The sequence below is a fragment of the Achromobacter aloeverae genome, from assembly GCF_004121055.1.
GTDB lineage: Bacteria > Pseudomonadota > Gammaproteobacteria > Burkholderiales > Burkholderiaceae_B > Bordetella_C > Bordetella_C aloeverae.
In genome coordinates, this window is record NZ_PYAL01000008.1 from 342,167 (window position 1) to 457,509 (window position 115,343).

The following is a 115,343-nucleotide window of genomic DNA, read 5'->3' on the forward strand; positions in this document are numbered from 1 at the left end:
AGGGTATAGGTGCGGTAATTGCGCGCCAGCACCACGCCGTTGCGGTCCAGGATATCGCCGCGCCGCGGCGGGATGGGCACCACCGCGATGCGGTTGCGGTCCGCTCGCTCGGACAGGCCTTCGTAGCGGTCCACCTGCAGCAGCCAGAACCGCCCCACCAGCGCACCGAAGCAGGCCAGGGCGAACAGGCCGCCGACCCAGGCGCGCAACCGAAAGCGCTGCTTCTGCTGCAAGCCGGTTTTCTTGAATTCAAACATGGAGCGCAAGAGCCGCCGTCAAACCGACGCCGACTCGACGTCGTCGGCGCCGCGCGTGGGCAGATGCAACACCCAGCCGACCATGGGCCACACGGCGGCGGTCAGCGCCACGCCGACCGCCCAGCCCCAGCCCGGCCACTTGCCGGCCATCCAGGCATGGATCACGGTGGTCAGCAGATGCGCGCCGAAGAAGATGGGCAGCATGTGCATGGCCTGGCCCCACAACTCGAAACGTTGCAGGCGGCGATGCAGGATGATGGCGCCATAGGCCACCAGGGTATAGCGCAGGGCCGTATCGCCCAGCACGCTGGCGTCATGCACGTCCATCAACAATCCGAAGATGAAGGCAGTGACCATGCCGATGCGCCGCGGCTCATGCACGCACCAGAAGGCGATGACCAGCATCAGCACGTCCGGGGCCTGCGGCCACAGCCGCCAGGGCAGCAGCGATGCCAGCCAAACCAGGATCAGCGAACCCCAGACCACGAAGCCATGCGCCGGCCGCGCCAGCCGTTCGGGTTCCACCGAGCGGCGGGTGCGCAGCAGGGACACGCGGTCCGGGCGCGAGGAGTCAGTCTGCGGTGTCCGGCTCACTGGGTTCGGCCTCCTTGCGGTTGGACTCGGCGCGACTCACGTCCACCTGCAAAACCAGGAAATGGCGATAACGTTCGGGATGGGCCAGCGGCTCGCACAGCGCGCGCGCGAAACCCGACGCGGTGTCCCGCTCGACCGATTTCACCTTGGCCACGGGCAGGCCGGCCGGGAACAGGCCGCCGACGCCGCTGGTCACGAGTGTATCGCCTTCTTTGATGTCGGCATTGGCCGACAGGTATCGGACTTCCATATTCCCCGGCGAGTTCCCGCCGAAGGCTATCAATCGCAAGCCGTTGCGCAGCAACTGCACTGGAATGGACACCTGCTCGTCCGTCACCAGCGCGGCCTCGGCCGTCATGGGCGTGACGCGCACGATCTGTCCGACCACGCCGCCTTCGTCGATGACGGGCATGCCCGGCGCCAGGCCCTGGCGGCTACCCTTGTTGAACACCAGGCGCTGGTTGAACGAATTCGGCGGCTCGTACAGGACTTCCACCACCACCGCCTGCTGCGACAGCGTATCGGTGACACCCAGCAGGCGGCGCAGTTGCGAATTCTCGGCGGCGAGCTGGGCGGCGTGCGTGGCCACCTGGGCCAGCTCGATGCGCTGGCGCTGCAGCGCCTCGTTCTCGGTGCGCACCAGGTTGGCGGCATTGAACCATTCGTTGACCTGCTGCACGACGTCGCGCGGCAGCAGCACGACGCGCTGGAAGGGATAGAGCACGACCGAGACGGCGCGCCGCAGGGGCTCCATGACGTGCCACTGGGCGTCGCCCAGCAACAATGCCAGCGCGAGCACGACCAGGACGACCAGCCGAGCCTCGGCGGGCAGTCCCTGTCTGAATAGCCGCGGAGCGGTGCCGTGATGTTGGGGCATGGATACTCACAGGCGGATAGCCCGGTTCCAGGCCGCCCCGCCGCAGCCACCCGGCAGGTAGCGTCGGAAAGGCGGGATAAATCAGTCGTTGATGAAAATGGCGCCCAGTTTTTCCAGATGCTCCAGGGCCTCGCCGCAGCCGCGCACCACGCAGGTGAGCGGATCGTCGGCCACCACCACCGGCAGGCCGGTCTCTTCCTGCAGCAGGCGGTCGAGGTCGCGCAGCAGCGCGCCGCCGCCGGTCAGGGCGATGCCCTTGTCGGTGATGTCGGCGCCCAGTTCGGGAGGCGTCTGCTCCAGCGCGATCTTCACGGCGGAAACGATCTGGTTCAACGGGTCCGTCAGCGATTCCAGGATCTCGTTCGACGACACCGTGAAACTGCGCGGCACGCCTTCGGCCAGGTTGCGCCCCTTGACTTCGATTTCGCGCACTTCCGAACCCGGGAATGCGGAACCGATCTGTTTCTTGATGAGTTCGGCGGTGGGCTCGCCGATCAACATGCCGTAGTTGCGGCGGATGTAGTTGACGATGGCCTCGTCGAACTTGTCGCCGCCCACGCGGACCGAGCCCTTGTAGACCATGCCGCCCAGCGAGATCACCGCCACCTCGGTGGTGCCGCCGCCGATGTCCACCACCATCGAGCCGCTGGCGTCGGAAACCGCCAGGCCGGCGCCGATGGCCGCGGCCATCGGTTCTTCGATCAGGTAGACGTGGGAAGCGCCGGCGCCCAGGGCCGACTCGCGGATGGCGCGGCGCTCGACCTGCGTCGAGCCGCAGGGCACGCAAACGATGATGCGCGGGCTGGGAGCCAGCATATTGCGCGGATGCACCATGCGGATGAACTGCTTGAGCATCTGCTCGGTGACCGTAAAGTCGGCGATGACGCCGTCTTTCATCGGCCGGATGGCCTCGATGTTGCCGGGAACCCGTCCCAGCATCTGTTTGGCTTCGTGACCGACTGCCTGGATGATCTTCTTGCCGTTGGGGCCGCCTTCGTGGCGAATGGCGACCACCGAGGGTTCATCCAACACAATGCCTTTGCCGCGAACGTAGATCAGCGTGTTGGCGGTGCCAAGGTCGATCGCCATATCGCTGGAAAAATAACTACGCAGAAATCCGAACATGGATGGTGGCTCAGCTAAATTCAGGAATTGGGTACGCGCTGCTACCGGGCGTTGGCCTGCAAGGCAGGCCCGCCTACGGGTGCAGCGATTAAACCGTGAATCATAACTTATAATTTCCCCGGAAATAGGCGGCTTTTTCCGGCTATTCCCCGGTTTGTAACGGAAGACTTGCCCTACCCGCGCGCTGGGCGGCCCTGCCGTCCACCGGGGAGGCTACAGCGCCGCGCCGGGGACTTTCCCCTGGCTGCGGCGGCCGCTCCCGACCCGCCTGCCTCAACATTTATTACATTCCCATGGCGCTGAACGAAAAAGACGTGGCCCGCATCGCCCGGCTGGCCCGCATCGAACTCACCCCGGAACGCCTGACCCGCGCCCAGGACGAGCTCAACGGCATGCTGCACATCATCGAACGGCTGCAGGCCGTCGATACGAAGGGTGTCGAACCTTTGGCCCACCCGCTGTCGGCGCACGAAGATGTCGTGCTGCGCCTGCGCGAGGACGCCGTGACGGAAACCGCGTCGCCCGAGCGTCGCGCGGACCTGCTGGCCAACGCCCCGGACGCGGCCGACGGCCTGTTCCTGGTTCCCAAGGTTCTGGAATGACCATGACGAAACCCGCCCTGCATACTGAATTCGACGACATCGCCGCCCTGCGCGCCGCCCTGGACCAGCGCAAGGTCAGCGCGGTGGAACTGGCGCAAAGCGCCCTGGACGCGGCCCAGGCCGCGCAGGACCTGAACGCCTTCCTGCATATCGACCCGGCGCTGACGCTGGCGCAGGCGAGCGCCGCCGACGCGGCCATCGCCGCCGGCACCGCCGGTCCGCTGGCCGGCATCCCCATCGCGCACAAGGACGCCTTCGTCACGCGCGGCTGGCGCAGCACCGCCGGCAGCAAGATGCTGGCCGACTATGTCAGCCCCTTCGACGCCACCGTGGTCGAGCGCCTGCAACAAGCCGGCGCGGTCTCCATCGGCAAGCTGAACTGCGACGAATTCGCCATGGGCTCGGGCAATGAAAACTCCGCCTTCGGCGTGGTGCGCAACCCCTGGGACCCGGCTGCCGTACCGGGCGGCTCCTCGGGCGGCTCGGCCGCCGCGGTGGCCGCCCGCCTGGTGCCCGCCGCCACCGGCACCGACACCGGGGGTTCCGTGCGCCAACCCGCCGCGCTTTGCGGCATCACCGGCATCAAGCCCACCTACGGCACGGTCTCGCGCTACGGCATCATCGCCTTCGGCTCCAGCCTGGACCAGGCCGGCCCGCTGGCCGCCAGCAGCCGCGATGCGCTGGCCCTGCTCGACGCGATGTCGGGCTTCGACCCCCGCGACGCCACCAGCGTGGAACGATGCGACGGCGCGGTGAACGAGCCTGGCCGCATCCGCCGCGACTTCGACGCCGCGCAGTCCCGTTACGACGGCGCGGGCGCCCGCCCGCTGGCCGGCCTGCGCATCGGCGTGCCGGCCGAGTACTTCGGCGACGGCCTGGCCGCGGACGTGCAGGCCGCGGTGGAAGCCGCGCTGCGCCAGTTCGAGGAACTGGGCGCGGTGCGGGTGCCGGTCTCGCTGCCGCGCACCGAACTGGCCATCCCCGCGTATTACGTCATCGCGCCCGCCGAGGCGTCCAGCAACCTGTCCCGCTACGACGGCGTGCGCTACGGCCACCGGGCCGCCGAATATGGCGACCTCAATGAAATGATCAGCCGTTCGCGCGCCGAAGGCTTCGGCGACGAGGTGAAGCGCCGCATCCTGGTGGGCACCTATGTGCTGTCGCACGGCTATTACGACGCCTACTACCTGCAGGCGCAGCGCCTGCGCCGCATGATCGCGCAGGACTTCCAGCGCGCGCTGGGCGAACAGTGCGACGTCATCATGGGCCCCGTGGCGCCCACGGTGGCCAAGGACATCGGCGAGAACCGCGACGATCCGACGGCCGACTGGCTGGCCGACATCTACACGCTGGGCGTCAGCCTGGCCGGCCTGCCCGCGATGTCCATCCCCTGCGGCTTCGGCCAGGGCAGCCATGCGCGCCGCCCGGTCGGCTTGCAGATCATCGGCAACTACTTCGACGAAGGCCGCTTGCTGGCCATCGCCGACCGCTATCAACAAGTGACCGACTGGCACCGCCGCGTGCCGTCCAAGCAGGACGCCTGACACATGAACTGGGAAATCGTCATCGGCCTGGAAACGCATACGCAGCTTTCCACCGACTCCAAGATTTTTTCGGGCAGCAGCACGCGCTTCGGCGCCGCGCCCAACACCCAGGCCAATCCGGTGGACCTGGCCTTGCCGGGCAGCCTGCCGGTCATGAACCGCGGCGCGGCCGAACGCGCCATCCGCTTCGGCCTGGCGGTGGGCGGCAAGGTGGCCGAACGCTCGGTGTTCGCACGCAAGAACTACTTCTACCCCGACCTGCCCAAGGGCTACCAGATCAGCCAATACGAGCTGCCGGTCGTGGTGGGCGGTTCGCTGTCCTTCTTCGTCGGCGACAAGCCGATGACCGTCAACCTGACGCGCGCGCACCTGGAAGAAGACGCCGGCAAATCGCTGCATGACGACTTCCAGCTGTCGTCCGGCGCCCCGGCCAGCGGTATCGACCTGAACCGCGCCGGCACGCCGCTGCTGGAAATCGTCACCGAACCGGAAATGCGCTCGGCCGCCGAGGCCGTGGCCTACGCGCGCGCCTTGCACAGCCTGGTGGTGTGGCTGGGCATCTGCGACGGCAACATGCAGGAAGGATCCTTCCGTTGCGACGCCAACGTCTCGGTGCGGCCCGTGGGCCAGGCCGAGTTCGGCACCCGCACGGAGATCAAGAACGTCAACTCCTTCCGCTTCCTGGAACGGGCCATCCTGTTCGAGGCGCGGCGCCAGATCGAACTGATCGAGGACGGCGGCACGGTGGTCCAGGAAACCCGCCTGTACGACGCCGACCGCGACGAAACGCGCAGCATGCGCAGCAAGGAAGACGCGCATGACTACCGCTATTTCCCCGACCCCGACCTGCCGCCGCTGGTGATCGCGCCGGAATGGGTCGAGCAGGTGCGCCAGGCCATGCCCGAGCTGCCTTCGGCCAAGCGCGACCGTTTGGTCCAGGAATACGGGCTCTCGGACTACGATGCCGCGCAGTTGACCGTCAGCCGCGCCATGGCGGACTATTTCGAGGCTGTCGCGCGCGCCTTGCCCGCCGGCCAGGCCAAGCTGGCGGCAAACTGGGTCATGGGCGAAGTGGCGGCCACGCTGAACCGCGAGGAAAAGGACATCGAGCAATCGCCGGTGCCCGCGGACGCGTTGGCGGCGCTGATCGGGCGCATCGTCGACGGCACCATTTCCAACAAGATCGCGCGTGACGTCTTCGGCGCCATGTGGGCCGGCGAAAATGGTGGGCAGGCCGACGCCATCATCGAGGCGCGCGGCCTCAAGCAGATCAGCGACAGCGGCGCCATCGGCGCCATGATCGACGAGGTGCTGGCCGCCAATCCGGCCATCGTCGAGGAATACCGCGCGGGCAAGCAAAAGGCCTTCAACTCGCTGGTCGGCCAGATCATGAAGGCCGCCAAGGGCAAGGCCAACCCGCAGCAGGTAAACGAGCTCCTCAAGCAAAAACTGGAGGGGTAGGCCCTCCCCAGCGCGCTGCGCGCGCCCCCCTCAAGGGGCGGCACTGGCGGACCGGAAGGAAAGACCCACCCCAGCGCGCTGCGCGCGCCCCCCTCAAGGGGCGGCACTGGCGGAACGGAAGGAAAGACCCACCCCAACGCGCTGCGCGCGCGCCCCTCAAGGGGCGGCACTGGCGGACCGGAAGGAAAGCCCCCCCCAGCGCGCTGCGCGCGCGCCCCTCAAGGGGCGGCACTGGCGGACCGGCAAAGCCGGCTCCGCTGTGCCCCCGCGGGCCGTGGCCACGATTTTGGCAAAACGGAAAGGGCCCTGTGGCTTCCACAGGGGCCTATTGGACGAAGGGCCGCTGCGTTACGCCGTTACGCCATACTTGGCGCGGTATGCCTGGACCGTGGCGCGGTGCTCGGCGAACTGCGCGTCCTGCTCCAGCAGGGCCATGATGTCGCTCAGCGATGCGATGCTGACCACCGGCATGCCGTAGGTGCGGGATACGTCCTGCACCGCCGAATGGGCCGACAGGGCATCGTCCGCGCCGGCGCGCTCCATGCGGTCCATGGCGATGAGCACCGCGGCGGGCTCGGCGCCGGCCGCGCGGATGATCTCCACCGATTCGCGCACCGACGTGCCGGCGGTAATGACGTCATCGATGATCACGACCTTGCCTTTCAACGGCGCGCCCACCAACGTACCGCCCTCGCCATGGTCCTTGGCTTCCTTACGGTTGTAGGCGAAGGGCACGTCGCGCCCGGCGGCGGCGGGGTGCTGCGCCAAGGCCACGGCGGTCGCGGTTGCCAACGGAATGCCCTTGTACGCGGGCCCGAACAGCATGTCGAACGACAGGCCCGAGTCGATCAGGGCCTGGGCGTAGAAGGCAGCCAGGCGGCCGACGGAAGCGCCGCTGTTGAACAGGCCGGCATTGAAAAAATACGGGCTGATGCGGCCGGACTTGACCTTGAAGCTGCCGAAGCGCAGCACGCCCTGGTCTAGGGCGAAGCGGACGAAATCCTGAGCGGTAGTGGAGGTGGACATGCGAAAAATCCGGAGAGTGGCGCGAAGCCGGCATTTTATCGGTGATCGGCCGGAGGGGCAGCAAGCAGCGAAGCCGCGCCGCGTGGGGGCCATCTTTTTGCCGCCGGGCCGCCCCAAGGCAAAAAGCCCCCTCGGGGGGCAGCAAGCAACGAAGCTGCGCCGCGTGGGGGCCCTTTTTTGCCGCCGGGCCGCCCCAAGGCAAAAAGGCCCCCTCGGGGGGCAGCAAGCAGCGAAGCTGCGCCGCGTGGGGGCCCTTCCCCTCTCCCCCTTTAAGTTACTCTACGGGGCGTCCGGCCCGGCGCCGAACCACAGAACCAGGAATCCCCCATGCTCCGAGTCATCTCCGCCAACCTCAACGGCATCCGCTCAGCCACCACCAAGGGCTTCTTCCCCTGGCTGGAGGCCCAAAAAGCCGACTTCACCTGCCTGCAGGAGCTCAAGGCGCAGGCCGCCGACATGACGACGGAAATGCTCAACCCGCCAGGCCTGTTCGGCTATTTCCACTATGCGGAGAAAAAGGGCTACAGCGGCGTCGGCATCTATGCCCGCAAGCAGCCGCTGCAAGTCGTCGAAGGCCTGGGCGTGCCCGAAATCGATAACGAAGGCCGCTACATCGAACTGGTCTACGACAAGCTGTCCGTGATTTCCGTCTACCTGCCCTCGGGCTCCAGCGGCGACCATCGCCAGGCGGCGAAATTCGCCTTCATGGAACACTTCTACGGCCATCTGGCGACGCTGTTCAAATGCGGCCGCGAAGTAATCCTGTGCGGCGACTGGAACATCGCGCACCAGGAAATCGACCTCAAGAACTGGAAGGGCAATATGAAGAACAGCGGCTTCCTGCCCGAGGAACGCGCCTGGCTGACCAAGGTGCTGAGCGAACAGGGCTGGGCCGACGTCTATCGCGGGCTGCATCCGGACACGACGGGCGAGGCCTATACGTGGTGGAGCAATCGGGGCCAGGCCTGGGCGAAGAACGTCGGGTGGCGGATCGACTACCAGATCGCCACGCCGGCCATCGCGGCAACCGCGCGGAAGGCGTCCATCTACAAGGACCAGCGCTTTTCCGACCACGCCCCGCTGACCATCGACTACGCAACGGAGCTCTAGGAGCGGTGATCCGGGGGCGACGGCGCGCAGTGGTCAGCCCGGTCATCCCGGTCAGCCCCGTCAGCCGGTCAGCCCCGTCACCGCCGTCCGGAGACGGGGCCCGCGATCCTGGCAGCGGCCGCCAGGGGCCGCCGCGCTGAAGCTCAGGCCGTCACGTGCAGTTGCGTGCCGACCATGCCGTAGGAAGACAGCTGCGGCACCGATTGGATCAGGCTGGTGATGGTTTCGGCCTGGTTGTCCAGCACCTTGCGCACCAGCGAGTTCTGCGCTTCGGCGAAGGCGTTGGCTTGCTGCAGGCCGACGGCTACGCCGACGGTGGCTTCGATGGAATCCATGTCCAGTCCCTGAATCGGTGAAAGACGATTGAAAGTGTCCGAGCATAGCCCGGGCGCGCGGTCATTGTCGAGCACGGGGATTGCAGTCGCGTGACGCGCATCGCCACGCGCCCCCAAAGGGAGGACTCGCCTTGGGCACGGGGCTCATGCCTGCCGCGGCTGCCGCACCACCATGACGTCGCACGGCGCGCGGTCCAGCAGGGCTTCCGCCACGCTGCCGAGGAGCGCGCCGGCCAAGCCGCCCGCGCCCTGGGTGCCCGCCACCAGCAGGCTCGCCTGCGCCTGCCGCACATATTCGACCACCACGCGCTCCGGCCGGCCGGCGGCGACCTGGACGCGCGGCTGCGGCTTGCCGTGCAGTTCCGGCGTGGCGTTCACGAAATCCACCGCGTTTTCCTCGGCCATGCGCTGAAATCCCTTGGCCGCCTCCGACCCCGGCGCCGCATCGCGCAGCGGACCGCGAGGCAGTTCGAAGGCATGGAACAGGGTCAGGGCCTCGGAGGGCACCAAGGCCAGCGCCGCGCGCAAAGCCCAGCGCGACCCGGGTGAAAAATCGGTGGCGATCACGGCATCCCGGTAGGGCGCGCGGGCGCGGCGCTTCACCACCAGCACGGGCTGCGACGCCTCGCGCACCAGCCGCTCCACGGTCGTGCCCAGCAACATGCGGCCCAGCGTCTCGTCGCGCGCCACGCCGGTGACGATAAAGGCGCATTTCTCCTCGTCCGCCACCTGCCGCAGGCGCGCTGCCGGTTCGCCCGTATATACCCGCAACGCCACGCGGACACCGTCGGCCAGGGTTTCCAGGTCGCGCAGCATCCGTGCCTCGGCCTGCTCGACCAGCCGATCGAGGTCGACCGGGACCGGCGTCCCCAGGGACAGCGAATGCGGCGGCGACAGCACATGCGCGACCAGCAGCGGCACATCGAACTGGCGCGCCAGCAGGATGGCGCGGTCGAGCGCGCGATCACAGCGCGAACTCAGGTCCGTCGCCAGGAGGATGGGCCCCATCGCCGCGCCGCCATGGCGCCCGGCGGCCGCGTGGCGCTCGCCCGGAACCGCCGAGGCCGGCATCGAACTACCTGACGAACTTTGCATGACCCTCTCCCTGATCCCGTCCCCGCTCGTGGACAGCGCCGCCGCTCTGACGGCGGCGTGCGCTTCTGAAATTACCTGGCCTCCGGCTCCGCGTCCCGCACCAGCAGCACATCGCATGGCAGGGCTTCCAGCAGACGCTCGGCAACGCTGCCGACCATGGCGCCCATGATGCCCTTGATGCGCCGGGTACCGGCCACCACCATTTCACAGCGCTGCGCGAATACATAATCGGACAGCAAGGTCTCGGGCTCGCCGTCCTTGACCAGCGTGCCCGCCGGCACCCCGGCGGGCAGGCCTGGCGTGGCGGCCAGGAATTCGTCCATTTCCCGCTGGGCATCGCGCTGCGCATCCTCCCCCAGCCCCTCGGCCAGGCGGCGCATGCCGAAAGGCGTGTCATAGGCATGGAACAGCAGCAGCGACGTGCTGGGGAACAGCGCCGCCGCAACCTGCAGGGCATGGCGCGATTCGGGCGAAAAATCCGTGGCGACCACGGCTTCGCGATACGGACCGTGCGGCCGGTTCTTGACCACCAGCACCGGCACGGACACATGCCGCACCAGCTTCTTGACCGTGGAGCCCAGCAGCAGCTTGCCCAGCGATTCGTCGCGGGCGATGCCCGTGATGATCAGGCTGCAGCCGTACTGCCTCGCCAGCGCGACGATGCGCTCGGATGCCTCTCCGCTTTCCACGTGGATATCCGCCGACAGGGCGGGGTCGTCCAGGTCCAGTCCCAGGCGATAGCGCGCCAGCGCCCGGTGATCCTCGCTGAACCGGCGCCAGGACGGCGCTGACGGACTGGCGGTAGCGGGCTCCGATTCCAGGACATGCAGGGCGATCAAGGGGACGCCGCGCGCCTTGGCCAGCACCACGGCCCGGTCCAGCGCCCGGTCGCAGCGCGCGCTGAGGTCGGTGGCCAGCAGGATGGGACCGTCCGGCGCCGGGCCGCCCTGCGGGCCGAGGCTGGGGTCGAGATTGGGACCAGGTCCGGGGACCGGGCCGGCGTCGGCGTGGGACGCTGGCGAGGAAAGCGGTGCCGAAAACTCCGTGGGCGCTGTCATGGCGTGCTCCAGGATGCTTTGCAACGATTATCACACTGCCCGCGGCCGGCCGGGAGCCGCGAGGACCGGCTTTGCTGGCAAACCCTTACGTTGCCTGCGCTACCAACGCAGTATCAAACGCGGTGTCGGCGCAGGACGGGCCCAGTACGGACGCAGCACGAGCCCACTGCGCGCGCACCAGCCGCGGGCCGTATCCGCACGCGTCATGCCGCATCGGCATCCAGGGCCTCGATATCGCCGCGCCGCATGCGCAGCAGGACCAGCCCCGGCAAGGCGATCAGCACCGTGACCAGGAAGAAGCCGGGCCAGTCCAGTTTACCGACAAGCACGGGCGTCAGGGGACCCGCCAGGTACGTGCGCCCCACCGCCGACAGGGCCGACAACAGGGCGAACTGCGTCGCGGAGAACTCCTGGCGGCACAAGGCCATCAGCAAGGCGACGAAGGCGGCCGTTCCCATGCCGCCGCACAGGTTCTCGAAGCCGACCGCGGCTGCCATCGTATAGACATGGTGGGGGCTGACCGCGACCACCCAATATCCCAGGTTGGACACCGCCTGCAGCAAGCCGAACAGCATCAGCGAGCGGTACAGCCCGATGCGCGCCAGCAGCGCGCCGCCGGCCAGCGTGCCGACGATGGTGGACGCCAGCCCCAGTACCTTGTTGACCGTGCCCACCTCGGTGGGCGTGAAGCCGGCGCCGCGCAGCAGGAAGGTCGTGGACAAGGCGCCCGCGAAGGCATCGCCCAGCTTGTAGAGCACGATCAGCAGCAACACCGTCAGGGCGCCGCGCCGGCTGAAGAATTCCTGCAAGGGTTCGGTCACCGCCTCCCCCAGCGAACGGGGCGGCGGCGCCGGATGCTCGGGCTCCGGGCCCCACAGCGTGCCCAGCACGCACAGCAGCATCAGCCCGCCCATCAGTACGTAGGTCGCGCGCCAGCCCAGCCAACTGTCCGCGAGGATCAGCGCCAGGCCGCCGGACACCAGCATGGCGACGCGATAGCCCAGCACCTTGACGGCCGCGCCGGCGCCCCGCTCTTCCTTGTGCAGCACGTCGGTGCTGTAGGCATCGAAGGCGATATCCTGGGTCGCCGACAGGAAAGCCACGGCCACCGCCAGCAGCGCCAGCGGCAGCAGATGAGCGCCCGGCGACAGCAGCGCCATGCCGGCGATGCCCAGCGCCAGCAGCACCTGGGTCACCGCCATCCACCCGCGACGCCGGCCCAGCAGCGGCGGCGCATAGCGGTCGACCAGCGGCGCCCACAGGAACTTCAGGGTATAGGCGGTGCCCACGAGGGTCAGGAAACCGATGTCTTGCAGCGAGACGCCTTCGACCGTGGCCCAGGCCTGCAAGGTGCCGCCAGTCAGGGCCAGCGGCAGTCCGCTGGAAAAACCGAGCACCAGCAAGGGGGCGACGCGGCGGCTGGTGTAGATGTTGGCGACGACGGAAATATCTGGACTCCCTGACCAGGCCGCCCGGATTCAGCCGGCGGCGAAACGATAGAGCGCCAGGGTACTACGCCAGCCGGGCAGCAGGCGAACCTCGCGGTCGTGGTTGAACGTGGCGCGCTCCAGGATGCGCAAGCCCAGCTGGCGCGCCAGGCTTTCGAAATCGCGCAGCGTGCACAGGTGGATGTTGGGCGTGTTGTACCAGGCGTAGGGCATCTGGCCCGTCACCGGCATGCGTCCGCGCAGGATCGCCCAGCCATGCGGCCAGTAGCCGAAATTGGGAAAGGACACCACGCCGTACCGCGCCACGCGCGCCATTTCCCGCAGGATGTGCTCGGTATGGTGCATGGACTGCAGCGTCTGCGACAGCACCACGGTATCGAACTGCCGCGCGTCGAACAGCGCCAGCCCCTCTTCCAGGTTCTGCTGGATGACGTTGACGCCACGCCGCACGCAGGCGATCACGGAATGGTCGTCGATCTCCACGCCCGCGCCGTTCACCTGGCGCTCGTCGCGCAAGTGGGCCAGCAGTTCGCCGTCGCCGCACCCCAAGTCCAGCACGCGCGACCCGGGCTCGATCCAGCTTGCGATGCGCGCCAGGTCGTTGCGCAACTGGCCGTGCCCCTGGGTCAAGGATGGTCCTTCCATCATAGACCTCCCGATTGCGCCGCCGCGGCCGCGCGCTCCGGCAAGCCCAGCTCGCGGGCGATGCGGTCGTAATAGGCCCGCACCACCGCGTGATAGCGCTCATCGTCCAGCAGGAACGCGTCGTGGCCGTGCGGCGCGTCGATTTCGGCATAGGTCACGGGGCGGCCATTCTTCAGCAGCGCGCGGACGATTTCCCGCGAACACTCCGGCGGGAAGCGCCAGTCGGTGGAAAAAGACACCAGCAGGAAGCCGGAACGGGCCGGCGCCAGCGCCGCCGCCAGGTCGCCCCCCTGCGTGCGGGCCGGGTCGAAGTAGTCCAGGGCACGCGTGATCAACAGATAGGTGTTGGCGTCGAAGTAGCGGGAGAATTTTTCGCCCTGGTAACGCAGGTAGGACTCCACCTCGAACTCGACGTCGTAGCCGTAGCGGTAGGCGCCGTCCGCGCCGGGCGCGCGCTGGTTGCGGCCGAACTTCTCGGCCATGTCGTCCTGCGACAGATAGGTGATATGCCCGATCATCCGGGCCACCGACAGGCCGCGCCCCGGCACCGTGTCGTGCGCGTAATAGTCGCCGCCGTGGAAGTCCGGATCGGTAATGATGGCGCGCCGCGCCACCTCGTTGAAGGCGATGTTCTGCGCTGACAGCCGCGGCGTGCTGGCGATGACCACGCAGTGCGCGACGCGCTCGGGACAGACGGTGGCCCAGCTCAGGGCCTGCATGCCGCCCAGCGAACCGCCCATCACGGCGGCGAAGCGCTGGATGCCGAAGTGGTCGGCGACGCGGGCCTGCGCGTGCACCCAGTCTTCCACGGTCAGCACCGGAAAGGCCGCGCCCCATGGCGCGCCGGTATCCGGATTGATCGACGCCGGCCCCGTCGAACCGAAGCAGGACCCCAGGTTGTTCACGCCGATGACGAAAAAGCGGTCGGTGTCCACCGGTTTGCCTGGACCCACCATGTTGTCCCACCAGCCGATGTCCTTGGGATTCGCGGCATTGACGCCCGCGACGTGGTGCGAGGCGTTCAGCGCATGGCAGATCAGTACGGCATTGTTGCGCTCGGCGTTCAGCGTTCCATAAGTCTCGACGGCCAGCTCGTAACGCGCGAGGGACTGTCCGCTGGCCAGCGGCAAGGGCGTATCGAATGTCAGGAACACCGGCGCGACGCGGCCGACGGAACCGGGCGAAGCCGGCGTCGTGGCTGCGCTGGAAGCAGCGGCGGGAGCGGCAGCAGTGGCGCTGCGGGGAGTGGCGGGGTCGGCGGCGATCTGGGCGCCGGCCTGCGCCGGGAGGGTGCCGGGCGTTGCGGCGCCGGCAGCCGAATGCGGGATGGTTGCAGTCATGCAGACCTCTTTAGCTGGATTTATGAGGCGCCCGCAAGCGGATCAGGCAAATCGGCGCCGAACGAATTGAGCAGGAATTCTAACACCAGGCACCGCGAAATGCCGTCGTCCCTGGGCCGCTCCAAGCCAAGCCAGCTCGGTACGACGCATGATTCGCGACGCGGCATGCGTCCTGGCGTGAACCGCGCCCGGATCAATGCTGGCCCCAGGACGGGAAACGCGGCAAGATGCCCGGCATGGCATCGATCGAGGGCCTCCACGCGGTGCCATGCCCGCTTCCGGCGCGCGCTTTCCGCCCGGGCCGGAGTACCGACCACCGATCACATCCACGGTTAACGTCATGAACAGACGCGCACTGTCGCCTCGGGAGCACGCCTGCCTGCATTGGGCCGCGCTGGGCAAGTCCAGCCGCGAGATCGGCCTTGTACTCGGCATCAGCGAAAGAACCGTCAACTTCCACCTGCAGAATGCCTGCCGCAAGCTGGTCGCCCGCAACCGGCGCGCGGCGGTCGCCGCCGCCCTGTCGCTGGGCTTGCTGGACCTCGGTCCGCCAGGCGGGCCGCTGGCGGAGGACGGCGCGGCCGGTGGCGCGGGCGGGGGTGGCGGCCTTACTGGCGAAATTGCAGCGAATGGACGAACGTTTCCGCCTCTGCCCGCGGCAATTTGTCCTCCGGGCCGGTCGCCACCGCTTCGATAAGCAGGTCTCCCCGCAACCACACCCGCGCCAGCAGCAGGACAGGCTTGCCTCCCGCTTCGCCGCGCACCGCGATGTCCGAGCCGGGGGCTGGAAAATCGGCCGGCGGCGTCGCTTTCAGGTTCTGGTACAGGGACCGCATTAGCGCCTGTGCCAGCGCCTGCCGGCGGGCGTCGGGCACGTCGGCCAGGGAAGCATGGCCGACGGCGAACACCGCCTGGTCGACTCGCGCCGCATCCAACGTATAGGCCAGCGGCGTGCCGTCCAGCGTGACGGTACGGCTCTCCGTCCGCACCCGCGCCGGAAAGGCCGCCCGGGCGGCGCCGTCCGCCACGTCCAGCTCGCGCCAGTCGTAGGTGGGGCTGCACGCGGCCAGGGCGCCGGCCAGGACGGCCGCCCCCAACCTGCCCAGCAGCGTGGCCAGCGGCGCCCTTGCGCCGCCGGGGCGGCGCCGGACGAAACAGGGGGACGGAAACGCGAACCTGGGGATCATGGCGAGTCGACCGGGAAAGCGCCGATAATACGCCAGCGGCCAGGATTGTCCCCGGGCGGCGCAGGTTACTCGGCGCCCACCCCCAGGTAGCCCGTAAAATCCCCTTCCTTATCGCCTATTTTCATAAAGCGCGCCGTGACCGACCTATCCTCCCTTCGCCTCGCCCGCCTGCGAGACCATCGTGAACTACTGGGCCTCACCTTGCGTGGCATTGAAAAAGAGGGGCTGCGCGTCGATGCGCAAGGCCGCCTGGCGCGCACGCCTCATCCGGCGCAGCTGGGGTCGGCGCTCACCAATGAACGCATCACCACCGATTACTCCGAGTCCCTGCTCGAACTGATCACCGGCACCCACAAGGACGCCGCCAGCCTGATCGGCGAACTGGAAGACACCCATCGCTACGTCCAGGCCTGCCTGGACGACGAGGTCATCTGGAACCAGTCCATGCCGGCGCTGCTGCCGCCGGAAGCCGACATTCCCATCGCCTATTACGGCACGTCCAACACCGGCACCCTCAAGCACGTCTACCGCCGCGGCCTGGCCGAACGCTACGGCAAGACCATGCAGTGCATCGCCGGCGTCCACTACAACTTCTCGCTGGACGACCGCCTGTGGCAGGTGCTCGACCTGCCCGGCGCCGACGACCAGGCGCGCCGGTCCGCCGGCTATATCGGCCTCATCCGCAACTTCACGCGCTATTCCTGGCTGCTGATGTACCTGTTTGGCGCGGCGCCGGCGCTATCGCGCGAATTCCTGCGCGGCCGCGAACATCCGCTGCAAAGCCTGGACGCCCAGACCCTGTATCTGCCGTATGCCACCAGCCTGCGCATGAGCGACCTCGGCTACCAGAACAAGGCGCAATCGCAGCTCAAGCTCTGCTACAACGACCTGTCCACGTTCCTACAGCGCCTGCACGCGGCCGTGACGCAGCCCTGGGAGCCCTATCGCCAGATCGGCACCCATCGCGATGGCCAGTGGATCCAGCTCAATACCAACATCCTGCAGATCGAAAACGAGTACTACTCGAGCATCCGCCCCAAGCGGGCCACGCGGCGCGGCGAGCGCCCCATCACGGCGCTGGCCGAACGCGGGGTGCAGTATGTGGAAGTGCGCTGCCTGGACATCGATCCCTACGCGCCCGTCGGCATCACCGCGGCCACCAGTCGCTTCGTCGACGCCTTCCTGCTTTTCTGCGCCGCCAGCGACAGCCCCTTCTTCCCTGTCAACGGCTTCTGCCAGCACAGCGCGGACAATTTCAGCGTGGTGGTGACCGAAGGCCGGCGGCCCGGGCTGCAACTGAGCCGCGAAGGCGCGCCGATCGCGCTACGCGACTGGGGGCGCGAATTGCTTGACCGCATCGCGCCCTATGCCCAGTTGCTGGACGAAACCTATGGCGGCGACGCCTACCGCCAGGCGATGGCGGCCCAGGCTGAAAAAATCGATCATCCCGAATCGACGCCGTCGGCGCGTCTGCTGGACGACATGCGCAGCGCCGGCGCGTCCTTCCAGGAGTTCACACTGGCGCAAAGCCAGGCGCATGCGCGGACGCTGCGCGGGTCGCCCCTGCCCGCCGACCAGACCGCGCAGTACCAGGAATGGGCGCGCGCCTCGATGGCCGAACAGCAAGCCATCGAAGCGGCCGACGACGTAGATTTCGATACATATTTGGCACGCTACATGGAAGCCGTGCAGGCACCGCCGACACTCCCCCGCGTATGATCTTCTGGTCGGCGCCGCTCATTGGCGGCGCTGCCTGGCGATCATCGTGAGGGAGTATCACTATGCGGCGTTCGGCGTTCCTGGTGCTGGCATTCGGACTCGTTTCGTGCACGGTCTACGCGGCGGACCAACGGGATCCGCCTCCTGTCCAGACCGTCTCCCAGCAGGTCGAAATCCCGCGCTATCTGGGCACGTGGTATGAAATCGCCCGCTACCCTCGCTTTTTCCAGAAACAGTGCGTTGGCGACGTCTCCGCCCAATATTTCGCGCGCAAGGATGGCAAGGTCGATGTGACGAACCGTTGCCGCAAGCGTGACGGCAGCATCGACGAAGCCCGCGGCGTGGCCGAGGTCGTGGCGGGCAGCCACAACACCAAGCTGGAAGTCACCTTCGTGCCGCCTTTTTCCGGCGACTACTGGATCATCGGCCTCGACAAGGACTATCGCTGGTCCGTCGTCGCGTCGCCCAACCGGCGCTCGCTGTGGATCCTGTCCCGCACGCCCCGGTTGGACAAGAGCGACCTGGACCAGGCGTTGAACGTCCTGAACACCCAAGGCTTTCCCCTGGACAAGCTGGAATACACCTCCCAGGCACAACCCTGATCCGGTGTCCGCCGCCGACTGGACCCCGGCTTGCGCCGGGCTGTTCGGCTGTTCGGCTGTTCGGCTGTTCGGCTGTTCGGCATTTGCCCGCTAGCGCAATCCAGCGGGCACTCAGTGCGCCGACAGGCGCGCGATCGCCTGCTCGCGCGTATCCGTCACGGCGAGGATCGCCAGGAAACCGCTGACATCGAACACTTCGCGCACCTGCGACGACATGCCGCAAAGCACCAGTGCGCCGTCCTGCTGCTTCAGGCGCTTGGCCAGCACCAGTATCACGCGCAGGCCGGCGCTTGAGAGATAGTTCAACCGGGACAGATCCAGCACGGCCTGCCGCTGTCCCGCGTCGACCAGGGCGATGAGTTCCGCCTCGATGGCGGCGGCATTGGCGCTATTGATCTGCCCTTCTGGCGACACGACGATGATGGAGCCGATTCGGGCTATGTTGAGACTCATGGGGAACTGCTCCTGCGCTAGGGTGGCGTAAGGGTGGCATCAGGTGGCATCACGGTGGCATCAAGGCGCCGCAAGGCATGACATGCCGGCCTCGCCGGATACCGCGCCTTGCCAGCGTGACCTACGCCGCCCTTCCAAATTCCGTTGTGTGGCAGAAGTCCATTTCAGGTTCACTCATTGCCGGCGGCCTGCCTGGGGCACACCCGCCGGCGGCACTGGCCTGCCGGCCTCCGCGCCTTGGTCCCCGGGCGTTGACCGCCTGGCGGCTATCACCTGGTGTTGATCGCCGACGAGACCACAGGCGCGCCACTTGGGAACCGGAATAAGGATGACATCCACATAGATGTTTCCAATTCCAAACAATCCCTAACCACCGGCCTCTCATGATGTCCCATTCCGCGATAGGCTCGACCGGCACGCACGTCGTGGCACGGGTAGACCCCTCCGCCATCGCCCACAACCTGGAACAAGTGCGCCGCCGTCTGGCCAGGAACGGTTCGACACCGGTCGGCCCGCGCATGTGGGCGTCGCTCAAGGCAGACGCCTACGGCCACGGCATCCGGCACGTCGTGCCGGCGCTCGCCGGGGCTGACGGCCTGATGATATCCCGGTTGGCCGAAGTCCCCGTTTGCCGTGACGCCGGTTGGCAAGGGCCCGTCCTGGTCCTCGACGGCTTGCAGGATGACGTCGAAGCCGCCCAGCTGGACCAGTCCGGCCTGCACCTGGTGATCCACCGCGCGGAACAACTCGACTGGCTGGAAGCGCGCCCCCTGCACTGCCCGCCGCCATGGGTATGGCTGCGCTACGTCGGCGACCTGGGCTACCAGGGCCTGGACTACGATGCCTATCAAGCCGCGTATGCGCGCTGCGCGCCCTGGCTGGCGCGCGGCGACATCGCCGGCATCGGCCATCTGCAGCATTACGCCGCGGCGGATACGCCCACCGGCATCGCGGCGGCCGAAGCGCGTTTCCGCAGCCTGACCGATGCGCTGCCTGGGCCGCGCAGCACCTGCAATTCCGCCGCGATCGTCTGCCACCCTGCCCATGCCCGCAGCACCGACTGGGTGCGTCCCGGCCGGCTGCTGTACGGTCTCAGCCCCCTGCCGGACCGGGATGGCGCCAGCCTGGGGCTGCGGCCGGCCATGTCCCTGCACGCCCGCGTGGTCGCCGTGCGCGAACTGGCCGCCGGGGCCAGGATCGGCTACCACGGCGCCTTCGGGGCCGCCAGCGCCATGCGCATAGGGCTGGTCGACTGCGGCTATTCGGACGGCTACCCCAGCCATCCCCCCATCGGCATGCCCATCCTCGTGGGCGGCCGGCTGGCGCGCGGCCTGGGACAAGTCACGATGAATTCCCTGCTGGTGGATCTCAGCGACCATCCGGGCGCCGAGACAGGAATGCCGGTCGTGCTGTGGGGGGCGCCCGAATTGCCCGCGGAACAGGTGGCGGCAGCTTGCGGCGGCAGCGCGCCGGAGCTGCTCACGGGCCTGACGGGCCGCGTGCCTGTCATCGCATCGTGATCGCATACCTGCGCTCCCTGCTGCCCCTGCGCTCGTTGCGCAGCAAGATCTTTCTTTTGATCGTCGCACTGCTGCTGTTCATCGCGGCCTTCGTCATGGTGGTCAGCCGCAGCGATGTGACGGAAGCCGTCTCCACCAGCGAAGCGCACTCGGTAGGCAACGCGGTGGACCTGGTGCGGCGGGACATCGAGGCCCGCTGGGCCGCCTTGCTGAACGACAAGATCACCGCCGTGCGGGGCGGACGGCGGCAGCTGCAGCAGTTGGGTGGGACGGTGCAATCGGTGCTGATGGAATTCGCCGAGCAGGCCAGTCGCGGCACGCTTACGGAGGAAGAGGCCAAGATCACGGCGCGCACCTGGATCAACGAACTCACCTTGGGCCATCCGCGCTACGCCGCCATCTATGACGCCAACGGGCGGGTCATCGCGTCCGGCGACCGGCGCTGGATAGGCGAAGACCTGACCAGCCTCACCGACTTCAAGGGCAGGCCGCTGGCCCAGGCCATGTACGATGAAAGCCGCGCCCTGGGGCGCGGCTTCGCCATGTACCGCAAGCCCGAGCCGCCTTCCCTCGCCCAAGCCGAAGGCAGCCACGACAAGGACCGCACGCCCGGGGAAACCCGCTATGCCTACTTCGGCTACTTCGCGCAATGGGACTGGGTGGTGGTGGTCAGCGACAGCGTGCAGGATGTCATCGACCAGGTGGAGATGCGCCGCCACCAGATGAATACGGCCCTGCGGGAGACCTTGAGCGAATTGACCCTGGCCCGGTCCGGCTGCATGTTCATCCTTGCCGACGACGGCGGCATGGTCGCGCCGCCTCCGTCCGCGACCGGGCTGGAGGATGGGGTGGATCGCCGCACGGGCCTCACGCTGAAGCAGACCCTGCAAGGCATCACCGCATCCGAGCGTCCGGAGCGGCTAGACTACGACGATGGGGAGAGCCGGTGGATCATCGAGGCGGTGCGCTTCAAGCCGCTGGGGTGGACGCTGGCCGCGGTCGTGCCGCAAAGCGATTTCACCGCGCCCGCCATGGTCCTGCTGCACAGGCAGGCCTTGATCTTCGGGGGCACGCTGCTGTTGGCGCTGCTGTTTGCCTGGATGTTCGCCATCCGCATCGTGCGGCCGCTGGAACAACTGACGGGCTATGCGCGCCAGCTGCCCCAGCAGGACCTGACGACCATCGCCACGGTGCCGGACCACATCGCCGCGCTGCCGCGCCAGCGACGCGACGAAGTCGGGCGGCTGGCCGCCTCTTTCCTGTTCATGAATCGTCGGCTGCGCGAGAACATCGGCCGCCTGATGCAGGAAGCCTCCACCCGGGAGCGCTACGAAAGCGAGCTGAATATCGCCCGCCTGATCCAGACCGGCCTGCTGCCGGCGCCGCCGGACGCCGACACCACGTTCAACGGCACCGACCTGTACGCCTTGATGCTGCCGGCCAAGGAAGTGGGCGGCGACCTGTACGACTACTTCATGCTGCCCGACGGCCGCGTATGCATCGCCATCGGCGACAGTTCCGACAAGGGCGTCCCGGCGGCGCTGTTCATGGCGATCACCCGCACGCTGATACGCGCCACCGCCGAAGACGAGACCGACCCCGCTCGCATGTTGCAGCGGATCAACAACCGCCTGGCGGAGAACAATCCCAACATGATGTTCGTCACGCTGTTGCTGGGGGTGCTGGACTTGAAGGATGGCTCGCTGTCCTGGGCCAACGCCGGCCACCCGCCGCCCGCCATCATCGATGCGCAGGGCCGGGCCCGGCTGCTGACCGGGCGCAGCGGGCCGGCCTGCGGCGTGATCGAGAACACCGTCTATCGTCCGCTGGCCGCGCGCCTGGATAGCGGCGAGGTCCTGGTGGGCTACACCGATGGCGTAATCGAGGCAGCGGGCGCCGATGGCGGACTCTATGGCGAGCGCCGCCTGCTGACACGGCTGCAAAGGCCCGCCGGGTCCTCGGCGGCCCTGGCGCTGGGCATCGTCGAGGACCTCAAGCACTATGCCGCCGGCGCCGAACAATCGGACGACATCACGCTGATCGTGATTCGCCGTCCATGAACCTTCCGCCACACTCCGCCATGCCACCGTTGCGCGCGACGAATCCGGTTTCCATCCTCTCCATGCCTTTCCCGCGGCGCCGCCCTGCACCCTTGGTCCCGCTGGCGCTGGAACTGCTGTTGGCGCTGGTGCTTGCGCTTGGCGATGCTGCCAGCGGCCACGCGACCACCGCGCCACCCGCGTGCATCGACGATTCCCTGGTCATGTCCGTGCCGACCCCGGCCCCGGCGGCCGAGCCACGTGCGCAGGCGGCGGCCATGCCGCGCCTGCACCGTCCCATGGCCAACCGCAACCTGGACATCCCCACGAAGCCGCGCCGGCGGCCGGACGGCACGAAGTGGCGCATCGGCTATGTGGCCAGCGGCGAGCACTACAACTATCAACGCATCACGCGCGTCATCATCGGCGGTCTCCAGGCCTTGGGCTGGCTGAGCGTTCCGCCCATCCCGGACGGATTGACCGACAGGGAGATCTGGCAGTTCATCGCGGCGAACACGCGCAGCGACGTACTGGAGTTCGTGGCTGACGGCTGGTGGAGTCCCGGCAGCTTCGACAACAGCCTGCGGCAGGAGATGAGGCAGTCCATCGCCGACCGCCTGCGCGAGCGCCACGATATCGACCTGTTCATCGCCATGGGGACCCTGGCGGGGCAGGACATGGTTGCCCTGGGAGCGCCCGTTCCCACCATCGTCGCGTCCACCAGCGACGCGGTGGCCGCGCATATCGTGAAGAGCCCCAAGGACAGCGGCCTGGACAATCTGTTCGTGCACATCTACCCGGAACGCTATGCGCGGCAGCTACGCCTGTTCTACGAAATGGTGCCGTTCAAGACCCTGGGCCTGGTCTACGAGAACACGGGGGAAGGCCGGCTCTTCAGCGCCGTGGATGCCATCGAACGGCTGGCGAGCGAACTCGGTTTCACCCTGATCCGCTGCGACGCGCGGGCCCAGGGCCAGGATACCGACATCGCCACGCACAACCTCGTGGCGTGCTACCGGGAAATCAGCACCCAGGTGGACGCGGTCTACGTCACCACGCATATCGGCATCACGCCCTTGACCATCGGCCGCGTGGCGCAGGTGCTGCGCGAGGCCAAGGTGCCGAGTTTCTCCATGCACGGGTCGGAGGACGTGCAGCATGGCGTCCTGATGAGCCTGGCGCAATCCGACCCCACGGCGCTGGGCCTGTTCTTCGCCGAGGCCATCGCGCGTATTTTCAACGGGGCCAAGCCCAGGCAGCTCAAGCAGGTATGGCGCGAACCGGCCACGATCGCCCTGAATCTCGAAACCGCACGCGTGATCGGTTTTGATCCGCCCGTCGATGTCCTGCTGGCGGCGGATGAAGTCTATGAGGCGCGTTGACGGCGGACGCGCGGGATCATTCGAATAAAATCGGAATAGTCCAGCCCTTCCATCGGTTTTACAAATGAACCTCTCGACCCGGCAATTGCGCGCCTTCGTGGCTGCCTCCGACCACGGCAACTTCACGCGGGCGGCGGCGGATATCGGATTGTCGCAGCCTGCCTTCAGCGCCCTCGTCAAGTCCCTGGAAGAGGAACTGGGCGCGCAATTATTCGTGCGCAATACGCGCAACGTCGCGCTGACGCCCTTCGGCCGCCTGTTCGACGCCTTCGCGCGCCGCACCCTGTTCGACACCGACACGGCCTTGCGGGACCTGCGCGATTACGCCACCGGGCGGGTTGGCAAGGTGCATGTGGCGGCCCTGCCCTCCATTGCCGCCAACTGGCTGCCCCCCGTGCTGCGCCGCTTCCGCGAGGAATATCCCGCGGTGACCACCGCCGTCAGCGACGGCATGTCGCAGCAGTGCGTGGAACTGCTGGCCCATGGCGAAATCGATTTCGCGCTGGCCACCACCGATCATTACGCGCCGGACCTGCGGCGCGAGCTGCTGTGGACGGACCGCTTCCACCTTGTCTGCCCGCGCGGCCATCCGCTGGCCACCACGCGCAAGGCGGTCACGCTGGAGCAGATCGCCCGCTACCCCTTCATCAACTTCGTCAAGCACAGCAGCGTGCGGCAGTCGCTGGACGCGGCTTTCGGCAAGCATGAGTTGAACAATGTGCTGGAACTGGAGCACCTGGCCACGGTCAGCGCCATGGTGGAGAACAATGTCGGCATCACCGTGGTGCCCACGCTGACGCTGTACCAGTTCCAGCGGCCCGCGCTGGCCATACGGGACCTGGGCGGCTTGCCGTTGACGCGGGAGATCTACATCCTCAGCCGCAAGAACAGGGAGTTGTCGATGCCGGCGCAGGCGCTGCATGACATGCTGGGGGAGCATGTCAGACGCCTTGCGATTTGAATTTCAGATTAAATCATCCGATCTTTCGATTTTACTTCTACCCGCCCTCTTGTCGACAATCGCCTCATTCTTCCAATGACAGTGAGCGAGACACAGCATGGCCAAAGCGCCCCTATGGGTAGGCTGCGGGGCGGGCTTTTCCGGCGACCGCATCGATGCCGCCATCCCGGTGGTCCGGACCCTGTGCCGTCGCGATGGACCGAGAGCGCTGATCTTCGAGACGCTGGCCGAACGCACCCTGGCCTTGGCCCAGATTGCCCGGCGCGCCGATCCCGCCAAGGGCTACGAGCCGCTTCTCGATCTCTTCCTTCCCCCCATCCTTGGCGCCTGCCTGGAAAACCGCATTGCGATCATCAGCAATTTCGGCCAGGCCAATCCGCTAGGCGCCGCGCGGCGCATCGCCGAACTGGCCCGCCAGGCCGGGCTACGCCAGCCACGCATCGCCATCGTGCATGGCGATGACCTGATCGCCCACCAGAACAGCGCAGCCGTACTGGCACAAGCTGGCCTGCCCCGCGCCGGCCAACTGCTCTGCGCCAACGCCTACCTGGGCGCCGAGCCGATTGCCGACGCCTTGTTCAACGGCGCCGACATCGTCGTCACGGGACGCGTCGCGGACCCCTCCTTGACGGTAGGCCCTGCCATGGCCCATTTCGGCTGGGACACCGCCGATTGGGATCGCCTGGGCCGCGCCACCATGGCTGGCCACCTGCTGGAGTGCGGATCGCAGGTCACCGGCGGCTATTTTGCCGATCCAGGCTACAAGGACGTGCCGGACCTGGCCCACGTGGGCTTTCCCATCGCCCGCATCGACGCCGACGGCACGTGCGAGATCGGCAAGGCCGAGCACACGGGCGGCGTGGTCGACCGCCGCACCGTCACGGAACAACTGCTGTATGAAGTCCACGATCCCGCCTCGTACCTGACCCCCGACGTCGTCGCCGACATCTCGGAGGCCAGTATTGCGCAGACCGGCCCCGATACCGTCGCGCTGGCCGGTGTTCGTGGGCACGCGCGCCCGGCCACGCTCAAGGTCAATGCCTATTACGAGGGAGGCTGGCTCGCAGAAGCAGAGATTTCCTACGGCGGCCCGCGTGCAGAGGCGCGCGCGCGCCTGGCCGCCGACGTCGTCCGCTCCCGCATGGGCACCGGGACGCCGCTACGGGTGGACCTGCTGGGCGTACTCAGCATTTTCGCCGACGACCGCGGCAAGCTGCTGGCCACGCGCCCCGACAGCGGCGCGCGCGATGTGCGCCTGCGCCTGGCCGCCAGCTTCGCCACCCGTGAGGAGGCCGAAGCCCTCGCCCGCGAAGTCAATGCCCTCTACTGCTGTGGCCCGGCCGGCGGCGGTGGGGTGCGCACCGCCATCCGTCCGCGCATGGAAACCCGCTCCGGCTACATCGACCGCGACCAGGTACAGGCGTCCTACGAGATTTATCAATGACCGCGTCCACTGTGGTTGTCCCGCTCTACGAAATCGCTCATGGCCGCACCGGCGACAAAGGCGACCGTTGCAACATCAGCATCGTGGCCTACCGGCCGGAGCACTATGAGTTCCTGGTTCAGCAAGTCACGCCATCCGAGGTGCGGCGGGTCTACGCACACCGTGACCCCGGCGCCATAGCCCGCCATCTGCTGCCGCGTCTGTACGCCATGAACTTCGTCATCGACAGCGTGCTGGACGGCGGCGTCAATGACTCCTTGAATCTGGACTCGCACGGTAAATCGCTGGCGGGTTTCCTGTTGGACATACCCATTATCCTTCCGGCTGCCCTGGCGCCGGCATCCCGGGGCACGGCGCCGCCCGCGGAATCGAAGCTGGACGGCGCCATCCACCCGGCAAATACAGAAACCGGCAAATACAAATAACGAGGCCCGCCCCGGGCGGACGCCAACAAAAAAGGAGTAGACAATGCAGATACGCAATCAATTCGTCGCACTGGCCCTGGCCGCCGCCACGCTGAGCGCGACGGCCGCCTACGCGCAGGACGTGGTGAAGGTCGCCTACAACGGCGACATCTCGGGATCGCCTTCGGCCGAATCCGGCCAGATCGGCGTCATGGGCATCAGCGCCGCGGTCGACGACATCAACCAGCGTGGCGGATTGCTGGGCCACAAGCTGCAATTCGTCGTGCGCGATGACCTGGGCCAACCGCCCAAGTCGATCCAGAACATGACCGACCTGATCGACCGCGAGAAGGTCGCCGTGGTGTTCGGTCCCACCAACTCCGGCAACGCGCTGGCGTGGAAGCACATTGCCAACCAGAAGAAGATGCCGGTGCTGGTGTCCAGCGCCTCATCCACCGCCATTACGCAAGGCAGCGGCACCAACTATCTGTTCCGCATTTCCATGGTCGATCGCGACCAGGCCGCCGCGCTGGTGGCTTACGCCGCCAAGAATCCAGCCAGCAAGAAGATCGGCTTTTTCGTCGAAACCACCGGCTATGGCCAGGCGGGGCTGAAGGACATGGAGGCCATCGCCAAGCTGCACGGCGTGACGCCCGCCATCATAGAGAAATTCGACGCCAACGATACCGACATGACGTCGCAGCTGAACAAGGCCAAGGCCGCCGGTGTGGACACGCTGGTGGTCTGGGCGCAAGCCGCGCCCCTGGGGCATCTGGTGCGCAGCATGGAAAAAATCAACTACAAGCCGCGCATGCTGACAACCTGGGCCGCGTCCTTCAGCGGCTTCCCGCAAGTGGCGGGCGACAAGCTGATGGAGTGGCCCGTTTTTCTGACGACCTCCAGCGCGGTCCAGTCCGACGCCGCCAAGTCCCTGTTCGCGCGCGTGGGCCCCAAGCTGGCCAATCCGGCCATGTTCTGGGCTGCCACCCAGGCCTACGACACCGTGCTGGTGTGGGCAGCCGCCGTCGAGCAAGCCAAGAGCTTCGACGGCGCGGCCGTACACGCCGCCCTGGAATCCTTGCAGAAACCGGTGGACGGCCTGGTCAAGCAATACAACCCGCCCTTCACCGCCACGCGCCACGAAGGCCTGCAAGCGCAGGACTACCACTGGTCGCAATGGCGTGACGGCAAGGTGGTCGATTTCGAAGACCCGGTCCTGGCCACGCTGACTCCCGCCGACTTCAAGAAATAAGGCGTCGTCCGTGAGCATCGACACTCTGTTGCAGGCCTTGGTCGGAGGCCTGACGATGGGAGGCATCTACGCGCTCATCGCCATCGGCTTCAACCTGACCTACACCACGACGCGCACGCTGAACTTCGCACAAGGCGACTTCGTGTCGGTGGGCGCCTTCGTCGGTCTCGGCGCAGTCGGCTTGCTGACGGCGCTGCTGACCATCGATGCGGCTGCCTATCCGTTCATCTACGCCTTGGCGGCGCTCGCGGCCGCCGTCGTGATGGGCTTGATCGGCCTGCCGCTCTACGTGGCGGCCATCCGTCCGTTCGCCGGCCGCCCCGGCATGTCCTGGGTGATGAGCACCATCGGCTTCGGCATCATCATGCAAAGCCTGGCCCTGTCGCTATGGGGGCCGGGCGCGCGCATGGTTGCCGCGCCGCTGGGCGACGGCGTCCTGCGCATCGGCGGCGTGGGCCTGCGCTCGCAGGAGATCCTGGTGCTGGTGCTGGCATTCGGCATCCTTTTCACGCTGGACTACGCCTTGCGCCGCACGCCGCTGGGCCGCAGCATGCGAGCGGTGGCGCAGAACCGCGATGCCGCCGCGCTCATGGGCATCGATGTCACGCGCATCATGATGCTGGCCTTCGCCGTCAGCACGGGATTGGCGGGTTTGAGCGGCATGCTGATAGCTCCCATCATGTCGGCGTCGCTGTTCATGGGCGTGGTCATCGCGCTGAAGGGCTTCTCCGCCGCCATCGTCGGCGGATTGACCAGTCCACGTGGCTGCATGTTCGGGGGCCTGCTGATCGGCGTGGCCGAATCGTTCACCGCGCTGTGGAGCGCGCAGTGGCGCGAGATCGTGGTCTTCGTGCTAGTGATCGCCGTGCTGGCCGTCATGCCCAATGGCCTGTTCGGCCGCAAGCTGGTGGAGAAAGTATGAGCATCGTCCGCGATTTCCGCCGATCCGCGCTGGGCGCGGCCGTTGTCGCCGCGCTGCTGGCAGGCCTGGCCGGCTGGCTCGACAGCGATTTCTATCTGCGCATCCTGTTCATGTGCGGGGTGTATTACCTGTGCGCGGCCGGCACCAATGTGTTGGCAGGCTATGCCGGCCAAAAGTCACTGGGACAGGCCGGCCTGTTCGCCGCCGGCGCCTATACGGTGGCGCTGCTGACCACCAGCGCTGGTTGGCATCCCGCGCTGGCGCTGGCCGCCGCGCCCGTGGTCGCGGCCCTGGTGGGCGTTCTGATCGCCCTGCCCTCCCTGCGCGTCAAGGGCCCCAGCCTCGCCTTGGTGACGCTGGCCTTCGGCATCGTCGCGCAGAAGCTGGTTACCGAGTGGACCGATATGTTCGGTGGCGCGCAGGGCATCTACGGCATCGTGCCGCTGAACGCGCTCAATGGCGAGGCCTATACCCTGCAACATTGGGTGTGGCTGGTCATCGCCCTGGGCCTGGTCGCGCATCTCGTGCTCCTGCACCTGCTGCGCGGCAAGTTCGGCCGCGCCCTGCTGTCCCTGCAGCTGGACGAGATCGCGGCCAGTTGCGCGGGGATTTCGGTCTATCGCTACAAGACCCTGGCCTTCGTCATCGCCGCGGCCCTGTGCGGCCTGGGCGGCGCGCTGGTGGCGCAGCAGAACCAGTATTTCAATTCCGATTTCATCACCTTCCATCTGTCGGTGTTCATCCTGCTGCTGGTGTTGCTGGGCGGCGCCGGCACCATCCACGGTCCGCTCGTCGGCGCGATCGTGTTGACGCTGACCGACGTGTACCTGGCTCAGTGGCCTTTCGCGCAGCACTTCGTGTACGGTGCCATGCTGCTGTTCGCGCTGTACCTCATGCCCGAGGGTGTGGTGGGCTTGTTCAGACGGCGCAAGACCACGGGGACTGCTATGGTCGCATCGACGGCAACGTCGACGGTCAATGCGGCATCCGTGAATGCGCCCGTCGATGCGACGGGCACGCGTCCGGCCAGCGTGGATACGGGGGCCTTGCGATCGGCCCTGACGCGCGACGCGATCGACACCGTCGCCCCGCTGCTGGAGCTCCGTGACATCCACAAGGCCTTCGGCGGCATCGTCACCGCCCGCGGTATCAACCTGGTGCTGCAAGCACATCGCATACACGCCCTGATCGGCCCCAACGGCGCGGGCAAAAGCACGCTGATCAACATCATCACCGGCGTCATCCCCGCCAGCGCCGGCACGGTCCTGCTGCAAGGGCGCGACATCACCACCGCCAGCGCGCATGTCCGTGCTGCCGCGGGCGTGGTGCGTACCTTCCAGAACCTGCGCCTGTTCGGCGCCATGACCGTGCTGGAGAACGTCATCGTGGGCGCGCACAGCCGCATCCAGGGCACGCATCGCGAGGCCGACGCCTTGCGCAATGCCCGTGCGGTGCTGGAATTCACTGACCTGGCGGACTACGCCGGCGCCCGCGCCGGCAGCCTGCCGTATGGCGTGCAACGGCGCGTCGAACTGGCGCGCGCGCTGGCCAGCCAACCGCTGCTGCTGTTGCTGGACGAGCCCGCCGCCGGCCTGAATCCGCAAGAGACCCGGGAGCTGGGCCAACTGGTGCGCAAGATCGGAGCGCTAGGCATCGCGGTGCTGATGGTGGAACACGACATGAGCCTGGTCATGGAAGTGTCCGACCACATCGTTGTCCTGGACAACGGCACGCTTATCGCCGAAGGCGGCCCCGCCGCCATCCAGGCCGATCCCAAAGTGATCGCGGCCTACCTGGGCAGCGACGAACTGATCATCGAGGAGGCCGCGGCATGATCCTGGACGTACGCGACCTGAGCATTTCCTATGGCGCCGTGCAGGCCTTGCGCGGTGTGTCCCTGCAAGTCAATGAACGAGAAATCGTCGCCCTGTTGGGCGCCAACGGCGCAGGCAAGAGCAGCCTGCTGCGCGGCATCACCGGCTTGACGGCGGCCACGGGCGGTGTCGCCTTCCTGGGCCGCGATCTGCAAGGCCAGGGTGCGCCGTCGCGCGTGACGGCCGGCATCGCCATGGCGCCCGAGGGGCGCCAGGTGTTCGCCGACCAGACCGTTTATGAGAACCTGTTGCTTGGCGGCCATCTCATCCGGCGTGACCGCGCCTTGCTGGCCCAGCGTATCGAGGCCATGTTCGAGCTGTTCCCGCGCCTGCGTGAACGACGCGAGCAGTTGTCGGGTACGCTCAGCGGCGGCGAGCAGCAGATGCTGGCCATCGCGCGGGCCTTGATGTCGGGTCCGCGCCTGCTGATTCTGGACGAGCCCTCGCTGGGCCTGGCGCCCATCGTCACCGCCGCGATCTTTCGTTCCCTGCTGCGCCTGCGCCGCGAGGGCATGGCGATCCTGCTGGTCGAACAGATGGCGAACCAGGCCCTGGCCATCGCCGACCGCGCTTATGTGCTGGAAGGCGGGTCGGTGGTGCTGCAAGGAACAGCCGCCGAGCTCAAGCGCGACCCGCGTATCCACGCGGCCTATCTTGGCGGTGCCGCCGCGGAAGCGGCCTAGGAAGGCGAAGTTTTCCAGGCCCCGGCGCCTTCGCGCTCCTGGCCTTTTCATCGAACACTCAAGGAGTACCCGGCATGTCCGAGATTCAGTCTTACGGTTGTTTTGTCAACGGTGTATGGGCCCCCGCGCGTTCGGGCCGCACGGTTGAAGTGCTGGACCCCGCCACCGGAAAGGTGCTCGCGCATATCGCGCGCGGCGAGAAGACCGACGTCGATGCGGCCGTGCAGGCCGCGCAACGCGCCCTGCCCGCCTGGGCCGACTGCCCGCCCGTGCAGCGGGCGCGCGTATTGTCCAACATCGCCCGCCGCATCGCGCAGGAACAGGACCGCCTGGCCCGCCTGGAAAGCCAGGACACCGGCAAACCCTTGAAGCAGGCCCAGGCCGATGCCGTGGCGGCCGCGCGCTTCTTCGAATACTACGCCGGCGTGGCGGACAAGGTGCTGGGCACCAGCATTCCGCTGGGCCAGGAATTCTTCGATTTCACCGTGCGCGAACCGCTGGGCGTCACCGCGCAGATCGTGCCCTGGAACTATCCCTTGCAGATCGCCTCGCGCGGACTGGCGCCGGCCCTCGCGACCGGCAATACCATCGTCATGAAGCCGGCCGAACTGGCCTGCCTCAGCGTATTGGAACTGACGCGCATCTGCCATGAGGAAGGCCTGCCCGTCGGCGTGTTGAACGTGGTGCCAGGCCTGGGCCATGAAGCGGGCGCCGCCCTGGCTGCCCACCCGGACGTGAACCTGGTCGTATTCACCGGCTCCGTGGCCACCGGTGCCGCCGTCATGCGCGCCGCCTCCGACAACATCGTGCCCGTGCTGCTGGAGCTGGGCGGCAAATCGCCCAATATCGTGCTGGCCGACGCCGATCTCGACGCCGCCGTGCCTACCCTGCTCAAGGCCGCCTTTCCCAATTCCGGCCAGACCTGCTCGGCGGGTTCGCGCATTCTGGTGCAGCGGCAAGCGCATGCCGCGCTGATCGAACGGCTGCGCGCCGGCCTGGATGGATTGACCGTGGGCGCTGGCTTGCAGGATCCCGACATCGGCCCGCTGGTCAGCCGCAATCAGCAACAGAAAGTGCAGGACTACATCTCCATCGGCCGCGATGAAGGCGTCGAGGTCATCGGAGGCGGCCGCGTGCTGGAAGGGGCCAACCTGGACGCGGGCAACTTCGTGCTGCCCACGCTGCTGGACCAGGCGCGCGCCGGCATGCGCGTTCATCAGGAAGAAATCTTCGGCCCGGTGCTGACCATTGCCCAGTTCGACGACCTGGAAGAAGCGGCCGCCCTGGCCAATGGGACGGAGTACGGCCTGGTGGCCGGCATCTGGGGGCGCGACGTGGGCGCCACGCACCGCCTGGCGCAGAAGGTGAAGGCCGGCCAGGTCTTCGTCAACTGCTATGGCGCGGGCGGCGGCGTGGAGCTCCCGTTCGGCGGTTATCGCAAGTCCGGCTTCGGCCGCGAGAAGGGGCTGGATGCGCTGTTGTCGTACACCCAGGTGAAGAACATCTGCGTTCGTATCGATCGCTGAGCATCCACCGAGGAGACACACACGATGAATCCCCTGGCAATATCCAGCTTCTCCAGCCCTACGCGCCTGGTCTTCGGGCATGATGCCCACACCAATTTGCCCCGGATCATTCAGGACTGGGGCTGCAAGCGGGTCTTTTTGATGGTCGATCCCGCACTGGTCAAGAGCGAGATCACGCAGCGCATCACCCAGCTGCTGGAAGACGCCGGCATACCGATGGCCAACTTCGGCGATATCGAACCTGAACCCAGCGATACGACGGTCGCGGCGGCCTATGAGCGCTGCCGCGCGCATGAAGCGGAAGCCATCGTCGCCATCGGCGGAGGCAGCGCCATCGACGTCGCCAAGGCCGTGGCCATCCTGATGACCAATGGCGGCAAGGTCTCGGACTACGAGGGCATCGAGAAATTCAGCGTGCGCCCCTTGCCCTTGTTCGCCGTGCCAACCACGGCGGGCACGGGATCGGAGGTCTCCAGCGCCGCCGTCATCACCGACACCCAAAGGCATGTGAAAATGGCCATCCGCCATGCGGCCTGGGGGCCGGCTCAAGTCGCCATCCTCGATCCCCTGGCGGTGGCATCCCTACCGGCGCACGTCGCGGCGCATTCGGGCATCGACGCGTTCGTCCACGCCTTCGAGTCCTACCTGTCCAAGCTGGCGAATCCGTTTTCGGACGCGGTCAATCTCCATGCCATGAAGCTGATCGCGGGCAATATCCGGCAATTCGTCGCCAACCGGCAGAATACGACCGCCGCCATGGACATGTTGTGCGGCGCTTCCATGGCCGCGATGTCCTTCGGATACACCGGCCTGGGCAACGTGCACTGCATGGCCATGCCCATCGGCGCCTTGTTCCCCGTTTCGCATGGCCTGGCCAACGCCTTGTGCCTGCCGACAGTAGCCGAGTTCAACTTCATGGCCAACCCGGCGCGCTATGCGCAGGTGGCGCATATCCTGGGCGCGAATGTGGCCGGACTGCCGGAACTCGACGCCGGGCGGCTGGCGATAGACGCGATCCGCACGCTGTGCGCGGACCTAGGCATACCCACAAGGCTGCGCGATGTCGGCGTCACGGAATCATCGCTGGATGAGCTGGCCCGGCGCAGCTTCGCGGCGGACTACAACCGCTGGAATCCCCGGTACACGTCGGAAAAGGAATTCCGGGAATTGTTCGCAAAGGCGTTCTGAGCAAGCTGGCTAGAGGTGCATTTCCTGCCCTCGAAGCGCAATGCCTGCTGGTGAGCCCCCGCACCAAGGATGCTCCGCGGCGGAACGGGTGGCGGACGAGGATGGAGCAGGCTGGAATCAGCCCCCCACCTCCCGCCACAGAAACCCCGCCTCCAACGCCGCCGTCCTCGCCATGGTCCGCGCATCCACCCCCGCCCCGTGCCCGCCCTCGCGGCGCTCCAGGTACCACACGTTCCCGTGCCCCTGTGCCTGCATCTTTGCCGCCATCTTGCGGGCATGGCCCGGATGCACGCGGTCGTCGCTGCTGGAAGCGCTGAACAGCACGGGCGGATACGCCACGTCCGCGCGAACCTGGTGATACGGCGAATAGGCCAGCAGGTAGGACAGGGCCTCGGCGTCATCGGGATCGCCATACTCCTCTGTCCACGTTGCCCCCTGCAGCAGCTTGTGAAAACGCGCCATGTCCAGCACCGGCACGTCGGACAGCACCGCGCCGAACAGGTCCGGGCGCTGCACCATGCACGCCGCCGTCAACAGTCCGCCATTGCTGGCCCCGCTGATCGACAGCTGCCTTGGGGTGGTGACGCCGGTATCGACCAGCGCCTGCGCCACCGCGATGAAATCGTCGAAGGCGACCTGCCGCTTCTCGCGCACGGCGGCCTGGTGCCACGTCGGGCCGAACTCGCCGCCGCCGCGTATGCAGGCAATGGCATAGATGCCGCCTCGCTCCAGCCAGGTGATGCCCGTCGTCGCGGAGTAGGCGGGCGCATCGAGCGCCTCTTCGAAGCCGCCATAGCCGTATAGCTGGCAAGGCAGCGGCGCGCCGCCCGGCTCGGGCAGGCGGCCGATCACCCAATAAGGGATCGATACCCCGTCCGGCGCGGGCGCATAGCGCAATTGCGCCGACATGCCGGTGACGTCGAACTTCGGCGGCATTTGCGCCAACAGCCGCCAGCCCGCCGTGGCGCCACCGCCTGCCTCGCCCAGATCCGCGTAATAGAGCGACGGCGGCACCAGGAAATGGTCAACGTGGATCAACACCGTATCGTCGCGCTCGGCATCCACCGATTCCATCGTCACTTCGCTGTCGGGCGGCAGCACGTAAGGCTGCGGCCCCCACTCGTCGCCCTCTCCGCGCGGCAGGCGCCACAGCGTCAGGCGCGGCACGCTGTCCTGCCGCTCGGCCACCAGCACCCAGTTGCGCGTGAAATCCAGGTCGTCCAGCACGCGGCGAGGACCCGGCGTGAACAGCACGTCGAAGTCACGCCGGCCGGCCAGGAAAGCCTCGCGCCGGATGGCCAGCAGGCAGCCGGCCCGATGCACCAGGTCGCCCGCCCGCCAATCTTCGCGCAAGGTGATGAACAGCCACCCCATCCATTCGTCGATCTCCGCGCCCGGCGGGACCGCATACTGCCGCCATTGCGCGGCGGCTTCGTCCAGCCAGAACCAGTCCGTGCGAAAGAACGCCGTCGCCCGCGCCGCCAGGTGGCGCCTTTGAAGATAGTCATACCAGACATTGACGGAAATATCCGTCTGCGCACATTCCAACACGACGGGCGCCGCGTCCAGCGGCGTGCCGCGCCGCCATTTGCGCACCTGGCGCGGATTGCCGGCATTCGTCAACGCGGGCTCGTCATGCGCCGCGCTATCGTCCCAGCCGACGTAGACCGTGTCCCGGTCTATCCATCCGATGGAATGCTGGCCCTCGTCCGCGATCTCGAATCCGCCGTCCACGAAGCACCGCGCCTCGACGTCGAATTCCATGACGATGCAGGCGTCCGCGCCATCCGGCGACAGGCTGACCAACGCGCGGTCGTAGTCGGGATAGCGCAGCTCGAAATCCTGCAAGGTCCAGCGCGTCGGGGCTTCGTCTTCCTCCCCGTCTTCGTCATCCGCTCCCTGCTGGTTCAGCGCCAGGCCATCGACATCGAGCACGGTCTCCCACACCGGCGCACGGTCCAGCCATGCCTGCCACGGCGTGCGGCGTACCAGCCCCAAGGGGTGATCGGCGTCAGTCCATGTGTTGTACCCCCAATCGCCGCAACGCGAGCACGAGACGATGCGGTCTTCGGAATCGTAGAGGGACGTCAGGCGCGCCACCGTGGCATCAAAGTCCGGGCCCTTGCCGAAGGCATCGAGGGTGCGCTGGTTCTGCGCGGTCACCCACTGCTCGACGACCGGACTGTCCAGGGATTCCAGGTACTGGTAAGGATCCTGGCCGGCGGGGTCCGCCGAAGTTGCCAACGAAGTGGTTACCAACGAAGAGGGTTGTTCGTGCTGCATGCGTCAGGCTATCACCGTGGAAATTCAACATCATGGCGCGCGAAGCGCCATGCGTGGATAGGAGAAAAGTTGGAGTATGCCCCGGATACGTTTGTACGTAAGCAGACTATTCCGATGATTCCCCCAGCCGCTGGTACGCCGCCTCGATCGCCGCCTTGCCATATTTGCCTTCCAGGCGCCGCACCACGAAGTGGCCCCGCGCCATTTGCTGGTAATGATTGGTAAAGGCGGTGTTGATCAAGGCGCCGGCCGCCGCGCCGATCACGGGCACAGCCTGGGCGGCCACTTTTTCGGTGACCTGGACGCCAAAACGGCTGGCCACCGCATTGATCAGGCGCACCAAGGGCGGCGCCGCCGTCGCCCCCAGCTTGCCCCCCGTTGCCAGGAAGGCGGACGCGTCCACCGCGGCCTTGGCCATGGCCTCGCGCGCCGCGAAATAACCCACCTCGGCGGCATCGTCCGACTTGGACCGGCCGCCCAGCCCCAGTACCTGCACGCAATCCAGCTGCGTGGTCACGTCGTCCAGGTCGGCGCCCTCGCCACGCGCCACATCCGCGATAGCCCGCATCATGATGGTGACCGAGACGGGCAGCTCCACGGTAACCGCCGCCAAACCGAAAAAGCCCCCCACGCCGCCGCTGACCGCCGCGCCCGCCTTGTGCAGCCACCTCGACGCAGCCGGGGCCGTCTCGGCGGCGCGGCCATCGCGTTTGCCCATGGTCATCAATGCGGCCTTGAGCGCGGCGTGTATCGCCTTCTGGGTAGCCTCGGTGATCAGGCCGCCGGCCTTGGCGGGCAGCATGTCCAGGGCGTATTCGATGGGCTTTCCAACGTAATTCGACAAGCGCGCGGTCAGGCTCGGATTCTCCAGGATGTCGCGCGCCAGTTGCAGGCTTTCCAGGTCCTCCGGACTCAGGGATGGCTGGGCATTTTCGGTCGGCATGGGCATTCCTCCGGGGCCTGTGGATACGGTAGAGAAGGTAAAGCGCCCCGCACCCTTTCAAGTTTAATCGAGTGCCATTTTTAGTTCGCGTAGGCGTAAAGACGAAACCCGCGCCTGGGCGCGGGTTTTTCGAGTAAAGCACGTGCTGCGTTACCCCGGATTCAATGCACGGTGCCTGCCCCCGTTCGACGAAGCATCTCCGACCACCTACCGGCATCGGCGGCGAGGTATTCCTCCACCGCGTCCGGCGACTGTTTCGCCGGGGGAACGATATAGCCCAGGTCGGCCAGCACCTTGCGCACCTCGTCCATCGCCAGCACCGTGTTGATCGAGCGGTTCAGGCGCGCGACGGCGTGTGAGGGCGTACCTGTGGGTGCCATGAGCGCAAACCATCCTGGTGGCGTCGCCGTCATGAAACCGGACTCCTCGATCCCTGGAACCTGCGGCAACTGGGCTATCCTGGCACCCGAAATAACGGCCATTCCGCGGGCGCGGCCGGACGTTATATAAGGTAGCACCGCAGCCAGGCTGGAAATGTAGAAATCCGACCGGCCGCTGATGACCTCCGTCATGGCTTGCGCATCGCCCTTGTACGGAATATGCAGCAACTGCACACCTGCGACACGCTGGATTTCATCACAGACGAGGTTGCCCACCGAACCTATGCCGACACTGGCGCAGCTGAACTTGCCCGGCTGTGCTCTTGCGATTTGCATGGCATCGGACAGCGTGGCGGCCGGGACATGATTGCCGGCAACGATGACAAACGGTACTTCCGCCGCGATGCCGATAGGCGTCAGGTCGCGCGAGAAGTCCAACCCGCTATCTCGACGCATCAGTTGATGCAGCAATGTCGAACTGCCCGCCATGTAGACCGTATAGCCATCGGGCACGGATCGCGCCACGGACAGGGCAGCCACGGTTCCCGCCGCTCCTGGACGATGTTCGACGATGACGCGTTGCCCCAGCTCTTCCGACATATGCCTGGATAGATGACGGGCAAGCACATCGGCTCCTCCGCCCGGCGCATAACCAACCACCAGCGTAATGGGACGCTGTGGAAACACCTCGACCACCTGGTCGGGAGACATGGCCATCGAACACATGGGAAACACTCCTGTAATTAGGACCACCTCGGCCAGCTTCTTCTTTCCGATACCCATTTCGATCTCCACTGCATAGAACGTCGAACGAGAATCGCCGGAAAAGGCACGGCGAACTCCGCTTGGGTAAGTCGTGGCTGGTTGTTGGTTCCACGTGCGCTAAAGCGAAATGCGCCGGGGCAGCCGCAGGAACGCCGGCATGGCGGCCGTTTCTGCCGCCATGCGCTCAACGACGCGGCCCGTCAGAACTGATGTCGAATTCCCGTGACCACGGCGGTATCGGTAACGCCATCGTGAAAAGCGTAGTTGTCCCCGTAGGACGCATAGGCGTAGAAATTGGTCCGCTTCGATAGCGTGTACGTGGCGCCGATGGCATAGACGTTGAATGTCTTGTCGCCGCCGGTGAGCTTGCCGCTATTCGGATCGGCACGCTGCCACGAGCCGAATACGGCAGTGGCATTGCTCACGGGCACCGTCAGGCCCACCATGGTCGATGTCGCGCGAAAGCCCTCGGCCAGTTTGAAATAGCCGAAGTCCTTGTCGCTGCCGCCCGGCATGACCGCCAGCGTCTGGCCGACGAACCAGCCGTCCAGCGTCTGGCCGACGGCGGCCGCCAGCTTCACGACCTCCAGGTCGTAGGTGGCGCCCAGGCTGTATTCGCGCAGCGTGGCCTTGGACTGGCCGCCGGCGGCCGCCGCGGTGCCCTTCAGGCGGTCATACGAAGCCGCGACGAAAAGCGGACCCTTGCTATAGGACAGGCCCGCCGTCAGCGCGCGGTCATTGTCCGCGGTGGCGAACTTGCCGGCATCGCCGCCCATCGTGTCGTCCGCATTGAACGAATACCCGACGCCAAGCTGGAAGCCGCCCACGACGGGCGAGTGATACATCGCCAGGTTATCCAGGCGCATCGTATTGGTAGCGCCGAACGTCGCGCCCATATTGGCCGCGTTGTAGCTGGTGCCGAACGGATCTATCAGCGAAAACAGTTCGGAAGCCATGTTGATCTGGCGGCCGAATTCGATGCGGCCCCAGGTCCTGGAATCCAGGCCCAGTGTCGACTGGCGTCCGAACATACGGTTGCCCTGTTGTCGTTCGCCGTTGGTCGGCGCGAAACCGCTTTCCATCGTGAAGACCGCCGACAATCCGTCTCCCAGGTCTTCCACGCCGTGCAAGCCGACGCGCGAACCGCTGGCCACGCCATGCACCTGGCCGATGCGGCTGGCGTGGAAACCGTCGCCGCGTATGCGTTCATAGCCGACGCCGATATCGATGATGCCGTACAAGGTGACGGCGCTTTCCGCATGCGCGGCGCCGGTGCATGCCGCCATCAACGACGCGGCGAGCAAGGTTTTCTTCACTGATTTCCTGGATGACACGGTCACGGGCAATGGATCTCCCAGGGCGGGTTATGGCCCTTGTGGTTGAGAACGGATTTTCGAAACGCAAAAGCACGCCAGCCCTCGATGAGGAGTGGGTGATCCGGCGGTAGGTTGAGAAGCCGATGCGGCTTCAAGAAGGGCGCGGAACGCGCCGCCGGCTGCGTCCGCGGACACAGGCCGACCGTCCTGGCGACTGCGCGCGCAGGGACGTTCTGGTTAAAAAAAGGAACTGCGCGCGGTGCAAGCCACCCGATGGGTCCGATGGCGCGCCTTGAGGCAATCCGGTCCGGATTCTAACAAATCGGCCAGACCGGCAGATCGAAGCGCGACACGCGCCCCCTTCCGACGATAAAGACTCCGGGAGACGCGCGCGATTGGATAACACAGCGATCGCGCCCGTTGGCACGCGGCGGGGATATCGCCATGTCTCCACATTTAATGTCCGCGTCACACGAAGCTTACAGAATCCTGTCTCCCGGAATCATCAGGAAAGAGGATCATGAAGTATTGGAAACGCCACGCGCTGGCCGCGGCGCTGGCCAGCGTGCTTGCCCTGCTCGCCGCCTGCAACGGCAGTCACGATAGCGATGACGACAAGAGCGAGAGCGGTAACGAAACCCCGCCAGCGGCCGAAGCGCGCGCGCTGGACCTGACCATTCTGCATATCAACGACCACCACTCCAACCTCGATGGCAAGAGCAAGGAGCTCACGCTCAAGAACGCCGCGGGCAGCACGGTCAAGACTACCGTCAGCAGCGCCGGCTTTCCTCGCGTGAAAGCCGCCATCGACGAACTCGCGGCGCAATCCACGAACGTCCTCAAGCTGCACGCGGGCGATGCCTTGACCGGCACCCTGTACTTCAATCGCGCAGGCGAGCCGGGCGAAGCCGATGCGGCGCTCATGGACACCGTTTGCTTCGACGCCATGACGCTGGGAAACCACGAATTCGACAAGGGAGACGCCGGCCTCAAGCAGTTCATCGGCTATCTGCATGCCGGCGCCTGCAAGACACCCGTGCTCAGCGCCAACGTGACTTTCGGCGCCGCTTCGCCCATGTTCGCGGCCGCCCCCTCCGACAAGGTCCTGCCCTACACCATCGTGCGCCGGGACGACCAGCCCATCGGCATCATCGGCGTGACCATCGCGGGCAAGACCAAGCAATCGTCCAGCCCGGATCCCCACACCAATTTCAGCGACGAAGCGACGGCGGTCCAGGTCCAGATCGACGCGCTGCGCGCGCAAGGGGTCGACAAGATCGTCCTGCTTTCCCACATCGGCTACGACTACGACAAGGAAGTCATCGCCAGGCTGTCCGGCGTCGATGTCGTGGTGGGTGGCGACTCCCATACCCTGCTGGGTCCCGACAGCCTGAGCGCCTACAACGTCGGCACGCCGCAAGGCAGCTACCCGACCCCGCTGCGCGACAAGGATGGCAAGCTCGTCTGCCTGGTGCAGGCCTGGGAGTACGCCCAGGTCGTCGGCGAACTGAAAGTCAGCTTCGACAAGAACGGCGACGTCACCGCTTGCGCGGGCCGGCCACACGTCCTCATCGATAGCGACTTCAAGGTAGGCGGCGCCGCTGCCACGGTGCAAGACAAGGCCGTCTTCCTGGCCGACGCCGCACAAAGCGGATTCCTGCGCGTCCAGGCGCCGGATGCGGGCACCGCGGCGACCCTGCAGCCCTTCAAGGCCAAGGTCGACGCCTATAGCCAGAGTATCGTCGCCACCGTGCCGCTGGAGCTGTGCCGTCGCCGCGTGCCGGGTACCCGGGGCATCAGCGACCTCAGCAACTCCAGCGCGACCTGCAACGCGGAAGGCAGCGTCAACACACGGGGCGGCGATATCCAGCAGCTGGTGGCGCAGGCCTATCTCGATGTGGCCAACGAGGAATACGGCGGCGCCGATATCACCCTGCAAAGCGGCGGCGGCGTGCGCATCGCGCTGACGCCCGGTACCGTCACGGCCGCCAAGGTGATCGAGGTGCTGCCTTTCGGCAATATGTTGTGGCGCCTGGACGTAACCGCGGCGGAAGTGAAGTCCATGCTGGAAGATGGCATGCAGGCCGTGTTCGGCCCTGGCGGGACCACCGGCCCCTATCCGTATGCCGGCGGGCTGCGCTGGGACACCGATTCCACGCAGACGCAGGGCAACCGCGTGAGCAATATCGAGTTCCACGACCGCGCCACGTCCACCTGGATGCCGCTGGACCCGGCCCGCACCTACAAGTTGTTCGTGCTGAGCTTCAACGCCACGGGCGGTGACGGCTACAAGACCCTGACCAACGTGCCCGCCGCGCGCCGCCAGGACATCGGCGTGCTCGACGCCGACGTCTTCCAGACGTACATCGACATGCAGCCCAAGGACTCGGCGAGCGGCCTGCCCATCCTTGACCGCCTGCCGCACGATATATACAGCACCAAGTCGTTCATCGAGTAAGCGCGAAGCGCGCCCTCCGTGCCTGTCGCGGAGGGCGCGCCATGCGGCGACGCAGCGGCCCAGCGGTTGAGACGAAGCAAGAAGAGCCGGCGGTCAGTGGAGCGTCGCGACCGGCATGGAGGGCGAGCTTGCGTGCAGTGCGCGGTACTCCAACAAGGCAGCCATTCCGGCGCGCTCGGCATCTTCCCTGCTTGTGTGCCGGCCACCGGCAGCCACCAACGCGCCTGGGCCCGCACTTGTCAGTTGGCACAGATGCAGCCTCCATGCGAACAGGCCGTCCACTTGAACGCCGATCGAAAGCGAGATTCGGTAGCCATCTTGCAGAAGCGCGAAGGAATCCATGGTCCCCACATCTTCGGAGGTGGTCAGGTTGAGCTAGTCACATACTCCGGCAAAAGGGGCGAATATGATCTAAGTCTTCCTGAGCAGGCTGTCGCTTGGCGCAATTAGAGTATCGCACTGGCTCAAGCTCCGGCGCGGCCAGAGCTCGCCAGCATCGGAGTGCCCGCCGCACGCGCAAGATTCTTCAAGAACGACTACTGGGAGGAGGTGGCAGGCGGGACGGTCAGCTCAGCCCCGCATTGACAGCAGGACCGCAAGGGCAATTGAAGCGCCCCGAAAAACCGGATGGTGCCGTGGCGCGCCCGGCAGGAATCGAACCTGCATCTAGAGCTTCGGAGGCTCTCATTCTATCCATTGAACTACGGGCACAAGGGAGGCGGTATTGTACCTAAATCCGCGAACCTTGCTGGCGCTGCGGCAGCGCACCATTCCAGGGCCGTTTCAGGCCGTTATAATCGTCGGGTTTGCACTCGCTGCGAATGGCGGTTTGCTGGCTTGCCGCCCTGCTTTGAATCACTGTTGCCGCCGTGCAGGCGCCCCGGTACACCGATAGCAGGATTAGGATATGAGCAAAGAGCAAGAACATACACAAGAACATGCCTCACTCATCAAGACCCCCCAGCAGTTGATCGTTACAGTCGTTTTAGCTTTTGTCGTCCCGATCATCATCATCCTGATGCTGGTCAACGTTGTGGTCTCGAAAGGCCGCAGCGGCGCCGGTTCCAATGCCTTGACGGCCGACGCCATCAGTAAACGCATTGCGCCCGTGGCGGGTTTCGATTTCGTCGATATCACGGCACCCAAGGTCTTCAAGACCGGCGAGCAGGTCTTCGGCGCGGTCTGTACGTCCTGTCACGCCGCCGGCGTGGCCGGCGCGCCCAAGGTGGGCGACAGCGCCGCGTGGGGACCGCGCATCAAGGAAGGCTACGAGGCGATGTTGAACATCGCGCTCCATGGCAAGGGCGCCATGCCCGCCAAGGGCGGCAACCCCTCGCTCAGCGATTACGAAGTGGCCCGCGCGGTGGTCTATATGGCCAACAAATCGGGCGGCAACCTGCCCGAGCCGCAAGCCCCGGCGCCCGAAGGGGGCAAGGCCGCCGCGCCGGCGCAACAGGCGCAAACGCAGGCACAACCCCAGGCCCAAGCCCAGCCGCAGCCTGCCCCAGCCGCGCGACCGGCGCCCGCGCCGCAATCGGCCCCGGCCCCGGCTGCAGGCACGCAAGCCGCCGCGCAGCCTGCCGTCAATCCGGCCGGCGAAAAGCTGTACAAGAGCACGTGCTTCGCCTGCCATGGCACCGGCGTGGCGGGCGCGCCCAAGTTCGGCGACAAGGCCGCCTGGGACAAGTACATCCAGACGGGCGAAGACACCATGGTCAAGACGGCCATCAGCGGCAAGGGCGCCATGCCCCCCAAGGGCGGCGCCGCCAATGCGTCGGAAGACGATATCCGCGCCGCGGTGCGGTACATGGTCAACGCCGCGAAGTAGTCGCGCCGTAGCTGCGCAATGACCTCGCAGTGGCCTCCCCTGGCCCTTGCGGCCAGGGAGCGGCGCCCACGCGGGCCGCGCCACGCAAGGCGCCCCACATAAAAAGAAACCGGCCCGCATTGCGGGCCGGCTGCGCTTGCGACGCGTGATGAACGCGTATCGCGCTTATTGCTGGCGCGGCGCCGTCGACGCGGGCGTCGCGCCCGGCGTGCCGGCGGCGGCCGGTTGATCGCCACGCACCTTCGCAACGATGTCCTGCGCGGTCTGCGCGCTGTTCACGCTGAACGCCAGCACGCCGCGAGTCAAGGGTTCGCTGATACGCAGGGCAGCCAGGATATTGCCGTCGGCCACCAGCACCAGCAGCTTGCCGACGTTCTGGGTGGTCACGGTGTTCAGCGTGCGGGCGCCGCCTTCGGTGAAGCGCAGGCCCACGTAGTTCTCACCCTGGCGGCTCGCCAAGGGCGCCGCCTCGGTCAAGTCGGCGCGGGTCAGGACGGGTTGGCGCTGCACATAGATGGAGCCATCGCTGAGCTTGACTTCGGTCAGACCGGGACCGGGGTTGTTCTGCGCGAGCAGGAAGCCCACCTTGGGCACGGTCACCTGGCCCGCGGACGGGGCGCCCGGCGTCGTCGAGGGCGTACCAGGGGGCGTCGATGCACCGGACGTCGACGGCTGGGTTCCCTCGGCCTGCCCGGTCTTGTGGCCCGGCGTCTGGCAGCCTGCCAGGGCCAGCGTGGCAATAAGCAATGCGGGAGCCAGCTTACGAAGGGTGATCTGCATGGAGTTCTTCCTGTTTTTGGTCTGGTTGAATCGCGCCGGCGAACCGGCGGTTACAAAAAAGTTTACAAGGCGCTGAGGGCTCGGCACAGGATCAGACTGCTTCCATATGTAATGCCGATGACACTACAGGCTTTTAACCCGTTCTATACTTCTACGTTCACGCGGGGGTACTTCTCGCCGGCCTGGCCGGTGGGAGGTTGAGAGAGTCCCTTCGTACCAGTACGGATAATGCCGATGCTGGGAGCGTTCCGGTGCAAGGTAGGGGGTGACTTCGTGCAACAACCCGCATCCTGGTTCCGGTCCGACCCGATTCGGCTCCAATCTCTAGTCTTGGAGCTTCTTATGAACGCCAATCCCAAGTTCCTCGCCGCAACGGCCGAGGTCGATGCAGCCGCTGTCGCGCCGCTGCCCCGTTCCCGCAAAATTTACCAGCAAGGCTCACGCCCGGACATCCGCGTGCCGTTCCGGGAAATTTCCCAGGACGATACGCCGACGATGTTCGGCGGAGAACAAAATCCCCCGCTGACGGTGTACGACACCAGCGGCCCCTATACCGATCCCGACGTCAAGATCGACATCCGCCGCGGCCTGCCGGAACTGCGCCGCGCCTGGATCGAGGAACGTGGCGATACCGAACTGCTGTCGGGCCCCTCCAGCGCCTACGGCAAGGAGCGCCTGGCCGACCCCAAACTGACCGCGATGCGCTTCGACCTGCGTCGCCCACCGCGCCGCGCCAAGACCGGCGCCAACGTGTCGCAGATGCATTATGCCCGTCGCGGCATCGTTACGCCGGAAATGGAATTCGTGTCCATCCGCGAGAACCTGCGCCGCGAACAATACCTGGAATCCCTGCGCGCCAGCGGCCCGGATGGCGAAAAACTCGTCAAGCGCCTGACGCGCCAGCATCCCGGCCAGTCCTTCGGCGCCGCGATTCCCAGCATCATCACGCCGGAATTCGTGCGTGACGAAATCGCGCGCGGCCGTGCCATCATCCCGGCCAACATCAACCACCCCGAGGTCGAGCCCATGGCCATCGGGCGCAATTTCCTGGTGAAGATCAACGCCAATATCGGAAATTCCGCGGTCAGCTCCGGCATCGCCGAGGAAGTCGAGAAGATGACCTGGTCGATCCGCTGGGGCGGCGACACGGTCATGGACCTGTCCACCGGCAAGCATATCCACGAAACCCGCGAATGGATCGTTCGCAATTCGCCGGTGCCCATCGGAACGGTGCCGATCTACCAGGCGCTGGAAAAGGTCGACGGCAAGGCCGAGGAACTGACCTGGGAAATCTTCCGCGACACGCTGATCGAGCAGGCCGAGCAGGGCGTGGACTACTTCACCATCCACGCCGGCGTGCGCCTGCCCTTCATTCCGATGACCGCCGACCGCATGACGGGCATTGTCTCGCGCGGCGGCTCCATCATGGCCAAATGGTGCCTGGCGCACCACCGCGAAAGCTTCCTCTACGAGCGTTTCGAGGAAATCTGCGAAATCATGAAGGCCTATGACGTCAGCTTCTCGCTCGGCGACGGCCTGCGGCCCGGTTCGGCCTGGGACGCCAACGACGAAGCGCAGTTCGCGGAACTGAAGACCCTCGGCGAACTGACCCAGGTGGCCTGGAAGCATGACGTGCAGGTCATGATCGAAGGTCCCGGCCACGTGCCCATGCAGATGATCAAGGAAAACATGGATCTGCAGCTGGAACACTGTCATGAGGCCCCCTTCTACACCCTGGGGCCGCTGACCACCGATATCGCGCCCGGCTACGACCACATCACGTCCGGCATCGGCGCCGCGCTGATCGGCTGGTACGGCACCGCGATGCTGTGCTACGTGACGCCCAAGGAACACCTGGGCCTGCCCAACAAGAAGGACGTCAAGGACGGCATCATCACGTACAAGATCGCCGCCCACGCGGCCGACCTTGCCAAGGGACACCCCGGCGCGGCCATCCGCGACAACGCCCTGTCCAAGGCGCGCTTCGAATTCCGTTGGGACGACCAGTTCAACCTGGGCCTGGACCCCGACACGGCCAAGGAATTCCATGACGAGACCCTGCCCAAGGACTCGATGAAGGTGGCGCACTTCTGCTCGATGTGCGGACCGCACTTCTGCAGCATGAAGATCACGCAGGACGTGCGCGACTACGCGGCGACCGTGGGCGTGGCCGAGCAGGAGGCGCTGCAAAAGGGCATGCAGGAAAAGGCGGTCGAGTTCGTCCGCAAGGGCGCCGAGGTCTACAGCAAAATATAGGCCCCAAAATATAGGCCCCCCCTACCGCGCGGAGCGCGGCCCCCTGGGGGCGAAACCCGCGGACCGGGAGACCCGGCTCCGCGGTTTCCCCGGTCTGGCCCAGGTTCTTAAGCGGCTTCGCGATGTGACTCTTGGCAGGATGGCCTCCGTTCGGAGGCCATTTTTTGTCGCTGGGCAGCAGCAGGCGGCAAAGCCGCGCGGGGTGGCGTCAATTTTTAGGTTTGGGGGTGGGCCGGATATCATCGGGGTATCTTTTCCGTCCCGCATTGCGGGTCTTTCTGGAACCCCGATGACCTTTTTCTCCCGTATTTTCGCTGCCCGGCAAGCGCGCCCCCTGGACGTGGCGGGTTTCGCCAAGGCCTATGCGAGCGCCGCGCAGGCGCGTTATCCCGGCGCCGACGTGAAGATCGACGAAGCCGCCACCGCGGCCGGCGTCAAGGTGCACTGGACCATGCCCGACGGCATGCAGGTGAACCAGTTCCTGGGCAATGCCTACGCGGCTTACCAAAGGTCCCCTGCCGACATCGACGCCATCATCGCCGCGCACCTGGATGCCGCCCCCACGGGCGACGAAGCGGCCCCGGCCACGCGGCGCGCCAATATCCTGCCGCTGGTGAAGACCACCATGTGGCTGGCCACCAGCCTGAAGCAGCTGGACGCCGCGGGCATCGAGAACAAGCAGGCCTTCATCACCGAGCCGCTCACCGACGAATTGCTGGTGGCCTTCGTGGAAGACAAGCCCGACGCCATGAGCTATGTCGCCCCCGGCGAGCTGGAAGGACTGGAACTGACCCGCGAGGCCCTGATGCCGCTGGCGCTGGAAAACCTGCGCCGCCAGTTGCCCGCCCTGACGGTCGAGGGCCAGGACGGCCGCTACGGCGTGCGCGCCGACGGCAACTACGACGCCAGCTTCGTTTTCCTGGCGCAGGAATGGCGCGATCGGGTCGACATCGATGGCGAGCCGGTCATCGCCCTGCCCGCGCGCGACGAACTGCTGGTCTGCGGCAGCAATGACGCCGATAGCGTGCGCTCGCTGCGGGACATGGCCGCGCGCATCATGGCGCAATCGGCCTACGGACTGTCGGCGCAATTGTTCACGTGGAAGGACGGACAGCTGTCGGTGTTCGCCGACTGAAGCGGCGGCCACCGCCTCCTGCTCGCCTCCTATTCCTTGAGCAGCATGATCAGCTTCATGTCGGTATGCGTCGCCAGGCGGAAAGTAATCTGGCGATAGCGTAGCAAGCCCATGCGCGGATGGTCGAAGTCGCGCAAGCCGCCTTCCCTGTCGATGACGGCGTGGCGGGTCCACCAATGGCCGAAGGCAGGGCTGGCGCGCGTCAAATCGTCCAGCAGCGCCCGCACATCGTCCTCGTCCAGGTGCGCGCCCGCGTCGGCGCGGAATTCCGCCACCACGCGCCGCGCCCGCTGCTCCCAATCCACCACCAGCTGGCGCGCGGCCGGATCCAGGAAGATGTAGCGCAGCAGGTTGGGCGCCGGATCGCGCACGGGCCAGTCGTCGAACAACTCGCGCATCTGGGAGTTGTACGCCATTACGTTCCAGCAGCGGTCCAGCACATAGGCCGGCACATTGATGGCATCCACGCTGTCCTGCAGCACGCCCGACATCCCCGCCGGCTCGTCGCGCGGATGGCTGGGGTCGGCGCATTCCGCCAATTCGAACAGATAGGCGCGCTCGGCCCGCGCCAGCTGCAGCACGCTGGCGATACGCGCCCACACCGCCGGCGATACCGACACTTCGCGGCCCTGCTCGATCCAGGTGTACCAGGTGACGCTGATCCCGCACAGCTGCGCCACCTCTTCCCGTCGCAGTCCCGGCGTGCGCCGCCGCAAGCCCGCCGGCACGCCGGCCATCTGCGGGGTAATGCGCGACCGCGCCGCGCGCACGAAATCCCCCAGCGCATGGCGGCGCAAGGCGGAACCCTCGTGGGCCGACATGCTCGCGGGGACGTTCATGGTCCGGCCTGCTAGCCCAGGTTGGGCGCCAGCGTGCGGCGCACGTCTTCTTCGCTACGGCCGCTGCGCTGCACATAATCGCGCAACTGGTCCTCGCCTATCGTGCCGACGTTGAAATACTGCGAATCGGGATGGCTGAAGTAGAAACCCGACACGCTGGACGCCGGATACATGGCATAGCTCTCGGTCAGCTCGATATCGACCTCGGCCGCATCCAGCGTCTCGAACAGCTCGCGCTTGACCACGTGCTCCGGGCAGGCGGGGTAGCCCGGCGCCGGACGGATGCCGACGTATTTCTCGGCGATCAGCGCGTCGTTGTCCAGCGTTTCGTCGGCGGCATAGCCCCACAGGTCCTTGCGCACGCGGGCGTGCAGGCATTCGGCGAAACCCTCGGCCAGGCGGTCGGCCAGCGCCTTGAGCATGATGCCGGAGTAGTCGTCATGCGCGGCCGCGAATTCCGCTTCCTTCTTTTCGATGCCCAGGCCGGCGGTAACGGCGAACAGGCCGATGTAGTCCAGCTTGCCGCTATCCCGGGGCGCGATGTAGTCCGCCAGGCACTTGTTGCTGACGCCTTCCCGCTTGACGCCTTGCTGGCGCAGGTTGCGCCAGGTGAACAGCACTTTCTCCCGGCTCTCGTCGGCGTAGACCTCGATGTCCTCGTCATTGACGCGGTTGGCCGGATAGAAACCCACCACGCCGTTGGCGGTCAGCCAGCGCCCGTCGATGATGCGCTTGAGCATGGCCTGGCCGTCGGCCAGCACCTTGCGCGCCTGCTCGCCCACCACCTTGTCGTCGAGGATGGCGGGATACTGGCCGAACAGGCTCCAGGTCTGGAAGAAAGGCGTCCAGTCCAGGTAGGACGCGATTTCCGCCAGGTCGTAGTGCTTGAAGGTGCGACGGCCGATGTACTTGGGCCGCGGCGGCGTATAGGAAGCCCAGTCTATGGCCGGACGCGCCGCGCGGGCGTCCTCGATCGACATCAGCGGCGTCGCCTTGCGGTTGGCATGGCGGCGGCGCACTTCCTCGTATTCCTGGGCCAGCTCGGTGACATAGGCCTCGGCCTGGTCCGAGACCAGGTTGGTGGCCACGCCCACCGAGCGGCTGGCGTCGGGCACGTAGATGACCGGCCCGTCATAGTGCGGCGCGATCTTCACGGCGGTATGGACGCGGCTGGTGGTGGCGCCGCCGATCAGCAGGGGCACCTTGCGGTCGCGGAAATACGGGTCGCGCTGCATCTCGGACGCGACATAGGCCATTTCCTCCAGGCTGGGCGTGATCAGGCCGGAGAGGCCGACGATGTCCGCCTTCTCTTCCTTGGCCTTGGCCAGGATCTGCGCGCACGGCACCATCACGCCCATGTTCACGACTTCGAAGTTATTGCACTGCAGGACCACCGTCACGATGTTCTTGCCGATGTCGTGCACATCGCCCTTCACGGTCGCGATGACGATCTTGCCCTTGGCGCGCACATCGCCCCCGGCCGCCGCGATCTGGCGTTTTTCCTCTTCGATGAAGGGAATCAGGTGGGCCACCGCCTGCTTCATCACGCGGGCCGACTTCACCACCTGCGGCAGGAACATCTTGCCCTCGCCGAACAGGTCGCCCACGACGTTCATGCCGTCCATCAGCGGCCCCTCGATCACCTCGATGGGGCGGCCGCCGCGCGCCGCCACTTCCTGGCGCACTTCCTCGGTGTCCTCGACGATGAACGTGGTGATCCCGTGCACCAGCGCGTGCGTCAGCCGCTGCGCCACCGGCTGGGCGCGCCAGGCCAGGTCTTCCTCCTTCCTGGCGCCCGAGCCCTTGACGGTATCGGCGAACTGCACCAGGCGCTCCGTGGGCGTGCGGTCGTCGTCGGCCTCGGTCCTGCCGACCGGCTCCTGGCGGTCCAGCACCACGTCCTCCACCAGGTCGCGCAGACGAGGCTCCAGGTCGGCATAGACCCCCAGCTGGCCGGCGTTGACGATGCCCATGGTCATGCCTTCGCGGATCGCGTAGTACAGGAAGACCGTGTGGATGGCCTCGCGCATCGGCTCGTTGCCGCGGAAGGAGAAGCTGACGTTGGAAACGCCGCCGGAGATACGCGCGTGCGGCAGGTTCTCGCGGATCCAGCGCGTGCCTTCGATGAAGTCGACGGCGTAGTGGTTGTGTTCTTCGATGCCCGTGGCGACGGCGAAGACGTTGGGATCGAAAATGATGTCTTCCGGCGCGAAGCCTTCCTGCTCGACCAGCAGCTTGTAGGCGCGCCCGCAGATTTCCTTGCGGCGCTCCAGCGTATCCGCCTGCCCTTGCTCGTCGAACGCCATCACCACCATGGCCGCGCCATAGCGGCGGCACAGGCGCGCGTGATGCAGGAATATCTCCTCGCCTTCCTTCATGGAAATCGAGTTGACCACCGGCTTGCCCTGCACGCACTTCAGGCCCGTCTCGATGACTTCCCACTTGGAGCTGTCGATCATCACCGGCACCCGCGCGATATCGGGCTCGGACGCGATCAGGTTGAGGAACCGGCGCATGCAGGCCACCGAATCCAGCATGGCCTCGTCCATGTTGATGTCGATGATCTGGGCGCCGTTTTCCACCTGCTGGCGCGCCACGGCCAGGGCCTCGTCGTACTTTTCCTCGCGGATCAGGCGCGCGAACATCTTGCTGCCGGTCACGTTGGTGCGCTCGCCGACGTTGACGAACAGCGTCTCTTCGTCGATGTTCAGCGGCTCCAGGCCCGACAGGCGCGTCTTGACCGGGATTTCCGGAACCGTGCGCGGCGTCAGCGTGCGCACCTTGGCGGCGATGGCGCCGATATGCTCGGGCGTGGTGCCGCAACAGCCGCCCGCCATATTGACCAGGCCCGCACGCGCGAATTCCTCCAGCAGCGCGGACGTATCGGCCGGCGTCTCGTCGAAGCCGGTATCGCTCATCGGGTTGGGCAGGCCGGCATTGGGATAGACGCAGACATAGGTGTCGCAGATCTTCGACAGCTCGGCCACGTAGGGCCGCATCAGCGCCGCGCCCAGGGCGCAGTTCAGGCCTATGGTCACCGGGCGGGCGTGGCGCACCGAATTCCAGAAGGCCTCGACGGTCTGGCCCGACAGGATGCGGCCCGAGGCGTCGGTCACGGTGCCGGAAATCATCACCGGCAGGCGCACGCCGCGCGCCTCGAAGACTTCTTCGACGGCGTAGATGGCGGCCTTGGCATTGAGCGTGTCGAAGATGGTCTCGATCAGCACGATGTCGATCCCGCCGTCCAGCAGGCCGTTGAGCTGTTCGACATAGGCCGCCCGCAATTCGTCGAAGGTGACGTTGCGCGCGCCGGGATCGTTGACGTCCGGGGAAATCGACGCCGTCTTCGGCTGCGGCCCCAGCGCGCCGGCGACGAACCGGGGATGCTCCGGCGTGCTGTAGGCGTCGCAGGCCGCGCGCGCCAGGCGGGCGGACTCCACGTTCAGTTCGTAGGCCAGTTCCGGCAGGTCGTAATCGCCCTGCGCGATGGAGGTCGCGCCGAAGGTATTGGTCTCGATGACGTCGGCGCCGGCCTCCAGGTACTGCCGATGGATCTCCGAGATCACGTCCGGCCGCGTCAACGACAGCAGTTCGTTGTCGCCCTTCAGGTCCTTGCCATGCTCGGCGAAGCGCTGGCCACGGAAATCGGCCTCGGTCAGCTTGTAGCGCTGGATCATGGTGCCCATCGCGCCGTCCAGGATCAGGATGCGGTCGGCTAGCCCGCGCACGAAGTCGGCGCCGTGCGTGTAGGCGGACAGGGGGTAGGGCATGGCGGGATAAGGCACGATCGATCCTGATTGAGGTGGGGCGCGCGGACGAACCCCTGAGTATGGCAAATAAGCGAAAAGGTAGATACCGAACGGCGCCGCGTCCTGCATGAAGGCAGGCACGCGCGGTGGCGTCCCGGCAACAAAACCCCGCCAAATCAAGGCGTAATGGTAACAAAAGCCCTATATGGCGCAGACGTCGTGTTACAGTCCGCAACCTCGAATCGGTGCTTTCAACGCATCCGGACCTGCTCGCGGCCTTTGCCGCGCCGGGCCCGGCGGGTGAAAGTCAAACGGGAAACAGGAAGGAGGGCCGCCCATTCATTGGGTAAGCGCGCCCCCTCAGCCTGTGCTGCCCCCGCAACGGTCATCGCGCGGCGACGCGCGACAGCCCGATACCGGCCGGTTCGCCCGTGGAACCCTCCGGCAGGCGCCAACACCAAGGCGCCCTCTCCGGCGTGGTTCCGGTTTTCCGTGAATGACGTGCGGGGTCGCGCGTCCCACCGAGGTCAACTCATGAAGTCCCGCTTTGTCCTGCGCAACGCAGGCCTGCTCGCCTGTCTGGCGCCCGCCTGGGCCTGGGCCCAGCAAACGCCCGCCACCGCCTCCACGGCGCCCGCCACCGCCTCCACGGCGCCCGCCATCCCCACCACGCAACTCGGCACCGTCGTCGTCACCGCCGCCCGCAGCGAACAGGCGCTGAAGGACGTGCTGGGCGACGTCACCGTGATCGGCAGCGAGGAATTGCAGAACGCCGGCCAAAGCAGCCTGGCGGAGGTGCTGTCGCGCAGCCACGGCATCGAATACGCCAACAACGGCGGCCCGCAGACCGTCACCAGCCTGTTCATCCGCGGCGCCAACAGCAACCAGACCCTGGTGCTGGTGGACGGCCAGCGCATCAACAACGCCACCAACGGCCTGCCGGCGCTCAACGCCCTGCCCGCCAGCAGCATCGATCACGTTGAAATCGTGCGCGGCGCGGCCAGCAGCCTGTATGGATCGGACGCCATCGGCGGCGTCATCAACATCATCACCAAGCGCAACACCGACAAGCCGCTGTCGGCCTATGCCGACGTCGGTTTCGGCACCTACGGCACCAGCAGCTACAACGCCGGCCTGTCGGGCGCGTCCAACGGCTGGACCTACAGCCTGTCGACCGGCTACCAGCAAAGCAGCGGCTTCGACGCCACCACCAAGAAGAACTATTATCACAACCCCGACAAGGACAGCTACTACCAGAACAACGTGGCCGCCTCGCTGGGTTATGAATGGCTGCGCGGCCAGACCCTGTCGGTCCAGTACTACCGCAGCTACGTGAATGGCGGCTACGACATGGGTGCGGCGCCGCTGTTCAACGACCGCGCCATCCAGAAGCTGGAAGACTATTCGGTCACCAGCACCAACCGCCTGACGGACTTCTGGACCAGCACCCTGCGCTTCGGCGCCTCGGTGGACTACAACCGCAGCGAGAATGCGCCCGGCGACGAGGTCTACGGCAATACGCCCGATGGACGCAGCGTGTTCCGCACGCGCCAGACGCAGCTCAATTGGCAGCACGACCTGCAACTGGCCCCGGGCCAGAAGCTGACGCTGGCCTATGAACACCTGGAACAGCGCGCCAACGGCGATATCGTCAACTTCAACGACTACCCGGTCACCGTCGGCAATTACGAGCAATCGCGCCGCCTGGTGAATTCGTTCACCGGCGTCTATCTCGGCGACTTCGGCCGCCATCACGTGCAGGCCAGCCTGCGCAACGACAACAACTCGCAGTATGGCAACCGCACCACCGGCGGCCTCACCTACGGGTTCGACATCACGGACAAGGTACGCGCCACCGCCGGCTACAACACCGGTTTCCGCGCGCCGAACTTCAACGAGCTGTACTGGCGCAACGACAGCTTCTTCCAGGGCAATCCCAACCTGCGCCCCGAGACCTCGCGCAATTACGAGCTGGGCCTGCGCTACCAGGACGACGATGCCGAAGCGGGCGTGACCTACTATCACAACAACGTCAAGAACCTGATCATCAACCAGGCCGTCGACCCGTCGAATCCTTTTGGCGTCTACCAGCCCTACAACATCGCCCATGCCGTGCTGGAAGGCGTCACGTTCACGGGCATGCGCAAGTTCGGCGATACGCGCATCCGCGCCAGCCTGGACCTGAGCAACCCCCGCAACACCGACACGCACCAGCAATTGCCGCAGCGTTCGGACACGGTGCTGCGCCTGTCTGCCGACCACCGCTGGGGCAGCTTCCTGCTGGGCGGCGAGGTCTACCTGACCGACGAGCGCAGGGACGCGACGACCGGCAGCACGCTGGGCGGCTACGGCCTGTTCAACCTGCTGGCGTCGTATGACGTCACGCGCAACGTGCAGGTGTCGGTGCGCTGGAACAATGTCTTCGACAAGCAGTACACGCTGGTCGACGGCTACCGCACGCCGGGCTCCAACGCATTTGTGAACCTGCGCTGGCGCATGTAGGATCGTGGCACCGCGCCGCGCGAGCGGCGCTTGTCCACGGCAAACCATGCGACGCATCCCTTCCGTCATCGCCCCGTTGCGCCTGGCCGCGCGGCGGGGCGTTTTCCTTGCAGGCCTGGTGGCGGCGACGCTGGCGACCACGGCGTGCGCCGCCGCGCCGGCGGGCGCGAAGGCCGGCAGGGCCGCGGGCGCCGCCGATTCCGCCCACGCACCGGACGGAACGGATGCCGGCTTGCCCGATGGTGCGGCGCCCTCCCCGCGTGGCGCCATCACGGTCACCGACGACCAGGGCCGCGACGTCACCCTGGCGCAGCCGGCGGAGCGCGTCATCACGCTGGCACCGCACGCCACCGAACTGGTCTACGCGGCCGGGGCCGGCGACGCCATGGCAGGCACCATCCTGGGCAGCAATTTCCCGGAAGCGGCCAGGCAGGTGCCGTCCATCGGCGACGGCACCCAGCCCAATGTGGAGCGCGTGGCCGAGCTGCGCCCCGACCTGGTCATCGCGTGGCTGCCCGGCGCCACGGAGTCCCTGATGCCCACGCTGAAAACGCTGGGCGTGCCCGTGTTCTACAGCGACCCGCGCCGCCTGGCCGCCATCCCCGACGAAGTCGAGACCCTGGGCCGCCTGTTCGGCACGGAAGCGGCCGCCGCCAAGGAGGCCGCCAGCCTGCGCGCGCGCCTGGCCACGCTGGCCGAACGCTATCGCGGCCGGCCGCTGGTGCGGGTCTTCATCCAGGCCGGCAGCAAGCCGCTGTATACGCTGAACAAGCACAGCATCGTCAACGACGCGATCGGCATCTGCGGCGGCGTGAACGTCTTCGCCGACGCTCCCGCCACCGCCCCGCAGGTCGGCCTGGAAGCCGTCATGGCCGCCCGGCCGGACGCCGTGGTGGCGGGCGTGGGCGGCATCGAGGACCTGCGCGCACTGGCGTCCGCCTGGAAGGAGACCCGCCTGCCGGCCGCCCTGGCGGGCCACGTCTATGGCGTGGACGCGGACCTGCTCTACCGCCCCGGCCCGCGGCTGGTCGACGCCGCCGAAGCGCTCTGCAAGGTGCTGGACCAGGCGCGGCCGCCGGCGTCCCGCTGACGCGGCGCCGGGCCTTACTGGCCACGACACGACGCCGATGAAAACCGCCCGCCGGGCGCGGCGGCGCCCTGCCCCGTGGAAAAAACCCTTCCGCCAACGGGGCGGATCGACGCTTGCGCTGTTTTATGATGGCGGTCTGGCGCGCGACGCCGTCCCGGCGCGGTCCCAGGGGCCGCTACCCATTCCCGCATCACTTTCGGCATCATCATGGACTCCCAAGACACTTTTTCCATCGCCGGCCGCAGCTTTCGCTCGCGCCTGGTGGTGGGCACCGGCAAGTACAAGGACTTCGAGCAGACCCGCCAGGCGCTGGACGCCAGCGGCACCGACCTGGTGACGGTAGCCATCCGCCGCGTGAATATCGGCCAGAACGCCAACGAACCCAGCCTGCTGGACTTCGTCCCGCCGTCGCAGTTCACCTACCTGCCCAATACCGCCGGCTGCTATACCGCCGACGAGGCCGTGCGCACGCTGCGCCTGGCGCGCGAGCTGCTGGACGGCCACGACCTGGTGAAGCTGGAGGTGCTGGGCGACCCCACCAACCTGTTCCCCAACATGCCGGAAACGCTGAAGGCCACCAAGACCCTGGTGGACGAAGGTTTCAAGGTGATGGTGTATTGCGCCGACGATCCCATCCAGTCGCGCATGCTGGAGGACCTGGGCGCCTCCGCCATCATGCCGCTGGCGTCGCTGATCGGTTCCGGCATGGGCATCCTCAACCCGTGGAACCTGCGCCTGATCATCGACCAGGCGCGCGTGCCGGTGCTGGTCGATGCCGGCGTCGGTACCGCCTCGGATGCCGCCATCGCCATGGAACTGGGCTGCGACGGCGTGCTCATGAATAGCGCCATTGCCGGGGCACGGAATCCCGTGCTGATGGCCGGGGCCATGAAACTGGCCGTCGAGGCGGGCCGCGCGGCCTTCCTGGCCGGCCGCATGCCGCGCAAGCTGTACAGCGCGTCGCCCAGTTCGCCGACCGAAGGCGTGGTGCGGTGAGCCAGGCCAGACCCATCCCCAATGCGCTGACCATCGCCGGCGTCGACCCCTCGGGCGGCGCCGGCGTCCTGGCCGACATCAAGGCCATGAGCGCGCTGGGCGCCTATGGCTGCGGCGTCATCGCCGCGCTGACCGCGCAGAACACCAAGGGCGTCACCGGCGTCTCCCCGGTGCCCCCCGCCTTCGTCGGGCAGCAGATCGACACGCTGTTCGCCGATGTGCGCATCGACGCCACCAAGATCGGCATGCTGGGTCAGCAGCCGGTGATCCAGGTCGTCGCCGAAAAGCTCGCGCGCTGGCGCCCCCTGGACCGCGCCTGGCATGTCGTGCTGGACCCGGTGATGGTGGCCAAGAGCGGCGACCTGCTGCTGGAACGCGACGCCGTGGGCGCGCTGCGGGAGGCGCTGCTGCCTCAGGCCACGATGCTGACCCCCAACCTGCCGGAAGCCGGCGTGCTGCTGGAAGAGCGCCCGGTCGAGTCGGTGAAGGAAATGCGCCGCGTGGCCGAGCGCCTGCGCAACAAGATGGCCTACGACGGCCAGCGCTGGGTCATGCTCAAGGGTGGCCATCTGCCGGGCAATGACGTCATCGATCTGCTGCACGACGGCGACCGCATGATCGAACTGCCGGGTCACCGCATCGAAACCGCCAACACGCACGGTACGGGCTGCACGCTGTCGGCCGCGCTGGCGGCCCTGCTGCCCCAGATCGACGACGTGCCCGAAGCGGCGCGGCGGGCCAAGGCCTATCTGACCGAGGCCATCCGCCACGCGGGGCGCCTGCAGGCAGGCGGCGGCCACGGGCCGGTGCACCACTTCCACGCCTGGTGGTAGGCGCAAGCCTCCCCGGCTGCGCGGCAGGGTCCCTGCTGCCGGCGTTGCCGGGGAGACTTGGCAAGCCTTTAAGGGGTTTATAAGGCAGTCACCCCGTTGCAGCCACGGCAGCGGCAGGAAAGCCGCCGCCGCCCACCCCGCCGCGCAAGCCGGTACAATGGCCCCCGCCGTCATCTCCGAAATTTTTCCGTGCTGTCATGAACGCATCCACTCTGCCCGACATTGAACAAGCCCGCTTCAACATGGTGGAACAGCAAATCCGCCCTTGGGATGTGCTGGACGAAAACGTGTTGGCCGCCTTGTTCAAGGTGCGTCGCGAACAATTCGTTCCCCCCGCGTATCGCGCGCTGGCCTTCTCCGACCTGGAGATCCCGCTGGAGATCAATGCGGTGGACACGCGCCAGAACATGCTGGCGCCCAAGATCGAAGCCCGCCTGGCGCAGGAACTGCTGCTCAAGCCAACCGATGCCGTGCTGGAAATCGGCACCGGTTCCGGCTACCAGGCCGCGCTGCTGGCCGCGCTGGCGCAACAGGTCACCACGGTGGAAATCGACAGCCGCCTGGTTGCCTTCGCGCAGCAGAACCTGCAGTTGAACAATGTCGGCAACGTCAAGGTCGAGACCGGCGACGGCCGTAATGGCTGGGGCACCACCGAATACGACGCGATCCTCATCACCGGCTCCGTGCCCGTGGTGCCGGATGGCCTGAAGTACCAGTTGCGCATCGGCGGCCGCATGGTCGTGATTGTCGGCCAGGCGCCCGTCATGACCGCCTGTCGCATCACGCGCAGCACCGCGGCCAGCTTCGAGACGGTCAATCTGTTCGAAACCGTCGTCAAGCCCCTGCGCGGCGCCACCGTCTCCCAGTTCAAATTCTAGTGGGCCCAACCCCGTACCGCGCTGCGCGCGGTACGGGGGTCACCCCTTCCGGATTTTTGTGACCAGGGCGGTGGTGGAGCGCTGGAACTCGAAGGGGATGGCCACGGCGCGGCCGCCCCAGCTGCGCACCAGCGCGGTCTCCGGCAGCTTTTCCATGTCATAGTCGCCGCCCTTGACGATGATGTCGGGGCGCAGCTCGGCGATCAGTTCCTGCGGCGTATCTTCGTCGAACCACGTGACGGCGCTCACGCAGGCCAGCGCGGCCAGCATGGCGGCGCGATCATGCTCATTGTTCAACGGACGTTCCGGCCCCTTGCCCAGGCGGCGGACGGACGCGTCCGTGTTGACGGCCACGACCAGGGTGGCGCCCAACTGGGCCGCCTCGTCCAGGTAGGTGACATGGCCACGGTGCAGGATGTCGAACACACCGTTGGTAAACACCAGCGGGCGCGCCAGGCGGCCTTCCGCGATGGCAGCGGCACAGGCCTGGCGAGTAAGGATCTTGGATACGTAGCGGGCTGTCATGCCGGCCATTTTACGGGACGGCGCACACGATGCTCACCGGACCGGGCTGGACTGGAGCGGGGCGCTTCAGGACCCGTTCTCAGGACCAGGCTTCGGGCCCGCCCCCTACCCCGGAACAGGCCTCGCCTCCCTTGCCAGCCCGCTCAGGCGCCGACCAGGCTCTGTTCGCCGACACCCGGCGGCAGGATGAGGCCGGACTTGCCGCCCATCGCCGCCATGGTTTCCTTGCGATAACGGTTCAGGTCCTTGGCCGACTCGAACGTGCGGTCCAGCAGCTTGGACAGGATGTGCAGGATGCGGTCGCCGACCTTCTTTTCCCAGCCGCCGTCGAAACGGATCTGCGAATCCAGCCAACGCTCCAGCCAGCCCGGATCGGGCAACCTGGATTGCACCGTGTCGTTGGGGAACATGTCCTTGTTGACGTGCAGGTTGGTCGGATGCAGCGCCTGCTGGGTGCGACCGGCCGACGCCATCAGCATGCCGATCTTCGAGAAGGCCATCTTGGCCTGCTGGCAGGTCTCTTCGCCCCGGTCGAACAGCGCGCGGCGCATGTATTGCAGATAGGCGCCGGCATGACGCGCCTCGTCCTTGGCGATGGTGCTGTAGATGGCACGAATCACCGGCTCCGTATGCCACTCGGCGGCGCAACGGTACCAGTGATTCAGGCGAACCTCGCCGCAGAAATGCAGCATCAGCGTTTCCAGCGCGGGCGCCTGGTCGAATTCGAAACGCACCTTGTGCAGCTCTTCTTCCGTCGGCATCAGGTCCGGGCAGAAGCGGCGCAAGTATTCCATCAACACCAGCGAATGCTTCTGTTCCTCGAAGAACCAGACCGACATGAAGGCGCTGAAATCGCTGTCGCCACGGTTGTCGCGCAGGAACATCTCCGTCGCGGGCAAGGCGGCCCACTCCGTGATGGCGTTCATCTTGATCGTATTGGCCTGTTCGTCCGACAGCTTGCTCCGATCAAAGTCGTCCCAGGGTATGTCGGTCGCCATATTCCAGCGCACGGCTTCCATGGTTTTGAAGAGTTCGGGATAAAGCATGAGATGTAGGCCCTGATGATGTTCGAAAATCCCACCCCTCAGGTCGCTGGCCGCGATAAACGCGCAAGTCTCCCCTCCGGACACGGGCGCGCAAGGCGCCTGGGATCGGGTTTGTAATCGGCCGGACGGAAATTGAATGCGCGTACGACCACGGGGCCCCCAAAGCCCCGCAATCGCCTTTATCGCTCTCGCGTGCGAACGTGTAATGACAGAATTATGTCAGAAACATGACGACCCCCTGGAATGAGGGGTGGCATGCTCCTAACGGACATTGAACCAGATAACCAGCGCCACCCCCACGGCAAGCACCGCCGCGATGACCATGAGCAGGCGATTGCCGTGTTCCCGGGCCTTGCGCAGGCGGCCGAGTTCGACCAGGACGGCCGGTTCGACATTGGGGCGGGACAGGCGCTCGTGCAGCAGGCGCGGCAGCGCCGGCAGCATCTGCGACCATTGCGCGGCCTCCTTCTCCAACTGCTGGCGCAGGCCGGCCAGGCCCATGCGTTCGCGCATCCAGCGCTCCAGATAGGGCTTGGCCGTTTTCCACAGGTCGAGATTGGGGTCGAGCTCGCGCCCCAGTCCCTCCACATTCAGCAAGGTCTTCTGCAGCAGCACCAGCTGTGGCTGGATTTCCACATTGAAGCGGCGTGAAGTCTGGAACAGGCGCAACAATACCTGACCCAGCGAAATCTCGGACAGGGGCCGGTCGAAGTAAGGTTCGCAGACGGCGCGCACCGCGCCCTCCAGCTCTTCCTCGCGCGTGTCGGCCGGCACCCAGCCCGATTCGATGTGCAATTGCGCCACGCGCCGGTAGTCGCGGCGGAAGAAGGCCAGGAAATTCTGCGCCAGGTAGTTCTTGTCGAACTCCGACAAGGATCCCACGATGCCGAAGTCCAGCGCGATGTAGTGGCCCAGCGTCTGCGGCCGGTCGGAAACGTAGATATTCCCCGGGTGCATGTCGGCATGGAAGAAGCCGTCGCTGAACACCTGGGTAAAGAAGATCTCGACGCCCGTGCGCGCCAGCTTGGGAATATCGATGCCCGCGGCACGCATGCGTTCGACCTGGCCCACGGGAATGCCGTACATGCGCTCCATCGTGAAAATGGTGCTGGTGGTGAATTCCCAGATCACCTCGGGCACGATGAGCACGCCACCCCGCCCGGAATCCGGGCCGAAGTTGCGGCGCAACTGGCTGCAATTGGAGGCTTCGCGTACCAGGTCCAGTTCGTCATGCAGGTATTTGTCGAACTCGGCCACCACCTCGCGCGGCTTCAGGCGCCGCCCATCGGGGCCCAGGCGTTCGATGACGCCCGCCAGCATGCGCAGCAGCGCCATGTCTTTTTCGATGATGCCCAGCATGCCCGGCCGCAACACCTTGACCGCCACTTCGCGGCCGTCGTGCAGCACCGCGAAATGCACCTGGGCGATGGAGGCCGACGCGACGGGGTCCACCTCGAAATGCTTGAACAGCGTCGCCGGCGGCGCCCCCAGCGCGGTTTCGATGCACTCGGCCGCCTGCTTGGAGGGGAAAGGCGGCACGCGGTCCTGCAACAGGGCCAGCTCGTTGGCGATGTCAGCGGGAATCAGGTCGCGGCGAGTCGACAATACCTGGCCGAATTTGACGAAGATGGGTCCCAGCGATTCCAGCGCCCGGCGCAGGCGCACGCCGCGCGGCGTGCGTGGTCGCGTGCCGAAGCGAACGACGCGCAGCAACAGCGCGGCCAACGGATGCTTCAGGCTGGAAAGTACCAGCTCGTCCAGGCCATAACGCAAGGCAACGAAGACGATACGGACAAAACGCAGAAAGGTCAGCATGGCGTTCAGGCTTGCCCCACTGCTGACTTGCCGCCCGCCGGCATGCCGTCCATTTGCATGCCGTCCATTTGCATGCCGCCCGCCCGCCTGCCGCCGTCCAGCCGGCCCAGGCGCGCATCCAGCCGCGCCAGTCGAGCCGCCAGGGCATCGACGCTGCCGGCAGCGCGGGCGATGCCGTCGCGCCACCCCTCCATCACCGGACGATTGGCCAGCACACCCTGCTCGTAGGACAGGAACTCGGCCACGTTGCCGCCGACGCGCTGCGCGACGTCCCGCGCCCCGCGCGCGACGCTGCGCACGCCTTGCGTCAGGCGGGTGGCGGGGATGTCACCGACGACGCGCGCCAGTTCGTCCTCCACGTCCCAACGCAGATTGGCGGCAAGCTCGGCGACCACCTGGGCCAGCCCGGCATCGCCGGAGATGTGCGTCATGTCGGCGAACGCATCGGCCCGTTCGCGCGGCGAGGCGTTCGCCAGCGCCCTTCCTTCCTCGCCCAGCAAGCGCGCGAGGCTGAACTTGCCGCTGTCCAGCGTCAGCGTGACGTCGGGCACGATGGCGTCAGCGGCGACATCGGCATAGCCCTGTGCATCCACCGTCAGCGACAACTGGAACCCACTGAACGAGAGCCGCACCGTCTTGCCCGCATGGCGGGCCAGGCGGTCGCGCGCCCACTCCTCGCGCTTGAGTAGGGCGTTGAGCGCGCCGCACAGGACGCGCGACGGACGGGGCAAGGCAGGGAAAGGCAACATGAGTGTTCTGGTTCGGCCCGGGCGGGTACCGGCATCCACGGGTAAGGGTAAGCGTCGAGTTTACCGGGAACCGGGCGAGGCAATGCGCGGATCGGGGAATGCGTGGCTTGATCCATCGGCCGGCGCGCGGCCAACGAACGGCCAACCGAGGATCAACGAAAAAAACCGGCTCCAAGAGCCGGTATCAGGGCGGCTGCCCGAGCAAGGCGCACCGCTAGAGAAGAAAACCCACATGCTCTATTTACCCGTCCGCCGTTGGCTGGACGACGCAATGGCAGGCCATCGTGTGTCCGTGCCCTCCCCCCCGGGAGCGGCGGACGGGAGGGCGGAAGGCAGGTTGCCACCTGCTTTCCGCCCGCTCAGGCCACCCTTAGCTGGCGTACTCAACGGGAATCTGCTGAATCCCGGCGAGCAACCAGCCACCTTGGGCGGGCTTGAACAAGTTCCAGACTTCCTCGAAACGGAAGGCTTCGGCGCCCGGGGCCTCGCGCAGCATGCCGGAGAAGCGCACGCTGGCCAGGTGCCCGTCGGACACGGATTCGATACCAAGCAGCTCGGCGTTCAACAGGACCACGTCGGTCTTGCTGGGTTCGCCCTTGCGTTCGAGCATCTGCGGCTTGAGTTCGGTGATCAGGTCATCGGTCAGGAATTCACGCAGGCGATCGGTGTCGCCGCTATCCCAGATGCCCTGGATACGCTTGAACTGTTCCTTGGCTTCCTGCAGGAAGCGCGGCGTGTCGAAGTCGCCGGGGATGAACCAGTCGCTGCCCTGGCCGCTGCCTTGCACGGCGCCCGACGCATTGCCTTGCACGGCCTGCGGCACGCTTTGGAAAGCGGACGGCTGCGCGGCGGGGGCGGCTTCGGCGGCCTTGGGCGGCAACACGGCGTCGCGCCAGGCAGGCGACTGCCCATTGGCCGCGCCGTTATCGCGGTTCATGCCGTACGCGCCCTGCATGGCGGGACGCGGCGCGGCGCCGCGCAGGCGGCGCACGATGAACAGGACGGCGAAAACCACCAGGCCGATCAACAGCATGCTGGAGAGCATTTCGGCGAAGGCGCCGGACAGGCCCAGATGCGACAGCAGGGCTGCGATGCCCAGGCCCGCCGCGATACCGGCGATGGGGCCCAGCCAACGCGACGCACCGGTGCGCGCGCCCGCCGCGGCAGCGCCGGCGGCGGCGCCCGCGGCCGGTGCCGCGGCGCTGGTCGCGCCAGCGGTATTGCTGGAGGCGGCCGGCGGCGTGACAGCCTGGCGTTGAGTGGTGACGTTGCTGGATTGGCGACCCACGCTGCCGCCGCCGCCGACGCGCTTGGCTTCAGCGTCGAAGGACGTGGCGATCATCGCGGCGCCGGCCACGGCGATCAGTGCCGCGGCGGTGAACCGGGTAAAAAAACGGCTGGACATGACGAATACTCCTGAGTATCCCGCCAGTGCCCGATTGGGCAAGGCCCTTTCAGGGTGGCCCCACGGCATGAAGACGCAGGACCAGGCGATTGCTTACAGATTGCTGAAAGCCAAAGAATATCCGAGATTTCCCTGGAGGACAAGCGCGATCCCGGATGCAGGCCGCTCGAGACGACGATACGCGCGCCGAGGCGCGGAAAAGACGATACACGTGCCCGAGGCGCGGAAAAGACGATACACGTGCCCGAGGCGCGGAAAAGACGATACGCGCGCCCGAGGCGCGCTCAGGCCAGCCGCACCCCCTCGTGCAGCGCGGCGACGCCCGCGGTCAGGTTGAAGTACTGGACGCGCTCCAGGCCAGCGGTTCGCAGCATGCCGGCCAGCGTCTCCTGGTCGGGATGCATGCGTATGGATTCCGCCAGGTAGCGGTAGCTGGCCTCGTCGCCCGCCACCTTGCGGCCCAGCCAGGGCAGGACGTTGAACGAGTACCAGTCGTAGGCGGGCGCCAGGGGCTTGGCGACCCGCGAAAACTCCAGCACCAGCAGCTTGCCGCCCGGCTTGAGCACGCGCTTCATCTCCGCCAGGGCGCGATCCTTGTGCGTCATATTGCGCAGGCCGAAGGCCACGCTGACCCGGTCGAAGTAACCATCGGGAAAAGGCAGCTTTTCCGCGTCGCAGACAGCGGTGGGCAGCAACAGGCCGGAATCGGTCATGCGGTCGCGGCCGACGCGCAGCATGGAATCGTTGATGTCGGTCAGCCAGACCTCGCCCGTGGGCCCCGCCCGGCGCGCGAAGGCCTTGGCCAGGTCGCCCGTGCCGCCGGCGATGTCCAGCACGCGCATGCCCGGCCGGATTGCGGCGCGGCCTATGGTGAAGGCTTTCCATATACGGTGCAGCCCCGCCGACATCAGGTCGTTCATGACGTCATAGCGCGAGGCCACGGAATGGAAAACTTCGGCCACTTTGCGCGCCTTGTCGTTTTCCTGGACCGTCGAAAAGCCGAAATGCGTGGTGCCGGCGGCCGGCTCGGGGGGGGAGGAGGGGTTTTGCATGGTTGATTCCGGGGTCATGGCGCAATGGTAGCCGATCGGCGCCCTATCCCTGGCCCCCCGCCTTCGCTTCTGCCTTCGGCCCTGCCCTCGTCCGGCGTGTCGGCCGGCGCGGCTTGCGGACGTGCCGGCGCACGAGCGCGTCAGGGCATGGCAAAAGGCATGGAAAAGGCGGCTGACGGCCGCGCCGGGAAAAATAAGAAGAAAGATGGCATTCGCGCCGCCGCCCGGTCACATACCTGAAATATTACGGCCATACTATCGCAATGTTTCGACGCCGCCCCACCCCCAAGGCGGCGATCACATCCAGTCAAACAGACCCGCATCACCGCTACCAAACCGACATGTCCAGCACCATACTCGTTGTCGAAGACGAACCCGCGATCCAGGAGTTGATCGCGGTCAACCTGTCGTTCGCGGGCCACAAGGTCCTGCGCGCCTTCGACGCGGACCAGGCCCAGACGCTGATCCGCGCCGAGCTGCCCGACCTCATCCTGCTGGACTGGATGCTGCCGGGTACGTCCGGCCTCTCGCTGGCCCGCAAGCTGCGCAACGAGGAGCGCACCCGTACCGTCCCCGTCATCATGCTCACCGCCAAGGGCTCCGAGCAGGACAAGGTGGACGGGCTGGAAGCCGGCGCGGACGACTACATCACCAAGCCCTTCTCGCCAAAGGAGTTGATGGCGCGCATCAAGGCGGTGCTGCGCCGGCGCGCGCCGCAGCTGACCGATGACGTGATCGACGTCGCCGGCCTGCGCCTGGACCCCGTCACGCACCGGCTGAACGGTAGCGGCCACTCGCTGCAGATCGGCCCGACCGAGTTCCGCCTGCTGCATTTCTTCATGACCCACCCGGAGCGGGTTTTCTCGCGCTCCCAACTGCTGGACCAAGTCTGGGGCGACCATGTCTTCGTGGAGGAGCGCACCGTGGACGTGCATATTCGCCGCCTGCGCAAGGCGCTGGAGCCCAGCGGCCACGACCTGCACGTGGAGACCGTGCGCGGCAGCGGCTACCGCTTTACCGCCCAGCTTCCCGCGCGCTGACCGCGCTCCCACCAGGGTTAGAATGCCCGCACCATGATCTGGCTGCGTACGATTGTTTTCATAGTGTTGTGGGCGGCCGTCGCCGCCCTTGTCCAATGGCTGGTGGGCGCGCCGTTCGGCTGGATCCTGATGTGCATCGCGCTGTCGCTGATGCTGATCAGCCGCAGCCTGCGGACCCAGCGCGCCGCGCGCTGGGCGCGCAACCCGGAAGAGTCGCCACCGGCGTCGGTCGGCCCGTGGGATGACATCCTCGCCCCCCTCTACCGCTATGTCCGCGCGCAGACCCGCCAGCTGGCCGAAAGCCGCGACGCCATGCAGGGGATGCTGGCCGCGGCCCAGGCCCTGCCCGACGGCGCCGTCACGCTCAACCAGGACTTGCAGATCGACTGGTGCAACCGCGTGGCGCGCCAGCACCTGGGCCTGCGCCTGCCCGCCGACCGGGGCGCCAGCCTGCTGAACCTGGTACGCGCGCCGGAATTCATCGAATACAGCCGCCAGGCGGACTGGCCCGATCCCATACTCGTACGCGTGGCGATCGGCAGCCAGGAACGCCTGCTGATGATGCAACTGACCGCCTACGCCCGCGACCAGCGCCTGCTGATCACGCGCGACGTCACCCAGATCGAGAAGCTGGAGACCACGCGGCGCGACTTCGTCGCCAACGTCTCGCACGAATTGCGCACGCCGCTGACAGTGCTGGCCGGCTTCCTGGAAACGCTGCGCGACATGCCGCAGGAAGCGCTGACGCAGGAGCAGCGCGACCAATATCTTTCCATGATGCACGAGCAGGCCCAGCGCATGCAGGCCATCGTCGCCGACCTGTTGACGCTGTCCACCCTGGAGTCGTCGCCCAGCGCGGAGCCGCATCCCGTGCGCATCGGCGCGCTGGTGCAAACCGTGCGCCAGCAGGTCGAGGCGCTGTCGGCCGGGCGGCACGACATGCAATGGCGGATCGACGACACCCTGGACGTGCTGGGCGCGGAAAACGAGCTGTCCTCCGCCTTCGCCAACCTGCTCACCAACGCGGTGCGCTACACGCCCGACGGCGGCACGATCACCACCACCTGGGAGCGCCTTCCCGACGGGGGCGCCCGCTACAGCGTGCACGACACCGGCATCGGCATCGCGCCGCGCCACATCCCGCGCCTGACCGAGCGCTTTTATCGCGTCGATCGCGGCCGCTCGCGCGCCGTCGGCGGCACCGGCCTGGGTCTGGCGATCACCAAGCACATCGCCATGCGCCACGACGCCGAGCTGGGCATCGCCAGCGAAGTGGGAAAGGGCAGCACGTTTTCGCTGATTTTCCCCGCGGAACGGGTCGCGGAATAGATCTTCCGCCCGCCGGAACCGCCATATAAGAGAAAAGGAAGGAAGCCGCATGCCCCTCCCCGCGCCATGGCCTTGGGGCATGGCGGGTGCTGGCAAACGCTACCCTAGGCATGGCATGACACGGCAATCATAGAATATGATTCTCATTTGCATTTGGAGCTAGGCAGCATGGCGCAGATCGTCCTTTTCGAGAATATTCACCCCAGCGGCGTCGCCGTTTTCCGCGACGCCGGGTTCACCGATATCGCGACCCATTCCTCGTCGCTGCCGCCCGCCGAACTGCGCGCGGCCCTCGCCGGCGCGGAGGTGGTGGGCATCCGCTCACGGACCCACCTGGACGCGGCGCTGTTCAAGGAATTCCCGTCGGTGCGCGTGGTCGGCTGCTTCTGCATCGGCACCAACCAGGTCGACCTGGACAGCGCCATGCGCGGCGGCGTGCCCGTCTTCAATGCGCCGTTCTCGAACACGCGCTCGGTGGCGGAGCTGGTGCTGGGCGAAGCCATCCTGCTGCTACGCCGCGTCCCGGAAAAGAACGAGCGCGTGCACCAGGGACATTGGGACAAGACCGCCACCGGCGCCTACGAGGCCCGTGGCAAGACGCTGGGCGTGGTCGGCTACGGCAATATCGGTTCGCAGGTGGGCACGCTGGCCGAAAGCGTGGGGATGCGCGTCGTGTTCCACGACGTCGAGGCCAAGTTGCCGCTGGGCAATGCGCGCGCCGTATCGACGCTGGCGGAATTGCTGGCGCAAAGCGATGTCGTCACCCTGCACGTGCCGGGCGGGCGCAGCACGGAGAACATCATCAATGCCGAAACGCTGGCGCTGATGAAGCCGGGCGCGATCTTGATCAATGCCTCGCGCGGCACCGTGGTGGATATCGACGCCCTGCACGGGGCGCTGTCGTCCGGGCACCTGGGCGGCGCGGCGCTGGACGTCTTTCCGGTCGAACCCAAGAGCAAGGACGAGCCCCTGGCCAGCCCGCTGGTGGGCCTGCCCAACGTCATCCTGACGCCGCATATCGCGGGCAGCACCCAGGAATCGCAGGAGAACATCGGGCGCGAAGTGGCGGAGAAGCTGGTGCGCTTCATGCAAAGCGGCACGACCAAGGGAGCGGTGAACTTCCCCGAACTGCCGTTCACCGAGCATTCTGGCACGGCGCGCATCCTGCATATCCACAAGAACGTCCCCGGTGCGCTGGGCACGCTGGACAATCTGCTGGCCGAGCAGGGGCTGAATATCTGCAGCCAGAACCTGCAGACGCGCGGCGAAATCGGCTACGTGGTGACCGATGTGGACGGTGACGTCAACGACAAGGTCATCGCGGCGCTGCGTGCGCACCCCATCACAATCCGCTGCGAACAGGCGACTGCGTAGACTCAACGGCCCCCGACGCTCAACGGCCCCCCGATATGGGCCGTGAAACGCGGGGGCTCCCTTGCGCCGGCTTCCTCGCCGACTTCCTATATGGCGGCGGCGGCCACCAGGCAGCGGGAGAACTTGCCGGCCAGGCCGTCCGGGTCTGCATTGCGGCGCGACACGATGCCGATCTCGCGGTCGAAGGCGGCCGCGCCCAGGTCCAGCAGGCGCAAGCCCTGCACATCGAGCTGCCGCGTGCGGGGCAGCACGGCCACGCCCAGGCCATGCCGCACCAGGTTGGCGATCGCGTCAATTTCATCCAGCTCGACGGCTTCATGCACGACGATACGGTGGCGGCGCAGGAAGTTGTCGACCAGGCGCCCGCCAAAGGAAGCACGCTCATAGCGAATGAAGGGCTGGCTGGCGAGCGCCTCGCGCCAGGGCATATCGGGTAGCCCGGCGGGCACGGCCACCACCATGGGCTCCGCCAGCAAGGGCCGCCAGTCGAGTTCCGGCGGTAGCGTGAAAGGCGGGCGGATCAGGACCGCAAGGTCGACTTCGCCGGCGTCCACCTGCCCGAGCAGGGCCAGCGAGACCCCGGGCACGATGCGCACGCTGACATCCGGATAGTCGGCGCGCAGCGCGGCCAGTGCCTGGACCAGCAGCGTTTCCTGTACCGACGCGATGGCCGCCACGCGCAGGGCGCCGGAAACATGGCCGCTGCCGGCCTGGCGCACCATGCGGTCGACCAGGCCCAGCAGTTCCTCGGTATGCGCGAGGACCTCGCGGCCGGCCGCGTTCAGTGACGCATGGCGCGCCCCACGGTCGAACAAGTCCACGCCGATGAAATCCTCCAGCCGGCGGATCTGCGCGCTGACGGCGGACTGGGTCAGCCCCAGCTGCTGGCCCGCGCCCGTGAAAGTGCCGTCGCGCGCCACGGCGACGAAGGTCTTGAATTCGCGCAGCATGCTCATGATTGAGGAACGGCGACAGGCCGGCCCGGAACGGGCCAGGTAGGAATATACATCGATATTTTTGGGTCTTACGATAAAAAAATATCGTTTTTCAATCGAAAAAACAAGCCCTAAACTTTCACCTGCCTGATTCGTCCGGGCCACGCCGCGTTCCGGCCGACCTGTTCTTTCGTTTTCCGATTTGGAATCATCATGAGTACTCAGACCGCCGTCATCCCTCCTTTCCACCTGGCCTTTCCCGTGCGCGACATCGCCGAGGCCCGCGCCTTCTACGGCGACCTGCTGGGCTGTCCCGAGGGGCGTAGCGCCCCGGAATGGGTGGACTTCAACTTCTACGGCCACCAGATCGTCGCCCACCTGGCGCCGGACGAGTGCGGCCACAAGCAGACCAGCGCCGTCGATGACCACGACGTGCCCGTGCGCCACTTCGGCGCCGTGCTGCCGATGGAAGCCTGGGAAGAAATGGCGGGCAAGCTGACCAAGGCCGGCACCAAGTTCGTGATCGAGCCCTACATCCGCTTCAAGGGCGAAGTAGGTGAACAAGCCACCATGTTCTTCCTGGATCCGTCGGGCAACGCCCTGGAATTCAAGGCGTTCAAGAACATGGAATCGTTGTTCGCCAAGTAAGCCTTCCTGCGAGCCCGTCCGGCGAGCCCTTCCTGCAAGCCCGCACTGCGAGCCCAATGCCTGGGCTGCCCTGACCGCCGCCCACGTTCACGCGCGGGGCGGCGGTTTTGCATGGGGCCCGCCCCTCCCGGGCGGCCCGGACTGTGATTACACTGGACCCACCGCCCCGCTGGCTACACAGCCCCGGTTTCCCCGACGCGCACGACTGACTCCCCGCGGCGGCGGCGGCCAGCGGAATTCGACAACCCACGAGAAGAATCAAGCAGATGGCACCCTCCATAGACCTGAACTGCGACATGGGCGAGAGCTACGGCGCCTGGCACATGGGCAACGACGAAGCCGTATTGCAATACGTCACTTCGGCCAATATCGCCTGTGGTTTCCACGGTGGCGATCCGGGCACCATGCGCAAGACCGTCGCCGCGGCGCTGGCCCAAGGCGTCGCCTTGGGGGCGCACCCCAGCCTGCCCGACCTGTCCGGCTTCGGACGCCGCGTCATGCAGATCAGCCCTGCCGAAGCGTATGACATGGTGGTCTACCAGGTCGGCGCGCTGGCCGGGGTGGCGGCGTCGCAAGGCGCCCGCCTGCATCACGTCAAGGCCCACGGCGCCCTGTACAACATGGCCGTCAAGGACACGCCGCTGGCGCAGGCCATCTGCCGCGCCGTGCGCGATGTCGATGCATCGCTGGTGCTTTACGGCCTGGCGGGCAGCGAATTGGTGCGGGCAGCGCAGGAACTGGGCATGCCGGTCGCCAGCGAAGTATTTGCCGACCGGACCTACCAGGACGATGGCTCGCTGTCGCCGCGCAACCGTCCGGGCGCCATGATCGAGGACCTGGAGACGGCGGTGGCGCAGGTGGTGCGCATGGCGTCCGAAGGCAAGGTTCGGTCGGTCAACGGCAAGGAAGTCCCCGTCCAGGCGGATACCTTGTGCATCCATGGCGACCAGCCCAACGCGCTGGTATTCGCCAACGGCATACGCGCCGCGCTGGAGAAGGCGGGCATCGCCGTGCGGGCGATGCCGGGCGGCCCGGTCGCCTGAGACGTACGCTCGCGGCGGCGACCGGCGGGTGGCGGCGCCACCGCGGGCCGCAGCCGCCCTTCCCGGCCGACGCGGCGTTCACGCGTTCGAAGCAGCGTCCGGGTAGACCTCGGCGGCGTACGCCTGCAACACCAGCGGCAGGAAGGCCTCGGTTATTTCGCGGCGGATGGCGGCGGCGCGCGGGAGGTCCCCGATCCTCAGCACCGCCAGGAGGCGTCCGGTGCCTTCGATGAGCTGCCGGCGACAGTCCGCCTTGCGCCTGAGCAGGATGTGGCGCAGCGGGTCGCAACGGTCGTTCAGCTTGGAAAGCGCTTCCTCCAGCGGCTTGTTGTCGTTGGCGCGCACGATGGTATTGAAGAATTCCCGGGCCAGTTCCAGGCACTGCTGCGCTTTCTCCTCGGGCAGGCATTCCCGCAGGCAGGCGTGGCCCATTTCGAGTTCGGCGACGAGCGCGGCCAGGTTGTCCTGTTCCGCCAGCCTGGTGATGGCGTAGGACTCCAGTTCCGCGCGCAACTGGTAGATGTGGCGAATTTCGCGTTCGCTGTAGAGCGCTACCCGGAAGCCCCGCCGCTGGACGTGCGTGACCAGGCCGCTCAATTCCAACAGGCGCAGGGCCTCGCGTATGGGACTGCGGCTGGTGCCGAAGCGCCGTTCCAGTTCCTGCTCGCGCAGCGGCTGCCCAGGCCGTAAGGTGCCGTCCACGATCATCCGTCTGACCTGTTCCTGCAAGAAGTACGGAATAGTCGCGGGGGCCTTTATTTCCATGGATTCGTCTTCTCTGTTGTGCAGGGCGCCGGTTAGCCGCTATGGATTTCGGTGGAAACCAATAGAAACACAATTGTATTGCTGACGACAATTATTCGGCAGTTGTTTGCAAAGACTTTCTTGCCATGGCTGAAACCGGATTGAAAGCCCGCGCATGAGCGCCCCAAAGAAAAAGGCGCTGCGGGTGAGCAGCGCCTTTTTCTTGGCAAGGCCGCGCGCGGGGCGCCGAAGTGCTATTTTCTAGACCAGCACGCGCTCGATCCCGCCGGCATTGGCCTGCTTGACGTACGCCGCCATCCAGTTTTCCCCCAGGATATGGCGCGCCATTTCGACGACGATGTAGTCCGCTTCCATGCTCGTATCGCCTTGGTAGCGCGACAGGCCCTGCAGGCACGACGGGCACGACGTCAGCACCTTGATATCGCCCTCGTAGCCGTCCGCGCGCATGGCCTGCCCACCCTTGCGCAGCTCCTCTTCCTTGCGGAAACGGACCTGGGTGGAGACATCCGGCCGCGACACGGCCAGCGTCCCGGACTCCCCGCAGCAACGGTCGCTCTTGATGGCGCCGTCACCGACCAGGGACTTCACCGTCTTCATGGGGTCCTGCAGCTTCATCGGCGTATGGCAGGGATCGTGGTACATGTAGCGCACACCCTGGACCCCATCGAGCTTGATGCCCTTCTCCAGCAGGTACTCGTGGATGTCGATCAACCGGCACCCAGGGAAGATCTTCTCGAACTCGTACCCCGCCAACTGGTCGTAGCAGGTGCCGCAACTGACCACCACCGTCTTGATATCCAGGTAGTTCAGCGTGTTGGCGACCCGATGGAACAACACGCGATTGTCGGTGATGATCTGGTCGGCCTTGTCGTTCATGCCATTGCCGCGCTGCGGATAACCGCAGCACAGATAGCCGGGCGGCAACACCGTCTGGACGCCGGCGTGCCACAGCATGGCCTGCGTGGCCAGGCCCACCTGGGAGAACAGGCGCTCCGAACCGCAACCCGGGAAGTAGAACACCGCCTCGGTCTCCGCCGACGTGGTCTTCGGGTCGCGGATGATGGGAACGTAGTTGGCGTCCTCGATATCGAGCAGCTTGCGCGCGGTCTGCTTGGGCAGCCCGCCCGGCATCTTCTTGTTGATGAAGTGCACCACCTGCTCGCGCAGCGGCGCCTTGCCCACCGTTGCCGGCGGTTTGCTCGTCTGCTTGCGCGCCAGCCCGGACAGCAGGTCGTTGGCGGCGCGCTGCACCTTGTAGCCGACGCCCACCATGGCCTTGCGGGTCGCGTTGATGGTGGCCGGATCCTTCGCGTTGAGGAAGAACATGGCCGCGGCCGTGCCCGGGTTGAAGGACTTCTTGCCCATGCGGCGCAGCAGCGCCCGCATGTTCATCGACACGTCGCCGAAGTCGATGTCCACCGGGCAGGGGTTGTAGCACTTGTGGCAGACCGTGCAGTGGTCGGCCACGTCCTCGAACTCCTCCCAGTGCTTGAGGCTGACGCCACGGCGGGTCTGCTCTTCGTACAGGAAGGCCTCGACCAGCAGCGACGTGGCCAGGATCTTGTTGCGCGGCGAATAAAGCAGGTTGGCGCGCGGCACATGGGTGGCGCACACCGGCTTGCACTTGCCGCAACGCAGGCAGTCCTTGACCGACGAGGAAATCGCGCCGATCTCGCTCTGCTGCATGATCAGCGATTCGTGCCCCATCAGGTTGAAGCTGGGCGTCCAGGCATGGGTGAGGTCGGCGCCGGGCATCAGCTTGCCGGCGTTGAAGCGACCCTGGGGGTCCACCTTGCGCTTGTAGTCCTGGAAAGGCTGCAGCTCTTCCTGCGTCAGGAATTCGTACTTGGTCAGGCCGATGCCGTGCTCGCCCGAAATCACGCCGTCCAGGTCGCGCGCGATCTGCATGATGCGCGCCACGGCCTCGTTGGCCTCGCGCAGCATTTCATAATCGTCGGAATTGACGGGGATATTGGTATGCACGTTGCCGTCGCCCGCATGCATGTGCAGGGCGACGAACACGCGGCTCTTGAGCACGCGCGCGTGAATGGCGCGCATCTCGTCCAGCACCTTCTTGCAGGCGCTGCCCGGGAAAATGCGCTGCATCTCCGCCAGCACTTCGGTCTTCCACGAAGTGCGCAGGGTGCGGTCCTGCACCACGTCGAAAACGCGCGCGTCCGGCTGCGCGACGATGCGGTCGGCCAGGGCCGATTGCATATGGACCAGGCCCAGGCGCGCCAGGTCCGGCAGCGCCTGCGTCAACGGCAGGTCCAGCTGGTCCAGCATCCAGCGCCAGCGCGCGCGGGTGGCGGCGACGAGATCCTGCGCGTGGCGGGTGCGCTCGTTGAGCACTTCCGCGCGGGTGATCTCGGCATCCTCGGCGTCCTCCGACTTGCCCAGCGGCAGCGGTTCGGCCAGGAAGGCATCCAGCGCATCCAGCAGCTTGAGCTTGTTGCGCGTGGACAGCTCGATATTGATGCGTTCGATGTGATCCGTGTACTCGCCCATGCGGCCCAGCGGGATCACCACGTCTTCGTTGATCTTGAAGGCGTTGGTGTGGCGCGCGATGGCGGCGGTGCGGGAACGGTCGGCCCAGAACTTCTTGCGGGCTTCCGCGCTCACCGCCACGAAGCCTTCGCCGTGGCGGGTGTTGGCCAGGCGCACGACCTCGCTGGCGGCGGCCGCCACGCCATCGTCATCGTCGCCGACGATGTCGCCGATCAGGACCATCTTGGGCAACACGCCCCGCTTGCTCTTGGTGACATAGCCAACGGCGCGCAGGTAGCGTTCGTCCAGGTGCTCCAGGCCCGCCAGGATGGCCCCGCGCGCCTTGCCGGCGGTGTCCAGGTAATGCTTGACCTCGACGATGGACGGGATGGCGTCGCGCGCCTGGCCGAAGAACTCCATGCAGACGGTCCGCGTATGCGCGGGCATGCGGTGCAGCACCCAGCGCGCCGACGTGATCAGGCCGTCGCAACCTTCCTTCTGCACGCCCGGCAGGCCCGCCAGGAACTTGTCGGTAACGTCCTTGCCCAGGCCTTCCTTGCGGAAGCGGCGGCCTTCGATTTCCAGGATTTCGCTGCGCAGCGGCGTGGCGCCCGGCTTGCCGCGGCCGTCGAACCACTTGAGTTCGAAACGGACCACGTCCACATCATGGATCTTGCCCATGTTGTGCGCCAGCCGCGTCACTTCCAGCCAGTTGCCCTCCGGATCGACCATGCGCCACCAGGCCAGGTTGTCCAGCGCGGTGCCCCACAGCACGGCCTTCTTGCCGCCGGCGTTCATGGCGATATTGCCGCCCACGCAAGAGGCTTCCGCCGACGTGGGGTCGACGGCAAAGACGAACCCGGCGGCGGCGGCGGCATCGGCCACGCGCTTGGTGACCACGCCCGCGCCGGTGAAGATGGTCGCGACCTCGCCATCGCGGCCCGGCAGGGTACAGGACTCCACCTGGCCCAGCGTCTCGAATTTCTCGGTGTTGATGACGGCCGACTTCCACGTCAGCGGGATCGCGCCGCCGGTATAGCCGGTGCCGCCCCCGCGCGGAATGATGGTCAGGCCCAGTTCGATGCAGCCCCGCACCAGCGCGGCGATTTCTTCCTCGCTGTCGGGCGTCAGCACCACGAACGGATACTCGACGCGCCAGTCGGTGGCGTCGGTGACGTGGGCCACGCGCGACAGGCCATCGAACTTGATGTTGTCGCGGGCGGTAATGCGTCCCAGGGTCTTCTGCGCCTGCTTGCGCAGCGCGTCGGTCTCGTCGAATTGCGCCTCGAAGGCGGCGATGGCGGCGCGGGCGCGCTCGATCAGCTGCAGCACCTTTTCGTCGCGATAGAGATCGCGGCCTTCCTGGAAGTCGATGCGCGCCGGTTCGCGTCGCTTGTCGATCTCCGACAAGCGATGGTGCAAGGCCTCGATCAGCTGGCGGCGGCGCTTCGGATTTTCCAGCAGGTCGTCCTGCAGGTACGGATTGCGGCGCACCACCCAGATATCGCCCAGCACCTCGTACAACATGCGTGCGGACCGCCCGGTGCGGCGTTCGGCCCGCAGGTCGGACAGCAGCTGCCACGCATCCGCGCCGAGTAGCCGGCCGACGATTTCCTTGTCGGAAAACGACGTGTAGTTGTAGGGAATTTCTCGCAGGCGGGCGCCGGGGGCAGGCGGCGTCGCCGCGTCGAGGATCAGGCTGGCGATGGGGGCGTTCATGGATGCTGAGGGTAGGCCCTTAAAAGCGCATTTTACGTCATGGCCGCCGGGCCACCGGGGGATAACCCCCAGCCGGCACCGGGAAAGCGCCGCACGGCGGAATTCTTACAACTCTCTGAGTACGGGCACGTCGTTGAGCGGGAGGGCACCGCCGGCCCGAACACGCGTCCGCGTCACGGGCCGGCGGCGCCTCGTACGGCGTGCCGGCCGCCAGGCCATGCCGGCGCCACGCGCTCCGGCCCTCAGCCCTGGGGAAACACCCAGAGCAGGCCGCCGGTCATGGCGACGTAGCGCAGGAATTTACCGACAGCCATATAGGCGACGCAAGGCCAGAATGCCAGGCGCAGCCATCCTGCCACCGCGCACAGCGGGTCGCCCACGCCCGGCAGCCAGGAAAGCAGCAAGGCCGACGGCCCCAGCCGGTGCAGCCATTTGTGGGCGTGCTTGTGCCAGCGGCTCTCGGTGGCGGTGGATTTGGCCTCGGCGGCCTTGTGGGGGTGTTTTTCCTTCCACTTCTCGGCGGCGCGCCAGGCGCCCAGGCCCATGGCATAGCTGATGGCGCCTCCGACGGTGTTGCCCGCGGTCGCCACCAGGATGGCCGGCCAGAACATGTCGGGCGCCAGCTTGACGTAGCCGAAGACAACGGGTTCCGACCCCAGCGGCAGGAGGGTGGCGGAAATCAGGCTGACGATGAAGATCGCGCTCAGGCCGACGTTGGGCAGGGCCAGCAGCTGCAATAGCCAGTTGATCGAGGACATCAGGGATTCTTCCATCGCGGCAGTGTAGCCGCCCCCGCCCGCCTTCCCCGCGCGCATCCCGGGCACCTCCCCCGTTCGAGCCCGGAATCCGGACGTAGGCCCAGGTGATCGGCAGCATTGCCGTCCCGACAACGCCCGGATTAAGACACCTGCCCCTGTGGTAATCTGCCCGACGCCAGCGCGCCCCAGAGAAGAAACCCCAAACAACCTCACCAACCACCCACCTCCCTACCGAGCGCCCCAGGGCACAGCGGATCCGGGTCCCCCGGTCCGCCAGTGCCGCCCCCCTGGGGGGGCCGCGCTCCGCGCGGTAGGGGGGGTACCTCCCCTCATGTCTACCGATTACTTGAAACGCATCCTCACTTCGAAAGTCTACGACGTCGCCGTCGAGACGCCCCTGGAACCGGCCCCCCTGCTGTCCCAGCGAATTTCGAACGCGATTCTGTTCAAGCGGGAAGACACGCAGCCGGTATTCAGCTTCAAGCTCCGCGGCGCCTACAACAAGATGGCCAACCTGCCGCCGGCGGCGCGCGCGCGCGGCGTTATCGCCGCCTCGGCGGGCAACCACGCCCAGGGCGTGGCCCTGTCGGCCCGCAACCTGGGCTGCCGCGCCGTCATCGTCATGCCCACCACCACGCCGCAGGTCAAGGTCGACGCGGTGCGCCGCCTGGGCGGCGAAGTGGTGCTGGCCGGCGAAAGCTATTCCGACGCCTACGCCCAGGCCGCCAAGCTGGAAAAGGCGGAGAAGCTGACCTTCGTCCACCCCTTCGACGATCCCGACGTGATCGCCGGCCAAGGCACGATCGGCATGGAAATCCTGCGCCAGCATCCTGGCGAGCTCGACGCCGTCTTCGTCGCCATCGGCGGCGGCGGCCTGATCTCCGGCGTGGCGGCCTACATCAAGCAACTGCGCCCCGAGGTCAAGGTGATCGGCGTGCAGACCGAGGACTCCGACGCCATGCTGCGCAGCGTCAAGGCGGGGCGCCGCGTGGTGCTGAACGACGTCGGCCTGTTCGCGGACGGCACCGCGGTGAAGCAGGTGGGCGCCGAGACCTTCCGCCTGGTCAAGCAGTACGTGGACGACTTCGTGGTGGTCGACACCGACGCCATCTGCGCCGCGATCAAGGACGTGTTCCAGGACACGCGCAGCGTGCTGGAGCCGTCCGGCGCCATGGCGGTGGCGGGGGCCAAGCAGTACCTGGCCCAGCACAAGTGGAAGAACAAGACCGTGGTGGCCATCACCTGCGGCGCCAACATGAACTTCGACCGCTTGCGCTTCGTCGCCGACCGCGCCGAAGTGGGCGAAATGCGGGAGGCCGTATTCGCGGTCTCCATGCCGGAACAGCGCGGCAGCTTCCGCAAGTTCTGCGAGCTGGTGGGCAACCGCAGCGTCACGGAGTTCAACTATCGCATCTCCGACAGCGCTCGCGCCCACGTTTTCGTCGGCCTGCAGGTCGCTTCCCCCGCCGAACCGGACAAGATCGCCTCGCACTTTCGCAAGAACGGTTTCGACACGCTGGACCTGACCCACGATGAAATGGCCAAGACCCACTTGCGCCACATGGTGGGCGGACGCTCCGCGCTGACCGCGAACGAAGTGCTGTACCGCTTCGAGTTTCCGGAACGGCCTGGCGCGCTCATGCGCTTCCTGAATTCGATGAAGCCCGAATGGAACATCAGCCTGTTCCACTACCGCAACCAGGGCGCCGACTATGGCCGTATCCTGATCGGCATCCAGGTCCCGCCGTCGGACAAGAAGCAGTTCAAGACTTTCCTGGAGGAAGTCGACTACCCGTACTGGAACGAAACCGAGAATCCGGCTTATAAGCTGTTCCTGTAACCGCAAAGCGCCCCTGGCGGGGCGCCGGGACTTTCAACGTGGATATCCAGCTTAACGACATCGCCTTGTTCGTCGAGGTGGCCAAGCGCAAGAACTTCAGCCATGCGGCCGAAGCGCTGAATATCCCCTCGGCCACCCTGTCACGCCGCGTCACCGAACTGGAGCGCGCGGTCGGCATGAAGCTGCTGAATCGCACCACGCGGCGCATCGACCTGACCGAAGCCGGCGCGATCTATTTCGAACGCTGCCGCCACATCGTCGAGGAAGCGCGCATTGCCCATGACCAATTGCAGGACATGGCGGCGCAGCCCAAGGGCCGCCTTCGCATCTCGCTGCCTCCAAGCCTGGCCAGCCTGTTCCTGCCGGCGATCATTCGCGACTTCATCGCCGAATACCCCGAGATCGAATGCGACTTCGACTTGAGCGTGCGGCCGATCGATCCCATCAGCAACCCGTACGACCTGGTGCTGCGCTTCGGCCAGCAGCCGGACTCCAGCCTGATCTCGCGCCAGGTGGTGCTGATGGAGCACCACCTGTACGCCGCGCCGTCCTATCTCGCCCGTTACGGCGAGCCGCGCACCCCCGCGGACCTCAGCCATCACGAATGCCTGCGGCCCATGGTGAGCGACGTCTATCACTTCTGGATGCTGCATTCCGGCGACCGGGTCGAGCGAGTGCAGGTGGTCGGCCGCCTGGCCTCGAACAACATGGGCATGCTGGGCCGCCTGGCCGTGCGCGGCCTGGGCATCGCGCCCCTGCTGGTCTACAGCGCCATGGAACGGGCCATCGAACGTTCGGGCCTGGTGCGCGTGCTGCCCGATTGGAACCTGACGCCGGTGCCGCTCTTCGCCCTGTTGCCGTCGCGCACCTTGCCGGCCAAGACGCGCGCGTTCCTGGACTTCATCAAGCCGCGCCTGAAAGACCAGCCTTAGACGTTTTCCGCGTCGTAGCGGCAGATCGAATACAGGGGCGTGCCGGTGGTCGCGATATTGGCCGAGCCGCCCAGGTCGGGCAGGTCGATGATGGTGGCGGCCTCCACCACGTTGGCGCCCAGGCGTTGCAGCAGCTTGACGGCCGCCATCATGGTGCCGCCAGTGGCGATGAGGTCGTCGACCAGCAGCACGCGCTGGCCGGTGCGCACCGCGTCCGTATGGATTTCCACCGCCGAATTGCCGTACTCCAGCGAATAAGGCTCCGCCACCGTGCGATAGGGCAGCTTGCCTTGCTTGCGCACCGGCACGAAACCGAGATTCAGTTCATAGGCGAGCACGCTGCCGATAATGAAGCCGCGCGCGTCGATGCCCGCCACCAGGTCCAGGCGCTGGCGCATGTAGCGATAGACGAACAGATCGATCAGGGCGCGAAAGGTGCGGGGATCTTGCAGCACCGGGGTAATGTCGCGAAACACCACGCCGGGCTTGGGCCAATCCGGAACACTGCGGATCGTGCGCCGGACAAGTTCTGCGTAGTCGGTTTGCATGGTGGCGGCCCGGCCGGGAAGAATGGGTGGAAACTATAACCGGCGGTGGCGCAACTAGCCAAATGCCTGCCCTCCCTTGCTGGAATTTTCGACTGGTCCGCCCGTAGGGATTGAGAATTTCTATCTCTGCCCCTGGCGGCGCCGGCCACGGCAAAATCCCGCGGCCCATCCTCGCTTGACCGACGCGCGGCAATGCGTATGCTTGCCCTTTTCCCCCTTCTCCTTTTCCCCTTACCGCCCGCGACCCGACCCCGGAGGCCCCGATGTCCACCGCCAGCAGCACCGGCATTCCCCTGCGCCCTTTCGAACTCGCCGTCCCCGACATCGATGTCGAGCGTGCCGGCAACACCGGCACGGAAGGCGTCTGGCATTTCGACTCCGGGCAGCCCGGTCCCACGGTCATGATCACCGCCCTGATACACGGCAACGAACTATGCGGCGCGTGGGCGTTGAAGGACGTGCTGGGGGCCGCCGTGCGCCCCCGCCGGGGAGCGCTGACGCTGGCGTTCTGCAACCTGGCCGCCTTCGACCGTTTCGACGCCGCGCTGTACACCGACTCCCGCTTCGTCGACGAGGACATGAACCGCGTCTGGTCGGACGACAAGCTGGCGGATGCCTCCACGCAGGAACGGCGCCGCGCGGCGCAGCTCCTGCCCTGGGTCAGGAAGGCGGACTGGCTGCTGGACATTCATTCCATGAGCAATTCCACCGTGCCCCTGCAAATGTCGGGCGTGCGCCAGCACAATATCGATCTCGCGCTGGCGCTGGGCAATCCGGCCCACATCATCGCCGACGTGGGCCACGCCGCCGGAGTGCGGATGCGCGACTACGGCCGCTTCGGCGCCGAGGAAGACAATGGCTCGCGCTCGCTGCTGATCGAGTGCGGCTTCCACGGCGCGCCGTCCGCGCGCCAGGTGGCCATCGACCAGGTGGCGCGCTTCCTGGTGGCCTCGGGCATCGTCGAGGCCGCCGACCTGCCGGGCACGTGGTTCGCGCCGACCGCGCCCAGCCAGGAAGCCCTGCTGGTCACCCACGCCATCGCCGCCCAGAGCACGGACTTCCGCTTTTCGCAGCCGTGGAAGGGCCTGGAGAAACTGCCGCGCGCCGACACCGTCATCGCGTGGTCGGACGGCGAACCCGTCACCACGCCCTACGAGGATTGCGTATTGATCATGCCGGCGGTCAATGTGCGGCCCGGCGTGACGATGGTGCGGCTGGCGCGGCCGATCGCGCAGCGGGTCTGACGCAGGGCGTCGCGCTGGCATGCAATAAACTGGAACGGTATCAGGCATATCGGAACGTATAGGCGCCCTTGGATATTCCTGCCGCCCGGCCGTCCCAAGGTCAATGCGCCCCCTCACAAGGGGGCGGCAAGCAGCGTCGCTGCGCGGCCGGGAGCGCCTTTCTGGAGCGAATGCCATGTCCAGCACCCTGCCTCTTTCCCAACCCGCGACCGCCGCCGCCCCGACCCTCCCCGACATCAACGATGCACGCGCGCGCGCGTCGGGCGCATACGACCGTCTTTGCGCGCTCCGTGATCCCAGCCTGCTTCATAGCGCGGAAGTGCACGGGTTCGCCAGCGACAAGAGCTTCGAGAAAGTCGAAAAGGTCGAAGCCACAATGGAAGCGGTCAGCAGGCATATCACGGCGCAATGCAACATCCCCGCTGAACGCATCCAGCGCGTCACGCACCTGCAACCGCATGCCTATCCCTCCGCGCTGCACGACAAGGTGCTGGTGGATCTGCGCGACGTGAGACTGCCCAGCATGGCCCGCATCGCCATATATTCCCAGGCCGGATCGGCGTCCAGCAGCAAGGATGGCGGGTTCGCCTGAGCGAACGCCGGGAGCGCGGCGCCTAGGTGTTTGCCCTAGTTTTTCGCGACCCGCCGCGCAAGCTTCCCTCGGCGCCACGCGCAGTGCCCTCGTAACAGGGCCGCGGCGCGCCGCCAGCCCCTGTTCATCGGGTTAAAGTATTGCCCGCGTCCCTTTTGGGCGCGCGCGAATACTGTTAGGGAATCCCCGCGTGGCCTTGTTCATCCTGCGCAGGCTCTTGCAAAGCCTGTTCGTTCTACTCGCCGTTTCGGTCGTCGTTTTCTGTGCGGTCTACGCGGTGGGCGACCCGATCGAGCTGCTGGTCAGCCCCGAAGCCAGCCCCGCCGACCGCCAGGCCATGATCATCCGCCTGGGCCTGGACTTGCCGCTCTGGCAGCAATACACCCATTTCCTGTGGAATGCGCTGCACGGGGACCTGGGTAACTCCTTCGTCCAGGGCGTCCCCGCGCTGGACATGATCCTGCAACGCATGCCGGCCACGTTCGAGCTGGTGGCGGTAGCGATCGCCATGACCTGTCTGTTCGGCATTCCGCTGGGCCTGGTCGCGGGCCTGTATCGCGATACGCCGCTGGGCCGCACCATCATGGGCACGTCGGTCCTCGGGTTCTCGCTGCCGAACTTCTGGCAAGGCATGATGCTGATCCTGATGTTCGCGGTCTGGCTGGGCTGGCTGCCCGCGTCCGGACGCGGCGACACCGTGTCCGTGTTCGGCGTGCCATTCTCCTTCCTCACGCGCGACGGCTGGGCCCACATGATCATGCCGGCCATCAACCTGGCGCTGGCCAACGTCGCGCTGGTGCTGCGGATGACCGCGTCCGGGGTGGCCGAGGCGCAGAGCCAGGAATACGTCAAGTTCGCCCGCGCCAAGGGCGTACGGCCCGGCCGCATCGTCAGCCGCCATATCCTGAGCAACATCCTCATCCCGGTCGTCACGGTGATCGGCATGGAAATGGGCCACCTGATCGCCTATTCCACCATCACCGAGACCGTGTTCGCGTGGCCCGGCATGGGCAAGCTGCTGATCGACAGCGTCTACCAGCTGGATCGCCCGGTCGTCGTCGCCTACGTGATGTTCGTCACCTTGCTGTTCGTGGTCATCAACCTGATCGTCGACATTCTCTATGCCGTGCTCGATCCGCGCGTGCGCTTGCTGGCTCCCGCGAATTGAACCCCAGGCCCCAGACCACCCCTACCGCCATGTCCACTCCCGATCACTCCGGCCGCACCCGCACCGTGCCTCCCCTGGCGGAGACGCCGCGACGCGCGGCCATCCTCAAGAAGCTCCATGCCGTGCCCACGGCGCGCGGCACCCTGCTGATCCTGCTGGTGCTGGCGGTGGTCATCCTGCTGGCGCCGCATTTCGCGCCGCAGAACCCCTACGACCTCGCCAACCTGAACCTGCTCGATGGCCGCCAGCCGCCCCGCTCGGCCTCGATGGACGGCCATATGTATTGGCTCGGCACCGATGACCAGGGCCGCGACATGCTCAGCGCCATCCTGTACGGCCTGCGCATCAGCCTGATGGTGGGCCTGAGCGCCGTGGCGCTGGCAACGGCGATAGGCAGCCTGGTGGGCCTGGTGGCCGCCTACGCCGGCGGCCTGCTCGACGCGGTGCTGATGCGCGTGGTCGATTTCGTGCTCGGCTTTCCCTCCATCCTGGTGGCGCTGGTCTTGCTGGCCGTGATGGGCCGCGGCGTCGACAAGGTCATCCTGGCGCTGGTGCTGGTGCAGTGGGCCCACTACGCGCGCATCATGCGGGGCCGCGCCTTGCAGGAACGGCGCAAGGAATACGTCGAAGCGGCCATCAACCTGGGCTTCCCCGCCTGGCGCATCATCCTCTTTCACCTGATGCCCAACTGCATCGGCCCCGTGATGGTGTACGCCACCGTGCAAATCGCCAACGCCATCGCGCTGGAAGCCACGCTGTCCTTCCTCGGCGTGGGCGTGCCCATCACCGAGCCCTCCCTGGGCCTGCTGATCGCCAATGGTTTCCAATACCTGCTGTCCGGCGACTACTGGATCAGCCTGTTCCCCGGCATCGCACTGCTGCTGCTGATCCTGACCATCAATATTCTGGGCGACCGTCTGCGCGCCAGCCTGGATCCGCGACGATGAGCGACATTATTCTCGACGTGCGCAACCTGCGCACCGCATTCCATACCACCGCCGGCGCCTGGCCGGCCGTCGACGGCGTCAACCTGACGCTGCGCCGTGGCGAAATCCTCGGCCTGGTCGGCGAATCCGGCTCCGGCAAATCGGTCACCGGTTTTTCCCTGCTGGGCCTGATCGACCCGCCGGGCGAAGTTGTCGAAGGCGAGGTCAAGTTCCAGGGCAAGGACCTGCGCAAGCTGGACGAAGAAGGCATGCGCCGCCTGCGCGGCAACCGCATCGCCATGATTTTCCAGGACCCGCTGATGACGCTGAATCCCGTGCTGCGGGTAGGCGAACAGATGGCCGAAGCCATCCTCACCCATGAAAACGTCAGCCGCGCCGAAGCCATGGCGCGCTGCCGCGACGCGTTGGCGATGGTGGGCATCCCTTCGCCCGAGTCGCGCCTGCGCAGCTACCCGCACGAGTTTTCCGGAGGCATGCGGCAGCGCGTGGCGATCGCCATCGCCATGTTGAACAATCCGGACCTGATCATCGCGGACGAGCCGACCACGGCGCTGGACGTGACCATCCAGGGGCAGATCCTTTACCGCATGCAGGAGATTTGCCGCAACAACAATACCGCGCTGATCTGGATCACCCATGACCTGGGCGTGGTGGCCGAACTGGCCGATCGCGTGGCCGTGATGTATGCCGGCCGCATCGTCGAGACCGGCCCCGTGGAAGACGTGCTGGCAGCGCCGCGCCATCCCTATACGCAAGGCCTGTTGCGCTCGATGCCGGGCACGGCCACGCCGGGCGGACGCCTGCAGCAGATCAATGGCATGGCGCCCACGCTGTCGGCAAGACCGTCGGGCTGTCCCTTCCGGCCACGCTGTCCGAACGCCATCACCCGGTGCACGGAGACCTTCCCCGGCGTGACCAACGAGGGCAAGCGCAGCTTCCATTGCCATGCGCCGGTGCAACGCGCCGCCCAGAAGACGGCGGCGGGGGTGTCGGAATGAACGTGCAGGATACCGACATGAAAATGGACCAGGCACAGGCGCGCGCCGCCACGCCCGATACGAGTCCCGCGGACGCATCCACACGGGCCCCGGCCGAGCCAGTCATCGAACTGGACAACGTCCACAAGCGCTTCGAACAGCGCCCCGATCTCGCGCAGCGCTTGTTGGCGCTGGCCGGCAGGCCACTGGACCGCCGCACGGTGCACGCGGTCAACGGGGTAAGCCTGTCGATCGCGCGCGGCGAAGTCGTGGGCCTGGTCGGTGAATCCGGCTGCGGCAAGTCGACCCTGGGCCGCGTGGTGGCCGGCCTGTATCGCCAGACCGAAGGGGAGTTGCGCTACCAGGGCCGACCGGTGACGGAACTGCGCGGCCGCGACCGCCTGGACTACGTCCTGGGCGTGCAAATGGTGTTCCAGGACCCTCAGGCCTCGTTGAACCCGCGCCAGCGCCTGAAGCAGATCCTCGGCGAATCGCTGAAGGTGCACAAGCTGGCGACCGCCGGGGAAATCCCAGCGCGCGTGGACAGCGCCCTGGCCGCGGTGGGACTGGACCGCGAATATCGCGACCGCCTGCCGCACCAGATTTCGGGAGGCCAGCGCCAGCGCATCGGCATCGCCCGCGCGCTGATGGTGTCGCCGTCCTTCCTGGTCTGCGACGAACCGGTGGCGGCGCTGGACGTGTCCATCCAGGCCCAGGTGATCAACCTGTTCATGGACCTGCGCGAACAGCGCGACCTGACGTATCTGTTCATCAGCCACGATCTTGGCGTGGTGCGGCACATTTCGGACCGGGTCGCCATCATGTACCTGGGCAAGATCGTGGAAATTTCCACCGCCGTGGAAATCTTCGCCCGCGCCAACCACCCGTACACCCAGGCCTTGCTCGCCGAAGTGCCTGACGTGGCGCGGCGCGGACGCAAGTTCACCCCGATCAAGGGGGAGATTCCCTCGCCGCTGGCGCCGCCGCCGGGTTGCGCCTTCAATCCGCGCTGCCCTCACGCCATGCCACGCTGCCGCGAGCAGGCGCCGCCGCTCAAGGAAATCGCGCCCGGCCACTGGTCGGCATGCCACTTGAATGAGGTGGCCGGTTGACGCCGCGCGGGAACGCGCGACTGAACAGCCAATGAACAGCCAATGAACAGCCAATGAACAGCCTCTGTACAGCCACCGGGCAGTCACCGAATACAGCCTGAACAACGATCGAGCCGAACACGCATGGGGCGCCGCCCCGCTACTGACCGAGATGCCATCATGTCCGCGCCATCCAATAACGTCGAACGCCTTGTCCTTGAACTGAACCACGCGGGGCGCAACGCCATCGCCTACCTGGACGAGGACCGCAACAGCGACCGCCCCTTCACGCTGCAGACCTACCGTCCCTATGGCTACACGCCGGACCGCCCGGTCGTCATCGTGCAGCACGGCGTGCTGCGCAATGGCGACGACTACCGCGATTTCTGGATTCCCGCCGCCGACAAGCACAAGCTGCTGATCGTCGCGCCGACGTTCTCCAACGAGATCTGGCCGGGCGTCGAAAGCTATAACAACGGCCGCGTCTACTCGGCCGGGGGCAACGTGCGGCCGGTGTCCGGCTGGACCTACGTGCTGCCGCAGCGCGTCTTCGCCGACCTGCGCGAGGCCGAGATCACCACGACCGAGCAGGCTTACCTGTTCGGCCACTCCGCGGGTGGGCAATTCGTCCATCGCCTCATGTCCAGTCAATCGCACGCGCCCTACAAAGCGGTCGCGGCCGGCAATCCGGGCTGGTACACGCTGCCGACGTTCGATCACCCCTACCCCGAGGGACTGGACGGCGTGGGCCTGACCGAGGACCATCTGGTGCGCCTGCTGGCCTATCCGCTGACCTTGCTGGCTGGCGACCAGGATATCGCCACCAGCGACCCCAACCTGCCATCCGAACCCGCGGCCATGCGCCAGGGGCCACATCGCTACGCGCGCGCCCACCACTATTTCGAAAGCGGTCGCCGCGAAGCCGAGCGGCGCGGCGTGCCGTTCAATTGGCAACTGATTTCCGTGCCGGGCATCGGTCATGACGGCAAGGCCATGTCCGCCGTCTGCGCCAGCCTGTGGTTCGACGGCGGCATGCCCGACGACGCCACGATGGCGGCACTGGCCGGCAAGACCGTGGCGTAAGGCCGTCCACCCGGCGACCGGCATACGAGAACCCGCCCCCTACCTGCCTCCACCCGCATCCTAACGAACGCACAAGGAATTCCCCATGTCCGCCCTGCCTACCTCTTCCGACCTGCCCGACGCCGCCGCGCTGGCGGCGGGCATCCGCACCTGGATCGAATGCGAGTCGCCGTCGAACTCCCCCGCCGGTGTCGCCGCCATGGCCGCCCTGGTGGAAAAGCAGGCGCGCGCCGCCGGCCTGACCACCCAGCTGAGCGCACTGGGCGACACCACCGGCCCGCTGCTGTACGTGACCAACCGGGCGCAGGGCGATACGCGGCCCGGCATCCTGGTGCTGGCCCACCTGGACACGGTGCATCCGGTCGGCACCCTGGACGAGAACCCCTGCCGCATCGAGGGCGACAAGCTCTATGGACCGGGCAGCTATGACATGAAGGGCGGCATCTACCTGGCGCTCACGGCGCTGGCCACGCTGGCCAAGCCGGGCGCGACCCGCCTGCCCATCGACTTCGTGATGGTGCCCGACGAGGAAACCGGCAGCCATGCGTCGCGGCCTTCCATCGAATCGTATGCGCGCAATGCCCGCTACGGGCTGGTGTGCGAGCCGGCGCGGCCCAATGGCGGCAAGTGCGTGACCGCGCGCAAGGGCACCGGCATGCTGCGCCTGCAGGTCAAGGGCCGTCCGTCGCACGCCGGCATGCAGCATGAAAAAGGCCGCAGCGCGATCCGCGAAATGGCGCACCAGGTGCTGGCGTTGGAGGCGATGACCGACTACGAACGTGGCGTCACGGTCAGCGTCGGCACCATCAATGGCGGCACCGTCACCAATACGGTCCCGGCCTTGTGCAATTGCGTGGTGGATTTCCGCGTACCGGACATGGAAGCCGCGGAAGATACGCTGACGCGCATGCGCGGGTTGAAAGCGGTGGGGCCGGATGTGTCGCTGGACATCGATGTCGAGCTGAACCGTCCGCCCATGGTCAAGTCCGAGGCCACGACGCAACTGCTGGGCAAGGCGCGCCTGTTCGCCACGGCGGCGGGCTTCCAGCTGGACGACGCGCCGATGACGGGGGGCGGCAGCGATGCCAACTTTACGTCCGCCATGGGCGTGCCCACGCTGGATGGCCTGGGCGCCGATGGCGACGGCGCGCATACGCTGAATGAGTACATCCTGGTCAGCACGCTGGCGGCCCGCGCCCATTTCTGGCAACTGCTCCTGCGCGACCTGGAGTAGGGCCCCCCCTACCCGCTTACGCGGGCCCCCCGGGGGGGCGAAACCAGCGGACCGGGAGACCCGGATCCGCGGTTCCCCGATCAGGAAGACCTTTGCACGGCACAGGTCTTATTGCTGCGGGCTAGTTCTTTTTGAGCAGGGCCTTGAGCATGTCGAGGCGTTCCTTGGGGCTCATGGCGCGGGTGGCTTCGTCTTCGGGGAAGCGGGCGTCGCCCAGGCCCATTTCTTCGATGAAACGCGAGGGCTCGCGTACGAGATCTTCGCGGGCGCGGCGGCGCTTCTTGCACCAGCTGAGGTTGAGAGTACGCTGGGCGCGGGTGATGCCCACATACATGAGGCGCCGCTCTTCCTCGATGCGGCTCGCCAGCGATTCGGCCGCCTTGGCGGGGTCGCCTTCCTCCTCGTCCTTGCCCATGTGCGGCAGCAGCCCCTCCTCCACCCCCACCATGTAGACGTGCGGATACTCCAGGCCCTTGGACGCATGCAGCGTGGTCATCTTGACCGCATCGGGCGTTTCTTCCTCGCCGCGCTCCAGCATGGTGACCAGGGCGACATGCTGCACCAGTTCGAACAGCGTCAGGCCGTCTTCCTCGGACTTGCGCTTGAGCCAGGACGTCAACTCCAGGACGTTCTGCCAGCGGCTCTGCGCCGGCTTTTCTTCCATGGTGTCGTAGAGATGGCGCTCGTACTGGATGGCTGCCAGCAAATCGTCCAGGATGACGCCGGCCGGTTCCGCCGACGTCGGCTTCTCGCCGGCCTTGCCGCGACCAGCGCGCCACTGGATGCGCTGGATGAACTCCGCGAAGACGCGCAGTTGCTCCAACTGGCGCGCCTGCAGACGGGTTTCCAGCCCGTGCTCGAAAACCGCCGCGAACAGGGACAACTGCCGGTCCGCCGCGTACTGGCCGAGCGTCTGCAAGGTGGCTTGGCCGATGCCGCGCTTGGGCGTCGTCGCCGCGCGGATGAAGGCAGGATCGTCCTCGTCGTTGGCGATCAGCCGCAGATAGGCCAGCACATCGCGGATTTCCGCCTTGTCGAAGAAGCTCTGCCCACCGGCGATCGTGTACGGAATCTTCAGGTTGCGCAGCGCCTGCTCAAGTATGCGCGACTGGTGATTGCTGCGATACAGGATGGCGTAGTCTTTCCACTGCGCCTGCCGTTCGAAGCGCGAAGCGGAGATCTTCATGGCCGTCGCTTCGGCTTCGGCCTCTTCGCTATCCATGGGCGTCACGACGATGGGCTCGCCATGCGCCAGGTCCGACCACAGCTTCTTTTCGAACAGCTTGGGGTTCCGCTCGATCACCTGGTTGGCCGCGGCCAGGATGCGCTGCACCGACCGGTAGTTCTGCTCCAGCTTGATCAGCTTGAGACTGGGATAGTCCTTGGGCAGCCTGGCCAGGTTCTCGATGGTGGCGCCGCGCCAGGCATAGATGGCCTGGTCGTCGTCGCCGACCGCGGTGAACATGGCGCGGTCACCCGTCAGCAGCTGCACCAGCCGGTACTGGCAGACGTTGGTGTCCTGGTATTCGTCCACCAGCAGATAGCGCACGCGATTCTGCCAGCGCGTGCGCACCTCCTCGTTGGTTTCCAGCAAGCGCGCCGGCACCAGGATCAGGTCGTCGAAGTCGACCGCCTGGTAGGCCGCCAGCGTGGCGGCATAACTGCGATAGACCCGCGCGGCTTCGAACTCCGAAGGCGTAACGGCGGCCTTCTCCGCGCCATCCGGGTCCAGCAAGGCGTTCTTCCACAGCGAGATGGTCTGCTGCACGGCGCGCAGGCGACCCTTGTCGGTAGTCGCCAGCAACTCCTGCACGATGCCCATGGCGTCGTCGGCATCCAGGATGGAGAACTGCGGCTTGAGGCCCGCGTGCCGCGCCTCCTCGCGCAACAGGCGCACGCCCAGCGCATGGAAGGTGCTGATGGTCAGGCCTTTGGACAGCTTGCGCTCGACCAGCGTCTTGACGCGCTCGTCCATCTCGCGCGCGGCCTTGTTGGTGAAGGTCAGGGCCACGATGTTGCGCCCCTGGTAGCCGCAATCCTGAAGCAGGTAGGCGATCTTCTGCGTGATGACGCGCGTCTTGCCGCTGCCCGCGCCAGCCAGCACCAGGCACGGACCGCCCAAGTAGAGGACGGCCTCGCGTTGCGGCGGATTCAAACCGGCGGGAACGGAGTTGGACATGACGGGATCAGATTTCCAGGGGGTCGACTTCCAGCTGCCAGCGCACGCGGCTGGCGTTGGCCAGTTGCGGCAGCAGCGCGGACCAGGTGGACAGGAAGGCTTGCAGGGCAGGCCGGTGTCCGCTTTCCACCAGCAGCTGGGCGCGCTCGATGTTGGCCACCCGCACCACGCGCAGCGGTACGGGATCGTAGCGCGTAATCGTTGAAACCAGCGTGCCGAAGGCGCCGGTGCTCTCGGGCAGCGCCCGGGCTTCCTGCAGGAACGCCAGCGCCTGCGCCAGCTCGCGCGCTTCGGCGGTGAGCAGCGCCTGGTAGGCATACGGCGGCAGGCCGGTGCTTTCGCGCTCGCGCAAGGCGTGCCGGGCGAAACCGGCATAGTCGTGGCGCAACAGCGCCTGGTAGACGGGCTGCTCGGGGTAGCCGGTCTGGATCAGGACTTCGCCGCCCTCGGCATGGCGGCCGGCGCGGCCGGCCACTTGCATCAGCTGCGCGAACAGGCGCTCCGGGGCGCGGAAGTCGTGGGCGAACAGCATGGAGTCGGCGTTGAGCACCCCCACCAGCCCCAGGCGCGAGAAGTCATGCCCCTTGGCCACCATCTGGGTGCCCACCAGGATGTCCACCTCGCCGGCATGGACGCTGGCGAACAAGGCCTGCGCGCTGCCCTTGCGGCGCGTGCTGTCGGCATCGATGCGCAGGATGCGGGCGCCGGGAAACAGTTCGCCCAGGTGTTCCTCCACGCGTTGCGTGCCACGCCCCATGGGTTGCAGGTCCTGGTCGCCGCACTCCGGGCAGGCACGCGGCACGCGGGCCTGGAAACCGCAGTGATGGCAGGCCAGCACGTGACCGCCCGCGCCGGGGCCGCGGTGCAGCACCGTGTAGGCGGAACAGCGCGGGCAATGGCTGACCCAGGCGCAGGACGCGCAGTGCAGCACCGGCGCATAGCCGCGTCGGTTGAGGAATACCAGCGACTGCTCGCCGCGCTCCAGGCGCTTGCCGATGGCGTCGGTCAACTGCGGCGACAGTCCCTGCTTCATCGCCAGGCGGCGCGTGTCGACCAGGCGCACGGCCGGCAGGCTGCTGGACTTGGCGCGGCGGGCCAGCGTCAGGCGCAGATAGCGCCCGCGCTCGGCGTGCAGCCAGCTTTCCAGCGAAGGCGTGGCGGACCCCAGCAGCACCGGGATATCCAGGTCGTGGGCTCGCCAGATCGCGAGATCGCGGGCGGAATAGCGCAGTCCATCCTGTTGCTTGTAGGAGGCGTCGTGTTCTTCGTCGACGATGATCAGGCCCAGGTCCGGCAGCGCGGCGAAGACCGACATGCGCGTGCCCAGCAGCACCCGCGCTTCGCCCCGCTGCGCGCGCACCCACGCCTGCAGGCGCTCGCCGTCGGCCAGGCCGCTGTGCAGCACCGCCAGCGCGCCGGGGCCGGCGACGGCATCCAGACGCGCGCGCAGGACGGCCTCCAGCTGCGGGGTCAGGTTGATCTCGGGCACCATCAGCAGCACCTGGCGGCCAGCCGCCAGGACGCGCTCGGCCGCATGCAGATAGACCTCCGTCTTGCCGCTGCCGGTCACGCCATGCAGCAGGACGGGCTTGAAGCCCCGTACGGCGGCGATCGCGTCGACGGCCGCCTGCTGTTCGTCATTGAGTACGGGCGGCGAGGCAGCCACGGGGGCGCCGGCGAGCGGCACCGCATCGCCTGGCGTGGCGCAAGTCTGTGCATCGTTATCCACAGGGACGGCCGCCTCCGGCGTCGCCACCAGGGCGGCCTTGGCCGCCCGCTTCCCCTTCTTCGCCGGCTTGGGCATGGCGCGCAAGTCCATGCGTGCGACCGGCCCCGCCGCCGAACGCTGGCCTTCGTAGGCGGACACTTTGCGCAAGGGCGGGGGCAGCGCCGGCAATATGACTTCCCCCAGCGGCCGCTGGTAATACTCGGCGGCAAAGACGGCCAGGCGCAGCCAATCCGCCCCGAACGGCGGCAAATCGTCCAGGACCCGCTCCACCGCCTTGATTTGCGCGGGATCGATGGCGGGTTCGGCGGGATTATCCACAACCACGCCTACCAGGCGGCGACGGCCGAACGGCACGATGACCCGCAGCCCAGGCGCCAGGGGCGTGCTGGCGCGGTAGTCGAAGGGCCCCGCCAGCGGAACGTCCAGGGCCACCCTCACCCAGGCATGCGCGGATACATCCGCTGGCGCATGTTCGCCGGGCACGGAGGCGAGCAGGTCAGCGGATGTATCGGCGGGCGGCATGGGGAAGGCGCAATTGGCTAAAAGGATGAGGTCGGAAGGTCGTCCGACTTAAAGTGAATTCTCGGATTGCCCGCTAAGGCACTGACAAGCCGTGACTTGAAATGTGGCTGAAACGTGAAATGACAGCCTGTGGATAACTTTGGGGAAAATCCTCGGAACTTCATGGCCTCATGCGCTTAGCACAAGGCAAGAATTCTTGCCGGATATTTTCCAGATTTCGATATTCTATATAAATCAATAACTTATTAGATCTTTCCAGATTGAAACTAAGAAGATCCTCGGTCCCTGTCCTCTCTACGTTGCTGTGCACAACTCCATTCTGGAGCGGGCCATGGACGCGCCGATCGACGGAAGCGATTACTCACATAATCGCTAGACGGCGTGGAAAGCGCGGCTGTAGCCATGCACTTCATCGACCAATTCAGCTACAGCTTCCGGGGGAGTGAATTGGGAAATTCCATGCCCCAGATTGAACACATGGCCGCCCTGCCCCACCTGGCCGTAAGCGTCAATGACCCGCCTGGCTTCCGCGCGTATGGCGGGGCCGCCACCGAACAGCGACATGGGGTCCAGATTGCCCTGGAGGGCGACACTGTCGCTGACGCGGCGGCGTGCCTGGGCCAGGTTCACGGTCCAGTCCAGGCCTACCGCGTCGGCGCCACAGGCGGCGATATCTTCCAGCCACAGGCCGCCGCCCTTGGTGAACACGATCACCGGCACGCGCCGCCCTTCGTTTTCCCGCTTCAGCGACGCCACCACCTGGCGCGTATAGGCCAGGGAAAACTGCTGGAACAAACCATCGGCCAGGACGCCGCCCCAGCTGTCGAACAACATCACCGCTTGGGCGCCCGCGTCGATCTGGGCATTGAGATAATCGGCCGTGGCCTGGGCGTTGATCCGCAGGATGCGATGCAGCAGGTCGGGACGGCCGTACAGCATGGACTTGATAAGCCGGTAGTCGGAGCTGCCCTTGCCTTCGACCATGTAACAGGCCACGGTCCATGGGCTGCCCGCGAAACCGATCAGCGGCACGCGACCGTCCAGTTCGCGCCGGATAAGCGACACGGCGTCGAAGACATACCGGAGGGATTCCATGTCGGGTACGGTCAACGCATCGACGTCGCGCTCTTCGCGAACGGGGCGGTCGAAGTGCGGTCCCTCGCCGGCGCGGAACTCCAGGCCCAGGCCCATGGCGTGGGGAACCGTCAGGATGTCCGAAAACAGGATGGCCGCATCCAGCGGGTAGCGCTCCAACGGCTGCAGCGTGACTTCCGCCGCGTACGCCGGGTTCTGGGCCAGGCCCATGAAAGAGCCGGCACGCGACCGGGTCGCGTTGTATTCCGGGAGGTAACGGCCGGCCTGGCGCATCAGCCACACAGGCGTATAGGGAACCGGCTGGCGCGACAGCGCGCGCAAGAATACGTCATTCTTCAGCGTGGCAAGGGACACGGGCTTCTCGGGCTCTTTCTCTCAGGTCAAGCCTGCCATTTTACCCTCAGGGTTACGGCCTGCCGGTTCAGTCATCCTCGTCGTCGCCTTCGTCCTCCTGGATGCGATAGGGGTCCGCATCGATCTCGTGCTTGCGCATCAATGCCCAAAAGGCGCGCCTGTGCTTGGCCGAGGCGCGGGCCGCGCTGGCCACGTTGCCGGCATGGCGCGAAAGCGCGGTGCGGACGTAGTCACGCTCGAAGCAGCCGACGACGCGGGACTTGGCCACGCGAAACGATTCGTTGTTCGCCATGCGGGATCCGGCATGGTACGCCGTCTGGTGCCTCAGCCCCGGCCCTGGCCGTTGGCTTGCGAGCTCATCGAGAAAGGACACCGCGTCGGGGTGGTCCGGCGTGCCCTGGCGGACGTTGCGCGGGGCTCTTCCCGGCTCTTCCCTCGGAGGCGTTGCGGGCGCGGCGCCCGGCCGTCCGCCGGCCGCGCCGCGCACGTCATAGGTGGCCATTGCATCCTGGACGGATAGCCCCAGGGACGGCTGCAGCGCATAGCTGCTGGGCAATGCGTCCTGGCGCGGCGTCGACTCGGCCAGGCGGGACAGGCGCGCGCGTAATTCGTCGGCGCAGGCCCGGTGCAATGCGAAATCCTGCAAGCCCAGCACCAGCAGGTCCTGCATGGCGGCGGCCTTCAGGCCGCGCGCCAGGGCCAACAGCGGCGTATGCAATTGCGCACGCGCGCAAGCCAGCGCGGTGCGCGTCCACGCCACGGTCGCCGGCGTGACCGGCAGCACGCACACATCGTAGCGGCGCAGCGGGATGGCCAGGCGTGCCAGCAACTCGGCGGGAACGTCTGTCGCGGCGTGGCTTGTCGTCGCGGCCGACGCGGCGGGGGGCACACCCGGATCGGCGAGTCCGCCCAGGGTCTTCTCGTCGAAGTGCACAGGATAGAGCCGCAAGCGGCCCAAGGCCTGGCCGTGCCGGTTTATCCACTCCTGCATCCAGCCGTGATGCGGCGGCACCATCAATACACCGCAGTCCAGCGTCTCGCGCATTGTTCGCTACTCCCGTATGTCCCATGCCTCGGAGAACCAAGGCTAAAGACCGGTGAGTACCCGGGCAATACGGAAGCTCCGCAATGCAACGCGCACCTAAGGGTAAGACTGCACGGATGCTTTGGTCGCCGTGCGGGCCGGAATAACGGGCTTTTTACGCGGCCATGCCGGGCCGGCGACAGCCACGCCTCAGCGCAGCCCGGCCCGGCCTCAGGCGCGTGCGTCGGCCCAGGCCTTGTGGCGGGCTTCGATTTCCGCGATGCGCGCGGCGGCGGTCCGACGCCGCGCGATCCAGAGATACAGCCCGCTGCCCAGCACGATGATGGTCACCACGTCCAGCAAGCCCCAGATGACCTTCAAGGGCATGCCGCCGTAATCGCCGAAATGCAGGGGCCGCGATACCTCCAGGGCCCGCAGGTACCAGGGCATTTCGACCTGCGCCGCCAGCTTGCCCGTCTCCCCGTCCGCCAGCGAAGGGGTGAACAGGCGCGACGTCAGCGGCGTCTGGCCCTTGGACCAGACGATGAAGTGATACGGGCTGCCGTAGCGGTTGCCGGGAAAGGTGAAGGAAGCGACCGTCATGCCGGGGGTTGCCTTGCCGACAGTCTGCGCGATGGCGTCCAGCGAGGCCAGCTGGACCGTCTGCAAGGGCGGCTTGCCCTGGTAGGGTTCCAGCAGCCCGCGTAGCGCCGTGGACTGCCAATAGCGGAACATGGGCGTGGACAGTTCGTTGATCACGCCCGTCAGGCCGACCACGAAGGCCCAGACCAGCGTCACCACACCCAGCAGGTTATGCAGGTCCAGCCACTTGATGCGCGTCGAGCGCTCGGCGCGCACCGTGCCGAACTCGATCTTCTTCATGAAGGGGCCGTAGAGGACGACGCCCGAGACCACCGCCACCACGAACAGCAGGCCCATGAATCCCAGGAACAGTTCCCCGGGCAGGTCGGCGAACAGGTCCACATGCAGGTGCAGCATGATGTCCATGAAGCCGTGGCCCTCCTGCGCGGTGGAGCCGACGGCCTTCACCACTTCGCCTGTATGCGCGTCGAAGCGCAAGGCGTGCTCCAGCGACCGGTCGTCGCGATTGGGCGCCAGGCCGATGTAGACCTGCGGCTCGTCGTCATCGATGAAGACGTAGTTGATGAACTCGTTGGGGAACATGCGCATGGCCGTGGCCACCATGCTGTCCAGGCTGGCACGCGGCGACCCTTCAGGCACCTGCGCGTAAGGCTTGGCATCGTCCAGCCACTGCTCGATTTCCTCATGGAAAACCAGCGGCAACCCGGTCACGCAGATGATCAGCAGGAATACCGTACAGACCAGGCTGGTCCACTTGTGTATCGCGTACCACGTCTTGATCGGCAGCTTGGCCATTCCGGGTCTCCGCGCGGACGAATGAAGTAATCGGTTGAATGACGACCGATGGTTGAATGACAATCGATCTCAATATTGTAGCCAAAAAAAACCAGGCGACCAGGCCTGGCTTTTCTCCGGCGAACCGTGGTTCCCCTGGAACCGCGGCTCGCCGGCGGGATCGATCAGCGCTGAAACTCAGTGCGAACCACGGCCGCCACGCAGGCGACGGGCCGCGGCAGCTTGCGCCGTCAGCATCGCCAGCTCGGCTTCGACCACGGCGATGTCCGCCTTGTCCTTGGCATTGCGCAAGGCTTCTTCCGCCTTCTTGCGCGCCGCTTCGGCCTTGGCTTCGTCCAGGTCGGCCGCGCGGATGGCGGTGTCGGCCAAGACCGTCACGCCACCCGGCTGGACTTCCAGGATGCCCCCGGCGACGAAGACGCTCTCTTCGCCGTTGTCGGCTCGCACTATCTTCAGCGTCCCGGGACGAATCCGCGAAATCAGCGGGGTGTGACCCGGCAAGATACCGAGCTCGCCCGCCTCGCCAGGCAGCACGACGAATTTCGCCTCACCGGAGAAAATCGACGATTCCGCACTGACGACATCCACATGCAGGGTAGCCATATCCGATCCTTATTGCAGTTTCTTGGCCTTCTCGAAGGCCTCGTCGATGGTGCCGACCATGTAGAAAGCCTGCTCGGGCAGCGCGTCGCATTCGCCATTGACGATCATCTTGAAACCACGGATGGTTTCGGCCAGCGGCACATACTTGCCGGGCGAGCCCGTGAACACTTCGGCCACGTGGAAGGGCTGCGACAGGAAGCGCTGGATCTTACGGGCGCGAGCCACGCTCAGCTTGTCTTCCGGCGACAGCTCGTCCATGCCCAGAATGGCGATGATGTCGCGCAGTTCCTTGTAGCGCTGCAGCGTCTGCTGGACGGCGCGGGCCACGGCGTAATGCTCTTCGCCGACGACCTGCGGATCCAGCTGGCGGCTCGTCGAATCCAGCGGTTCCACGGCGGGGTAGATACCCAGCGCGGCGATGTCACGCGACAGCACCACGGTCGAGTCCAAGTGCTGGAAGGTGGTGGCCGGCGACGGGTCGGTCAAGTCATCCGCCGGCACGTAAACGGCCTGGATGGAGGTGATCGAGCCGGTCTTGGTCGACGTGATGCGCTCTTGCAGCTTGCCCATTTCCTCGGCCAGCGTGGGCTGGTAGCCCACGGCCGACGGCATACGGCCCAGCAGCGCGGACACTTCGGTGCCGGCCAGGGTGTAGCGGTAGATGTTGTCGACGAAGAAGAGGATGTCGCGGCCTTCGTCGCGGAACTTCTCGGCCATGGTCAGGCCGGTCAGCGCCACGCGCAGGCGGTTGCCCGGGGGTTCGTTCATCTGGCCGAACACCATGGCCACCTTGTCCAGAACGTTCGACTCTTCCATTTCATGGTAGAAGTCGTTGCCTTCGCGGGTACGCTCGCCCACGCCGGCGAACACCGACAAGCCGCTGTGCTGCTTGGCGATGTTGTTGATCAGTTCCATCATGTTGACGGTCTTGCCCACGCCGGCGCCGCCGAACAGGCCGACCTTGCCGCCCTTGGCGAACGGGCAGACCAGGTCGATAACCTTGATGCCGGTTTCCAGCAGTTCGACGGAAGGCGAGAGCTCGTCGAAGTGCGGGGCTTCCTGGTGAATGGCGCGCTTTTCTTCGTGCTGGATGGCGCCGGCTTCGTCGATGGGACGACCCAGCACATCCATGATGCGGCCCAGGGTGCCGGTGCCGACGGGCACCGAGATGGGGGCGCCGGTGCCGGCGACCTTCATGCCGCGGCGCAGGCCGTCGCTGGAGCCCAGCGCGATGGTACGCACCACGCCGTCGCCCAGCTGCTGCTGGACTTCGAGGGTCAGGCCCTTTTCCACGAACGAAGTGCCTTCATCCACCAGGGTGAGGGCTTCGTAGATCTTGGGCATTTGATCGCGGGGGAACTGAATGTCCACCACGGCGCCGATGCACTGAACGATGGTTCCGTTGCTCATGTCGATTCCTTTGATAACTTTCCTGTCGGGATGCAGCATCCGGGGACGTCCTCTGGCGGACGTCAGACGGCGGCGGCGCCCCCCACGATTTCCGAAATTTCCTTGGTGATCGCGGCTTGGCGGGTCTTGTTGTAGACCAGCTGCAAATCGCCGATAACCTTCTTGGCGTTGTCCGAGGCGGCCTTCATGGCCACCATGCGGGCCGATTGCTCCGAGGCCATGTTCTCGGCGACGGCCTGGTACAACACGCCTTCGACATAGCGCTGCAACAGCTCGTCGATAACGGTGCGCGCATCGGGCTCGTAGATGTAGTCCCAGCTGTACTCGGTCTTCAGCTCGGCGTGGCTGGCCTCGGCCGAATCCGGGCTGTGGAAGGGATCTTCCATCTTGGCATCCGGCAGCGGCAACAGGCGCAGGAATACGGGCTCCTGCTTCATCGTGTTGATGAAGCGGGTCGTGGCCACGTACAACTCGTCGATACGGCCGTCGAGATAGGCGTCGATCTGGACCTTGATGGCGCCCAGCAGGCGTTCGAGGTTGGGCGCATCGCCCAGCCCGACTTCCTGCGACACCAGGTTCGCGCCGATACGCGTCAGCAGGCCCAGGCCCTTGTTGCCCAGCGCCGTGGCTTGCACCTGCACGCCGCGTTGCTGGAATTCCTTGAGCTTGGCCAGCGTGATGCGGGACACGTTGGTGTTCAGGCCGCCGCACAAGCCCTTGTCGGTGGTCACCAGAACCACACCCACCGCCTTGACCTGTTCGCGCTCGACCAGGAAGGGATGGCTGTACTCGGGATTGGCCTGCATGAGGTGCGCCGCGATCTCGCGCACCTTGGTGGCGTACGGACGGCCCGCGCGCATCCGCTCCTGCGCCTTGCGCATCTTGGATGCGGCGACCATTTCCATCGCCTTGGTGATCTTGCGCGTGTTTTGCACGCTCTTGATCTTGGTTCGGATTTCCTTGATTCCGGGCATTGCGCTTTCCTGGTGTGACGGGCCGGCGGCTGGAGGGCGGCGCCGGCCCCGTCATGCTGGACCGGCGGCTTGCCGCCGGCGCCAACCTAACGGGCAGTCAAGGTGTCTTAAAACGCACCGTGCTTCTTGAACTCCGTGATGGCGGCGGCCAGTTCGGCCTCGTCATCCTTGGACAGTTCCTTGGTGTCTTCGACGCGCTGGACCAGGCCTTCGTGCTTGGCCTTGATGTGATCCTTCAGGGCCTTTTCGAAAGCCAGCACCTGCGGCACATCGACATCGTCCAGATAGCCGTTGTTGACCGTGTACAGCGTGACGGCCAGTTCCCACACCTGCAGCGGCTGGTATTGCGGCTGCTTGAGCAGTTCCACCACGCGCTTGCCGCGCTCCAGCTGGCGACGGGTCGCGTCGTCCAGGTCGGAGGCGAACTGGGCGAAGGCGGCCAGTTCACGGTACTGAGCCAGGTCGGTACGGATACCGCCGGACAGCTTCTTGACCACCTTGGTCTGGGCGGCGCCGCCGACCCGCGACACCGAGATACCGGCGTTGATGGCGGGGCGGACACCGGCGTTGAACAGGTCGGTTTCCAGGAAGATCTGGCCGTCCGTGATCGAGATCACGTTGGTCGGCACGAACGCGGACACGTCACCGGCTTGCGTTTCGATGATGGGCAGCGCGGTCAGCGAACCGGTCTTGCCCTTCACGGCGCCGTTGGTGAACTTCTCGACGTACTCTTCGTTCACGCGGGCGGCGCGTTCGAGCAGGCGCGAGTGCAGGTAGAACACGTCGCCGGGGTAGGCTTCGCGGCCCGGCGGGCGGCGCAGCAGCAGCGACACCTGACGGTAGGCCCAGGCCTGCTTGGTCAGATCGTCATAGATGATCAGGGCGTCTTCGCCGCGGTCGCGGAAGTATTCGCCCATCGTGCAGCCGGCGTACGGGGCCAGGTACTGCATGGCGGCCGAGTCCGAAGCCGTGGCGGCGACGATGATGGTGTAGTCCATGGCGCCATGCTCTTCGAGCTTGCGCAGGACGTTGTTGATGGTCGACGCCTTCTGGCCGATGGCGACGTACACGCACGTGACGCCCTTGCCCTTCTGGCTGATGATGGTGTCGACGGCGACGGCGGTCTTGCCGGTCTGGCGGTCGCCGATGATCAGCTCGCGCTGGCCACGGCCGATGGGCACCATGGCGTCGATAGCCTTGACGCCGGTCTGCAGCGGTTGCGACACCGAGCGGCGGGCGATAACGCCGGGCGCCACTTTCTCGATGATGTCGGTTTCCTTGGTGTTGACCGGGCCCTTGCCGTCGATGGGCTCGCCCAGCGTGTTCACCACGCGGCCTTTCAGTTCCGGGCCGACCGGGACTTCCAGGATGCGGCCGGTCGTCTTGACCTGGTCGCCCTCGGAAACACCGGTGTAGTCGCCCAGAATCACGGCGCCGACGGAGTCGCGCTCGAGGTTCAGCGCGAGGCCGAATACGTTGTTGGGAAATTCGAGCATTTCGCCCTGCATCACGTCCGACAGACCGTGGATGCGGGTAATACCGTCGGTCACGGAAACGACCGTGCCCTGGGTGCGAATATCGGTCGAAGCGCCCAGGCCCTCGATGCGGCTCTTGAGCAGTTCGCTGATCTCGGAGGGATTGAGTTGCATGTTCAGACTCCTGGAATCCTGTTTAGTCGCCTGGCTTACGCCGCCAGCGTGTCGCGCATGCGGGCCAATTGGGCTTGCACGGATGTATCGAGTACCTGGTCGCCGACGGCCACGCGCACGCCGCCGATCAGCGCGGCGTCCACCGTGACGCGCGGCTTGAGCTTCAGCCCGAACTTCAGTTCGAGCGCCGAGGTCAGTTCCTTGACCTGGGCTTCGGACAATTCGAATGCGCTGGTGATGTCAGCCTGCGCCGAACCCTCGTGACGGTTCTTCAACGTCACGAACTGGCTGGCGATTTCAGGCAGGAGCAGCAAGCGGTCGTTCTGGGCGAGCAGCTCGATGAAGTTGCGGGCGGCCTGCGGCACGTCGCCCTTCAGCAGACTGGTGAAAGTCTGCGCGCGCTGCGCATCGTCCAGACGCGGGTCGGCCATGGCCTCGCGCACGTCCGGGTTGGACGCCACTTGCGCCATTTCGTCCACCAGCTCGGCCCAGCCCTGCAGCCCGCTCTTCGCATCGAGCGCGGCGCCGAAAAGCGCCTCGGCGTAAGGTCTGGCGACAGTCGATAGTTCAGCCATGACGTTCCCGGATTAAAGCTGCGCCTTGAGCTGGTTCAGCAGCTCGGCGTGGGCGCGGGCATCCACCTCGCGCTTGAGGATCTGTTCGGCGCCCTTGACCGCCAAGGCGGCCACGTCGTCGCGCAGCGAGTCACGCACGCGCTGGCCTTCCAGCTCGGCGTCCTGCTTGGCTTGCGCCACGATACGCGCACGCTCGGCCTCGGCTTCGCGGCGGGCCTGCTCGATCAGCTGGTTCGCCTGCTTTTCCGCCTCGACGATACGGGCGTGGTTTTCGGACTTGGCAGAGGCCTCGATGAGGCTGATGCGCGCCTGCGCCTGAGCCAGGTCAGCCTTGCCCTTTTCGGCGGAGGCCAGGCCGTCAGCAATTTTCTGGCGGCGTTCGTCCATCGCCTTCGTCAGGGGCGGCCACACGAATTTCATCGTGAACCAGCCCAGAACGAAGAACACGAGCATCTGGAAGATGATTGTCGCGTTCAGATTCACGGTCGTTCCCTTTAAACCCTTAAGGCTCCGGCGTCTTCATCGAAGACGCCGCGAGCACTCGATACTGTGCCGGCGGTAAGGCGCACGGGCGCGCCGCCGGTCTCCATGCCCACCGCGCGCGGCGGGACTTCGCCTTTAGCCGACGAACGGGTTGGCGAACGCGAACAGCATGGCGATACCAACACCGATCAGGAACGCGGCGTCGATCAGGCCAGCCAGCAGGAACATCTTGGTTTGCAGGGCGTTCATCAGTTCAGGCTGACGAGCCGAAGCTTCCAGGTATTTGCCCCCCATCAGCGCGATACCGATGCAAGCGCCGATAGCGCCCAGGCCAATGATGAGACCGCAAGCGAGAGCAACGAAAGCTACGTTGGTCATGACAACTCCTTGTTTAAAAATCTGAAGTCAAAAATTAATGGTAAAGGGGTAAAGCAGAGGTACAGCGCTATGCAAGAGGATCTTGCGGCCGGCACGGGAATGCTCCCCCGCACCGGCGAACTCGGGCGTCCGGTCAATGCCCTTCGTGTGCCTGGCCGATGTAGACCAGAGTCAGCATCATGAAGATGAAACCCTGCAGCAACACGATCAGGATGTGGAAGATAGCCCAGATGGAGCCGGCCACGATCTGGCCAAGACCCAAGCCGATGCTGGTGGCGTTGAAACCGGTCCAGGCGCCGCCCAGCAGGGCGATCAGCATGAACAGGAGTTCACCGGCGAACATGTTGCCGAACAACCGCATGCCCAGCGAGACGGACTTGGCGGCGTATTCGATGAGGTTCAACAGCAGGTTGAACGGCAGCAGGATGACGACCCAGATGCCGTGGCCGTGGAAGGGGGCGCTGATCAGGTCCTTGACGAAGCCGCCCGGGTGCTTGATCTTGATGCCGTAATAGAACATCAGCAGCAGCACGCCCAGCGACATGCCCATGGGCACGTTCAGGTCGGCGGTCGGGAGAATACGGTGGTAGTACAACGGGTCGCCATGGTGCGAACCCAGGCCGATCCAGCGGAACACCGTGGCCGGCAGGTCGACGGGGACGAAGTCCAGCGCGTTCATCATGACGATCCACAGGAAGACCGTCAGCGCCAGCGGCGACACGAAACGACGCGAAACCTCGTTGTGGACGATGCCCTTGGCCTGCTCTTCGACCATGTCGACCAGCGACTCGACGAACATCTGGAAGCGGCCGGGAACGCCGCTGGTCGCCTTGCGGGCGGCGCGCCAGAGGAAGAACACCACCAGCAAGCCCATCAGGATGGACCAGAACAACGAGTCGTAATTGATGATGTTGAACTGGGCGATGGCGGACTGCTTCTCGCCAAGGTTGTTCAGATGCACCAGGTGGTGCTGGATATATTCCGACTGAGGCGACACGTCGCTGGCGGCAGCCATGTGATTCCTACCCTGTTTGCTGTCGCTGGCGCAGGCGCCAGCCGTTAGAACAAAAACTCTTGATGCGTCGCTATGACAACTTGCCCGTCATCAGCAGCAGCACATGCCCCTTGAGCACGCACAACAAACCGATCAACAAGGCCGGCCACACGATTTGCCCCCGACCGAAGTAAACCGTGAGCCCCAACAGCAGAACCGTCATGCCCAACTTGAATGCTTCGCCCAGGAAAAACGTAAACGGATTGGCCCGCCCAGGTTGGTGCGCGTTGAGCAGCAACCGCAGCGCAAACAGAGAATTCGGCACGAAATATGCCCCCGCCCCCGCCAACGCCGACCAAGCTGCCGCCGACCCCGCTACCGCCCCGGCAATCACTGTCGCCAGCACCGCCATTACACCCTGGGCCATCACCGCCCGCACCAGCCCCCGGCCTGCCTTCGCATCCAGCGCCGCCTTGTCCTCGGCGCTGAGTTTGATGCCGCCCGGCTCGTACTCATGAGCGTATGCCGCATTTCCTGCGACCCGGTTCGCACCCGATGCGTCCCGGTTTTCCGTCCCATGCCCGGTCATGCCACCCCCTGGTTACGACCGCCGACTTTCATCGCTTGCCGCACCCCGGTTGTTTTTTCACCAAAGATCACCACTTATCAACCTCCCCCAGTGCCGCCTGGCTCGTTTCGCCGACCACGCCATCCGCTTTCATTTCGTAGCATTCAAGGATTTCGGACTAGCCGATCCGCAGGCACCGCACGCCGACGCTCACGCGCCGCATGGTGAATTGCAAGCGGACTGTTAAACCCGACCTATCTACCTGAAATTTCTACGAAAACCGGATAACCAGAGATGCTGCGAAAGCGCTTGGGCGCTATGCCCGGACCGCTGCTACCGGCCCGATATCGCCACCCGTGGGGATGTCTATGTAGTGATGTCTATGGTGAAGCTTGTGTAATGAAGATTCCCTGCTGACGACGCGATGCGTTTTTTAACCCGCAAGCGTCAAACTATTGGAGTATAGCGTGTTAGTGACGCGCTTCGCAAACGGAATAGCTGACTCCGCGCTGAGCGTACAACAAAATAATCAGGGACACATTTGCCGCGGCGATTGGCCCCCGCGCTGCCCGCCTTCGCTGGCTTCCGCCCCTTTGTCGCCCCGGGGCGGTCCGGAGACAAAAAAAGGCGGCCGGTGAGGGCCGCCCAATGCGCGATCCCGACCACGGGGACAAGCCGTGGCCGGCCGCGATCAGCGAGGTGCCACGAAGCAGCTGGCCTGATGGCGCAGCACGCGCTCGCGGCGGGGCTTGCGGCCGTCAGTCGCGCCGCACCGGCGGAGGCGCCCAGGCACCATCCAGGGCGATGGTGCGCGGCCAGTACATCCGCATGTTCAACATGAACGGGCCGGATGCGGGCGTCGGCAGCCAATTGTCCTGCTTGTCGCGGCCAGGCGCCTTGTGGCGGATGTAGATATCCAGCGAGCCGTCCGCGTTGTACTTCAGCGCATCGTTGCTGTGTATGGCGTACTTGCCGGCCTGGTTCTCGGCGAAAGTCTGGTTCGGGCCATATACCGCCAGCGACCAGAACGCATTGACCGGCGGCAGTTGCCCCTTGTCGAAGTGCAGGACATAGTCCTTGTCGCCGTCCAGCGCCCGTCCCTTCGAATCGATGGAGGTCACCGGATACATGACGTCTTCCGGCACCCCGGCGCCCAGGCCCGCATAGGCGATGGCGGCCCGTCGCAGGTAATCCGTGCCATAGGTGCCTATGCCCTCGGACACGGTATTCCAGCCGTTATAGCCGCTGCCCAGGCCCGCCACATAGTCGGCGATACGGCGGCCGGCCTCCGGCCCCGCCTGGGCCAGGGCCTGCTGCACGGTGGGATCGAGCCGGCTGTAGGCCACGGGCGGATTGCCGCCCAGGCCGATACGGCGCAACCGGTCCAGCATGGGATAGTCGTTGGCGTGCGGCGGATTGTTGCGCACGGCTTCCGAGAAAATGCCCCAGAACGTGGCCGCGTCCATCGAGGCCACCAGGTCCGCCGGCGGCGTCCGGGTATTCAGGCTGGGATCGACATTGCCCGTCACCGGCATGTAGGTCTTGCCCGTCTGGCCGTATGCCGGGCTGACGGTGCTCAGGGGCTGGACCACCAGGCCGGACTGGAACTGGTTCACGCCGGGATAGTCGGCGGAGCCGTTGGTCTGGACATGGCCCAGGACCCAGCCCATCGAGGTCGGGCTGCGCACCACCTCCACCCCGGGGGGTACCGTGCCCTGCCAGTATGGCCCCACGATGGCGAACGTCTGGGGCCGGTTGCCGACCGTCCGGGTGCCGCGGGAGGCGAACACATCCGTCCACATATCCAGCAGGCTCAGGAAGTAATAGCGATTGCCGGCATCCGGCACTCGCACGATCACCGGCTCCCGGCTGACGTCGTACCACATGCTGGAATAAAGCGTGTCGGTGCTGGGCCAGCGGACGTCCGGCGTGCGCGCATCGGGGAATGCCGTCTTGTGGCCGAACATATTCATCGGCGCGCGGCCGTCCATCGGCGTCTGCACATTGGTGGCGTTGCGCCGCGTGAGCTCCATCAACACCATGGGGTAGGCGTATACGTACGCATCGACCGCGATGTCATGCAATTCGGCGCCGCTGACCGCCGGCGCGGCCGGGGACGACGCCGGGCTCTGGGAAACCAGGCGGAACGTAGGCTGGGGCGACTGCGCCACGGCCGCGCAAGTCAGGCCCATGGCGCAGACCAGGACGGCCAGACAGGAAAGGCGAGGACGTGAAGGGCGAGGACATGAAGGCTGACGCATCGAGGGCTCCTTTATTGTTGGCCTGAAGCTGAGGTGCCGCAGTCCGCAAGAAGGATGCCCACTCCGGGAAAGGAGGTCCGGATGGAAGGCTCTGGGACGCAGGCGAGAGCTGGACCCGGACGCAAAGGGGGATGTCCGGGCGGATCCAGTCATCAGGTACTTTTCAGGATAGGCCCGTCACTTGAAACAAGTGTGCCCCATGCGTTTCAAGGCGCAACGACAAGGGACACAACGCGGCGTCCCTTGGTACAGGTCGCCGCGCCCGCGCTGGCGCGGCGGCCGGGGGATGGCGCCGCCGCCGGCAAGGCAACAAATGCTAACGATGCTTGAAACGCGCTTCGCGCTTTTCCACGAAAGCGGTCATGCCTTCCTTCTGGTCCTCCGTTCCAAACAGGGAATGGAAGACGCGGCGCTCGAACAGCAAGCCCTCGTTGAGCGAGCCTTCGAAGGCGCGATTGACGGACTCCTTCGCCATCATCACCGAGGCAAGGGACATCGAGGCGATCACCGTAGCCACCTCGATCGCCTCGTCCAGCAGCTTGGCGGCCGGCACCACGCGCGATACCAGGCCCGCGCGCTCGGCCTCCTCGGCGCCCATCATGCGTCCGGTCAGGATCAGGTCCATGGCCTTGGCCTTGCCGACGGCGCGCGGCAGGCGCTGGGTGCCGCCGGCGCCGGGGATCACGCCCAGCTTGATCTCCGGTTGGCCGAACTTGGCGCTGTCCGCGGCGATCAAAAGGTCGCACATCATGGCCAGCTCGCAACCGCCGCCCAGGGCGTAGCCGCCGACCGCGGCAATGACCGGCTTGCGCACGCGCTTTAGCGTTTCCCAATTACGGGTGATGTAGTCGCTGCGATAGACGTCCATATAGGACCAGTCCTTCATGGCGCCGATGTCGGCGCCCGCGGCGAACGCTTTTTCACTGCCCGTGATGACGATGGCGCCGATGCCGTCATCCTGCTCGAACGCCAGCAAGGCGCTGCCCAGTTCATCCATCAGCGCGTCGTTGAGCGCGTTCAGGGCCTTGGGCCGGTTAAGCGTCAATAGACCGACCCGGCCACGGGTTTCGACCAGCACCAGCGATTCGCTCATGGTTGTCTCCTGGAGGCCGGCCCCTGCCGGGACCGGCAAATGTTGTGCAAGGTTGGAAGGACCGCCCCGCGGGCGGCGGAAAGTCGATTTTTTAGCATTTAGAATGCGGCAACCAATACACATTAATCACCAGGCCACCGCACCCCATGACGCATCCCGTACTTTACCGCTTGGAACCCCATGATCCGGCCGGACATCGCTACCGCGTCACGCTGACCATCAGCCAGCCCGATCCCGACGGCCAGTCCTTGTCGCTGCCGGCCTGGATCCCGGGCAGCTACCTGATCCGCGATTTCTCGCGGCAGATCGAGACGCTGGCGGCACGCGCGGGCGGGCGGCGGCTGCGGGTACGCAAGACTGACAACCATACCTGGAAAGTGGCGCCTTGCGATGGGCCCCTGGTGGTGGACTATACGGTCTATGCCTGGGACCTTTCGGTGCGCGGCGCGCACCTGGACGAAAGTCACGGCTTCTTCAACGGCACCAGCGTCTTCCTGTGCGTCGAGGGCCAGTCGGACCAGCCCTGCCTGCTGGACCTGGCGCCGCCCCGGGGCATCTCCGGCTGGAAGGTCTACACCAGCCTGCCCGAGGCGCGCGGCGTGGCCGGCGCCGCGCGGCGCCATGGCTTCGGGCTGTACCGCGCGCCGGACTACGACGCCCTGATCGACCATCCGGTGGAAATGGGGACGCCGCAGGTGGCCCGCTTCGAAGCCCATGGCGCCGAGCACGAGCTGGTATTCACGGGCGTGATCCCGCGCCTGGACCTGCCGCGCATCGTGGCGGACGTGAAACGCATCTGCGAAACCCAGATCGCCTTTTTCGAACCCCAGGGCAAGCGCGCGCCTTTCCTCGACAGCAGCGACCGCTATGTGTTCATGACCATGGTCACCGGCGACGGCTATGGCGGGCTGGAGCATCGCGCGTCGACCGCGCTGATGGCCGCGCGCAAGGACCTGCCGGTGAAGGGCCAGGTCGGCCAGGGCGAGGGCTATCGCACCTTCCTGGGCCTGGTCAGCCACGAATACTTCCACACCTGGAACGTCAAGCGCATCAAGCCGGCGGCATTCGCGCCCTACGACCTGCGCCAGCCCGCGCTGACCCGGCTGCTGTGGATATTCGAAGGGTTCACGTCGTACTACGACGACCTCTTCCTGCTGCGCTCGCGCACCATCACGGACAACGACTACCTGCGCCTGCTGGGCAAGACCATCACCACGGTGATGCGCGGCCCGGGACGATACAAGCAATCCGTGGCGCAGAGTTCCTTCGACGCCTGGACGCGGTACTACAAGCAGGACGAGAATTCGCCCAATGCCATCGTCAGCTACTACACCAAGGGCTCGCTGGTGGCGCTGGGACTGGACCTGACGATACGCCGGGAATCGGACGGCCGCCATTCGCTGGACGATGTCATGCGCCTGATGTGGCGGCGCTACGGCCGCGACTTTTACCAAGGCAAGCCGCAGGGCATCGCCGAGGATGCCCTGCCGGCGCTGGTGCGCGAGGCGACCGGGGTGGACGTGCGCGCTTTTGTCGAACGCTACGCCGAAGGACATGCCGACCTGCCGCTGGCCGAACTGCTGGCCGGCGAGGGCATTACCCTGCAATGGAAACCGGCATCCAACCTGCCCAGCCTGGACGCGCGCACGCGCAAGCAAGGTGAAGGCGTGGCGCTGGCCGGCGTGGTGGAAGGCGGCGCGGCGCACAAGGCAGGCCTGTCGGCCGGCGACGAACTGGTGGCCGTGGACGGCTTGCGCGTCGCCGGTCCAGTAGGCCTGGAGCTGCTGCTGGCCCAGTACCGCCCCGGCGACACCGTGGCCGTGCACGTGTTCCGCCGCGACGAACTGCGCGTGTTCCGCGTGCGCCTGGCAGCCCAGGCGCCGCTGGATTGCGTGCTGACAAGCGCAGCCTGATCCAGGCAGCGTCGCGGCCGTCATCCCACCCGGCGGTCCTGGCCTGCCCAATACGCATCGCGCAATTGCTTGCGGGCCAGCTTGCCATTGGCGTTCTTGGGCAGCTCCTGCACGATGTCTATGCTGCGCGGCTTCTTGAAGTCCGCCAGCAGCGCGCGGCAATGCTCGGCCAGTTCCGCCGGCGTGGCCGCCGCGCCGGGCTTGAGCACCAGCACCGCCTTGACCGACTCGCCCCACTTGTCGTCCGGCACGCCGAACACGCAAGCCTCGTAGACGGCGGGATGCTGGTACAAGGCCTGCTCCACCTCGGTGGGATAAACGTTGAACCCGCCGGTGATGATCATGTCCTTCTTGCGGTCCACGACGAACAGATACCCCTCTTCGTCCATGCGCGCCAGGTCGCCGCTGTGCAGCCAGCCGTCGCGCAGCGCAGTGGCGCTCAACTCGGGCTCGCGCCAGTAGCCCGCGAAGACATCGGGTCCGCGCACGGTGATCTCGCCCACTTCCCCCACGTCGGCATCGCGGCCGTCTTCGGTGACCAGGCGCAGCTCGCCTTCGCCGAACACGCGTCCGCAGGAGCCCAGCAGCTCCGGGCGCCGCTCCATGGCATAGGCATGGTCGGCGCGTCCCAGCATCACCATGCCGCCGGTCGTCTCGCCGGCGCCATAGCCCTGGCTGAGTATGGGCCCCAGCGTTTCCCAGGCCTCGCGTATGCGGGCCGGCGCCATGGGCGCGCCGCCATAGGAAATCTGGCGCAAGGCGCTCAGGTCGTGGCGACGCAGGCCAGGATGGGCGATCAGCATATTGAGCATGGTCGGCACCATGAAGCTGAAGGCCGCCCGGTGACGCGCCGTGGCGGCGAGGAAGGCCTCGGGGTCGTAGCGCTCCTGCAGCAGGATGGTGCCACCCTGGAACAGGAAGGGCTGCATGAACATGCCGCTGGCGTGGGTGATGGGTCCGGCCAGGGCCAGCACTTCGCCAGGCTCCGCGCGCATGCGGCCCATGACCACCTTGCGCAGCGACGCCAGCCGGTTGCCCACCGTCTGCATGGCGGCCTTCAGCTTGCCCGTGGAGCCGGACGTGAAGTGCAGCACGGCCAGGTCGCCGGGCGACACGTCGACATCCGGATTGCGGTCGGCCGCCGCCGCGATCCAGCCTTCATAAGGCCGCCAGGCCTCGGACGGCGTGCCCTCGACCTCGCGCGCGCCGGTCACGACGATATGGCGCACATCGTTCAACGCGCCGCGGATGGACGCCAGCTGTTCGGCATGGGCCGGGTCGACGATCAGCACGCTGGCCGCCGCGTTGTTCAGCGTATCCACCACTTCCTGCGCGGACAGCCGCGCGTTCAATGCCACCTTGACCAGGCCGGCCTTGTACAGCGCGCATTCCAGCTCGATGATCTCCGGACAGTTCCAGGCCAGGATGGCCACGCGGTCGCCCTTGGCGAGGCCCAGCGCCAGCAAGGCATTGGCGAGGCGATTCGAGCGGGTTTCCAGCTCGCCGAAGCTGATCTTCCTGTCGCCGAAAATAATGGCCGGCCGATCCCGCCAATAGCGCGCATTGCGAGTGGTATATCGTCCCTGGTTCATGCATGTCTCCTTCGTCGGCGGCGCCGGCCGCCTGGCTAATCGGTAACCGCATGGTGCGCGAGCGTGCCCTCGCGGCGCATAACCGGCGCGAGAAATCCGATGCCGGCGCGTTATCGGCGCGGCATCATGCCGCCTCGTTATCGAATTGCCTCGGCGCGGCATCGGCCAAGGGGGGGCCGCGGGTTACACCTAGCCCACTGGCAAGGCCCAGGACGCGCCGTCCACGAATGCGCGCGGCAGTTCCATACCGATAAAAGGAGACCTCCATCGTGCCTACGCGCCTCTCACACCTTTGCCTCGCGGCCGCCGTGCTGCTGGGCGTCGCGCAGCCCGCCGCCCACGCCGACGACTACCCCTCCAAGCCCATACGCTTCATCGTGCCCTTCTCGGCCGGCGGCCAGCTGGACTATGTCGCGCGGCTGGTCGCGCAGCCCATGGGCGAGAACCTGAAGCAGAACGTCATCGTCGAGAACGTCAGCGGCGGCGGCGGCAATATCGGCGGCATGAAAGCCGCCAATGCCGCGCCGGACGGCTATACCGTGCTGGAATACGGAGGCAACTATCCCATTGCCAAGCACCTGTCGCCGGATCTCGCCTACGACCCGATCGGCGGATTCGAACTGGTCAGCGGCATCAGCATCGCGCCGCACGTCGTGCTGGTCGCGGACAAGCTGCCGGTGCACAACCTGGGGGAGCTGGCCGCCTACGCCAAGGCGCATCCGGGCGTGCTGAACTACGGCAGCCCCGGCATCGGCTCGTCCATGAACCTGACGTTCGAGGTGATCAAGCAGCACTTCGGCATCGACGCGGTGCACGTGCCCTATCGTGGCGGCTCCAATGTGCTGAACGACCTGGCCGGCGGGCAGATTTCGGTCGGCGTGGTGGCGGTGGCGCCGGCCATGCCGATGATCAAGGCCGGCAAGATACGCGCCATCGCGGTGACCAGCAGCGAACGCGTGGCCGCCCTGCCCGGCGTGGCCACCGTGGCGGAGTCCGGCTTCCCCGGCTACAGCAGCGGCAGCTGGGCCGGCCTGGCCGTGCCCAAGGGAACGCCCAAGGCCGTGGTGGAGCGCCTGAACCAGGCGGTGCGCGCGGCCGTGGCCGATGCCCGGGTGCGCGAAGACCTGCTCACGCAGTCCTTCACGCCTATCGCCGGCACGCCGGAGGAACTCGCCGCGCGGGTGCGCCAGGAATCCGATAGCTATGGGCCGTTGATCAAGCGGCTGGGCTTGCGCGCGGAGTAGTTGCCGGGCAGTTGCCGAACGGTAGCCGGGCCGTTATCGAATCGCCACCGGGCCGCCACCGTGGCGGCTCAGGTCCGCGGCTGGCGCCGCGCGGCCGCGTGGTCGCCGAGGATCTCGATCAGGCGCTCGGCCAGCGGCGACCGGTAGCCGCCGCGCGGCGCCAGGATGCCGATCTCGCGATGCCAGGTCACATCCTCCAGCGGCACCACGCCCAGGCTGCGGCCGGCGCCCGAACGCAAGGTGATCTCGCTGACCAGGGTCAGCAGGTCGGTGTTCAGCAGGATGCCCACGAGATTGGCCACCGACGCGTTCGATTCGATCACCACGTCCGGCGGGGGCGCGCCGCGCTGCTCGAAGCGCGTTTCCAGCCAGCGGCGCGAAGCGACCTGCGGGCCCGGCAGCAGCCAGCGGTACTGCGCAAGGTCCCCCAGCACGATGCGCGGACGCCCGAACAGCGGATGGCCGGCGCGGGCGGCCACATACAGGTTGTCGGGGAACAGGGGCAAGCGCTCGAAATCGGCCGACTGGGTCGACTCGTGCAGGGAACAGACCATGAAATCGAGCTCGCCCTGCCGCAAGGCCGAGAGCAAGGCGTCGTTCAGGTTGACCATCACGCTGATGCGCGCGGCCGGCCGCTGCGCCAGCAGCTCGACGCAGGCGGGATTGAAGAAATGCTCCGCCAGCAGCGGCGTCACGCCGGCGCGCACGAGGCCCATGGTGCCCCGATGCAGGTCGGCGGCCTCGCGCAAGGCGTCGTCCAGGCCCAGCCGGGCCTGCCGCGAGCGCTGGTAGAACGCCTCGCCCGGCAGCGTCAGCGCCATGCCCTTGGGCGTGCGATTGAAGAGCTGCAGCTTCAGCTCTTCCTCCAGCCGGCGTATGCCCTTGGTCAGGGCCGGCTGGCTGACGCCCAGTTGGTCGGCCGCGCGGCCCACGTGACCGCTGCGCGCGACCGCCAGGAAATAGTCCAGATCTTCCAGTCTCATTGATTCCGCGCGGTTATCGAAAGGAGGCGAAAGATAATCGCGGCAGGGCGACGGGGCTGTCAAGCTCTGCTCCGTACCAGGAAGATCCGGAGGAGACCCCACATGGCCCGCATCGAGGACCCGCTATTGCCGCGCTTGCGCGAAACGCTGCAACGCTATCTGCACGACGAGTTGATCCCCATGGAGAAGGAGCTGGGGCTCGGCTATGAAGACAAGTTTTCGCGCGAGTTGGTGCGCTCGGTATGGAAACGCGCGCGCGCCTTGGGCCTGTACGGCCCGCAGCTGCCGCCGGAGCTGGGCGGCCAAGGCTTGAGCTATCGCGCCTTGTGCGTGCTGAAGGACGACGTCGCGGCGTCCGGCGCCATCCTGTTCCCCCACGTGCTGGGCGATTGGGGCGGCCCCTCGCGCATCGGCAGTCTGGCGCAATACGCCACGCCTTACCAGCGCGAGCGCTACATCCTGCCCGTGGTCAACGCGGAACGCGGCGCCTGCTTCGCCATGACCGAGCCGCAATCCGGCTCCGACGCTACGCGGCTGCAGACCACGGCCGTCATCGACGGCGACGACTATATCGTCAATGGGACCAAGCACTACATTTCGGCGTCGACCTTCGCCGACTTCGCCGTGCTGATGTGCGTGACCGATCCCGAAAAGGGCGCGGACGGCATCTCCGCCCTGCTCGTGGACCTGGACCAGCCGGGCGTGAAGCTTACCTACGATTGCGTGCCCATGACCGGGCAATACGTCGACGCCGACATCGTCTTCGACCAGGTGCGCGTGCCGCGCCGCAACCTGATCGGCGAACCGGGCCAGGGCTTTCGCATCGCCATGAACCGCGTCAGCGTCAACCGCCTGCTGCACTGCCCGACCATGATAGGCCTGGCGCGGCAGGCCTTGCGGCTGGCGCTGGACTACGCGCAACACCGCCAGCAATTCGGCGGTCCCATCAGCCGCTTCCAGGCCATCCAGCACATGCTGGCCGACATGGCCACCGCGCTGTACGCCTGCGAGCACATGGTGCTGGCCACGGCCGAGCAGGCCGACGCCGGGATGGATGTGCGCGAGGCGGCATCCATGTGCAAGCTGTTCGTCTCCGAGCGCTGCTTCGAGATCGCCGACAAGGCCATGCAGATACACGGCAATGTGGGCGTGACGAAGAACCATCCGGTCGAGTTCATCTTCCGGCGCCTGCGCCTGTACCGCATCGTGACGGGAACCAGCGAAATCCAACGCAATACGATCGCCAAGGGACTGCTGAAATGAGCGCGGACG

At 66.4% G+C, this 115,343-nt stretch carries 93 protein-coding genes, 1 tRNA gene, 3 pseudogenes and 2 riboswitches (2 of these 99 running past the window's edge); of the genes and pseudogenes, 47 read left to right on the forward strand and 50 right to left on the reverse strand.

Annotation, left to right across the window (positions count from 1 at the left end; all coding sequences use genetic code 11):
* The 4 genes and pseudogenes from mrdA to C7R54_RS25055 form a co-directional block, all read right to left on the reverse strand.
* A pseudogene (mrdA, locus tag C7R54_RS25040) lies at positions 1-257 on the reverse strand (penicillin-binding protein 2) (its annotated part extends 1,639 nt beyond the left edge of the window); the annotation flags it as partial.
* A gap of 18 nt (positions 258-275) precedes the next feature.
* Positions 276-782, reverse strand: coding sequence for a rod shape-determining protein MreD (mreD, locus tag C7R54_RS25045; RefSeq protein ID WP_129153699.1), 507 nt, complete (start codon positions 780-782; stop codon positions 276-278).
* Between the two features lie 46 nt (positions 783-828).
* Entirely contained in the window at positions 829-1,728 is a 900-nt protein-coding gene (mreC, locus tag C7R54_RS25050; protein WP_129153496.1) for a rod shape-determining protein MreC, read from the reverse strand.
* 81 nt (positions 1,729-1,809) lie between these two features.
* Positions 1,810-2,853 carry a rod shape-determining protein gene (locus tag C7R54_RS25055; protein WP_057653883.1) on the reverse strand — a complete coding sequence of 348 codons (1,044 nt, stop codon included), beginning with the start codon at positions 2,851-2,853 and terminating at the stop codon, positions 1,810-1,812.
* 293 nt (positions 2,854-3,146) lie between these two features.
* Between C7R54_RS25055 and gatC the strand changes: the two genes are divergently transcribed.
* Genes gatC through gatB form a run of 3 tightly spaced genes read left to right on the forward strand, consistent with a single transcriptional unit; the run spans position 3,147 to position 6,460 of the window.
* The gene (gene gatC, locus C7R54_RS25060; RefSeq protein ID WP_129153498.1) at positions 3,147-3,455 is read left to right on the forward strand and encodes an Asp-tRNA(Asn)/Glu-tRNA(Gln) amidotransferase subunit GatC; all 309 of its coding nucleotides are present in this window, start codon (positions 3,147-3,149) and stop codon (positions 3,453-3,455) included.
* Positions 3,456-3,457: 2 nt separating this feature from the next.
* The gene (gatA, locus tag C7R54_RS25065) at positions 3,458-4,999 is read left to right on the forward strand and encodes an Asp-tRNA(Asn)/Glu-tRNA(Gln) amidotransferase subunit GatA (RefSeq protein ID WP_129153500.1); all 1,542 of its coding nucleotides are present in this window, start codon (positions 3,458-3,460) and stop codon (positions 4,997-4,999) included.
* A gap of 3 nt (positions 5,000-5,002) precedes the next feature.
* The gene (gatB, locus tag C7R54_RS25070; RefSeq protein WP_129153502.1) at positions 5,003-6,460 is read left to right on the forward strand and encodes an Asp-tRNA(Asn)/Glu-tRNA(Gln) amidotransferase subunit GatB; all 1,458 of its coding nucleotides are present in this window, start codon (positions 5,003-5,005) and stop codon (positions 6,458-6,460) included.
* Positions 6,461-6,808: 348 nt separating this feature from the next.
* Here gatB and pyrE read toward each other — a convergent pair whose 3' ends face one another.
* Entirely contained in the window at positions 6,809-7,486 is a 678-nt protein-coding gene (gene pyrE, locus C7R54_RS25075; RefSeq protein WP_129153504.1) for an orotate phosphoribosyltransferase, read from the reverse strand.
* A gap of 327 nt (positions 7,487-7,813) precedes the next feature.
* Between pyrE and C7R54_RS25080 the strand changes: the two genes are divergently transcribed.
* Positions 7,814-8,596 (forward strand): exodeoxyribonuclease III, encoded by a 783-nt coding sequence (locus C7R54_RS25080; RefSeq protein ID WP_129153506.1) that lies wholly within the window; start codon positions 7,814-7,816, stop codon positions 8,594-8,596.
* A 143-nt stretch (positions 8,597-8,739) separates the two neighbouring features.
* Here the strand turns inward: C7R54_RS25080 and C7R54_RS25085 are convergent, their stop codons facing one another.
* The 6 genes from C7R54_RS25085 to metX form a co-directional block, all read right to left on the reverse strand.
* A complete protein-coding gene (locus C7R54_RS25085; protein WP_129153508.1) occupies positions 8,740-8,931 on the reverse strand; it encodes a hypothetical protein in 192 nt (63 codons plus the stop codon).
* A 144-nt stretch (positions 8,932-9,075) separates the two neighbouring features.
* Positions 9,076-10,026: a universal stress protein gene (locus C7R54_RS25090; RefSeq protein ID WP_240039701.1), complete on the reverse strand. Its 951-nt coding sequence runs from the start codon at positions 10,024-10,026 to the stop codon at positions 9,076-9,078.
* Positions 10,027-10,097: 71 nt separating this feature from the next.
* Entirely contained in the window at positions 10,098-11,084 is a 987-nt protein-coding gene (locus C7R54_RS25095) for a universal stress protein (protein ID WP_129153510.1), read from the reverse strand.
* 203 nt (positions 11,085-11,287) lie between these two features.
* Complete coding sequence (locus C7R54_RS25100; RefSeq protein WP_192903747.1) at positions 11,288-12,532, reverse strand: muropeptide transporter; 1,245 nt, start codon at positions 12,530-12,532, stop codon at positions 11,288-11,290.
* Between the two features lie 30 nt (positions 12,533-12,562).
* On the reverse strand, positions 12,563-13,177 hold the full coding sequence (gene metW, locus C7R54_RS25105) for a methionine biosynthesis protein MetW (RefSeq protein ID WP_129153702.1): 615 nt from the start codon (positions 13,175-13,177) through the stop codon (positions 12,563-12,565).
* Positions 13,177-14,442 (reverse strand): homoserine O-succinyltransferase MetX, encoded by a 1,266-nt coding sequence (gene metX / locus C7R54_RS25110; protein ID WP_377815487.1) that lies wholly within the window; start codon positions 14,440-14,442, stop codon positions 13,177-13,179. The genes metW and metX overlap by 1 nt, the downstream gene beginning before the upstream one ends.
* A 64-nt stretch (positions 14,443-14,506) precedes the next feature.
* Positions 14,507-14,585, reverse strand: a riboswitch (SAM riboswitch).
* A gap of 272 nt (positions 14,586-14,857) precedes the next feature.
* Between metX and C7R54_RS29445 the strand changes: the two are divergent.
* Positions 14,858-15,055: pseudogene (locus C7R54_RS29445) on the forward strand (helix-turn-helix domain-containing protein); the annotation flags it as partial.
* A 70-nt stretch (positions 15,056-15,125) separates the two neighbouring features.
* Here the strand turns inward: C7R54_RS29445 and C7R54_RS25120 are convergent.
* Positions 15,126-15,704 (reverse strand): hypothetical protein, encoded by a 579-nt coding sequence (locus tag C7R54_RS25120; RefSeq protein ID WP_240039703.1) that lies wholly within the window; start codon positions 15,702-15,704, stop codon positions 15,126-15,128.
* Positions 15,705-15,839: 135 nt separating this feature from the next.
* Here C7R54_RS25120 and gshA point away from each other — a divergent pair, with 135 nt between their 5' ends.
* Together gshA and C7R54_RS25130 are read left to right on the forward strand one after the other, a co-directional pair.
* Positions 15,840-17,423, forward strand: coding sequence for a glutamate--cysteine ligase (gshA, locus tag C7R54_RS25125; protein ID WP_129153517.1), 1,584 nt, complete (start codon positions 15,840-15,842; stop codon positions 17,421-17,423).
* Between the two features lie 62 nt (positions 17,424-17,485).
* A complete protein-coding gene (locus C7R54_RS25130) occupies positions 17,486-18,025 on the forward strand; it encodes a lipocalin family protein (protein ID WP_129153519.1) in 540 nt (179 codons plus the stop codon).
* A gap of 111 nt (positions 18,026-18,136) precedes the next feature.
* Here C7R54_RS25130 and C7R54_RS25135 read toward each other — a convergent pair whose 3' ends face one another.
* On the reverse strand, positions 18,137-18,478 hold the full coding sequence (locus C7R54_RS25135) for an STAS domain-containing protein (protein ID WP_129153520.1): 342 nt from the start codon (positions 18,476-18,478) through the stop codon (positions 18,137-18,139).
* A 383-nt stretch (positions 18,479-18,861) separates the two neighbouring features.
* On the opposite strand from C7R54_RS25135, the gene alr reads away from it, so the two are divergent.
* The 12 genes and pseudogenes from alr (at position 18,862) to C7R54_RS25195 (ending at position 33,673) form a co-directional block, all read left to right on the forward strand.
* On the forward strand, positions 18,862-19,998 hold the full coding sequence (gene alr / locus C7R54_RS25140) for an alanine racemase (RefSeq protein WP_129153522.1): 1,137 nt from the start codon (positions 18,862-18,864) through the stop codon (positions 19,996-19,998).
* Positions 19,995-22,058 (forward strand): SpoIIE family protein phosphatase, encoded by a 2,064-nt coding sequence (locus C7R54_RS25145; RefSeq protein WP_240039704.1) that lies wholly within the window; start codon positions 19,995-19,997, stop codon positions 22,056-22,058. The genes alr and C7R54_RS25145 overlap by 4 nt, the downstream gene beginning before the upstream one ends.
* A 203-nt stretch (positions 22,059-22,261) precedes the next feature.
* On the forward strand, positions 22,262-23,419 hold the full coding sequence (locus tag C7R54_RS25150; RefSeq protein WP_129153706.1) for an ABC transporter substrate-binding protein: 1,158 nt from the start codon (positions 22,262-22,264) through the stop codon (positions 23,417-23,419).
* 64 nt (positions 23,420-23,483) lie between these two features.
* Positions 23,484-24,380: a LysR family transcriptional regulator gene (locus C7R54_RS25155; RefSeq protein ID WP_129153524.1), complete on the forward strand. Its 897-nt coding sequence runs from the start codon at positions 23,484-23,486 to the stop codon at positions 24,378-24,380.
* A gap of 97 nt (positions 24,381-24,477) precedes the next feature.
* Entirely contained in the window at positions 24,478-25,824 is a 1,347-nt protein-coding gene (locus C7R54_RS25160) for an acyclic terpene utilization AtuA family protein (protein ID WP_129153526.1), read from the forward strand.
* Positions 25,821-26,159, forward strand: a pseudogene (locus tag C7R54_RS25165) (AtuA-related protein); the annotation flags it as partial. The gene C7R54_RS25160 and the pseudogene C7R54_RS25165, both read left to right, overlap by 4 nt.
* Positions 26,160-26,292: 133 nt before the next feature.
* Positions 26,293-27,480, forward strand: a complete 1,188-nt coding sequence (locus C7R54_RS25170; RefSeq protein ID WP_129153528.1) for an ABC transporter substrate-binding protein — start codon at positions 26,293-26,295, stop codon at positions 27,478-27,480.
* 10 nt (positions 27,481-27,490) lie between these two features.
* Positions 27,491-28,402, forward strand: coding sequence for a branched-chain amino acid ABC transporter permease (locus C7R54_RS25175; RefSeq protein WP_338026250.1), 912 nt, complete (start codon positions 27,491-27,493; stop codon positions 28,400-28,402).
* Positions 28,399-30,237 carry a branched-chain amino acid ABC transporter ATP-binding protein/permease gene (locus C7R54_RS25180; protein WP_129153530.1) on the forward strand — a complete coding sequence of 613 codons (1,839 nt, stop codon included), beginning with the start codon at positions 28,399-28,401 and terminating at the stop codon, positions 30,235-30,237. The genes C7R54_RS25175 and C7R54_RS25180 overlap by 4 nt, the downstream gene beginning before the upstream one ends.
* On the forward strand, positions 30,234-30,959 hold the full coding sequence (locus C7R54_RS25185) for an ABC transporter ATP-binding protein (RefSeq protein ID WP_377815434.1): 726 nt from the start codon (positions 30,234-30,236) through the stop codon (positions 30,957-30,959). Before C7R54_RS25180 ends, C7R54_RS25185 begins: the two co-directional genes overlap by 4 nt.
* 74 nt (positions 30,960-31,033) lie before the next feature.
* Positions 31,034-32,485, forward strand: a complete 1,452-nt coding sequence (locus tag C7R54_RS25190) for an aldehyde dehydrogenase family protein (RefSeq protein ID WP_129153532.1) — start codon at positions 31,034-31,036, stop codon at positions 32,483-32,485.
* Between the two features lie 24 nt (positions 32,486-32,509).
* Positions 32,510-33,673: an iron-containing alcohol dehydrogenase gene (locus tag C7R54_RS25195; protein ID WP_129153534.1), complete on the forward strand. Its 1,164-nt coding sequence runs from the start codon at positions 32,510-32,512 to the stop codon at positions 33,671-33,673.
* 117 nt (positions 33,674-33,790) lie between these two features.
* Here C7R54_RS25195 and C7R54_RS25200 read toward each other — a convergent pair whose 3' ends face one another.
* From C7R54_RS25200 to C7R54_RS25215, 4 genes are all read right to left on the reverse strand, one after another.
* On the reverse strand, positions 33,791-35,956 hold the full coding sequence (locus tag C7R54_RS25200) for a prolyl oligopeptidase family serine peptidase (RefSeq protein ID WP_129153536.1): 2,166 nt from the start codon (positions 35,954-35,956) through the stop codon (positions 33,791-33,793).
* A gap of 106 nt (positions 35,957-36,062) precedes the next feature.
* Positions 36,063-36,899, reverse strand: a complete 837-nt coding sequence (locus C7R54_RS25205) for an EcsC family protein (protein WP_129153538.1) — start codon at positions 36,897-36,899, stop codon at positions 36,063-36,065.
* Positions 36,900-37,060: 161 nt separating this feature from the next.
* The gene (locus C7R54_RS25210) at positions 37,061-38,062 is read right to left on the reverse strand and encodes a Bug family tripartite tricarboxylate transporter substrate binding protein (RefSeq protein ID WP_129153540.1); all 1,002 of its coding nucleotides are present in this window, start codon (positions 38,060-38,062) and stop codon (positions 37,061-37,063) included.
* Positions 38,063-38,244: 182 nt separating this feature from the next.
* Positions 38,245-39,360, reverse strand: coding sequence for a porin (locus tag C7R54_RS25215; protein ID WP_129153541.1), 1,116 nt, complete (start codon positions 39,358-39,360; stop codon positions 38,245-38,247).
* A 520-nt stretch (positions 39,361-39,880) separates the two neighbouring features.
* On the opposite strand from C7R54_RS25215, the gene C7R54_RS25220 reads away from it, so the two are divergent.
* Positions 39,881-41,818 carry a bifunctional metallophosphatase/5'-nucleotidase gene (locus C7R54_RS25220; RefSeq protein WP_129153543.1) on the forward strand — a complete coding sequence of 646 codons (1,938 nt, stop codon included), beginning with the start codon at positions 39,881-39,883 and terminating at the stop codon, positions 41,816-41,818.
* Positions 41,819-42,454: 636 nt separating this feature from the next.
* Here the strand turns inward: C7R54_RS25220 and C7R54_RS25225 are convergent.
* Positions 42,455-42,529, reverse strand: a tRNA-Arg gene (locus C7R54_RS25225).
* Between the two features lie 196 nt (positions 42,530-42,725).
* Here C7R54_RS25225 and C7R54_RS25230 point away from each other — a divergent pair.
* On the forward strand, positions 42,726-43,646 hold the full coding sequence (locus C7R54_RS25230) for a c-type cytochrome (protein WP_129153545.1): 921 nt from the start codon (positions 42,726-42,728) through the stop codon (positions 43,644-43,646).
* A 165-nt stretch (positions 43,647-43,811) separates the two neighbouring features.
* Here the strand turns inward: C7R54_RS25230 and C7R54_RS25235 are convergent, their stop codons facing one another.
* Positions 43,812-44,426: a SecDF P1 head subdomain-containing protein gene (locus C7R54_RS25235; protein WP_129153547.1), complete on the reverse strand. Its 615-nt coding sequence runs from the start codon at positions 44,424-44,426 to the stop codon at positions 43,812-43,814.
* A gap of 342 nt (positions 44,427-44,768) precedes the next feature.
* On the opposite strand from C7R54_RS25235, the gene thiC reads away from it, so the two are divergent.
* A complete protein-coding gene (gene thiC, locus C7R54_RS25240) occupies positions 44,769-46,682 on the forward strand; it encodes a phosphomethylpyrimidine synthase ThiC (RefSeq protein WP_129153549.1) in 1,914 nt (637 codons plus the stop codon).
* Between the two features lie 289 nt (positions 46,683-46,971).
* On the forward strand, positions 46,972-47,817 hold the full coding sequence (locus C7R54_RS25245) for a DUF1444 domain-containing protein (RefSeq protein ID WP_129153551.1): 846 nt from the start codon (positions 46,972-46,974) through the stop codon (positions 47,815-47,817).
* A 29-nt stretch (positions 47,818-47,846) separates the two neighbouring features.
* On the opposite strand, the gene C7R54_RS25250 is transcribed toward C7R54_RS25245, so the two are convergent.
* Both C7R54_RS25250 and metH read right to left on the reverse strand, forming a co-directional pair.
* Positions 47,847-48,656, reverse strand: a complete 810-nt coding sequence (locus tag C7R54_RS25250; RefSeq protein WP_129153553.1) for a helix-turn-helix transcriptional regulator — start codon at positions 48,654-48,656, stop codon at positions 47,847-47,849.
* A gap of 11 nt (positions 48,657-48,667) precedes the next feature.
* Complete coding sequence (gene metH / locus C7R54_RS25255; protein ID WP_129153555.1) at positions 48,668-52,441, reverse strand: methionine synthase; 3,774 nt, start codon at positions 52,439-52,441, stop codon at positions 48,668-48,670.
* Positions 52,442-52,682: 241 nt separating this feature from the next.
* Positions 52,683-52,844, forward strand: a riboswitch (cobalamin riboswitch).
* Positions 52,845-52,939: 95 nt separating this feature from the next.
* On the opposite strand from metH, the gene C7R54_RS25260 reads away from it, so the two are divergent.
* The 5 genes from C7R54_RS25260 to C7R54_RS25280 all read left to right on the forward strand — a co-directional run bounded on the left by C7R54_RS25260 (position 52,940) and on the right by C7R54_RS25280 (position 58,704).
* The gene (locus C7R54_RS25260) at positions 52,940-54,907 is read left to right on the forward strand and encodes a TonB-dependent receptor plug domain-containing protein (RefSeq protein ID WP_129153557.1); all 1,968 of its coding nucleotides are present in this window, start codon (positions 52,940-52,942) and stop codon (positions 54,905-54,907) included.
* Between the two features lie 46 nt (positions 54,908-54,953).
* A complete protein-coding gene (locus tag C7R54_RS25265; RefSeq protein WP_129153559.1) occupies positions 54,954-55,997 on the forward strand; it encodes a cobalamin-binding protein in 1,044 nt (347 codons plus the stop codon).
* Between the two features lie 207 nt (positions 55,998-56,204).
* The gene (locus tag C7R54_RS25270; protein WP_129153561.1) at positions 56,205-56,993 is read left to right on the forward strand and encodes a thiazole synthase; all 789 of its coding nucleotides are present in this window, start codon (positions 56,205-56,207) and stop codon (positions 56,991-56,993) included.
* A complete protein-coding gene (gene thiD, locus C7R54_RS25275; protein ID WP_129153563.1) occupies positions 56,990-57,826 on the forward strand; it encodes a bifunctional hydroxymethylpyrimidine kinase/phosphomethylpyrimidine kinase in 837 nt (278 codons plus the stop codon). The genes C7R54_RS25270 and thiD overlap by 4 nt, the downstream gene beginning before the upstream one ends.
* Before the next feature lie 197 nt (positions 57,827-58,023).
* Positions 58,024-58,704 (forward strand): protein-L-isoaspartate O-methyltransferase family protein, encoded by a 681-nt coding sequence (locus tag C7R54_RS25280; RefSeq protein ID WP_129153565.1) that lies wholly within the window; start codon positions 58,024-58,026, stop codon positions 58,702-58,704.
* A gap of 39 nt (positions 58,705-58,743) precedes the next feature.
* On the opposite strand, the gene rfaE2 is transcribed toward C7R54_RS25280, so the two are convergent.
* From rfaE2 to ubiE, 6 genes are all read right to left on the reverse strand, one after another.
* Positions 58,744-59,229: a D-glycero-beta-D-manno-heptose 1-phosphate adenylyltransferase gene (gene rfaE2, locus C7R54_RS25285; protein ID WP_129153568.1), complete on the reverse strand. Its 486-nt coding sequence runs from the start codon at positions 59,227-59,229 to the stop codon at positions 58,744-58,746.
* A gap of 143 nt (positions 59,230-59,372) precedes the next feature.
* Positions 59,373-60,275 carry a ferritin-like domain-containing protein gene (locus C7R54_RS25290; RefSeq protein ID WP_129153570.1) on the reverse strand — a complete coding sequence of 301 codons (903 nt, stop codon included), beginning with the start codon at positions 60,273-60,275 and terminating at the stop codon, positions 59,373-59,375.
* 261 nt (positions 60,276-60,536) lie between these two features.
* On the reverse strand, positions 60,537-62,090 hold the full coding sequence (gene ubiB, locus C7R54_RS25295; protein WP_192903740.1) for a ubiquinone biosynthesis regulatory protein kinase UbiB: 1,554 nt from the start codon (positions 62,088-62,090) through the stop codon (positions 60,537-60,539).
* A 5-nt stretch (positions 62,091-62,095) separates the two neighbouring features.
* The gene (locus C7R54_RS25300; RefSeq protein WP_129153572.1) at positions 62,096-62,839 is read right to left on the reverse strand and encodes a ubiquinone biosynthesis accessory factor UbiJ; all 744 of its coding nucleotides are present in this window, start codon (positions 62,837-62,839) and stop codon (positions 62,096-62,098) included.
* Between the two features lie 370 nt (positions 62,840-63,209).
* Complete coding sequence (locus C7R54_RS25305) at positions 63,210-64,244, reverse strand: Tim44 domain-containing protein (RefSeq protein WP_129153574.1); 1,035 nt, start codon at positions 64,242-64,244, stop codon at positions 63,210-63,212.
* A 284-nt stretch (positions 64,245-64,528) separates the two neighbouring features.
* The gene (gene ubiE / locus C7R54_RS25310) at positions 64,529-65,296 is read right to left on the reverse strand and encodes a bifunctional demethylmenaquinone methyltransferase/2-methoxy-6-polyprenyl-1,4-benzoquinol methylase UbiE (protein WP_129153576.1); all 768 of its coding nucleotides are present in this window, start codon (positions 65,294-65,296) and stop codon (positions 64,529-64,531) included.
* Between the two features lie 341 nt (positions 65,297-65,637).
* On the opposite strand from ubiE, the gene phoB reads away from it, so the two are divergent.
* The 3 genes from phoB to serA all read left to right on the forward strand — a co-directional run bounded on the left by phoB (position 65,638) and on the right by serA (position 69,039).
* On the forward strand, positions 65,638-66,336 hold the full coding sequence (phoB, locus tag C7R54_RS25315; protein ID WP_129153579.1) for a phosphate regulon transcriptional regulator PhoB: 699 nt from the start codon (positions 65,638-65,640) through the stop codon (positions 66,334-66,336).
* Between the two features lie 33 nt (positions 66,337-66,369).
* On the forward strand, positions 66,370-67,665 hold the full coding sequence (gene phoR / locus C7R54_RS25320; protein WP_129153581.1) for a phosphate regulon sensor histidine kinase PhoR: 1,296 nt from the start codon (positions 66,370-66,372) through the stop codon (positions 67,663-67,665).
* A gap of 168 nt (positions 67,666-67,833) precedes the next feature.
* Entirely contained in the window at positions 67,834-69,039 is a 1,206-nt protein-coding gene (gene serA, locus C7R54_RS25325) for a phosphoglycerate dehydrogenase (RefSeq protein WP_129153582.1), read from the forward strand.
* 86 nt (positions 69,040-69,125) lie between these two features.
* Here serA and C7R54_RS25330 read toward each other — a convergent pair whose 3' ends face one another.
* Positions 69,126-69,989 carry a LysR family transcriptional regulator gene (locus tag C7R54_RS25330; protein ID WP_129153714.1) on the reverse strand — a complete coding sequence of 288 codons (864 nt, stop codon included), beginning with the start codon at positions 69,987-69,989 and terminating at the stop codon, positions 69,126-69,128.
* Between the two features lie 198 nt (positions 69,990-70,187).
* On the opposite strand from C7R54_RS25330, the gene C7R54_RS25335 reads away from it, so the two are divergent.
* Positions 70,188-70,622 (forward strand): VOC family protein, encoded by a 435-nt coding sequence (locus C7R54_RS25335; protein ID WP_129153584.1) that lies wholly within the window; start codon positions 70,188-70,190, stop codon positions 70,620-70,622.
* Between the two features lie 266 nt (positions 70,623-70,888).
* On the forward strand, positions 70,889-71,665 hold the full coding sequence (locus C7R54_RS25340; RefSeq protein ID WP_129153586.1) for a LamB/YcsF family protein: 777 nt from the start codon (positions 70,889-70,891) through the stop codon (positions 71,663-71,665).
* A gap of 78 nt (positions 71,666-71,743) precedes the next feature.
* Here C7R54_RS25340 and C7R54_RS25345 read toward each other — a convergent pair whose 3' ends face one another.
* From C7R54_RS25345 to C7R54_RS25355, 3 genes are all read right to left on the reverse strand, one after another.
* Positions 71,744-72,430 carry a GntR family transcriptional regulator gene (locus C7R54_RS25345; protein WP_129153588.1) on the reverse strand — a complete coding sequence of 229 codons (687 nt, stop codon included), beginning with the start codon at positions 72,428-72,430 and terminating at the stop codon, positions 71,744-71,746.
* Positions 72,431-72,670: 240 nt separating this feature from the next.
* Positions 72,671-76,636, reverse strand: coding sequence for a DUF3683 domain-containing protein (locus C7R54_RS25350; protein WP_129153590.1), 3,966 nt, complete (start codon positions 76,634-76,636; stop codon positions 72,671-72,673).
* Positions 76,637-76,878: 242 nt separating this feature from the next.
* Entirely contained in the window at positions 76,879-77,409 is a 531-nt protein-coding gene (locus C7R54_RS25355; protein WP_129153591.1) for a YqaA family protein, read from the reverse strand.
* A gap of 316 nt (positions 77,410-77,725) precedes the next feature.
* Between C7R54_RS25355 and ilvA the strand changes: the two genes are divergently transcribed.
* The gene (gene ilvA, locus C7R54_RS25360) at positions 77,726-79,234 is read left to right on the forward strand and encodes a threonine ammonia-lyase, biosynthetic (RefSeq protein WP_129153593.1); all 1,509 of its coding nucleotides are present in this window, start codon (positions 77,726-77,728) and stop codon (positions 79,232-79,234) included.
* Between the two features lie 38 nt (positions 79,235-79,272).
* The gene (locus C7R54_RS25365) at positions 79,273-80,166 is read left to right on the forward strand and encodes a LysR family transcriptional regulator (protein ID WP_129153595.1); all 894 of its coding nucleotides are present in this window, start codon (positions 79,273-79,275) and stop codon (positions 80,164-80,166) included.
* Here the strand turns inward: C7R54_RS25365 and C7R54_RS25370 are convergent.
* The gene (locus tag C7R54_RS25370; protein ID WP_129153597.1) at positions 80,163-80,714 is read right to left on the reverse strand and encodes an adenine phosphoribosyltransferase; all 552 of its coding nucleotides are present in this window, start codon (positions 80,712-80,714) and stop codon (positions 80,163-80,165) included. The genes C7R54_RS25365 and C7R54_RS25370 overlap by 4 nt on opposite strands.
* 263 nt (positions 80,715-80,977) lie before the next feature.
* On the opposite strand from C7R54_RS25370, the gene C7R54_RS25375 reads away from it, so the two are divergent.
* The 8 genes from C7R54_RS25375 (at position 80,978) to C7R54_RS25410 (ending at position 89,050) form a co-directional block, all read left to right on the forward strand.
* Positions 80,978-81,958: a M14 family metallopeptidase gene (locus C7R54_RS25375; RefSeq protein WP_129153598.1), complete on the forward strand. Its 981-nt coding sequence runs from the start codon at positions 80,978-80,980 to the stop codon at positions 81,956-81,958.
* A 175-nt stretch (positions 81,959-82,133) separates the two neighbouring features.
* Positions 82,134-82,550, forward strand: a complete 417-nt coding sequence (locus C7R54_RS25380; RefSeq protein WP_129153600.1) for a hypothetical protein — start codon at positions 82,134-82,136, stop codon at positions 82,548-82,550.
* Positions 82,551-82,740: 190 nt separating this feature from the next.
* Positions 82,741-83,718 carry an ABC transporter permease gene (locus tag C7R54_RS25385; protein ID WP_129153602.1) on the forward strand — a complete coding sequence of 326 codons (978 nt, stop codon included), beginning with the start codon at positions 82,741-82,743 and terminating at the stop codon, positions 83,716-83,718.
* 29 nt (positions 83,719-83,747) lie between these two features.
* A complete protein-coding gene (locus C7R54_RS25390) occupies positions 83,748-84,665 on the forward strand; it encodes an ABC transporter permease (protein WP_129153603.1) in 918 nt (305 codons plus the stop codon).
* Positions 84,662-85,663 carry an ABC transporter ATP-binding protein gene (locus tag C7R54_RS25395; protein ID WP_129153604.1) on the forward strand — a complete coding sequence of 334 codons (1,002 nt, stop codon included), beginning with the start codon at positions 84,662-84,664 and terminating at the stop codon, positions 85,661-85,663. The genes C7R54_RS25390 and C7R54_RS25395 overlap by 4 nt, the downstream gene beginning before the upstream one ends.
* 17 nt (positions 85,664-85,680) lie before the next feature.
* Complete coding sequence (locus C7R54_RS25400) at positions 85,681-86,754, forward strand: ABC transporter ATP-binding protein (protein ID WP_192903741.1); 1,074 nt, start codon at positions 85,681-85,683, stop codon at positions 86,752-86,754.
* Positions 86,755-86,913: 159 nt separating this feature from the next.
* Positions 86,914-87,816, forward strand: coding sequence for an alpha/beta hydrolase family protein (locus C7R54_RS25405; RefSeq protein ID WP_129153606.1), 903 nt, complete (start codon positions 86,914-86,916; stop codon positions 87,814-87,816).
* 85 nt (positions 87,817-87,901) lie between these two features.
* Positions 87,902-89,050, forward strand: coding sequence for a M20 family metallopeptidase (locus C7R54_RS25410; protein WP_129153608.1), 1,149 nt, complete (start codon positions 87,902-87,904; stop codon positions 89,048-89,050).
* Between the two features lie 121 nt (positions 89,051-89,171).
* Here C7R54_RS25410 and C7R54_RS25415 read toward each other — a convergent pair whose 3' ends face one another.
* From C7R54_RS25415 to C7R54_RS25490, 16 genes are all read right to left on the reverse strand, one after another.
* Entirely contained in the window at positions 89,172-91,229 is a 2,058-nt protein-coding gene (locus C7R54_RS25415) for a UvrD-helicase domain-containing protein (protein WP_129153610.1), read from the reverse strand.
* Positions 91,230-91,236: 7 nt separating this feature from the next.
* The gene (locus C7R54_RS25420) at positions 91,237-93,480 is read right to left on the reverse strand and encodes a primosomal protein N' (RefSeq protein ID WP_129153612.1); all 2,244 of its coding nucleotides are present in this window, start codon (positions 93,478-93,480) and stop codon (positions 91,237-91,239) included.
* Between the two features lie 372 nt (positions 93,481-93,852).
* Positions 93,853-94,929, reverse strand: a complete 1,077-nt coding sequence (gene hemE, locus C7R54_RS25425; RefSeq protein WP_129153614.1) for a uroporphyrinogen decarboxylase — start codon at positions 94,927-94,929, stop codon at positions 93,853-93,855.
* A gap of 67 nt (positions 94,930-94,996) precedes the next feature.
* On the reverse strand, positions 94,997-95,974 hold the full coding sequence (locus C7R54_RS25430; protein WP_129153616.1) for a hypothetical protein: 978 nt from the start codon (positions 95,972-95,974) through the stop codon (positions 94,997-94,999).
* Positions 95,975-96,184: 210 nt separating this feature from the next.
* Positions 96,185-97,351: a PepSY-associated TM helix domain-containing protein gene (locus C7R54_RS25435; protein ID WP_129153618.1), complete on the reverse strand. Its 1,167-nt coding sequence runs from the start codon at positions 97,349-97,351 to the stop codon at positions 96,185-96,187.
* Positions 97,352-97,528: 177 nt separating this feature from the next.
* Complete coding sequence (locus C7R54_RS25440) at positions 97,529-97,954, reverse strand: F0F1 ATP synthase subunit epsilon (RefSeq protein WP_129153620.1); 426 nt, start codon at positions 97,952-97,954, stop codon at positions 97,529-97,531.
* Positions 97,955-97,963: 9 nt separating this feature from the next.
* Complete coding sequence (atpD, locus tag C7R54_RS25445) at positions 97,964-99,364, reverse strand: F0F1 ATP synthase subunit beta (protein WP_129153622.1); 1,401 nt, start codon at positions 99,362-99,364, stop codon at positions 97,964-97,966.
* 62 nt (positions 99,365-99,426) lie between these two features.
* Positions 99,427-100,338, reverse strand: coding sequence for a F0F1 ATP synthase subunit gamma (gene atpG / locus C7R54_RS25450; RefSeq protein ID WP_129153624.1), 912 nt, complete (start codon positions 100,336-100,338; stop codon positions 99,427-99,429).
* A 107-nt stretch (positions 100,339-100,445) separates the two neighbouring features.
* The gene (gene atpA, locus C7R54_RS25455) at positions 100,446-101,987 is read right to left on the reverse strand and encodes a F0F1 ATP synthase subunit alpha (protein WP_129153626.1); all 1,542 of its coding nucleotides are present in this window, start codon (positions 101,985-101,987) and stop codon (positions 100,446-100,448) included.
* A 35-nt stretch (positions 101,988-102,022) separates the two neighbouring features.
* Complete coding sequence (locus tag C7R54_RS25460; protein WP_129153628.1) at positions 102,023-102,562, reverse strand: F0F1 ATP synthase subunit delta; 540 nt, start codon at positions 102,560-102,562, stop codon at positions 102,023-102,025.
* A 12-nt stretch (positions 102,563-102,574) separates the two neighbouring features.
* Positions 102,575-103,045: a F0F1 ATP synthase subunit B gene (locus C7R54_RS25465; RefSeq protein WP_088599073.1), complete on the reverse strand. Its 471-nt coding sequence runs from the start codon at positions 103,043-103,045 to the stop codon at positions 102,575-102,577.
* Positions 103,046-103,180: 135 nt separating this feature from the next.
* Complete coding sequence (atpE, locus tag C7R54_RS25470) at positions 103,181-103,423, reverse strand: F0F1 ATP synthase subunit C (RefSeq protein WP_003815363.1); 243 nt, start codon at positions 103,421-103,423, stop codon at positions 103,181-103,183.
* A gap of 133 nt (positions 103,424-103,556) precedes the next feature.
* Positions 103,557-104,438: a F0F1 ATP synthase subunit A gene (atpB, locus tag C7R54_RS25475; protein ID WP_129153630.1), complete on the reverse strand. Its 882-nt coding sequence runs from the start codon at positions 104,436-104,438 to the stop codon at positions 103,557-103,559.
* 70 nt (positions 104,439-104,508) lie between these two features.
* Positions 104,509-105,006 carry an ATP synthase subunit I gene (locus C7R54_RS25480; protein ID WP_129153632.1) on the reverse strand — a complete coding sequence of 166 codons (498 nt, stop codon included), beginning with the start codon at positions 105,004-105,006 and terminating at the stop codon, positions 104,509-104,511.
* A gap of 737 nt (positions 105,007-105,743) precedes the next feature.
* Positions 105,744-107,177 (reverse strand): DUF1254 domain-containing protein, encoded by a 1,434-nt coding sequence (locus C7R54_RS25485; RefSeq protein ID WP_240039706.1) that lies wholly within the window; start codon positions 107,175-107,177, stop codon positions 105,744-105,746.
* Positions 107,178-107,562: 385 nt separating this feature from the next.
* Positions 107,563-108,339: an enoyl-CoA hydratase gene (locus C7R54_RS25490; protein ID WP_129153636.1), complete on the reverse strand. Its 777-nt coding sequence runs from the start codon at positions 108,337-108,339 to the stop codon at positions 107,563-107,565.
* Positions 108,340-108,485: 146 nt separating this feature from the next.
* On the opposite strand from C7R54_RS25490, the gene C7R54_RS25495 reads away from it, so the two are divergent.
* Positions 108,486-110,252 (forward strand): M61 family metallopeptidase, encoded by a 1,767-nt coding sequence (locus C7R54_RS25495; protein WP_129153638.1) that lies wholly within the window; start codon positions 108,486-108,488, stop codon positions 110,250-110,252.
* A 20-nt stretch (positions 110,253-110,272) separates the two neighbouring features.
* Here the strand turns inward: C7R54_RS25495 and C7R54_RS25500 are convergent, their stop codons facing one another.
* The gene (locus C7R54_RS25500) at positions 110,273-111,844 is read right to left on the reverse strand and encodes an AMP-binding protein (RefSeq protein WP_129153640.1); all 1,572 of its coding nucleotides are present in this window, start codon (positions 111,842-111,844) and stop codon (positions 110,273-110,275) included.
* 269 nt (positions 111,845-112,113) lie between these two features.
* Between C7R54_RS25500 and C7R54_RS25505 the strand changes: the two genes are divergently transcribed.
* Entirely contained in the window at positions 112,114-113,088 is a 975-nt protein-coding gene (locus C7R54_RS25505) for a Bug family tripartite tricarboxylate transporter substrate binding protein (RefSeq protein ID WP_129153642.1), read from the forward strand.
* 68 nt (positions 113,089-113,156) lie between these two features.
* Here the strand turns inward: C7R54_RS25505 and C7R54_RS25510 are convergent, their stop codons facing one another.
* Positions 113,157-114,071 (reverse strand): LysR family transcriptional regulator, encoded by a 915-nt coding sequence (locus C7R54_RS25510; RefSeq protein ID WP_129153644.1) that lies wholly within the window; start codon positions 114,069-114,071, stop codon positions 113,157-113,159.
* Positions 114,072-114,173: 102 nt separating this feature from the next.
* Between C7R54_RS25510 and C7R54_RS25515 the strand changes: the two genes are divergently transcribed.
* The gene (locus C7R54_RS25515; RefSeq protein WP_129153646.1) at positions 114,174-115,334 is read left to right on the forward strand and encodes an acyl-CoA dehydrogenase family protein; all 1,161 of its coding nucleotides are present in this window, start codon (positions 114,174-114,176) and stop codon (positions 115,332-115,334) included.
* Positions 115,331-115,343, forward strand: partial view of a CaiB/BaiF CoA transferase family protein gene (locus C7R54_RS25520; RefSeq protein ID WP_129153648.1) — the start only. The gene runs 1,148 nt beyond the window's last position; only the first 13 of its 1,161 coding nucleotides appear in the window; the start codon lies at positions 115,331-115,333; its stop codon lies off the right edge, out of view. Before C7R54_RS25515 ends, C7R54_RS25520 begins: the two co-directional genes overlap by 4 nt.

Bases quoted from the DNA above. Each gene is read 5' to 3' on its own strand.
- C7R54_RS25350 (WP_129153590.1), bottom strand. From the start codon at position 76,636: ATGAACGCCCCCATCGCCAGCCTGATCCTCGACGCGGCGACGCCGCCT.
- C7R54_RS25150 (WP_129153706.1), top strand. From the start codon at position 22,262: ATGTCCGTGCCGACCCCGGCCCCGGCGGCCGAGCCACGTGCGCAGGCG.
- C7R54_RS25180 (WP_129153530.1), top strand. From the start codon at position 28,399: ATGAGCATCGTCCGCGATTTCCGCCGATCCGCGCTGGGCGCGGCCGTT.
- C7R54_RS25200 (WP_129153536.1), bottom strand. From the start codon at position 35,956: ATGCAGCACGAACAACCCTCTTCGTTGGTAACCACTTCGTTGGCAACT.
- C7R54_RS25370 (WP_129153597.1), bottom strand. From the start codon at position 80,714: ATGCAAACCGACTACGCAGAACTTGTCCGGCGCACGATCCGCAGTGTT.
- C7R54_RS25420 (WP_129153612.1), bottom strand. From the start codon at position 93,480: ATGCCGCCCGCCGATACATCCGCTGACCTGCTCGCCTCCGTGCCCGGC.
- C7R54_RS25410 (WP_129153608.1), top strand. From the start codon at position 87,902: ATGTCCGCCCTGCCTACCTCTTCCGACCTGCCCGACGCCGCCGCGCTG.
- ubiB (WP_192903740.1), bottom strand. From the start codon at position 62,090: ATGCTGACCTTTCTGCGTTTTGTCCGTATCGTCTTCGTTGCCTTGCGT.
- serA (WP_129153582.1), top strand. From the start codon at position 67,834: ATGGCGCAGATCGTCCTTTTCGAGAATATTCACCCCAGCGGCGTCGCC.
- gatB (WP_129153502.1), top strand. From the start codon at position 5,003: ATGAACTGGGAAATCGTCATCGGCCTGGAAACGCATACGCAGCTTTCC.
- C7R54_RS25435 (WP_129153618.1), bottom strand. From the start codon at position 97,351: ATGGCCAAGCTGCCGATCAAGACGTGGTACGCGATACACAAGTGGACC.
- C7R54_RS25265 (WP_129153559.1), top strand. From the start codon at position 54,954: ATGCGACGCATCCCTTCCGTCATCGCCCCGTTGCGCCTGGCCGCGCGG.
- C7R54_RS25380 (WP_129153600.1), top strand. From the start codon at position 82,134: ATGTCCAGCACCCTGCCTCTTTCCCAACCCGCGACCGCCGCCGCCCCG.
- C7R54_RS25300 (WP_129153572.1), bottom strand. From the start codon at position 62,839: ATGTTGCCTTTCCCTGCCTTGCCCCGTCCGTCGCGCGTCCTGTGCGGC.
- C7R54_RS25190 (WP_129153532.1), top strand. From the start codon at position 31,034: ATGTCCGAGATTCAGTCTTACGGTTGTTTTGTCAACGGTGTATGGGCC.
- C7R54_RS25220 (WP_129153543.1), top strand. From the start codon at position 39,881: ATGAAGTATTGGAAACGCCACGCGCTGGCCGCGGCGCTGGCCAGCGTG.
- rfaE2 (WP_129153568.1), bottom strand. From the start codon at position 59,229: ATGACAGCCCGCTACGTATCCAAGATCCTTACTCGCCAGGCCTGTGCC.
- C7R54_RS25485 (WP_240039706.1), bottom strand. From the start codon at position 107,177: ATGGGCCTGACTTGCGCGGCCGTGGCGCAGTCGCCCCAGCCTACGTTC.
- metW (WP_129153702.1), bottom strand. From the start codon at position 13,177: ATGGAAGGACCATCCTTGACCCAGGGGCACGGCCAGTTGCGCAACGAC.
- C7R54_RS25430 (WP_129153616.1), bottom strand. From the start codon at position 95,974: ATGCGCGAGACGCTGGACTGCGGTGTATTGATGGTGCCGCCGCATCAC.
- C7R54_RS25230 (WP_129153545.1), top strand. From the start codon at position 42,726: ATGAGCAAAGAGCAAGAACATACACAAGAACATGCCTCACTCATCAAG.
- C7R54_RS25330 (WP_129153714.1), bottom strand. From the start codon at position 69,989: ATGCTGCGCGAATTCAAGACCTTCGTCGCCGTGGCGCGCGACGGCACT.
- C7R54_RS25345 (WP_129153588.1), bottom strand. From the start codon at position 72,430: ATGGAAATAAAGGCCCCCGCGACTATTCCGTACTTCTTGCAGGAACAG.
- C7R54_RS25480 (WP_129153632.1), bottom strand. From the start codon at position 105,006: ATGACCGGGCATGGGACGGAAAACCGGGACGCATCGGGTGCGAACCGG.
- C7R54_RS25055 (WP_057653883.1), bottom strand. From the start codon at position 2,853: ATGTTCGGATTTCTGCGTAGTTATTTTTCCAGCGATATGGCGATCGAC.
- C7R54_RS25405 (WP_129153606.1), top strand. From the start codon at position 86,914: ATGTCCGCGCCATCCAATAACGTCGAACGCCTTGTCCTTGAACTGAAC.
- C7R54_RS25085 (WP_129153508.1), bottom strand. From the start codon at position 8,931: ATGGATTCCATCGAAGCCACCGTCGGCGTAGCCGTCGGCCTGCAGCAA.
- C7R54_RS25280 (WP_129153565.1), top strand. From the start codon at position 58,024: ATGAACGCATCCACTCTGCCCGACATTGAACAAGCCCGCTTCAACATG.
- C7R54_RS25290 (WP_129153570.1), bottom strand. From the start codon at position 60,275: ATGCTTTATCCCGAACTCTTCAAAACCATGGAAGCCGTGCGCTGGAAT.
- gatA (WP_129153500.1), top strand. From the start codon at position 3,458: ATGACGAAACCCGCCCTGCATACTGAATTCGACGACATCGCCGCCCTG.
- C7R54_RS25510 (WP_129153644.1), bottom strand. From the start codon at position 114,071: ATGAGACTGGAAGATCTGGACTATTTCCTGGCGGTCGCGCGCAGCGGT.
- C7R54_RS25340 (WP_129153586.1), top strand. From the start codon at position 70,889: ATGGCACCCTCCATAGACCTGAACTGCGACATGGGCGAGAGCTACGGC.
- C7R54_RS25490 (WP_129153636.1), bottom strand. From the start codon at position 108,339: ATGAGCGAATCGCTGGTGCTGGTCGAAACCCGTGGCCGGGTCGGTCTA.
- C7R54_RS25245 (WP_129153551.1), top strand. From the start codon at position 46,972: ATGACCTTTTTCTCCCGTATTTTCGCTGCCCGGCAAGCGCGCCCCCTG.
- atpD (WP_129153622.1), bottom strand. From the start codon at position 99,364: ATGAGCAACGGAACCATCGTTCAGTGCATCGGCGCCGTGGTGGACATT.
- atpA (WP_129153626.1), bottom strand. From the start codon at position 101,987: ATGCAACTCAATCCCTCCGAGATCAGCGAACTGCTCAAGAGCCGCATC.
- C7R54_RS25155 (WP_129153524.1), top strand. From the start codon at position 23,484: ATGAACCTCTCGACCCGGCAATTGCGCGCCTTCGTGGCTGCCTCCGAC.
- atpG (WP_129153624.1), bottom strand. From the start codon at position 100,338: ATGCCCGGAATCAAGGAAATCCGAACCAAGATCAAGAGCGTGCAAAAC.
- alr (WP_129153522.1), top strand. From the start codon at position 18,862: ATGATGTCCCATTCCGCGATAGGCTCGACCGGCACGCACGTCGTGGCA.
- C7R54_RS25205 (WP_129153538.1), bottom strand. From the start codon at position 36,899: ATGCCGACCGAAAATGCCCAGCCATCCCTGAGTCCGGAGGACCTGGAA.
- C7R54_RS25130 (WP_129153519.1), top strand. From the start codon at position 17,486: ATGCGGCGTTCGGCGTTCCTGGTGCTGGCATTCGGACTCGTTTCGTGC.
- mreC (WP_129153496.1), bottom strand. From the start codon at position 1,728: ATGCCCCAACATCACGGCACCGCTCCGCGGCTATTCAGACAGGGACTG.
- C7R54_RS25495 (WP_129153638.1), top strand. From the start codon at position 108,486: ATGACGCATCCCGTACTTTACCGCTTGGAACCCCATGATCCGGCCGGA.
- C7R54_RS25120 (WP_240039703.1), bottom strand. From the start codon at position 15,704: ATGATCCCCAGGTTCGCGTTTCCGTCCCCCTGTTTCGTCCGGCGCCGC.
- atpE (WP_003815363.1), bottom strand. From the start codon at position 103,423: ATGACCAACGTAGCTTTCGTTGCTCTCGCTTGCGGTCTCATCATTGGC.
- C7R54_RS25390 (WP_129153603.1), top strand. From the start codon at position 83,748: ATGTCCACTCCCGATCACTCCGGCCGCACCCGCACCGTGCCTCCCCTG.
- C7R54_RS25170 (WP_129153528.1), top strand. From the start codon at position 26,293: ATGCAGATACGCAATCAATTCGTCGCACTGGCCCTGGCCGCCGCCACG.
- C7R54_RS25160 (WP_129153526.1), top strand. From the start codon at position 24,478: ATGGCCAAAGCGCCCCTATGGGTAGGCTGCGGGGCGGGCTTTTCCGGC.
- C7R54_RS25095 (WP_129153510.1), bottom strand. From the start codon at position 11,084: ATGACAGCGCCCACGGAGTTTTCGGCACCGCTTTCCTCGCCAGCGTCC.
- C7R54_RS25250 (WP_129153553.1), bottom strand. From the start codon at position 48,656: ATGAACGTCCCCGCGAGCATGTCGGCCCACGAGGGTTCCGCCTTGCGC.
- gatC (WP_129153498.1), top strand. From the start codon at position 3,147: ATGGCGCTGAACGAAAAAGACGTGGCCCGCATCGCCCGGCTGGCCCGC.
- ilvA (WP_129153593.1), top strand. From the start codon at position 77,726: ATGTCTACCGATTACTTGAAACGCATCCTCACTTCGAAAGTCTACGAC.
- atpB (WP_129153630.1), bottom strand. From the start codon at position 104,438: ATGGCTGCCGCCAGCGACGTGTCGCCTCAGTCGGAATATATCCAGCAC.
- C7R54_RS25305 (WP_129153574.1), bottom strand. From the start codon at position 64,244: ATGTCCAGCCGTTTTTTTACCCGGTTCACCGCCGCGGCACTGATCGCC.
- C7R54_RS25400 (WP_192903741.1), top strand. From the start codon at position 85,681: ATGAAAATGGACCAGGCACAGGCGCGCGCCGCCACGCCCGATACGAGT.
- C7R54_RS25185 (WP_377815434.1), top strand. From the start codon at position 30,234: ATGATCCTGGACGTACGCGACCTGAGCATTTCCTATGGCGCCGTGCAG.
- C7R54_RS25195 (WP_129153534.1), top strand. From the start codon at position 32,510: ATGAATCCCCTGGCAATATCCAGCTTCTCCAGCCCTACGCGCCTGGTC.
- C7R54_RS25500 (WP_129153640.1), bottom strand. From the start codon at position 111,844: ATGAACCAGGGACGATATACCACTCGCAATGCGCGCTATTGGCGGGAT.
- phoR (WP_129153581.1), top strand. From the start codon at position 66,370: ATGATCTGGCTGCGTACGATTGTTTTCATAGTGTTGTGGGCGGCCGTC.
- C7R54_RS25270 (WP_129153561.1), top strand. From the start codon at position 56,205: ATGGACTCCCAAGACACTTTTTCCATCGCCGGCCGCAGCTTTCGCTCG.
- C7R54_RS25090 (WP_240039701.1), bottom strand. From the start codon at position 10,026: ATGCAAAGTTCGTCAGGTAGTTCGATGCCGGCCTCGGCGGTTCCGGGC.
- C7R54_RS25355 (WP_129153591.1), bottom strand. From the start codon at position 77,409: ATGGAAGAATCCCTGATGTCCTCGATCAACTGGCTATTGCAGCTGCTG.
- C7R54_RS25515 (WP_129153646.1), top strand. From the start codon at position 114,174: ATGGCCCGCATCGAGGACCCGCTATTGCCGCGCTTGCGCGAAACGCTG.
- C7R54_RS25440 (WP_129153620.1), bottom strand. From the start codon at position 97,954: ATGGCTACCCTGCATGTGGATGTCGTCAGTGCGGAATCGTCGATTTTC.
- thiC (WP_129153549.1), top strand. From the start codon at position 44,769: ATGAACGCCAATCCCAAGTTCCTCGCCGCAACGGCCGAGGTCGATGCA.
- C7R54_RS25415 (WP_129153610.1), bottom strand. From the start codon at position 91,229: ATGTCCAACTCCGTTCCCGCCGGTTTGAATCCGCCGCAACGCGAGGCC.
- C7R54_RS25080 (WP_129153506.1), top strand. From the start codon at position 7,814: ATGCTCCGAGTCATCTCCGCCAACCTCAACGGCATCCGCTCAGCCACC.
- pyrE (WP_129153504.1), bottom strand. From the start codon at position 7,486: ATGTCCACCTCCACTACCGCTCAGGATTTCGTCCGCTTCGCCCTAGAC.
- C7R54_RS25260 (WP_129153557.1), top strand. From the start codon at position 52,940: ATGAAGTCCCGCTTTGTCCTGCGCAACGCAGGCCTGCTCGCCTGTCTG.
- phoB (WP_129153579.1), top strand. From the start codon at position 65,638: ATGTCCAGCACCATACTCGTTGTCGAAGACGAACCCGCGATCCAGGAG.
- C7R54_RS25395 (WP_129153604.1), top strand. From the start codon at position 84,662: ATGAGCGACATTATTCTCGACGTGCGCAACCTGCGCACCGCATTCCAT.
- ubiE (WP_129153576.1), bottom strand. From the start codon at position 65,296: ATGCAAAACCCCTCCTCCCCCCCCGAGCCGGCCGCCGGCACCACGCAT.
- C7R54_RS25135 (WP_129153520.1), bottom strand. From the start codon at position 18,478: ATGAGTCTCAACATAGCCCGAATCGGCTCCATCATCGTCGTGTCGCCA.
- C7R54_RS25235 (WP_129153547.1), bottom strand. From the start codon at position 44,426: ATGCAGATCACCCTTCGTAAGCTGGCTCCCGCATTGCTTATTGCCACG.
- C7R54_RS25375 (WP_129153598.1), top strand. From the start codon at position 80,978: ATGTCCACCGCCAGCAGCACCGGCATTCCCCTGCGCCCTTTCGAACTC.
- C7R54_RS25210 (WP_129153540.1), bottom strand. From the start codon at position 38,062: ATGGGTATCGGAAAGAAGAAGCTGGCCGAGGTGGTCCTAATTACAGGA.
- C7R54_RS25460 (WP_129153628.1), bottom strand. From the start codon at position 102,562: ATGGCTGAACTATCGACTGTCGCCAGACCTTACGCCGAGGCGCTTTTC.
- C7R54_RS25335 (WP_129153584.1), top strand. From the start codon at position 70,188: ATGAGTACTCAGACCGCCGTCATCCCTCCTTTCCACCTGGCCTTTCCC.